Here is a 115,343-nt window from a genome sequence, read left to right on the forward strand (position 1 = left end):
ATACCATATTTCTTACGACATTCTGTAATTCCTAATTTACCGAATTCAATTTCTTTTACAATCTGAAGTTTCAAACTTAAACTGTAATCTTTCTGTGTACGCTTGACATAAAGCGTTTCTAAGTATTCTTTCATAACGATCATTTTTTTGTGTATCGCTATTTCAGGACTAGACAAGCTTTACAATATAAAACCTTCCTATTTGGAAGGTTTTTTTATGTTCAGTATTTTTGTATTTTTGAAATAAACCAGCACAAATGAGTTCAAAAACCTTTCACGAAACATCCCGATTCCCACTATTTATCGTAGGAATACTTATTTTTCAATTCATTGTAACGACTTTTATTCTTACAAAGAATGGAGAATTTGATATGACCATAGTATACATTACAGTTCCTCTTATTTTACTTTTCACTTTTTCGCTCTTTACACTAAATCTTACTACAAGCTATTTCGAATACAGCTTCTTTCCTTTTACTTTTAAATCAAAAAAAATAGAATGGAGCGAAATCAAGAAAATTCAAATTGTAAAAACGAATCCTCTCTTCGATTTTGGAGGTTGGGGAATCAGACTTTCGGGAAAATATGGAAAATCTTTTATTATGGGAAATAAGGACATTATATTTTTACAACTAAAAAACGGAAAGAAAAGATCCTTCTCTATAAAAGACAAAGAAAAGTTGATGGATTTTTTTAACGAAAACAATATTTCTTACGAAAAACATTAGCCTAAAAATAAAAATACCTCTCAAAAAAATTGAGAGGTTTTTAGTTTATCCTTTTCAACAGCTAACGAAAATTTTAAACTTTATCATTAACATACTGTTTTGCACAAAACAGCATATTTCTTATTTTTTTATTGTTTGATTAAATTTTTCTGGACTAAGAATAACGTCCAAAAATACCAACTGAATAGCAAAACAGTTTAAAGAAAGTTTTCACGGTTATTAACTACACAAAGTTTAGAATTTTTTCTATACAAAAAAATCCCCCTTTTGTGGTATTTTTAAGAAATCTTTAACTATTTTTAAACAAAACTCAATCATGCAGCACCCTGAGAAGGAACACCCTTTAATTGAAGTATGGAAAAGCTACCCTGGAGTCAGAAAATCCGATGATAAGATACTCTACAGGCCACCTATTGAAAAAATAATTGGTGAAATGTTCAGCATTGGTCAATACTATTATTATGTCTTGAACCTTACCAACAGTACCCTTTCTAATCATCATGAAAACATTCTCTCTCTTCATGGTTTAAAAGAGTATCCGGAAAATCTAAAAGAAGTTATCGACCTTACTCACCCCGATGACATTCCGTTTGTAATAAAAGCAGAACAAACCGTTATTGAAAAAATGCTAGAAATTGGTTTGGATGATCAACTGTTCACAAAATCCAGCTACTGTTTCAGAATGAAAACGGCTAATGGAAATTATGAATTGTTCCATCATCAGGCAATTCCTACATTAGAAGATGAAAATGGTCATATTGTACAATCTATTAACATTCACACAAATATTCATCATATCACAAAACATAATCCGTACACTGTTTTGGTTTCAGGGATAGGCCCAAGAAATGATTTTCATCAAATAAAAATTGATGACGACTCTATACCTCATCATCCTTGTATGAATTTAACCAAAAGAGAAACTGAGGTATTAGCTTTTATAGCCAAGGGATATTCCGGATCAGAAATATCTAAAATACTGATTTTATCTGAACATACTGTGCGTACACACCGAAGAAATATTTTGGCAAAAACCAGCTCCAGAAACAGCAAAGAACTAGTGAAAAAAGCCTTTGAATGGGGACTCATTTAGTATCAATTATGAATAATCATTAGTGAATTAATCTTATCAAAAATTCAATTCACCATTATCTATTCACCCCTAAATCCTGACAAATCTCACCAAGGAATTTCGGCTTAAAACTTGTATTTTTATATTCAATGGAAAAACCAACTTTACAACCTCGTTTTAAGAACGCCCAACATTTCAAAGACTTTTGGATAAAAGGCAACGGCAAACAACTTACTGTATTTTCCGGAGCAGAAGTGAGTTTTAAAGATTTTGAAAAGTTTTCTCCCTACTTTTATCACGTAGATGAAATTGGTGATGAGGTGGTAAAAGAGGTATATCTTACCCAAAAATATAGTGAAGCATCTAGAGAAATTGAAGGCTACATCAGACATGGAGTTTCAGAAAAAGATAATGTTCCTGAAAGTGTAAAAAAACTTTTCGTACAAACCCAACAAATTCCGGAATGGCTTGATTATGATTTGCTGAAAAGCGGTGCAGAACTTTGCATGAGAAGCAATATAGACTCTTTAATTTCCCTGAGAGATTACTGCTTAATTGGAGGTTACGATTATGCTTATCTGAACAAACCTTTAATAGTTACCGAAGCATTAAAGAAAGGAGCGGTAAAACGTCTTTCCGAAACATTGGACTTTTGGGTAAATGCCACCCGATACAACGCATTGGAAATTCATGCAAAAGGATATGAATTTGCCATTAAAACAAGGCTGATACACTCTTATGCAAGGCTTTCCATTAAAAAACATTACAAGACCTGGGACACTGAAAACTGGGGCGAACCCATCAACTCATGGGATATGATGGCAACGTATATTGGTTTCAGTTTAGTGTTCCTTCACAGTCTAAAAAAATTAGGAAATACATTTTCCGTTGAAGAAGAAAAAGGACTTTTTCACCTTTGGAAATATGTAGGATATTTATTAGGTATCCCCGAAAACTTATTACCAGACGATAAAAAACAAGCAACAGAATATTTTTATTTATGGACTTCAGTTCAGCCACCCGCTGATAAAGATTCTGCGTTACTTGCTCATTCTTTATTGAATGAATCGTTGGAAAATCCAATTCTAAAATTTAAGTTTCAAAGAAAAAATTTACGGTATTTACACATTTGCTGTACATGGTTTTTATTGGATGATGATGTTTGTAAAAGATTACAAATTCCGGATGTTCCTAACAGAAATATTTTCCCCAATACTAAAATAGTGATCAACAAAATTTATGATAACCTGATCAGTCGAAATATCCGAATTAAAAGAGGAGACAAAGCTCAACTGAAAGTATTGGAAGATTATTTAAGCGTTACAAAAAACTCTAATTTTCATTAATTTTTTTAGAAGCTATTTCCCGCTTTCCACTATATCTTTTTCGCCAACGCTTTTTTTCAAAGCCATTTCAGAAAAAGGATGTCGTTGCAATCGGGGCTAGATTGAGATTGTATTTTCAAAAGTTCAAGATAGAACAAAGTTTGTGGATGATTGTTAAAAGAAGAAAAGTTTAAACAAACTCAATATTAAAAGGATGTTTGAATAGTAAAAATATTTTTAAACTTTACGACTAAATAAGCATTACTACTTTGATCCTACATTCAATTCGTTCTGAACAACATAACCTATCAAATTTTATTGATTTTTAACTAAAATAACAATTTTCAAGAATAAATAATATTAGTTTTTGACCGTAAAATTCCCTATTTTTGAGCCATATTTTAACAACAGATGAGCAACATAGAAGATAAGAAAAAAGCATTAGCATTAGTGCTTGACAAGCTAGATAAAACATACGGAAAAGGAACCGTAATGACGTTGGGTGACAGTACTATTGATACTACTATTGAAGTTATTCCTTCCGGATCTTTAGGATTAGACATCGCTTTAGGTGTTGGTGGATATCCTAGAGGAAGAATCATTGAAATCTACGGACCTGAATCTTCAGGTAAAACAACATTAACCCTTCATGCGATTGCAGAAGCTCAAAAAGCAGGTGGTATTGCTGCATTTATTGATGCTGAGCATGCTTTCGATAGAGGTTACGCTGCAAAATTAGGAATTGACATCGAGAACCTAATCATATCTCAACCGGACAACGGTGAGCAGGCATTGGAAATTGCTGACAACCTGATCCGTTCAGGAGCAATTGATATTGTAGTTATTGACTCAGTAGCAGCATTAACTCCAAAAGCAGAGATTGAAGGTGAAATGGGAGATTCTAAAATGGGTCTTCATGCAAGATTAATGTCTCAGGCATTGAGAAAATTAACAGCAACTATTTCAAGAACAAAATGTACTGTAATTTTCATCAACCAGTTGAGAGAAAAAATCGGGGTAATGTTCGGAAATCCTGAAACAACAACAGGGGGTAATGCATTGAAATTCTATGCTTCTGTAAGAGTAGATATCAGAAAAGCAAGTGCTCCAATTAAAAATGGAGATGAAGCTGTAGGAAGCCGTGTAAAAGTGAAAATTGTGAAAAACAAAGTAGCTCCACCTTTCAAGATGGCAGAATTCGACATTATGTATGGTGAAGGGGTATCTAAAACAGGAGAAATCCTTGATGCTGCAGTAGATATGGGCATTGTAAAGAAAAGCGGTTCTTGGTTCAGCTATGGCGAAACTAAACTAGGACAAGGTCGTGATGCTGTAAGAGATTTATTGAAAGATAATCCTGAACTTTCTGAGGAATTAGAAAACAAAATCAAAGAAGAAATTACTAATAAAAAGCAGTAATTTATTTCTAAAGTCATATTAAAAAAATCGGCGGAGCATTTAAGCTCCGCCGATTTTTTATCCATTAAGGTTTTTCATCTGTTAACTCAAATCCCCAATCTTTTCCTTTTTGTGTGGCAGGAATACCTTTTGTCATCCAAGCCGGAGCTTTGGCACCTTTAAGATAATAATCAAAAAACTGCTGTTCACGGACTTGGATATCCTTTCTGTTCTGGCGTTTCATAAGATTATGATCATCTCCATTATAATTCAGAAGCCAAACTTGTTTTCCAAGACGTCGCAATGCTGTGAACATTTCAATCCCCTGATACCAAGGCACTGCTCCATCTTTATCATTACTCATAATGACTACCGGAGTTTTCACTTTATCAATCGTAAAAAGTGGTGAATTTTTAATATAAAGTTCCGGCGCTTCCCATAGATTTTTTCCTAATCTGCTCTGGGATTTTTCATACTGGAACTGTCGGTTCATCCCTGAGCTCCATCGGATACCTCCATATGCAGAAGTCATATTAACAACAGGAGCGCCACTCCATGCCGCCGCATACATATTGGTATGAGCAATAAGATAGGCTACCTGATAACCTCCCCAACTTTGTCCCTGAATTCCTATTTTAGTAGCATCTACCCAAGAATTTCCTTTTAATTTTTCAACTCCGGAATTAATGTATTCCATTGCAGATTCTCCAGGAAAACCATCGATATAAGAAATATCAGGAGTAAAAACCAAATACCCGTTACTCACAAAATAAGAAATATTCAATCTTGAAGGCGTTGGAGCCGGAGCTACATAACGATTCAGATTATCCGAAAGTTTTTCATAGAAATAGACAATCATAGGATATTTTTTATTCGGATCAAAATTTTCCGGTTTGTATAAAACTCCTGTAGATGTATTTCCTTTTGGGGTTGTCCAATTTACCAATTCGTCTGTTCCCCAATTGTAAAGCTTTTGTTGAGGATTGGTATCACTCAGCTTGTCCTGCTTAGAGAAATTTGATGTCGCGAAAATATTTGGAGAATCAGTATAGGACTCTTTAATCAAAATATATTCCTCTGCATTTTTTGCTTTTTGAAGCGTTCTGTATCCCCAGACATTTTCCATTTGAATCTTTATAGGATCAGCATTTGAATGAATCGATGTTTTAAAAATTCCGTTCGCTTTAGATGTATTATCAAAAGCTGATAAATAAATAGAAGATTTTCGGTTTAAACTTTTAATGTCTTTATCTAGATCGTAAGTTTCAAATGTTATTTTATTTTTTCGTCCAAATCCATTCGTTATATTTCTTGGCTTTTTTGAACCGCTCAGGAAAAACTCCCAAAGATCATAACGGTCTTTGATTATCACAGATTCATCATTATCCGTCCATGAGGCAATCCCATAAGGATCCGGAAAATCCGGCATATCAAACTCTTCATCCACGAAAGAAACTGGCAATTCATTATTCAAAGAAAGTGTTAGTTTTGTCTTTACATTATAGCTGAACCACTTCCCTTTTTCTCTATCAAAAATCACAACGAATTTACCTAACGGAGATACAGCAACCGAGCCATTAAGATTGTGAATAATTTCTGTTCTTTCCCCAGTTTTATTATCGATAAGGAAATACGTTTTCTTTGTTGAACCTTCCCATTGCGAAGAAATGCGGTTATTCAAACTGGTAACACCAAGTACAAATTCGGCATTTCCTTCGTTTACCACTCGTAAAGTATCCAAATCTACTCCATCAATATTTCTGAAGGAATTGGGTTTTTCCGTTTGCATTACTGCTGCATAAGATTTTTTCAGATCATCCTTCAACTCCTTTAGTTGTACCGTTTGCAGATAATCATCTTTATAATTCCAAATATCCACAACAGCATGGTCATTTGCAATCATAGCGGTATCTTTTGCTATTGGTTTGGGGGCAACACCAAAATAGAGCTGCTTCCCGTTTTTGCTGAATTTGGGTAAACGGTTTTCAGAAATCACCCAATTCTTTTTCATTTCCGAATTGTCATTGGTTACAATTTCTTTTTTATTGTTTTTTAAATTAAAATAATACAACTGATACAGCTTCACTAAATCATTTTGTGCAGAAGAAGTTCCTACAAATGCTAACTGGCTTCCTACTTCATCAAGAGACAACTGGGAAAAATCACCTTCCATCTCAGAAATCTTATTTACCGCTCCTGTCTGCAAATTAACTACCTGTACGGTTTGAAGCGCATATTTCTTTGGCTTTGATTTATTGGTCTCTTTTTTAGCAACAGATTGAGCATCTAATGAATCTTTCTTCTCTTTTTTATCCTTGCTAGTTTTCTCTTCAGGCTTTTTGGTTACAAAAACGAGTTGCTTCCCATTTTTACTGAATTCATAACGGAATACATTATCATAGGTTGTACTTTTTCCATTCAACAGATTTCGTACCACCAACTGCAATGGCTTTGCATTTTCATCGTCATCTTTTTTTTCATCTCCATCTTCCTTATCAGAAGCATCATCCGAAGATTTATCTTTTATATTTTCCAGAAGATAAGCAACATAAGAATCTCCTTTTTCAGGAATTTTAAATCCTTTTACATTAGGTATTTTCTCTGTTTTACCATTCAAAAAATCAACTATCGCAAGGCTGTCTTTTGTTAATTTATTCTTTTTAAGCTTTTTATCCTTTACCGCTTTTATATCTTTATACAACGGACGAATTTGGAAAACAGCAAACCTGGAATCATTCGTAAATTCCAATTTTGTACCTCTTGCAAACTTTTTTGATTTTTTATTTTTAACTGAATATAACGAAAGGTTGGAATTTCCTTCCTGAGCATCAACAGAATAAGCGATCCATTTTCCATCATTTGAGATTTTTCTCGCACCAATATTTTGCCAGCTATCGTAGACAGAATGGTCCAAAGGTGTTTTCTGTCCATACATAAAGCAGGTCATGATGAGCAGAATAAAAACTGTACATTTCAACTTCATTTTAAAAAAATTTTGAGGATTAAAAGTAAGACATTTCATTGAAAATATATATGAACTCCTTATTTCATTATAAATGATGTCAATCTGTCAGTTTCTAGCGTGTGGTATTTTTTTTGTGAATAACAACACAAATCAAAACTAAATTATTATGACTAAAGGAAATATTAATGTGTCTGTGGAAAACATTTTCCCGCTTATCAAAAAATTTCTTTACAGTGATCACGAAATATTCTTGAGAGAGCTCATCTCTAATGCAACGGATGCTACTTTAAAATTAAAACATTTAACAAGTATCGGCGAAGCGAAAGTAGAGTACGGAAATCCGAAGCTTGAAGTGAAAATTGATAAAGAACAAAAAACACTTCGTATCATCGACCAAGGAATTGGGATGACCGCAGAAGAAGTTGAAAAATACATCAACCAAGTTGCTTTTTCAGGAGCAGAAGAGTTCTTGGAAAAATATAAAGACACCGCAAAAGATTCAGGAATTATTGGTCATTTCGGACTAGGATTTTACTCTGCGTTCATGGTGGCTGAAAAAGTGGAAATCTTAACTAAATCTTACAAAGATGAACCAGCAGTTCGTTGGATCTGCGACGGAAGCCCGGAATTTACTCTTGAAGAATCAACAGATAAAACAGATAGAGGAACTGAAATCATTCTTCATATTGCAGAAGATTCATTAGAATTTTTAGAAGAAGCAAAAATCCGTGAACTGTTATTAAAGTATAACAAATTCATGCCTGTTCCTATTAAGTTCGGAACAAAAACGCACACGTTGCCTTTGCCTGAGGATGCTCCGGAAGATGCTGTTGCAGAAACTGAGGAAGTAGATAATATTATCAACAACCCAACACCGGCATGGACGGTTGCTCCAAGTGATTTGACGAGTGAAGATTACATGACATTCTATCACGAGTTGTACCCAATGCAGTTTGAGGAGCCTTTATTCAACATTCACTTGAATGTAGATTATCCTTTCAACTTAACAGGGATTTTATTCTTCCCTAAATTGAGCAACAATTTAAACATCGAGAAAGATAAAATTCAATTATACCAAAACCAAGTATATGTAACGGATGAAGTAAAAGGTATCGTTCCAGATTTCTTAATGCTTCTTCGTGGTGTTATTGATTCTCCGGATATTCCATTGAACGTTTCGCGTTCTTACCTTCAGGCTGATGGTGCTGTAAAGAAAATTTCTTCTTACATCACTAAAAAAGTAGCCGACAAAATGGCTTCTTTAATTAACGAAAACCGTGCAGATTACGAACAAAAATGGAATGACATTAAAATCGTTATCGAATACGGAATTGTTACTGAAGAAAAATTTGCAGAAAAGGCAGACAAATTCACGCTATATCCTACTACTGACGGAAAATATTTCCTTTGGAATGAATTAGAAGAAAAACTGAAGCCTACACAAACCGATAAAGATGGTAATCTAATCATTCTTTATGCTTCTAATGCTGATGAACAACACAGCTACATTCAGTCTGCGAAAGATAAAGGATATGAAGTTCTTCTTTTAGATTCTCATATTATTCCTCACGTGATCCAGAAACTGGAAACTTCTAAAGAGAAAATCTCATTTGCAAGAGTAGATGCAGATCATGTAAATAACCTGATCAAAAAAGACGAGCCTACTATTTCTAAATTAAATGAAACTGAAAAAGAATCATTAAAAAAGAATGTTGAAGACGCGGTTCAAGATAAAAAATTCACAGTTCAGTTAGAGGATCTTGATAGTAATGACGCTCCATTCACAATTACTCAGCCCGAGTTTATGAGAAGAATGAAAGATATGCAGGCAACTGGCGGCGGCGGAATGTTTGGAATGGGTAACCTTCCTGAAATGTACAACCTTGTCGTAAACTCTAACAGTGAATTTGCTAACCAGATCTTAAAAACTGAAAATGCAGAAGAAAAAGAAGGATTGGTAAAGCATGCTTTAGATTTAGCTAAACTTTCTCAAAATTTATTGAAAGGAAAAGATCTTACCGATTTTATCCAGAGAAGCTATAAGCAACTAGAAAAATAGTTTAATTAATTATATTGTGGTTTCGGGGTCGACTTTGTCGACCCCGAAACTTTTTATATCACCATATTACTGAGCTTCTTTTTTAGCATTATTAAGTAATTTTAAAAATCTTACATTTGCAAAACACACCATTTACAAATGTTTGAGATTACGATCCAAATGCTTCCTTTTCTGATGTTTTTTAGTTTGGGGATTGCACTTTTTCATACTGTTATTCTAACAGCATTATTAGAGCTCAAGATCAAACCAACATGGATCATGTTTATCATCGATCCTTTGATCATTGCTTTAGGATATTATTTCTTTCCTCATCAATCTGGATTTATATTTATCGGACTTTTTGTTTCCGTTTTTGTATTAGCAATCATCGCTATGATCACAAAAGGAATACAAAGTATTGTTGATTCTTTCAAAAAAGCAAGACAAGAGAAAAAGCCTATCTGGAAAATTATTTTAGGTGGTTTTGGAATTCTTTTCGTTTACCTGGGATTTTTTTATTTTGGAATCTACTCTATCTTTATTATTTTCTTTATCATCATTATCAGTTCTATTTTACCCAATAATAAAAACCGATTTTTCTTTTACCAAAGAAACCTTCCGACGTCTAAAATTAAAAGTGTTGCCATAGGTTTAGCAGAAATTTGTGGCAAGGCAAAAGCCATAGAACCTGTATTTTCATCTTATAGTACTACAAAATGTGTCGGATATATTTATACCGTAGACGAAATTACCGAATCTAGAGATGACGACGGAAAAACAAGCAAATCTTACCGTGAAATTAAACGAAAAATAGGCTTCAATAATTTTTTACTGCAAGATGATTCCGGAAGTATTGAAGTGGTTCCCGACAAAATAGAATGGATAAGCTTCTGGCCTGCTACAGAAATAGAAGCTGGAAATTTACGGTATCGCGAATATATTTTAGATGAAAAAACGGAGATCCTGATGATCGGGCAAGCTTTCTATGAAGATGCAAAAACGATTTTCAGATATGATGACAATAAAAAGCTTTTCGGGATGGCTCCTTTAGAGTGGGTTAATTTTGCGAATAAATGGAGGCCTTTAAAATTAAAAGCCGTCGCTACTCTATTATGCATTGCTCTTTTTTCAGCTTTTATTATATTGATTCCTGTAAAAGCCAGTGGAACTAAACTTATTTTCGAATCGGTAAACTGGAAAGAAAATTTTTCTAAAAAACCTTTTGATTTCTTTAAATAAAACTAATAAACAATGCTTATTCCATTACTTATTTTCATCATTGTGATTGTTGCTGTTGTTTCGTTTCTGGTAAAATCATACAACCAGATTGTCATTCTGAGAAACAACGTAGACAAAGCATTCTCCAATATTGATGTTATGCTGAAGCAGCGGGCAGATGAAGTTCCCAATTTAGTTCGTGTTGTAAAAGCAACTGCACTGCATGAAAACACAACCCTTAAAGAGCTTGTTGCACTTCGAAGTCAATATCTACAATCAGAAAATACGATCGATAAAATAAAAATTGCACAAGGCATTAACGGAGGAATAAAATCTCTTCTAATTTCTATCGAAAGTTATCCTGAAATAAAAGCGTCACAATCTTACTTGGAGCTGCAGAAAAGATTAAGTGATCTGGAAAATATGATTGCTGACCGTCGTGAATATTTTAACGATTCAATCAATTTATACAATACAGGTATTCAAGTTTTTCCGGATGTACTATTCGCTAAAATGATGAGTTATCAAAAAATGAAAATGCTGGAGTTTTCAGAGAAAGAAATAGAATATAACGGGGTTAGACTTTAAAATTAAATAAACATGGTCATAGATTTAGGCATTATAGGAGACTTCGTAAACTCCCGAAAATTTTGGGGTTCATTAGCCATTGGTTTTCCAGTTGTTACCATCGGGCTTTTTGTTTTATATAGTATTGTGAGAAAAATTACGTTCTTAAAAAATATCGTACAATATATTTTATTGACTTACGGACTGTCGATTTTACTATTTATGCCCATCCTATTTTTCTCTGCATTTCTGGAGACCGAAAAACTGAAACTCGCACTTATTTACCTTATTATCTTATTTTTCGTTTCAATATTTACGTTATTTAATCAGCGGGAGTGCATCAATTTTATGAAAGAAGTTTCGAAAATGAAAAATTTTAATGCTAATAAATCTTAAACGATGTGGTATACTTTAATTTTTACTGCCATTATTATCATTCTGATTGTCATCAAAAAGAAAAAAAAGGGAGCGAGTATTTCGATAACCGGACTTATTTTACCCATCCTTGCTATACTTTTTATTTCAGGAATGTTCTTTTTTTTAGCCGGAATTGTTGGCCAGTCAGCCTACGCTTATTTCTTTGAGAAAAAATATGACGCTAAGGTCGTAAGATATCAATATACCGATGGAGATTCAGAATCAGATGCGGTACCTATTGCTATTGTAGAATTTAAAAATGATCAAAATCAAACCATTCAAAAATCAATTGGTTACGGAGCAAGCCATCCTATTGAACTTGGAAAAACCATAAAAGTCTCTTATAAAGAAGGGGATAAATACATCAAAAACATGAGTTTCTGGGAGCAAAAATTGATTGTATCTCTTGTCCTTGTATTCTTTTTCATCTTTACGATTGCCATTATTGGAATTACAATGTATGCTCTCAATCGTGATATTTCATTTATCTGGGCAATCATTATGGGTTTTGTAATCTATGTTGTTTTTCCCGGAGCCATGCTATTTTTCATCATCATCCTTTCTTGGGTAATGTGGGAATATTTCCAGGGAAGAAAAGACGACATGCCCATTTGGGCGCTAGGAATCTGCAGTTTATTTGTAACCATTCTTATTCCGGCTTTGATAGGATATTGCAAAACGCTTTTCGAAAAAGAAAATTTCATGCAACGTAACAGGAGATCAAAAGTGATCAAAACAAAGATTATAAATCTCAGCAAGAAGAATCCAAAATAAAATATGGTGAACTCAGCTCTTTTGGTTTCTCATTTTAGGTGATATTATCCAATAGATAAAGGTGACCAAAAGCCACCCTCAAATTTTTATACTAATCGATTTTTATAAATTGTCAATCGCTTTTAGAATTTCCTTGGGCTCATCTTTTAAACCTTGAATATGCTCTGCCTTATTTTCAAGAAAAAGTTTAGGTTCTGAAGCATTTTCAAAAAATTCCTGCCCTTGAGAAAAAGGAATTGTGGTATCATTCTTACTATAAATAAATAGCTTAGGAAGGCCTTGTGTAAATTTCACATCTTCTTTTGCAGCGTACACGTTTTGTAACATCTGGTTGATAAAATCTTTGTACTGCGGAGCATGGACTGCCGCAATGTCTGCAAAAGATGACATTCCACCATCTATGATTAATCCTGATATTTTATCTTTATTTTCTCTTGCCAAATGAGTAGCAATCTGAGAACCCAGTGAAGCTCCGTAAATATATACTTTAGTGTTCTTGATCTCTGGTTTGCTTAGTAAGAAGTCAAATATCTTTTGTCCATCTGCAGCCACATTCACATGAGTAGGTTTTCCTGTTGATTTCCCATATCCTCTAAAATCTATCATTACCACTTGAAAACCATTATCCACTAAAGGCTTTGTAATATATTGATAGGTCGAAATATTTCCATTGGCCCCGTGAAAAAACAGAATCGTCTTCTTTATATTATTAGTTTGAGGCTTTACGACTACTGCGGTAATCGTATCATTATCTACAGGAAACGCAATAAATGTTGGATTTGAAAATTCTAACGGCTTCATTTCTTTACTCGGCTGGTAAAATTTATCGTCCATTTGAGCTTTAGATAAGCAAATAGTAAGTAAGAAAAGTACAGTAAATAACAGTTTTGTTTTCATGGTTTCATTAATTTTATGAGACAAAACTAAACCCTTCGAATAAGCCTTACCAAAAAAAGCGACTCAGCTGTATTTTTTATTTGCTGAACTGTAAAAATCCTATAATTCTTCCAAAGGATTCCAAAATAGTTTCTTGAAATTCTTAATTCTGAAATTCTCCACCTCGATTCCTTCTGCTTCTAGTTTGACTTGAAATTCAGGAACGGATAAAGCTCCTGAACTTGAAATTACCCGATGCGCAGGAACATCTTTAGGACAACCTCCCATTGCCTTTCCTACATGGCGGGAATGATTAGGGTAACCGACTGCTTTTGCAATCGCTCCGTAGCTTGTTACTCTTCCTTTGGGAACGAGTTTGGTTATTTCCCAGACTTGTTGTTTGAATATTTCGTCCATATCATTTAAATTACTTTCTATTATTATTGAGAAACTTAAATATTTTGAATGCAAAGATCGTAAAGTTTTTCTTGAAATGTTTGAAAATATTTTTCGTTTGCAAAGGCGATTCACTTAGCAAAATTCACTAAGTTATCTTGTTTTGCATCATTTTTGAACTTTACTTGTTTCAATGGTGTTTCTCATTAAAATATAAAGTTATGAAAAAATCATTTTTTAAACTCGTAAACAAAATCAATAAAGCTATTTTACCGAAATTGAGTGATAAAGATCCGAATACATTGACCAAAGTTCAGAAAGGAATTTTGGTATATCGCTATTTCGTGCTGACTAATTCTTTGGACTGACAGTTTTGCGTGAGGGATATGGAGGGTGCGACTGAAAGGAGCAGTGCAAAGTACCGAAACGAAGTGGAGCCCGGAGAAGCCCGACCCGAGTTGAGGGTTTAGCTTTGGAGAGGGGCACGCCCTTATTTTTAGGTTCCCCACAGATTTACACAGATGATTATGTTTTAATTTTCTCTCGCTGATTTTGCAGATTACGCTGATCTTTTCTTTGATGTATTCTTAAACACAAATAGCACTAATGTTTTCACGAATAAACACAAACATCTGTGTAAATCTGTGCGATCTGTGGGCAATAAAAAACGTCTAACAAAAATTGGACATTTACATCGCTTCAGACTTCTTATCTTACTGCTTTATGAATTTTCTCTTGTTGATTTTTTCTTTGATGTAAATTTAAACACAAATAGCACTAATATTTTCACGAATAAACACGATCATCTGTGAAAATCTGTGCGATTTGTGGGCAAATAAAAAACGCTCCAAAAAACTGAAGCGTTTATATAACTTCAAGCTGTTAGGATTTTGACTTCCTGCTTTATGAATTTTCTACTATGTAAGAGAATATTAATGGGTAGAGATTCTGTTGTATTTTCTCTCGCAGATTTTGCAGATTACGCTGATCTTTTCTTTGATGTATTCTTAAACACAAATAGCACTAATGTTTTCACGAATAAACACAAACATCTGTGTAAATCTGTGGGATCTGTGGGCAATAAAAAAACGTCCAACAAAATTGGACGTTTATATATGAGATTCTTCCTTCGTCAGACTGACAAATGAATGAATTATTTCTTAAGAATTCTCTAAGATGTAAGAGAACATCAATGGTGCACAAATAGTTGCATCACTTTCAACGATATATTTCGGTGTTGTGATATCTAATTTACCCCAAGTGATTTTCTCGTTCGGAACAGCTCCTGAATACGAACCATAAGACGTCGTAGAATCAGAGATCTGACAGAAATAAGACCAGAACGGAATGTCATGCATTTCCATATCCTGATACAACATTGGAACCACACAGATAGGGAAATCTCCTGCGATACCTCCACCAATTTGAAAGAATCCTACTCCTTTTCCACCTGAGTTTTTAGTGTACCAATCAGCTAAATAAGCCATGTATTCGATACCTGATTTCATTGTAGAAAACTGTAATTCTCCTTTGATACAGTAAGAAGTAAAGATGTTACCCATTGTTGAATCTTCCCATCCCGGAACCACAATTGGTAAATTTGCTTCTGCAGCAGCAATCATCCAAGAGTTTTCTCTAGGAATTTCGTAATACTGCTCCAACACTCCTGAAAGGATCATTTTATACATATATTCATGCGGGAAATATCTTTCTCCTTTCGCTTCAGCATCTTTCCAGATCTCAACGATGTGTTTCTGCAATCTTCTGAAAGCTTCTTCTTCAGGAATACAAGTATCTGTAACTCTGTTTAGACCTCTTTCTAAAAGAGCCCATTCGTCCTGAGCCGTAAGATCTCTGTAATGCGGAACTCTTTCGTAGTGAGAGTGTGCCACCAAATTCATTAGATCTTCTTCAAGATTCGCTCCGGTACAAGAGATAAAATCTACTTTTCCCTGACGGATCATTTCAGCAAGAATCTTCCCTAATTCAGCAGTTGACATTGCCCCCGCCAAAGTAATCATCATTTTCCCACCATCTTTAAGATGTGCAACATACCCTTTAGATGCGTCTACCAATGCAGCTGCATTGAAGTGCAGGTAATATTTCTCTATAAATTCAGTAATCGGTTTGCTCATTATTTTGATTTTTGCAAAGATAAAACTTAAAAACGGAATGTAGCAGCAGCACTTAAAGAAACTCTGTGCAAGCCTTCTTTTTGATCATCACCAAACTCAATTGTTTGTCCGTTGAACTTCATTTTGCTTAGTGTTCCAGCTGTCATTCCCAATTTTGGACCAATTAAAAAGTTTTTGGAAACCTGGTATTGATAGGCGAAATTAATTTCTGCTCCCAGGTTAGAACCTGTTCCTTTTACATTTCCTGTTTTTGTTGAGTATGAAATTACTCCCAATCCCATATCCAAATACATTTTGTGTCTTGTTGCCTCACTAAAGTTAGAGATCATTACAGCAGGACCAAAGAAAGAGATATTATCTTTAGTACTCACAGAACTCGTAAAAGTATTTCCATTATAATCTCTCACAGTTAGCATTCCATCACTTGAAGCACTGTAATTAGAATATTTTAATCCAATGGCTACAATATTTTTCAAATGATAATAAGCTGAAATATCGAAATTCACTCCACTTTTCAATCCTTTTACATAATCCTGTTCTGCTTTTGAGAATCCTGATGGTGTTTTAGCCGTTCTCCATGCATATCCTACAGAAGGAATAATTGATATTTTTAGCGCTTTATTTTCCGTTTGTTGAGCAAAAGAAAGTAAAGAAATTGAAAACACTCCTAGCGTTATTAGTTTTTTAATCATTATTTTAAATTTTTGCAAAAGTACCACTTTTATTTAAAAACCGCCACTACAGCTCATTCATATAGCTTTAAAACATTCAAAAAGTACAGCCCTATAAGCTGTACTTTTCTTTAATCTAACAATGTATCACTAAAATTATTCTTTGAAAGTTTCTACTTTTAGAATTTCAATTTTTCTTTCACCTTCTTTGAAAGGCCACTCAATTACATCTCCCACTTTATATCCTACTGTTGCTAATGCAATATCGGAAAGGATAGAATATTTATTCTTTTTAGGTTTAGCTTTGGTTGTTGACACAAAAACATATTCATGTTCGAAATCTTGTGTATGATCTTTGATTGTTACTTTTCGATCAACAGTTACAACATCGGAAGGTAAATCTCTTCTTAAAACCTGTTTAGCTTTTCTGAGCTCTCCAGCCAATCTGTTTTCCTCATTCTGACTTACTTTTTTTCTTCTTAAATGATCTTTTATAGCATCATATATTCCGGTAGTTACAATAATATTATCTGACATATTTATTTTTATTAACAAGATTAAATAACATGCATTTTTTAGTGATCCAACATAGAAAACTGTGTGAATTATTTTGCCATTTCTCCTATGAAAAATTGCATGTAAACGATAAATAAACTTGGAAATCTCCCCCGCCTTGAATCCGACAGGGCTTAATTGATAAAGTCCTTAGAACTTTTTAAAAATGAATCTGTATGCAAATAAAGTAACGACAACAAAAGCCCAGAAAAATGGCTTTTTGTAGAAAGAGAAATTGCTGTTGTCATATTGTTACTGCTTGAATTTTTACTAAGATAGCAAATATGTTTCTATAAAACAAAGAAATCCCATTTCTATTCTTTCAACTTGTTTAAACTTTTATTTTAACCGCAAAAGTGACAAAAGATTAACAAATTAGTCACTTTAAGTTGAGCATTAGGCTACAAATAAGAGCACATAAGTTTTTAAAAATCTTTGATTTTTATTCTTTGGTATACTTTTGCTTTCTCAATAACCAATCCTTAATAAATCAACGATAGCTTTTGATTCTTTTGCGGTTAAATTTTTAATTAGTTTAAACAGGTTCTTTGATTAGAGGCTGTTAAAATTTTAGTTAATAATTGATGTTTGAAAATTTTAAACCATTAAGGATAATTTTAGTTTTTAAGGAGATTAAGAAAAAATCTACAGATTTCCTTAAGCGTGTCATCTTAAAGCGAAGCTCAAACTTAATATTCTAAAAACCTTAAGTAATCTTACTATTGAAAATCAAGGATGAATATAATAAATTGTTCATAAAAGATGAAATTATGAAAATCTAAACAGGTTATTAATACTTGAATTTTCTGTTTTCTTTCTTTTCAGACATTTTCTTTTTGGTATCGAGTCTTTTTTCTTTTTTCGCTCGGGAAAGCTTTGTCGCTATTCTTGCTTTCGGAACAATTAAAGCTTTATTCACAATATCTATAATTTTTTCAATCGCTTTATTTTTGTTCATTAATTGGGTTCGGCTTTCAGAAACAGTTAAGAATAGAAATCCTTCTAAATTAATTCTGTTTTTTAGTTTTTCCTGAATTAAAGCCTTTTGTCTTTCATTAAAAAATTCAGATTCCGAAACTTTCCAAAGTACCGTTACAGCAGTTTCAACTTTATTAACGTTCTGTCCTCCTGCCCCACTGCTGCGGGAAGTTTTGAAATTGAGTTCTTTGGTAAAATCTTTCATTTTTAAGATTATTGGATTAAAGAGTAAAGATAAAAGACTTTACAATATGTTTTTTAATTCTGTTCTATTCACTTTTCCGTTTGGTGTTCTTGGAATTGTATTTATAAAAATAATTTCTTTCGGTTTGTGGAATTTTTTATCAAATGAAATACCCGCTATTTTTTCAATGATACCCATCAACTCTTCTCCTTCAATAACCAAAACCAATTTTTGACCCAAACGTTCATCATTCAGCCCTAAAAATACGACTTCATTCGGAATTTCTTTTTTAACCAAGGCTTCCAATTCTTCAGGGAAAATTTTTGCACCTCCGGAATTAATTACATTATCTATTCGCCCTAAAAATCTAAACTTATTCTCATCTTTAATCTCAACTAAGTCATTAGTTTTCAACACCTCAGCATTTACATTAGGCGCCCATATCCTCAAACATCCTCTTTCATCTTTCGTAACAGAAACATTTTCAAAAGCTCTAAAGTACTCTTCCGCTTGTGGCACCAATTGTTTTAGGGCAATATGAGACAGTGTTTCCGACATTCCATACGTTTCAAATATTTGATTTTCAGAGTTTGAAAGTTTCAGAATTTCAGAAATTTTGTCTTTCAGATTTTCAGAGACTGAAGCCCCACCAATGATTAGATTTTTAATTAAATGAAGCTTGCCCAATGAATTTTCAACCTGTAAAGGAGTCATGGCGCAGAAAGCTATTTCTTCTTCTAAATTTTCAAGTGGTTTTAAAGATGGGTCAGCGATGATCAACTTCATTTTACGTTCAAAAGATCTCACCATCATCATTTTTCCTGAAATATATTCTACAGGAAGGCATAGCAATGCCGTATCCCCTTTTTTTAAATCTAAAAAGTTACAAGTCATCACTGCAGAATTAATCATCTTTTTCTTTTCAATATCAAAAAGCTTCGGAACCCCTGTAGAACCTGAAGTCTGAACTTTTACTGTTTCAGAATCCGACAACCACTCTTCTAAAAAAAAAAACACTTTTTTTTCAAATTCAGTCTCCGAATGTAAATTATTAATTATGAGATTATTGAAGTCTACCACCATGTTTACCGCCTTAAAAAGTTATGTAAATTTAAAAAAAAGTTTAAAAAGTTCTTGCAAATAATGAAAAAAGCTGTAAATTTGCATCACCAAAATATGACAGACCCATAGTGTAACGGTAGCACTCCGGTTTTTGGTACCGTCAGTTGGGGTTCGAATCCCTGTGGGTCTACATATAAGGAGAAATGATTATTATCGTTTCTCCTTTTTTATTTTTAGGACAACTCATTGTTATTCTGAAAAATCTTCAAAAAATTCGGATCAATTTCAATAAAAATGTTGCTTGGATTGTATGTTTTATTTCAATGGGTTCAATATCTCATTTGCATTTGGGGCAACTCTCAAAATCAAGCTCCCATCATTGGTTCAGTTATTCCAAGTTTTGTCATTCACATACCTTATGATATTAGATTACACAGCGTCTGACGCTTGGTGATGTGGCGGATTAAGGAAGCTTAAACCCGCCATATTACCAAACGGAGATTGTGGGCCATTTTTATTTATTCATCTCTTTTTCAATTGCTTTAATCAATTCAATTGCTTCGGGTTTTGTATTTTCGTCATAAACCCTTATGTTATTCTTACCTAGTCTAACAAGAAATTCGACTGTCTTCTTAAATTTTGGGTCTGAATATAATTTTTCTTCTGGTTTATCTGCATTTTCTATCATTTTATCAAAACTCTTAAACAGAAAATCATTGTACATTTTATCAACTTCACTAACTGCCGGTACAAATATTTGGTAATAATTTAAGATTCTCTGTTTTAATTTTTCGTCTTCAATGTAGCCAATTTTACCACTTGACTTAAAACCTTCATAATTACCAATATTCATTTTTGGTCCATGTGAATAAATTGGGAAATCAACTTTCTTTTTAGACTTATAAATACTGTCAAGTTGGGAAGCGGTTAATGCTAAAATTTTCTCATACCCTATGTTTGAATCTTGGTATGCTTTCTTTTCAATATCGATATTTTTAATATCATTCTTTAAATCATTCTTTAAATTTCCCAGAAACACAGATGCTTCTTCTTGTTGATGTTTGTGTTCACTCCAACTGTGTAACCAAATTGAAAGTGTTACAGCAAATACAATAATGAAAATTTCAGTAAGTACTTCTTTTACTTTTTCTTTAAATGAATGTTCTTTATTGTTCATAGAAGATTGTATTTTTTTTGAGTGTTTTATGATTTCGTCTTGCATAGTTTTGTAATTTTAGCTCTAGCTGTTAGTGGCAGTTTATTTTAGTACGCTATTTACTTCAACGACTTCAAAGTCGTCATTATTTTGTAGCAGGTGTTTTAATATAGGAATATGTCCTTGTCCAAATATCAGGATAACGTATTTGTCTTTTGTATCTATTTGCGTTATTACATTAGAGTAAATCGCTAAATTTCTCAAATACCAATCAGCAACTGATTCCGCACCAATATAATTCTCTCCGGCACCAATTTTTGCATAATATTTTAAGTACAATGATAAATTTTTCTGCAAAAGTTCTTTTGTGTTGATATACTTTAGTATTCCTGTAATTGAATTTCGTTTTGTTACATTATCTATTTCAAGCATAAATTTATTCGCGGTAGTACTTAATTCATTTAATATATATAGCTGATTTTTTTCTTTAGCAGTTACAGAAACTAAACTATCATGCTTCATTCCATAAAATTCATCTACACAATTGATATGTTTTAAATTTAATTTTTTAGCTAATCTAAAACCAATTTGCTCTCTTTCAGAAACTGTTAATGTATACTTGTTTTGGGAATATGCGTTATATAAACTATCAATTTGCTTTTGTTGATTAAATGGTTTTTCTATCATCACTTTATCAGCATTTGTTTGTTTTAAAATCCCAATCAAATCTTCCAGTTCCCTCTGTCTTTTCGGAGCTAAAAAATCGTCAGTCTTTAATTCATACGCATCTAAATGAGGAGTTTCGAAGTGAATAGTCCCGATTAATAAGATTTTAGTTTTATGTTTAGATTCTTGTCCAAAAGCTGTTGTTATTGATAAAAGTGTAATTAAAAAAATAGAAATTGTTTTAATAAAAGTCATTGTTTTAGATTGTTTATTAGTTTTTATCGTTGTCGTTCTCCCAAATTACCGCTAGATATTGATTAATTATTTCTGTCGTTTGGTAGTGATACACAACGTTTCGGAGCTTCACACAGTTACAAACTTCGAACGTTTATATTTTCGGCTAAAGATAAAACTTATTGCGAAACGTAAAGATGAATTTTTCACAAAATTCGCAAATGCATGGAACTGCTGTTAACAGAAGGTTTTTATTAATTTGAAATTATGCTTTATGATCAGAATTTTTAATCAGTTTTACATTAGATCCAGCTTGCTTTATCATTAAATCGGTTAATTAAAAATAAACAGAATATTAATCCATTTTAACCATTCAAATTAAGTTCAGTGAAACTTAGCATTAAAAGAATCATTTTTTGAAATTATTTGAAGCTGCGCAAGTTTATAAAATACACCAAATATTCATCAATTTAATTTAAAAACACTCTAATAAAAATTCATATTTAGTTCAATTCCAAACACTTACTGTCCTCACTTTCACTTCTGTTTTAATAGAAGGATCATTGAAGTGACAGTTCCAATTACTATCTCAGAGTATAACATTACTTTCAAAACCTAAGTATTTTTCTAAAATAAATTAGAGGGAATATTTAATGTAACGTTACAACAATACAGCATACTAATACTTCGTGTATAATATAGTATATCATTTTCATGATTAAAAGGAATAATGTTAATTTATCTGATTAATCAAAAATTGTAACAACATTAATTAAACTTTAAGAAATCATCCAATTTTTTTAATAAACGGATGTACCTAGTCATCTAATTTTTTTTTCAAAATGTTTAAGAGTAGTATCAAAGCATGGAATTATGCAAAAGTAGCCTTTAGTACTGAAAAGCCTAAGTATATGCGCAAACAACAGTACAAAAGCTTTGCGTTATCATTATTAAATCGTAAAGTTTGTACGGATTGGTTTAAAACTTTAGAAGACAATAGGTATAGAGAAATTCTTTCACAGAGACCTAGACTTTTTTTAAAACCCTTTAAAGCTTATCTTTCGACTCAATATACCATCAATAAAAAAATAAAAATCATTTGTGATACTTATGATTTCATATATACTAATAATATAAAAAAAGTAATAAGTTCTGAAAGTAGTACTATTTGTGAATTTACATTGAAAAACAATTTACCTGGAAAGTTAAAAATAGGTTATGATGATCGCTACAGAAAAGAGGGCGAATTGGTTTTATCTTTAGTAATTGACCACCTTCACGGTAATATTGCCTCTATTGCATTTTCTTTCGAAAGAAATGAAAATAATGAATGGATATGTAAAATTGGCTGTTTGCAAGGCAGACCAATTTCTCATGGAGTATATGTTACAAAAGAAGCTCAAAAACTAATGAACGGAATAAGACCCAAGGCATTCTTGATTGAAATTTTACAAGAGTTTTGTGAAATCTTTGATATAAAACAAATTCATGCTATTAGTGGAAAATATCAGGCTCAAAATAACAAACATTTTATTCATATCCCTTTTTTACATAGTATCCAATTTTCATATGATGATTTCTGGACAGAAATTGGGGGTAAAGATTTAGGAAAAAACTGGTATTTATTACCATCAAAAACCAACAGGAAAAATATTAGCGAGATAAAATCTGAAAAAAGAGGATCCTATAGAAAAAGATATGAGCTCATTGATTCAATAAAAACAAATCTATCTAATTACTTAAAAAACAACTAAAGTATATACAAGTCATACACAAGAGGCTCAATTCATACTATCATTTTATGGAAAAGTTTAAATCTAATTTTCTTCGTTTCATTAGCAATTACAAAATTATATTTGCGATTTACATTATTGTGTCCGCAATAACTGCCTTAAATAATTATAGAACAGGAGAGAAATCTTATAATAATTATTTGCTATTCAAATATGTTTTTGTGCATACTCTAGAACAAAAAAATATTTTTTTGCAATATTCTGATTTGTTTTTCGACAGTAATCATTATGGTGTTTTTTTTAGCGCATTAATTGCTCCATTTGCAATAATGCCAGATTGGTTAGGAATGACTGCTTGGAATATAGCCAATACTGTTGTTTTCCTTTTTGCAATCTATAAAACTCCTTTTTCTGATCAAAAGAAAGCTTTTTTTGCTTGGCTTTGTTTACAAGAATTTATTACAGCTTCCCTGTATTACCAATTTAATATAGCTTTGACAGGACTTTTGTTATTATCTGCAATTTATATTTATGAGAAGAAAGAGGTCAAATCTGTGTCTGCTATCTTAATAGGAACTTTCGTGAAAATCTATGGAATTGTAGGGCTAACACAATTCTTTTTTGTTAAAAACAAAGTTAAATTTATTCTTTCAGGACTTATCATTGCTGTCGCTTTTTTTGTTCTCCCAATGACGTACTCTAATCCCCAATATGTAATTCAAAGTTATACAGACTGGTTTCATTCAATTGTTGAAAAAAACAATGAGAATCAGGTCTTAGGAAATATGCAGGACATCTCATTAATGGGTTTTTTTAGAAGAATATTAGGAGACGCCTCAATTTCCAACCTCGTATTTTTATCAATTGGTCTGCCTTTATTTTTGGCGCCTTACTGCAGAGTTAAACAGTATAAAAACTATGCTTTTCAGCTAATGACCCTGGCTTCAACATTATTATTTTTAGTGTTGTTTAGTTCAAGCTCAGAATCACCAACTTACATTATTGCTGTTACGGGTGTGGTTATTTGGTTCTTGATCCAAAAAGAAAAGACTCCTTTTGTAATTGGACTATTAATTTTCGTAATAATTTTCACCTGTTTTTCAACTTCAGATCTATTTCCGAGATACATCAAGCATAATTATATTAAAAAATATTCTATAAAAGCAGTACCATGTATTATCGTTTGGCTAAGAATTATTTACGAACTTTTAACTAGAGACTTTAAAAAAGATTACATTCTAATTAATAAATAGATCCTTTTTAACGGTATTTTTTTAGCTATACACCCCATTATTTTAATACTCTTAAAAACAAATACTTATCATTTTATTTAAAATAATATTGCATTTTTTCATCAAATCTCTTGTAGATAAAGAAAAAAGCTGTAAATTTGCATCACCAAAATAAAACAGACCCATAGTGTAACGGTAGCACTCCGGTTTTTGGTACCGTCAGTTGGGGTTCGAATCCCTGTGGGTCTACATTAAAATAAAAGCAATCAACTGATTATCAGAAGATTGCTTTTTAATTTCAAACCTTTTCATTAGATTGGTCAAGGTTAAGGTCAAGGTCAATGTAGAAAACGTTCGTTATAACATTTTATGAACCTATCCTCTAAAATAATATCCTCCACTTGAATAATAATCAAACATTAAGTTCCTTGCTGTAGTTTCCCAATCAATATAAACGTAATTTGGTAAACTCTCAGGAATACTTTCTTCTAACATATATTGAGCAAATATCTCATCATCTGAATACTCCCCAATATAATTATTTATTACGCCATCATAGAGACTGTTAAAGTCCATTTTTCCGATACAATCAATATAAGCTTCAAAAACCTTGAGATCATGTCCTGAATCATTGATTTGTTCAATTATTTCATATATGTCTTTAGATAGATGGCACTCACTAATTAATCCAAGTTTTTCAAATAGTTCACAGTGTTCGTAATCTTGAAACATAAATTCAGGGTCGGATTCATTATTGTGTAGTTCATACATTGCAGTAAGTAGTTCATCATAATCAGAATAATCTGATAAGTTCAGCCATTCACCATAAAGGCTTCCGTTGTTGTACTTTCTGTACGTGCCACAATAGATACTAGCAGTATAAAGACAATTTTGTAACTTTGTCATGTTGATAAGTTTTAGTAAGATTAAAATTTATTGATTAGCCTAGTTGTACGTCAATACTTCTAGGCATTTTTTTATATATTATTATGAGAATCTATAGAAAAAAAGAACATGAAACTATTCTTTGACATATTAATAAAGTCAATATCCATGCCAATTGATAGAGATTTTAACTTTAAAATTAAATTTTTTAAAATATTTTTTAAACACAAACCGCCGCAAATAAAAACTGTCAAAAAAATATCAATAAAACATATCGTTTGAAGAGTATAGCCAGTAGAAAATGTAAGTGGAAAATAAAAACAGATCCACAAAAACCAAATAAAATAAAATCTACTTTTGAGAAAAGGTTGACAATTCATGGGGGCTAAGGAACAAACCACTCTTACTGGGCACACCTTTACAATCAGTGGGGAGTATCAGACCACTCAAGATATTTTTTTGGTGTAGAATTGTCGTAAAGTCTTCTATAAAGGATTTTGAATTTTTGAGACAGAGTTGGTGGGGGTACTTTTGTGGGTGTGGGTTAACCGTTGTCTTTTTTCACCCAAATAATAATGTAATATAGTTTTTTGACAGTAGTAACTCCACTATCCAGGACTAGACATTTACAAAAAATCTAGAAAAGCAAACATAATAATCATATCCTATAATATTTTTCTTATATAATATTGTAGCTGATAAGAAATACTAGAGTTATTTTTGTTGAAGGGGTGATGAGTTCAATTATTAATAGTGTATAAAATATATTTACATTCTAACAATCTCAATGTTAAAAAATTTAAAAGTATAATATTTATATTTGTTAATTATAAAAAAAACAATAATGAGAAAGCCAAAATTATTTGTTGGATCTTCAGTGGAGGGACTAAGCGTTGCATATGCAATTCAAGATAATTTACAATATACTTCAGAATGTACTGTTTGGGATCAAGGAGTGTTTAATTTATCAGAAAGCTCGCTAGAATCTTTAATTAAGACTTTGAATGAAAGTGATTTTGGAGTATTTGTGTTTACCCCTGATGACTATATCAAAATAAGAGGAAAGTCGCATCTTGCCATTAGAGATAATGTATTATTTGAGTTAGGATTATTCATTGGAAGATTGGGAAGAGAAAGAAGTTTCATAGTAGTTCCAGATAATAAAACATTTCATTTACCAACAGATTTAATTGGACTTACACCTGCCAAATATGAAGCTACAAGGAGTGATAATAATCTAAGAGCAGGTACTGGAAGTGCTTCTCATAATATTAGAGATGCAATAAATAAATTAGGGGTATTAGATAAATCAACATCAAATAGTGAACTGGAACAAAAATCAGAAACACAATCAGATGCATCTAAACAAGTTAGTTGGGTAGAAGATTACATTATAAATAAAGACTATGATACTGCTATAAAAAAAATATCCGCTGAAATAAAAAAAGAAAAGGATATTTTAAATAAACTCAATTTAAAAGGGTGCTTATGTGATATAGAATACACAAAGAATCCATTAAAAGGAGTGGAATTATATGAAAAATTTATATCAACAAATATTAATAGTAGTATTCCCTATCAACATTTTGCGAGCACTCTTATTCAAAATAATTTAATTGCAAAAGCATTAGAAATTATAGAAAGAGGTATTAAAAATTCTGAAAATAAAATTAGACTTTCCATAATGAAAGCTAACTGTCTTTCATCCCTTGATAAAGATAACGACGCAATCAAATTTTTACAGGAACAAAAGAATATATTAAACTCTCCAGAATTTCAATTAAAACTGGCGAGTCTTTTAGATAAAACAGGACAAAAAAATGAAGCCCTTTTAGAATATTTGGATGGGTATAAACTTGATCCAAAAAACGAAAAATTGTTATCTGAATTTGCAAAAGTCTGTTATGACACTGATCACAAAAAAGTTAGCCTATTGTTATATCAAGACTTAGTTAATATAAGTAAAGATAACTCTACTTATTGGACTTTAATGGGTAACAGTTATATGGATCTTGATTTTTATAATTCAGCACTGCAATCCTATGAAAAGGCAAATGAATTGTCAGAAGGAAAACAGGCTTGGATTTTAGCTAACATAGGTAACTTATACAACAATAAAAAATTCTATAAAAAAGCTGAAAACCATTTAAATGAATCATTAAAAATTGAAAATAAATCGGATTATACTTTGAATAGGTTATCACAAGTTTATAAGAGCATCAATGATGAAGAAGAAAAAATTAATGAAATATTAAAAGAGGCAAAAGTTACTTTAAATAATGAATTTAAAAAAGATGAAATTAAATATGAAGATAATCACAAATCACTTTAAATTAAATTATAGAATAACAATTAAAATATCTTTTTTTGTAAACAAAAAAAATAGGATTTACTTTGATTAAAAATGAATCTTTAACTATTATAATAGTGGCTATTTCAGTTTAATTGTCAACAGTTTTTTCCACGCACTCAATAATAAAGCCCCACTAAATGTGAGGCTTTAAATTTTTACTCCAGATCTGTTTTAGTAATAAAATCTAATCGTTACAAATCCAGATCTTCGAGCAACTAATCATACATCATTGAGTCTTCTTGTTGTAGATTCTCTAAAGTTAGATAGAATTTACTTCAATCTGTCTTACAGCTTCTCCATCTTGAAAATGTAAATAAAACCATACATCTTCTTCATCCCAATATTTTTTCACAAATGATTCTTGTATGATCTAAAGAAGTATGAAATATTTGTGAAAGGAAGCAACTATTAATACTCTTTTTTTAGTACATTTTCAGTATATATTTCTGTAAATAATAAGCTGATCCAAAAAAATTAGCCATAATAAAAATAGCTATTACCCAAACAATAATAGTTCCTTTCCTATTTTGTTCTTCAGGAAGTTGGTCAAACTCTTTATTATATTCTTTCCATGCATCTGTATTAATAAAAGCGAAATAGTTTAATATAAAAACTAATATTAATGGAATAAATATAACGGGGTCTGTAATACTGATTGTAAGTTTTATATCATTTAATATAGAATAGTAAATTAATATTGAACTAAGAAACCAAATTTCTAAAGCTCCTAAAGCGACAACTGCTTTAAAGTCTGTTAAAAACTCACCTCCTACCTTTTCAGAAGTATAAATTATTGATTTATAAATCTTATAATAAAAATAATAATATGCTCTTTTTATTTTCTTCATAATTTTTTATTTAGGTTCATGGGCACCCATTATATGGAACCCGTAAGGACCAGCTTGATTAAATCCTTCATCTATCATTCTTTGATCAGTATTAGCATCATTAAAAAAGCCTGGCCATCCTGTGCCACCTGCACCATTATAGAAATTATCAACTCCAAAATAAAGTGTTCCAACAGATGCTCCAACTGATCCTCCCCAATTACCAGCAATTCCAAATCCTGTATTTAATAATGCCTTTCCTAATGAAACATCACCATTTATTACTCCCATTGCATCAAAGGCTACTCCTAAATAAAATGAGCCAGTTCCCAATCCTTTACCAACTCTTCCAATTTTAGAAATTGGTACTGTGGCATCGGTCATTGCTGCTTTTCCAAATTGGCTAAGATTTCTGCCTGTTAAAGTATAATTTGAAGATATACCTCTTCTTACTCCTTGTTTATACAATTGGCGGGATTGTACAATCCCTGCAAACCCAGTTAAAATACTACTTGTTCCAAAATACCAGTTTCCTTTTCCTGCGGAACCATACCAATCTTCTGTAGAAAATTCCAACTTTGTTGTATGTCCTAGTAACCCCTGTATATCTCCAGCAATTCCTGTAGTTTCCATATTTGTCCAATATGACATATATCCGTTATTGATAGAGAATGGTTTATTATTTTGTAATGCATCCATCAACATTGAATACGCTTTAGTCTCACCAAACGGAGTATATCCTCTTGTATCTCCCAATCCTTGTCCTAGATAGTTTGTAGCATAAGAGGGCTTCATAGATGAACCAAGAAAACCGTAAGTCTGCCCAGAAGTATTAATAATACTCCCATCTTCAGCAAACCATCTTCCGTCTATATCTGCATATTTCACCGAGTTATTGGCTACATAAGCATACGGACTTGTTGAAAGATAATTCTCGGAAAGTTGATCCATACCGTTCCATCTTCCTAGATCTGGCATGTATTGTCTCCACCCGTCGTAATCATAGAAACCTGTTTCCTGAAGCTCTTTACCGTTGTACTTGTAATTATATAATACCACCCAACTTTTCAGAACTTACCTACTTTATTTTTTCTCGTGCAAACACTTACTTTTTGAGCGCTTCCCTGTTCGACGGTCCCAAAAATATGGATTTTTAGTTAAAAAAAATGGGGATTTCCTTATTTTAAACTTCAAATGAAAAAATTTAAAAATTTTGTTGTATAAGATATTTTTCCTTTTACAAAATAAGATAAACCACTGCGGTTTCAGTGGTTTATCCTTATAACTTTTCAACAAGGGGCGAGCGAGACCCGCGTACTAACATGGGGGAGAATGACCTTCAATCATTTAAAATAATTTTTATTGACAAAAACAAGCAAGAGCAGGATAACCAACTCTTGCATTTTAAACTCTATTGTTAAATCCTAACTGATTTCTAACAACTTAATTATTAAAGTAATCTAACCATTAACTTTGGAACATTTTACTTATTTTAAAGTATCTAATACATATATATCGTTTTTCGCAATACTACCATTTTTTAATTGCATCATTTTCCAAAAAGCTCCTCGAATGATTAAATTACTGGAGTGAGAAGTTTTAGGAATGAAAATTACATTGGTAAAAATATTATTATTTTTGTAAGCTTTTGACTCTAAGTGTCTTTTTTCTTTGCCCTGATAAGAATATCTATAGTTTAAATTACCATCAGAACGTATCTCATCTGGCTCGACTGGCATATAAAATTTATACTTAATAGAATCATTTTTTTTACTAAAACTATAAAACTTACTTTTTGCAGTATCAATTTTTCCATTTTTAAATAGAATATATTGGTTAACAAACTCTTTATTATCAATAAAAATATACTCCAATTTAGCCTTTATATCCCGTGTCACAGCATTTCTTGCTACCCACCATCCTAATCTAATTTGATTATTATTTATATTTCCCGTAATCTCATACGCTTCAAACTGTCCTTTTATTTTAAATATTGAATCATTTACTTTAAACCTCTCAATATTTTTAAGATTTTTAAGATTCGTTGAAATTGAGAAATACTCGGTTGCATTTAAATCCTTATAAGGATCTATAATTTCTTTTTTTTTACATGCGAGGATTGTTAAAAAGAAAAAACTTATTATAATATTACTATTTATCTTCATTACCATTTTGATCTTAATGTTTCTTTCGATATTTTATATACTCTATCATAGGCACTCTCCCATGTTTCTCCTGATTTTACTGGTGTTTGGTATAAAGTATCTTTTATCCCATTTTTATCAAACGTATAACCTCTGAAATAAGCAGTGTCAATTACTTTACCTCCAGACAAAATATTTTTCACATCAGCTAGCCTATCTACTGACCAAGCAACTGCATAAAGTCTACCGGCCCAAGTTGCTATACGTTTAGAACCATCGGCTGGAAAAGTACTAGGAAACACGAAACTTCCAGCATCCAAAGTAAACAGTTTATCACCAGGTCTAAATTTTTTCCATGTACTTGCATCAAAATCTGTTCTTGCCAACCCACCAGTATTTGTAATTTGAGGAAACTCTTCGTTAGTACTTCCTATTAAACTTGCTATATAAGACGTAAATTTTCCAATAGCATCATAAGTTCCATCTTGCCACCAGTTATCTGAAGAAGTTGCAAATTTCATCATATTATATTGTCCATATTGAGCTCCGTCTGCATTTGTCCACCAGCTTAGGACACCATTCATATTGCTGGTAGCTCCCTTATAATATGCATCCATTAAAGTTGCATACGCTTTAGTCTCACCAAACGGAGTATATCCACGTGTATCTCCCAATCCTTGTCCTAGATAGTTTGTAGCATACGAAGGTTTGTGAGACGAGCCAAGGAAACCATACGTCTGCCCTGAAGTATTAATAATACTACCATCTTCAGCAAACCATCTTCCGTCTATATCTGCATATTTCACAGAGTTATTAGCTACATAAGCATACGGACTTGTTGAAAGGTATTTTTCAGAAAGCTGATCCATACCGTTCCATTTTCCTAAGTCGGGCATGTATTGTCTCCATCCGTAATCATAGAAACCTGTTTCCTGAAGTTCTTTACCGTTATACTTGTAAGAATAATAGCTTCCAAAATTAGAAGGCAATGAACCTCCAATATGATTTAATCCAAAAGGATAAAGATTATTGGTATCTGTAGCTTGAAGAACGCCTGCGCTGTTTTTAGCAAAACTTACCCTTGCATTACCTAAATGGTCTTTATACTGGTAAATATAACGGTTTTCGGTGAAACTGTAAAACCCTTCTGCTGTTGGTACAAAACTAAGTTTCCATTCTGGTGTGGCAGGAAGTACTGGACCCCCTATTATTTTCTGGTACGCTTGTTCCTCGTAGGCTACTTCTGTTTTGCACGTCATACAAACACCTCCGAAACCATCGTCATAATAGGAATATTGAAAACCATCCAAATAATCGGTTATACGAGTTGTCATTGAGCCCATATCTCCCGAATTATTATAGGTTTTACGAAGTTTTGTTCCGTCTGCACGATACAAATAGCTGATGTTTGTATTGGAAACTTTACCCAGCGGATTTATCTGTTTGATATATAGTCGATTGGACAGATTCAAAAAATTGTAATTAATAGCCTGAATCCCTTTATCCTTCATATCAGTCATATTTCCGTTCAGGTCATAAGCTATAACATTGTTTCCGCCTTCATAGCCTGTGTTATTCAAAGCGGTTTCACGCACTTTTGTTAAGCGGTTTCCTGTGTATTCGTAGATCAGATCATCCACCAATGTTGAAGTGTTTCCTGAAACAGGAAAAGCATTTCTTTTTAAAGTGGAAATATTTCCGTTAAGGTCATACGTCAGACTTTCATTGAAATTATTATTAAACGGAGTCGTTGAATTAGGCTCAGAATACACAGCATCCTGCAATCTGTTGAGCTTATCATAAGTGTAATCGTATCTTTTTAATACATCTTCTGAAGCGTTTTTCCAGTCAACCTCTGCAATATTTCCATTGAATTTTCCCGATGCAATATTAGGGTTCATAGGATTATTATACCTCATTTCATATCCAAACAATTTTCCGTTAAGGTCTACAGGATCATTGATCTTAGTGAGCCAGCCTCGGATATTATATTTGTAATCTATGCTTTGAAGTGGATTTGCAATATCGGTTCCACCGACTTTCTTGTTTTTGATCTGCGAAAGTTCGTTGTACTCGTTCTGAGTTAAGATCTCTTCCGTATTGTTGTCAACCTTATGTTTGTGAACCAATAACCTGTTTTGACTGTCATAGGTATAGGTCTGGGTAATTACTTTTTCAGTATCAGTATTGAGTCTTTTGTGATATACTTTGGTTTGTTTGGTAGCTCCTGCAAAATCAAGCTCAGACTCTGTTTTGGTATACCCTCCCAAATGATTGATAGCATAAGTACCAATAGCTCTTCCTTTTTTATCATAGTAATTAAAGCTCTTCGTCCAGTTATCATCTTCTACATTTTTTACCAGACTTATTACAGGAAGTCCTTTTGTGCTTTTTCCGTCTGTTGCAGGATTATCCGTCAAGACAGCCTGATTGATAATGGAACTTGGAAAAGCAGGATTAAAACTGTAGTTAGGATAGGTGTCGTAATAATTTAATGATAACAAGGTTACCCATTTACTTGAGTTTGGGTAAGTACTATCTTGGTTTCCGTAGTAAACATCTACACCTTGTCTGTTGAAAGGTGCTGTTACTACTCGGTTTACGTTATTTGATCCTAAACCATCAACCATGTTTTGCTCAGTGAGTCTTTCTAAACCAGTACCGATTCCTGTAATGGCAACTCTTCCAAACTGATCATATTTCGTGTACAACCAGTGTCCTTTGTTTTTGAGCTCAGTATCTTGGGTTGCTACCAATCGATCCTGTTTATCATAGATCATGTATTCCCAACCTTTGCCAGGCAGTTTTTTTTCAACCAGATTGCTTCTTGAATCATATTTGTATTGATAACAAAGATTATCCAATACAATTGAAGTGATGGCAGAAGCAGATGCTAATGGCGGAATGACGTAAGCAAGTCCTCCATATTCATTATAAATGTAGTAAGTATCTGCTTTTTGAGTTGCATTCAACATTTTTCTTGACAAAATTGTCTGTCCCCTTCCGTCTTTAAATACTATAGTTTCGTTTCCATCTTCATCTTTTACAGAGTTTTTCGTCAGTTGTCCATTAGTATATACCTCAGAATCGGTAAATGTGGTTTTCGTAGCCTCATTTTCCCAAACTGTGGTAGGAGTGAATTTTTTTACGGCATCTGCTGTCGTGTTGACATCATAAGCAAAGTTGACAGGTTTGTTTGCCCAATCGTTTCCTACCCGAACCTGCTGTTGAACTCTCTGTAAAGGAGAGTTTTCCAAAAATGATTCGGAATAGATCTTTTCACCTCCATAAATAGCGGAAGCGTTGCCAAGAGGTGAACTGTAAATTTCTCCGTTCTGAGTTCCTGATTGAGGGACAGGAAGATAGCTTTTGGTCTGTCTTCCAAGTGCATCATATTCTACATGAGCCACAACATCTTTTCCTGTGGGTGATGATTTTACACTGATGACCTGTTTTGGTCTTCCTAAATAGTCAAAATATTGTACGGTTTCTGATTTCTTGACACAGTCTGCATCTAAGCAGGTAGTTGTCTGTACATAGTTTTCAGTACTTGTCTGTGCATGTGATAATCCTGCTACAAACAACATACTGAGAACTGACAGTGTTCTTTTAATGATATGTCTTTTCATTGGTTTGTGTTTTTAATGTTTGTAGTTGTATTTGTTTTTTCTCAATAATTTCCCGTTTTCATCTACAACCTGCTCCAGTCTTCCTGCGGTATCATATTTATAATATTCTCTGATTCCTGCGGGTGGAGTCATGATCTTCATTCCTATTAACGGATCATAAACATAGGTTGTAATCTGAGTGTTTTGCAGGGCTGGTAGGTTTCTAAATGTATCCAAAGCACTTACTAAAGCCTGCTCGGAAGTGGCATCTATGTCAGTATCAGATTTAGAGACTATATCGGAGATATATCCTGAAATCTGGTCATAGGTAGCACCTTCTACTTTGGCAATAGGCTGTGTTTTGCTATATCCCCAAACCATAGAAACAGGAATGCCTTCTTTCGTGGTGTACTGTTCTAAATTTCCTTTGCTGTCATATCGGTTGAAGATAACTTCTTCAGCCAAATTGTTTTGGGTATCATAAGATACCGCAGAGCTTGGGAATTTATTGGCAGGATCATCATACTTTGTTTCAGCTCTGGAAATTAATTTTCCTGCATCAGAAGTGTTTTTCTTGATGATTGAGGTTGTTTCAAGCGGAATACCGATGATATTAGCATCAATCAACTTTTGATTGTTTTTGTCTAAGGCATATTGGTAAGCAGTTTCCTGAATACTTCCGTCGAAAGAGGTGACTTTTTCTAAATTAGGAGCGTAATTATTAGAGTTTTTAATAACCTCTTTTTTTGTTTCTGCAAATCCTGAATCGAAGAAATTTCTTGAAGTTATTTTTTCTTCTTTTGCCCAGACTGTTTTTACTTGAAAGAAACCTCCTGGCAAACTGTATTCAGGACCATCAAAATCCTGTATTGTATAGTCGAAAATACTTTCTAATAATTTTTGGTTGGCAGTATTATATACTTCTGTTTTTTCTAGTAAACCTCCTCTTACAAGATTGTAATTAGGTATAAAGTGTTCGTTTTGAATAGGATAATCAACGGGTGTTTTGAAATAGTATTTGGTATATCCTGTATTGTTTCCATTGGAAACTTTTACATTTTTATAAATCATACTTGGGGCAGCTGCGGTCATCCCATCATTTAAAGAACCTCCCTCCACATAATATCCGCTTGATTCTGTAGGATTATCAAAAAAAGGGTATTCATATTCTTCAATTCTTGAAGGAATAGATGAAGAAGTTATAGTAGAAGAGTGTAGATCAAAATACTTAATATTCTTAATACGGGGAAGTCCTGTTGTTGAAGCTGTCTTAATATGCTCTTCTGTAGGTTCCCCAACTTTATGATAAGCATTAATAACTAGGGGAGCCATTAAGTTGACATTCCAGTCACAAGATAATTCTGCATAGTATTCTCCTGTTGGAAATATTCTGGTCTGTACCAAATTGTCATCAGGATTGGGAGTGATTCCTGCTACTACACCAATAGAGAATTCTGGTAATAGCTGAAAAGTATTTCCTACTTTTTTGTAAAAATTAATCCCCCAAGTATAACCAGATAATGCAGCAACATCCGTGGCATCTATTGTGATTTCTTTATCTAGTGTTGTTACTGTAAAAAAGTACTTTTTACCAGCGTAATTTACTTTCTCGAAAGATGTTGCTCCATATAGTCCCAGAGGAGCAGGAATCGTTTTAATAGCGTCATAGTAGTAATACGGTACCATATCAAAATTATATTCTACAGTGCCTCCTGTTGGTAGTTGAACTTTATTTAAAACATTGGAACTAATACTTCCACTTTCCAAAGGTGGACTGTAAATATCTTTATAACTAAATTGATACTTTTCAATGATATTTTCGTTGGCATCAACTTGGTTGAATGAATTTAATATTCTGAGTCCAATGGGAGCCGAATACTCAAATTTATATTTCTTTATAAAAAGATTATTGGACGTTTTTAAGGTAATATAATCTAGATTAAAGGGGTCACTCATCTTATCTAATGATGCGTTTTTAGAATAATTAATTTCTATAATACCATGGTCTTTTATTTCAATGCTCGAGAGCCTGTTGTTCTCAGACTCTATGATATGATCAGCTTCTTGTCCCAAAACATATTTAGTTTCTTTCAGATAATTGTATTTTACCAGCTCCTTATCATTTTCATCTAATATTCTGGAAAGATAAAATGCACTCCTATAAATTTTATTGGCAATTTTATATCCATGGGCAGGTGAAAAGCCCATTGTTACATTCATTCTGGAAAGATCATACTTGTCAAATTTATATTTAATTCCTGTATTGCTGATTACTGTAAAAGAATTTATAATTAATGTGGCAGGATTAGCTACGGAATCATATTTTATTTTAGAAGTATAGGGAGTTAATTTTACGACTTTAAAAGTATTATTAAGTGTATCTCTTATGATCCTGAATTTACCTGACTCTTCAGGAGTGCTAAAATTGTATAGATCTTTAAATTCATTTTTTTTATATCCTGAATAATTTATGTCATCATATTTTTCATCAAACTCAGCCATAATTTCTTTGGATATCACACCTGAACCTAACATCGACCAACCCTTACCTACATTACTTACCCACTGTTCTAATGAGGTATTCCCTGCATGGTAGTTTAACCCTAAATTGATGTTGACTGACTTATTATTGGTAGGAACACTAATTAGAGGATAAGAGATATTTGGAATTCCTGTCTGAACAGAAACAGGATTATTATTATACGTTGCCAATGAAGCTGCCGTAGGAACAGGCTGTATAACTCCCGTATTCGGTGTTTGTGATTGGCTGTAATATAGATTAGATATGAGAATGCATAATAGCAGTAAATATATTTTTCGCATTTATGTTTATTTTTTTATTAGTTTAGCATTAGCCGTTTTATTCGTATCCGTTTTTATGGTAATCAGATACGCTCCCTGAATGAGTGCCTGAGTATTAATCTTCGTTACTTTATTCTTCGTTTTCAGACTTTGTAATTGCCTTCCAGACATGTCATACAAAATAATATCAGCTTCTTTGAAATCGAAACCAATTTCTACATACGCGTAATCTGAGACAGGATTCGGATAAATTTTGATATCTTGTTTTACAATCAACTGATCAATCTGTTTATCTCCAAGCTTAATGATCTTCCAGTTTTCTTTACCAAGTTCTTCGGCACTGGTTCCTGCAAGGATAATTGAGCCATCTCTGTTGAGTTTGATATCAGATAATCTTTCTTCTTTCTTACTGGATTCTCCTTTGACGTGTTTTCTCCACTCTTCATTTCCATTTTGATCTAAATACAGCATCCAAAACGTTTCATCATCTGTTTGTATTCTGCCCTCGGCCTGAGTGTAACCTCCTAATAAAATCCCTTTTGAAGTTTTATCATCTGCTGCATGTAAAACACTCATTCCCATCAAAACATCTCGGTTTTTGAAGTTGTAAGACTTCTGCCAAATTTCATCTCCTCTTTCATTCAAAGAAATCAACCATAAATCCGTACCCTCTTCAATGCCAACCGTTTTATTTCCTGATCTTTCAGATCTTGATTCTCCTCCAATTAAAAATCCTGTTGAAGTTAATGCCAATGTTCTCAAATGGTCGTCACCTTTTCCTCCATAGTTCTTTTCCCATTCAACTTTGCCCTCTTTATTGAGTTTGATAATCCAATAATCTCCCTCACCAAAGTTTTCTGTCTTTTTTGAACCTCCAATACCACTTCTGGAGTATATCCCAAGCAAAGCACCTCCATCTTTCGTAGGAATCATCTTTTCAACTTCGTCTGAGCCACGTCCACCAAATATAGATTGTGACACTTCTTTTCCGTTTTTGTCTAGTTTTATTATTAAAACATCTTTGGATCCGTAACCTTTAGCTGAGTTTTGTACATTTCCTGCTACAAAGAATCCCAGATCAGTCGTCTGAATAACAGATCGTGCTTCTTCATCAGAATTTGATCCGATGGTTTTTTGAAATAATTCGTCTCCAAATTCATTAATCCTGATCAACCAGATGTCTGATCCACCCTTAGAATCATCTTTTTTGTCCAGACTTTTTCCGCTGTAAGAAGTTCCTGCTAAAAGAAATCCGCCTTCTTGGGTTGATACAGTTGCAGATAAAAAGTCATGATTATTTCCGACAAAGAACTTTTCCCAAACTTCTTCGCCTTGTTGGTTAAGTTTAACCAAATGGAAATCGTAACCGTTGTTTTGTTTGTTATCCGTAGATAGTTTCTTAGATTGGATCGAACTACCTGTGATTAAGTATTGTCCGTCAATAGTAGTGGTGACTTGGCTCAGGAAATCCTGTGTATTGGATTTAATATCCTTTTGCCAAACTACCTCTTGAGCATAGCTCAAAATTGCGCATATCGAAAATGCACTCATGTAGAGTTTTCTCATATATTTTTTATGTGTTTAAAAGTTAATATTAGTTTTTATTATTATAATTCCGCAAATTTAACATTTATTAATAGTTTATGAAATCCCATTAATGAGATTTAACATGAACTTTATCACGTGTTAGTGTTTTGTACTGTTTCTAAGTTAGCTTGTGACAAAGGTATTTCTACAAAGCGACAGAACATGTCGTGTTATATTATAGATGCAATTATTTTGTAAAAAGTTGGAAAGCTTTATTTAAAAGGTTGACAGTCCTTTTGTTTAAAGTTGCTTGTATCAAACAAACTGTCAATACGATGATTTGATATAGGAGGATTTAATAACTGATTTTTTAATAGTTCTTCCAAAGAATTTTGAGTTTTACTTGTTATAACTGTTTTTAAATCTCTTTCTGATAATTCAGCAAACTCAATGGTCTTCAATATTGAGAAAACGACATCTCTTAGTCCTAACTTTCGAAGGGACATCCTAATTTCTTTATCAGTTGGAAACTGGTTATCTGTTTGTTTTATGTGTATTTTATGATTTTTCATATTCTATATATTTTGAATTTATTAATTAATAAGTCGGGCGGTGTCCTAATCCTACATTATCCCTACTATAAGTCATAGCCAATAACTCCGCCTTTATATAGTTCGCATCTCTATTAGGAATATAAGTTTGCAATTGTTTGATAACTTCGGATTCTATTTTAAAGAAATAATGCTGAGGGTTTTGTGAAAATTCTCGATTGTGTTTATCCGATTCAGCCATTAAAAGAACAAAAATAAATAATGCAATATCATCCTCAATAACATTAAAAAAATTGTCGTCTGACAAAAGTATAATATCATAAATATTTGGATTAACTAATTTCTTAGCTGCTAATACCCTGTGAAATATTACATCCTTGAGATTATTTCGTTTATCACTGCTCCCTGCCATTCTGTACATTCCTACAACAGTCTTGACAGTTTCTTCAATGGGGTTTACCAATGAATTAAAAAAAGTTGAAAATAAGCCCATAATTTAGTTACTTAGATGAAGGTGCTACATCAAAAAGAGTTCTCTCATCATTTCTCATAAAAGCATTCCCAAGCCTTTTATATTTCATCTCTTTTCCCTTAACACAAACAGAATATAATCCGTTTACTTTTTGTTCGACTATTCTAAGAAAAATAACATCTTTTTCTTCACAATCATTATCTAATGCAATATGCTTCCTTAAATCATCAATGGTAACAGCCCCAAAACGTTTTATCCAAGATTGAATTTTTTTGTCGGGTTTAGGTTCTTGATAGTTTGTTGGAAGATCACATTTTCCATCTTTTTGTGCAAAAACAACTTCAGGAGCTATAACCAGAACCAGAGCTAGTGTTATTAAAAACTTTTTCATAAAAACAGATTATTGTTTAGTTAAATAAAATGCACCTACAGTTGAAGCATAAGGATAATTTACCCATTCAATCTTTGTAGAGCTTATCTTTTTGAATTTGTATTCAGCATTCGTAGAACCTGATTTCATAGTAAATTCATAGACAGTCTCAGAAATATTTTCAGGAACACTCGAGGAAACACCTAAACTTGCACCTTGTTCTAAAATGGATTTGTAACTTGTTTCGATACTTCCTGCAATAGTATAAAAATCATCATTAGTGAATTTATACAGTGCTGTTCCGTCCTTTTGCCATTTTCCTTGAATCCATGTTGGAGGATGGAAATACTGGGTTGCTACTGGATTATTTGTTGTTTGTGTGTTGTTATCATCGTGATTTGAACAACCAATGAATGATAATGCTGTAAAAACTGTGAATAATAGTTTTTTCATAAGATGAATTTTAAATTCACCCAAACTCAAAGTGATGGTTACAAATAAAAAGGCGTGAGTTTGTAGATTATCAATTTCAGTTCCGAGGTTCTGACAAAACCCACACCAATGAAAGACAACAACAAAATACTCACGCCAGAGGCATGAGCATTAGAGTTATTAATCTTTTTGGTGTTTGATAGAAACTGTCAGATTTCGGATACCAAGATTAAATAAGCTAACGCTTTATATTTTTTTCGATAAAATTTGAATTGCAAAGATATAAAAATTCACAATCCATTTTTAGCTATCAAAAATTATTCCTAACCTTATGAAAAAACACTTATTTTATAAATTTATTCCACTACTTTTTTAGTCAAATTCAGAGAATTCTCGAACTTACGAATGAATATATTTTTAATCATTTTATAGATCATTTCCATTCGCCTTTTTTAATAATAATATAATCGAGAATGAAAAACTTCATTAATCATTGAAAAATTTTAACTTCATAGTATAATAAAAAATATGACAGGGATTATTTTAGGATTTTTTTTAGCATTTATACTGCTTCCAAGATCAATCGAAAGTGTTATTACTAACGAGATAACTTTGAAGAAGATAGAAAATTTTCATAATCAAATTAAAATGTATATTGATAAATTCACAGCAACAACTTTCAACACAGCATCCAAGGGAATACTAACCAATTCACTGAAATATATTATTTGGTTTTTTGGAGGAATATATTTTATTACGTTATTTGTATTTGGTATTGCTATAAATACTGGGAATACAAATATGCCTTTTATATTACAAGAATTTAGATATATTGCTGTTATTATATTTATTCCAATATTATTATCCATAGGGTTAAAAAGAAATTTTTCTTCATTTTATGAAAACACCAAAAACAATATGTTAAAAATTATTAAATCTCCTATAGCATTGTTTTTAATAATATCATATTACTCTTTAATATTATTGATTTATTGTCTGTCATTTGTTTTTTTAGAAAAATTCAACTAACAGTATGATTTCCAAAGCATTTTACATAGACAAAGCGTTTTGGCTTATTCTTATCATTCCAATATTAATGGGAGTGACATATATTTTCATTGAATTTCTTTTATGGGCAGTATGTAGATTAGCAGCCTATCTTTCTTATCACATCTTAAAATATTTTTTTGTTAAATCTCAAAAGCTAAACCCAGAAAAACCATTAAAACCTTTATTGTTGATAATTCAAACAATCAGCTTGATAATTCCACCTATAATTGTATTTATTAAAGAACTTTTAGCTTAAATATACTTATTCACAAATTGGAATATCTTCTTTATTATCTCTAAAATAGTCATACACCAATGTCTTTTTCAATATTCCATCTCCAAGTTCAATTACTTTTTTAGGAGTGATTTTGCCATCTTTGTGACAGTTCCAATTGCAGAGTATTTCTGAAATCATATTTTTCTTTTCCTGGGTTTTTTGTCTTTTTTCTTCATTTAAGACTTCCAAGCATTTTATACTTTTTTCAACAGGAGTAAGAGTCACATCTTTAAAAAAAAATCTTTTATCTTTATTAGAATATGACTTAAACCCACTCTGATTATCATAAGCTTTAGCTACTATACTTTGGACTTCTTTATAGTCTAACGGATTTAAAAGATTTCTCATATTAGCATTTGATATTATTTTGTATAACAATTCTTTTGTCAAATCAGGATTCAGAAATAATAAATTCTTAGCATACAGTCCTAATGTTCTTTCCCGATTACCTGTTTTCACATTTTTAGGCATATAGGTATTTGTGTACTCAACTTTATTTTTTCCGCAATCATGAATGCCATCATTATTATAATGAAACTTCATATTTTCAGTCACTTCGTTAAGATTATCATATCTTATTGTTATTTTTCCGTCACAGTGTATACCTAATAAAGATTTATCTTTATTGATAGTGTTACGGAAAAGTGGCTGTTTATATTTTTCCTTATTTTTAGAACTTTCATTGGGAATTACATTTTTAAGATTTAGAGAATCAATGTCAATTATAGTAGATGTAGGTTTATACACCGCATCTGGATCATAAGAAAGAACTGTCAATCTATCTATTGAATGTGCTTTTTTATCTATTGGTAGTTTTAATATTCTCCGAATATACTTACAAGCATCAAGATAATTAGAAGGAGTAATTCCAGAAACTCTAACTGCTAACCCAAATCCAGTATTAGAGACACTTTTCCAATAGGCTGCTATATATTGATTCTTGTCTAATTGCTGCTTTAATATTTCTGAAATATTATTATCAATATCAAAAAATAAATAACCTGTGGGATTTTTAGTGTTTTCACTTATCATTTTATTGTTAGCATAGTTAAAATGAATTATTGCACAGGAGATTTGATTTAATTTTATTTTTTTAAACTCAGGACTTTTCTTCTTAAATGCTCTAAGCTTGTTAATAGTTATATTCTCAGGTTTACTATCTGATTTTACGAAGTCTATAAATTCTTCTAAATCATTTACAGAGTAAATAATATTTCTGAATGTTATGGCTTGACAAAGATTGATAATTGTACTGGGCGTGTTATTAAAATATTGAAATTCCATAATTATTTATTATCATTCAAAATAAGGGCATAGCGATAGCTCATACAGCTTGTGTGCTATACTTTTTGAGGGTTTGTATTACTTTAAAATTTTAGTTGATTTTTGGACTACTATTTAAGATCCGAGCCCAATTACAATTAGATACCTATTTTAAATTGACAGATTATTGATAAGAGAACAATTTTTAGAATTATGCCCCACTCCACTGATAACAACAACTGTCAAAAATATATCAAACATTTAGATGAATGATGAAAACTTAGAAATTAATTCATCTTTTCAAAATTTTCATAAAGCACCCATTCATCATTTCGAAATACTTCAGCTTTGATCCAATATTGTTTCTTTATTGGAAACAATAAACCAAACCACTCTCCTGAGCTTGCTCCACATTTAGCACCAACTAACTCCATACGAGAAGCAATATCCATATTCATTTTAGCCGTATGCTTCAATTTTCTCCATCCTTCGAAGCCCACATTTTCAACTTGAATCCTTGCACAACCAAGCTGTTCTAATTGCTCTTGAAAAGTCATATTTTGAATTATACCATCCTTAACAGTCATTTTGGTTGCAGTATTTTCCCAAATAGGATTTATTGAAACCCAAGCAACAGGTTTTTCTTTTTTATGAAATGTACTTTTTGTTGCCAATTTGATAACACCACTATCTATAATTTCTTGTAATTTTAGTTCAGTAGTATAATGAAAGAATTTTTTCATGATCTGAATATTTAATTTTAGAATCTATTTATTAGTTTTTCTATTGATAAACTGTTCAACATCACTTTTTTTATATCTTATACTTCTGCCAAGTCGTACAGGAGCCAACATTCCTTTGTTTTCCCAATTCCACAGACTTACAGAGGAACAATTCAGAAAATTGCAAACCTGTTTTTTAGTCATAAGTTCGTCATTTTGGGATTTTTCAGTAAAATGAAGTTGGATTCTTTTTAATTCTTCTCTGATTCCTGATACAATAAGTTCAGATAAATATTCAGGACTTGCCTGAATTAAAATTGAATGTTCTTTAGTTGCCATAATATTTCTTTGTTTATTTATTATGGTGCTAAATTATAACCTGCACATACTATACTAAATCTTATACCGTATAACATCAGTATAATTTGATTTTACTCATTAATTGAGGTTAATTTTTCTATTTTGCCAGAGAAAAAAGCTGACAATTGTTTTTGTTGTGAGTGGAAATCTTCTGCAATGAGTTTCAGATATTTTAATTTTGAAATATCAAACAGATTTTTATCCGAGTTTACCTCTTTTATCGTTTGATTTAGATAGGGTTGAAGAGAAGATTTAGAAATTTTATAATCCTGAGAAATAATTTCTGCCAGTTCATTTATGGTATCATACCGCTTATTACCGTATATAGCTGTCATTTTCTCAAATGTAAGAGTTCCATCTGCAAAAAGGAGTGCAATTCTATATACATTACTGTTTCGTAGCTTTTCTTTTTGTTTATCTGCTTTGTTGGCAACGATTTGGGTCACATTCTCCTCAATCGGTTTAATATCATTGGGGAAAATAGTTTTAAAATACAGCTGAACATCAAATAAAAGGTATTCATTATACTTTAAAAGCCAATAACAAACAGCTTTTTGAACTTCCTGAGATAAGACATTGCCAAAATATATATGGCTTCTTAAAAAACTGTTAGATTCTTCTATATGTAAAAGCAAATCCTGATATATAATTTTACAGGCTGTTTCAGTTTTAGCATCAACTAACTGCAATTTAAGAGATTCAATAAATTCAGGATGGTATTTTTCAGTCATTTCATCCATAAATGAGGGTAAAGAATCCAAATCAAAACTTTTAGAAAATAAATTATAGTCTGTAACACCTATTTTATAATCATAATCCGTTTTAGGATTTTTCAACTTTCCTATACTGTTTGGATCCCTTTGAATGATATAAACATTTTCTCCAAACTCTCTTATCAGGTATAAACCACTGTCAATATTGGAAATATCAAAAACTACTTCTGGAGTGTAATATATAATTTTTCCGTAATCCTGTATTATTTTATCTAACTGAAAAATATCGGTAACAATAAAATCAATGTGAATGATATTTTTTAAAACTGGAGGTATCATAATCTCAAAAATACTATGAAATTTTGTGATTCAGTTCAATTATTTTACCCATTTCTACCAAATCTCCCTTTTTATGATACTTTAAAATTTCCTGCATCTGATTTTTTAATTGCTCCAATTCTTTTTCTTTAAAGTCAATATTTTTTATCTTTTCATTTCTTTTCTTAATATTATCACGCCTTACCTTTTCATGCTCTGTAGTTGGTCTGAAATAGGTTTTAAATGTTGATTCGTTGGAATGTCCTGTATAATCCCATATTTCCAGTAATTCCCATCCCTCACAATAACGATTGGTACAGAAACTTCTACGGCTTGTATGAAAGTCTATTGTTTTGATAAAATCAATATCAGTAAATTTTATCCCTTTTCCAGATAAGATTTCAATTCTCAAAACTTTTTCCTGAAAATAAGGAATTTCTTTTAACAGTTCTTTTAAATATTCATTAGTTTTTTGATTGGATATTGCCAACTGTCGAATATCATAGCTGTATTTTTCTAAAATTTCTTTGGTATAGCCATGAAATGAAAAGCTCAAATTTTTGTAGTGGGTGCTTGTACTTGTTTTTTGAGAAACCATATTGATTCTTTCTTCATCAATACTGATATGATCTGTTTGCAATCTTGTAATATCACTAAATCTCAAGGAAGTATGACACGCCAATACGAATAAGTCCCTTATCCTTTCCAACCTCTTATTTTGGGTAAAATTGAACTCATACAATAAAGTAATTTCTTTTTCTGTTAAACTTGTGGAAACAGTAGGGGGAACTTTTATTTTAAATTCATCTAATAAATAAGCCCTTTTGTCTGTATATCCTTTTTCAAAAGCCCTTTTCAAAATCAAACTGATTCTTTTAATTCTGGTCTTAATAGTAGTCTGTTTCAGTTTCTTTACTTTTATAAGCCAGTTTTGAAAATTTAAACATATTTGTTCGTCAAATGTATCAATATCTAAAATCAATCCTTTTTCCTTTGCAAATTCCTTTAGTTCTCTATACGCAACCTTATAAGAGGAAGCATAACTTTTATGCAGGGTTTTAACAGATTCTCCCCTTTTGATAGCTTCCAAAGCATTATTTTGTCGAGTTTCAATAATTTCTAAAACCTCCTGATAGATTTCTTCAAAATTTTTCTTTTGTTTTCTGATAGCTTTTGTGCCACTTCCCTCGATTGCTGAATTAACAATACCTCTTAATTCCTCTTTGGTGGGGATTCTATTATATGTTTCGTTAAAATTTTTATGGGACTGGATAACAGATAATTTGAATTTACTTAACTTATCGTTGTAATCTCTTTTGTTTTTTCCTGCAATTACAATCTTTTCGTTTTCGTTCCATTCTTTAACTGGAATCACTTTAATTCCTGTACTAAAACCAATATTATAATTTTTAAATAAATAAGCTCCCTTCAATAAAGTAGCTTCAATAGAATTTTTATCTTTTAAATAGTATCTGATTGTACCTAATTCACTGTTAAATTCTTCTTTCATTTTGAATGTAATTGTCCGTCATAAATAAGCAAAAATCAAACCAAAGGTCAAGGTACAGGTCAAGGTAAATATTTAATTTTGGTTAATTTTAATGAATACCAATTAACAACATTAAAATGAATATCAATTACTTACAATTAATAAAAATCACTCATTATTAATTAAAATTCATAGGTGATATAACCTGTGGGTCTACAAACCATCCTTTTTAAGGATGGTTTTTTGTTTTTAATAAAGGCACAAAAAAAGGATAGATAAAAATCCATCCTTTTATATAATCTTATGTGACTCTATTATAGAGCTTCTAATTTTTAGGTTTATATAATTTATACATCACAAACAGAAAGGCTACCCATATTGGAATTAAAATCACCTGAATTTCCATTCCTGTAATACTCATCAATACCAAAATAGCCACTAAAAACAGAATACAGATATAATTGGATACTGGATAGAATATGGAAGGAAACTTCGTCTTCTCTCCCGCTGCTATTTTACTTCTTCTGAACTTTAAGTGGGTATAACATATCATCAGCCAATTGATAATTAATGTAGAAACCACTAAAGCCATTAAATATTCAAATGCTTTTTCTGGAGCTAGTTTATTAATGATAATACAGATTCCCGCAAAGCAAGAAGAAATAAGAATCGCATTAATAGGTACGTGATTTTTATTTAATTTCTGTAAAAACTTCGGTGCATTTCCTTGTTGTGCCAATCCAAAAAGCATTCTACTGTTACTGTAAACACTACTGTTATATACAGATAAAGCTGCTGTTAATACAATTATATTAAGAATATTAGCAATCAATATATTAAATTGAATGACTTTTCCAAACATCGTAAACTCCAACCCATTCAGGTTTTGAAAAACCATTACAAACGGACTTGACCCTTCTGTAATCTCTCTCCACGGACTCAATGAGAATAAAATAATCAACGCTCCTACATAGAAAATCAAGATTCTATAAATCACCTGATTCGTTGCTTTAGGAATTGTTTTTTCAGGACTTTTAGCTTCTGCAGCGGTAATTCCGATCAATTCTAATCCACCAAAAGAAAACATGATCATTGCCATTGCTGCAAAGAGTCCCGAATATCCTTTTTCACTGTGATTGAATAATCCTTTGGGGAAAAAACCACCATCATTCCATAAGTTCGTCACACTTGCACTGCTCCCTCCCGTTCCACTTATCAATAAGTAAATACCGAAAATAATCATCGCGATAATAGCAACTACCTTTATAATTGAAAACCAAAATTCGGTTTCTCCATATACTTTTACTGAAGCCAGATTCAAGGCATTAATTAAGATAAAAAAGAATAAACTAGAAACCCAAAGTGGAATATCGGGCCACCAAAAATGAATGTAATGCCCAATGGCGGTAAGCTCGGCCATACTTACCAGAATGTAAAGAATCCAGTAATTCCATCCTGAAGCAAATCCCGGAAATTTACCCCAATACTTATAAGCGAAATAACTAAAACTTCCCGAAACAGGTTCCTGAACAACCATTTCTCCCAATTGTCGCATAATAAAGAAGGCAATAATTCCTGCCAACGCATATCCTAAAATAACTGATGGTCCTGCTAAAACCGCTGCCGGACCAATTCCAAGAAACAATCCCGTCCCTATAGCGCCTCCAAGGGCAATTAATTGAATGTGTCGATTGGTTAGTCCTCTGACCAAGGTTCCGTTTTGCTCGGTTTTCTGCTCGTCGCTCATAGAATAATTTAATTGCCTAAATATATAAAAACTTCAAGAATCCACCTTCTCTAAAACAAAGTTGAATGATTCTTGTATGTATTATTGAAACTGAATTGAATATTTTACCCCTAAAAAATAAATTCTAGTTTTATTTTATGCCCTCTAAATTCAAGTAAAATCTTATTTTTATAAGGCGTAATCATAAAAAATAGGTTGCTAAGAAATACAAAGTATTTATTTTTTTTTATTAATTAGTCAAGAAAACATATTAAGCCTGTTTAAATTAATTAAAAAATTTAACCACAAAAGATACAAAAGCTATTATTGAATCATTTAAAGTTGAACTATTTGAAAACAAAGCTTACAAAAGAATAAAAATCAAAGATTTTTTTAAACTTATGTGTTCTTGTTTGCACTTCATTATGAACTTAAATAAATAATATGCTAATCTTTTATCTCTTTTGTGGTTAAAATAAAAAGTTTAAACAAGTTTTTTATTTAATAATCACTTAGATCATAATAATGTAGAATCTTATGAAAACAATTATTAAAAATCATCTATCAATATCCCTTTTATTATTTTTAATAGGGATGACAAGTGCAGTAAATGCCCAGGAAAAATATATTGCACCAGGAACTAAATTCGATTTAACGCCCTTTACGTTACAACTTCCCCTTGAGCAAAATAGCAGCATCATGCAAAAGAAAGGAAAAGAATTAGCCAAGTACAGTTCCAATTATTTCTACCTGGATCCCAAAGACCAGAGCATGCATCTATTTTGTAAATCGGATGGTACGACTACTAAAGGGTCCCATTTTCCAAGAACTGAATTGCGTGAAATTAATGAATGGCATTTCGCCGGACAGCATGAAATGTCTGTAAAACTAGCGGTATTGCAACAACCAAGCTCCGGAAAAATCATTATCGGACAAATACATGGGCATACCAAAGGAACTGAAGCCGCTAAATTATGGTGGAATAATGGAGATCTACAAATAGGTTTCAAAAAAGAAGTGAACGACAAAGAGCAACGCTTTACATTATTGAAAAATGTACCCTTGAATCAGGTTTTCAGCTATACGATTTCACAATCTGATCATACGGTAACCGTTACAGTAAATGATCAATCTCAGACGTTTACTTTTGGAGATAGCTGGACCTCCGAATCTGTATATTTTAAAGTGGGTAACTATTTACAAGATAATTCAAAACCTGTAACCTCCGGACTTATAGCGGTGTATAGCGTTACTATTAAATAAAAAGAATAAGCAGATAGTAGATTTACAATCAAATTACTGGTTCAATATATTTTCTATTTCACCTTTAAAAAACAAAAGAAGCCTCTAGTTTAGAGGCTTCTTTTTATATATCGTTTTGATCAAAGAATACTTATTTACTTTTTCTCAAATCATCAATTTCGTCTTGCAATAATTTTATTTTAGCTTTTAGCTCATCACTTACCTTCGCCGGGAAATTTTTCAACTTTCTCAAATCGAATGCCAATAATATGGAAGAAACACCAATAAAGATAAAAGAAATACCCGTTAATGTAACCAAAGAAAAGCCTGTGAATATGGGGTTAAATAAAAGCAATAAAGAAAATATAATACCTCCGGCACTCGTTAATGCCACATTTCCCCAACTTGCTATTTTGTGACTTCTTAAATCAAAAGCAAATCCTAATAACTGCAATGAGCGGAAAAGCAAGGTAATTCCTATCACAAAAGGTAAAACAACCATTGAAATCTGAGGATTCCTTACTAAATACAATCCGATTGCCGCAGTAAGCAATCCGCTCACCAAGAACCAACCCCAGCCTTGCAGGGATTTCCTGTTCTGCAGTGAAAAGAAAATTTCTGTAATTCCTGAAACTAAAAATGAAATACTGAAAATAACAGATAGTGTTACATAAACAGCAAGAGGAACAGTAAACACGTAAATACCACACAAAAGAAAAATAATTCCAAAGATTAATGGAATATACCAGTGTTTAATCGTGTTGGTAAGGGATTGAAATAAATTTGACATACTAATTTGATTTTTTTGATGATGCCTACTTTGTTATGCGGTTTTCGGCTTGTCCGCTAAAATATCAAACACACCATATCTGTAATTCTCACGAATACTTGAAATATGTATCGTTACCAATTTACAGAAAATACCAGAAAAAATAATCAAAATATCAAATGAATACTATAAAGATGTACAAAACTCACCTATTATTACTTCATTATAAATGCTCTTCAGGAATAGAAATATTATTTTGCTTCATATATTGTAGAAGCTCGTGGTATTTATCTTCAAAACTATCTGTTCCGCATTTGTGAGAAATACTACAGATATCCGAAGGCTTTATGTCTAAAATACCTGAGATCTTGTTTAGAATATCGAGGTTAATCTTCACTTTAGAATTTTCAATATCGGAGTAGGCTTTCTGTGAAATTCCCATTTCAAAAGCCATATATTCTTGGGTAAAGTCTTTACCTCTTCTAATTTTTCTAATGTTTTGTCCACATATTTTCATCATTTCTGTTTTAGTAGTTTTCGGTATATTTTAGAAGTTTATCTAATAGCCTCTAACAAAGTTAATAAATACCTTTGGCAAAACATTATTCACGCTACATGATATTTATTTCATCATAAAATTTGGTTTAAAAATTCACCCAATAAAACCATAAGAAAGAAAAAATATCACTTCAGTACACACAATTGGAATTATGGAGACGCAAAGATTTAATTATGACAATAATATTGTCAGAGCATTCTTGTATGCTACTATTGTATTTGGCTTGGTCGGATTTTTACTCGGTCTTACTGCCGCTTTAATGCTTTTCTACCCAGAATTACCTGAGTTTTTATTCGGAACAGATGATACCACTATTAAAAGTTTGGCTTCGGGAAATATTCAAGGCTTGATCAATACACAAGGTGCCATGGGATTTGGAAGGATCAGAATGCTGCATACCAGTGCCGTGATCTTTGCTTTTGTCTGCAACTCCTTCTTTTGTGGAGCGTATTACAGCCTGCAGAGATTATTAAAAACAAGAATGTACAGCGATACACTATCCTGGTTACATTTCTGGTCTTGGCAAATAATGATTGTAGCGGTGGTGATTACTTTTTTAATGGGAATCAATACCTCAAAAGAATATGCAGAACACGAATGGCCTATTGATATTTTAATTGCATTCTCATGGATCATCTTCGGGATCAACATGTTTGGAACGATTGCCAAAAGAAGGGTAAGACATCTTTATGTAGCTATTTGGTTCTATATCGCAACCTGGATTGCCGTGGCAATGCTTCATATATTTAATAATCTTGAAGTTCCGTTATCATTCACAAGCTGGAAATCATATTCTGTATATGCAGGAGTAAAAGATGCTTTGGTTCAATGGTGGTATGGCCACAATGCCGTTGCCTTTGTATTAACTACACCAGTTTTAGGTCTAATGTATTATTTTATGCCGAAAGCTGCTGAAAGACCTGTTTTCTCATATAAGTTGTCTATTATTCACTTTTGGTCATTGATCTTTGTGTATCTATGGGCAGGTCCGCACCACCTTCAATATACCGCTTTACCGGCTTGGGCTCAGGCGGTGGGAACAGGTTTCTCTATCATGCTGATTGCTCCATCTTGGGGAGGAATGCTGAACGGACTTTTAACTTTAAGAGGCGCCTGGGATAAAGTAAGAGAAAACCCTATCCTTAAATTCTTCGTTGTAGCCGTTACCTGTTACGGGATGGCAACCTTTGAAGGTCCACTTTTAGCAACCAAATCATTAAATAAAATAGGACATTATACAGATTGGGTTATTGGTCACGTTCACTTAGGTGCCCTTGGATGGAATGGTTTTATGGCCTTCGGAGTTATTTATTATTTGATTCCTGTGATGTGGAGAACCCAACTTTGGTCTAAAAAATTAGCCAACTGGCACTTTTGGTTGGGAACGTTAGGAATTATTTTCTATGCTGTCCCAATGTACATCTCTGGTTTCACGCAAGGACTAATGTGGAAACAATTCAACCCGGACGGGACTTTATTATATAAAAACTGGCTAGATACCGTAACAGCAATCATTCCTTACTTTAAAATGAGATTTGCAGGAGGACTGCTTTATCTTTCAGGTGCCATCTTAATGGTTGTGAATGTTATTAAAACCATCAAAGCCGGATCATTCCAAAAAAATGTACCTGCAGAAGCTCCTGCTTTAGCCAATATTGGAAGCAGCAGAAAAGAAGGCGAAGGCGCACACCTTTGGCTGGAAAGAACACCAAAATTATTATCCATATTAGCTTTTGTAGTGATCTCAATTGGAGGATTAATAGAGATTGTCCCTACCCTATCTCTTAAGCAAAGCGTTCCTGAAATTACCGCCGTGAAACCTTATTCACCTTTAGAATTAGAAGGAAGAGATTTGTACATCCGTGAAGGCTGTAACTCATGTCACTCACAAATGATCAGGCCTTTCCGTGATGAAGTGATGAGGTTCGACGGTAAAAACGGGCAGTATTCAAAAGCCGGAGAATTCGTTTATGACCGACCATTCTTATGGGGATCAAAAAGAACCGGACCAGATTTACACAGAGAAGGAGAAAGAAACCCGGATTCATGGCACTTTAAACATATGTATAACCCAAGAATTACTTCTGCAGGTTCTATTATGCCGCGTTTCCCTTGGTTGATCACCAATAAGCTGGATCGTTCTCAAATGGTAGATAAAATGAAATTAATGAAAAATAGTTTTGATGTTCCTTACACAAAAGCTCAAATAGATTCTGCAGGCAAATGGGCAGATAACCAATCGGAAGCTATCGTTAAAAGAATTTATTCTGAAGCTACTGATGTAAGAGATCAGGTAGAAAAAGATCAAGCGGCCAAGGGAACTTCATTTGTTCCGCTTAAACAGAGAGAAATTATAGCCATGATCGCCTATCTGCAAAGATTAGGAACCGATATAAAAACCACAGAGATCAAAACGGCAAGCATAGAGTAATCATTAAATTTTATTACAATGAAAACGAGAACCCCCATTTCAATATACATTGCTGCAACAATTGGTTTAACGATCCTAGCATTCGAAATGTTTGCTCAAGATTCAGAATACTTTACTTCTCCTTTTTTCTGGACATTGATATTGATCACGACGATTTTACTTCTCATCATGAATTCTATTGGAGATCTGGTTGAGAATGAAAGATTCAGCAGATTATCTGAAGAGGAAAAAAAAGAATATTTGCGTGAAAAGAATATTCCATATTATCAGAAGCTTTGGAATTCTGCTTTTAAAAAGCAATCTGCAACCGAAGAAAAAGATATTTTGATTGACCATGGTTTTGATGGCATCACAGAGCTTGATAATTCTTTACCCAAATGGTGGATTGGTTTATTCTGGTTTGGATGTGTTTTCTGCGTCGTCTATTTATTTGCTTTTGCTTTCACAGATTATGCGCATCCAGAAGCTGAACTAAACAAAGAAACTAAAACCATGTTGGCATCTATCACCGAATATGAAAAAACAGCCCCACAGATTAATCTGGAAACCGCAAAATATAGTGCAGACAATATCGCAGAAGGAGAACAACTGTTTAAAACCAACTGTGTAACCTGTCATTCCGAAGGTGGAAAAGGCGGAATTGGTCCTAATCTTACGGATACTCATTGGATCAACATTAAAGAAAAAAGCTTATTTAAAAACGTATTCTGGATGCTTGAAAACGGATCTCCCAACAATCCTACCATGAGGCCTTTCATTAAAGAAGGAACCATCACAGGAAGAGATGCCGAAAAAATTGCAGCCTATGTTTATCATATCAATCAGGAAACAACCCCCATTACAGAAGCTCAGGGAGGTGCTGCACCACAGGGAGAAGAAGTAAAATGGGAAAATACAAACGAATAAAATTTATTATCTCACACCTATACCAAGGTATGCCCCCTTTTGAAACCTAATTTGATATTTATTTTTTATACAAACTTTTCAATAGTAAATAATGAAAAAGGGGGCTTCTAAAAAATTAACTCAAATCCATGCTTTGACTGTTCTTATCAACTAATTCACTTCACTAACTAGACTAAATTCCATAATAGGCAGTCAAGGCAGGATTTTTACACTTTTGAAAGTGGTACCACAACAAAGAAATTTAATATTCAATGAAAAATGATTTATTATCTTTGTTACAAAATCACTCCACATTTGAAACAAAAATTTAATACAAAAAAGATCCTAAAGCGTATTGCAATAACCTTTATTTCAATATTGGTTTTGCTCACTCTGCTTATATTCAGTTTAAGACTTCCGGCAGTCCAGAACTTTATTAAAGACAAACTAGTTGTCTATCTTGAGAAAAAAATCAAAACAAAAGTAAGCCTTGAAAGGGTTTATATAGGATTTCCAAACAGCCTTGTTATGGAAAATTTGTATTTAAAAGGTCAAAATATAGATACACTTCTCGCTGTAAAAAAACTGGATGTAGGTTTAAATATGCTTAAACTTATCAATTCTACCGCAGATATTACTTCTGTAGATTTAGAAGGCGTTCGCGCCAATGTGGTAAGAAAACCGGATGGCAAATTCAACTTCGATTATATTATTGATGCTTTTGCGACAACAGATAAACAAGAAAGCTCATCTAAGCCATTTATTATTTCTCTTGATAAAATTAATTTAAAAGATATTGGAGTTACTTTTAATGATCAGCAATCAAGAAATGATATTAAACTTTATTTTAAATCTTTTGATACAAGGGTTAAAACGTTTGATTTAACTAAAAATACATACGCCGTTAATGACATTAATCTTGACGGATTAAAATTAAAACTTAAGCAGGATCTTGTAAAAGAAGTTACTAAGAAAGTAGTAAAAAAAGTAGATTCTCTTAACAATCAAAAACCAATGCAAATTGGATTAAGAGGAATTAAGCTAACCAATTTCGATATTGATTACGGAGACGATAATACCAAAACATTTGCGAAAGTTTTATTTAAAGAATTAAGCACAAAAGTAAATAAGTTAGATTTAGAGAACAATGCTTATAATGTTGGAAATGTAGTTCTTTCTGGAGCAGACGTTAATGCTAATTTATATCTTCCGGCACAAAATGCCAATCCAAAAAACACCAAAGAACCTGAACCTTCAACCAATTCCGACAAAGAAAAAGCAATGAAACTGCTTTTAGGAAAACTGGTCCTGAATGACGTAAAAGTAGTGTATAACAATACCGCCATTGCTCCTACAAAACAGGGAATGGATTTCAACCACATGAATTTTTCCAAAATGAATGTTGAAGTCCGAAGCTTTAAGATGGAGAACAATACTTTTGCAGGAACAGTAAATTCAGCAGAAATTCAGGAAGCAAGAGGGTTGGATATTCAAAAATTCAACACCGATTTTGTGTATGGCGAAAAAGAAGCTTACCTGAAAGATCTTTATCTACAGACTCCAAAAACATTGATTAGAGATGAGGTTATTTTAAATTATAACTCCATCGAACAATTAAGTTCAAACCCCGGAGCGATACAAATTTCAGCGAATATTAAAGATTCTAAAATTGGTTTTTCTGATATCCTTAATTTGGTTCCTACTTTAAAAAATACAGTTCCGTTCAACAAATATCCAAATGCGATATTGAGCGTAAATGCCAATGTAAAAGGAATTGTAAATGATTTATTGATCAAAGATCTAAAAGTTTCAGGATTAGATCAGTTACGTGTTGCTGCATCAGGAAGAATTAAAAATGCAATGAATCCTGATAACCTGTATTATGATTTGAAAATTGCAGAACTTTCTTCATCCGCAAAAACAATCTATAATTTAGTTCCGAAGAATACCATTCCATCAAATATTTCTTTACCTTCTAATTTCAGTATAAAAGGAACGGCAAAAGGCACCACTAAAGTTGTGGATACCAATCTTAATCTATACTCCACTCTTGGAAACGCTGCAATTATTGCTCAAGTAGACATGCGAAGAAAAAACCATGAATTGTATGATGTAAAAGCTAATCTTCAAGGTTTACAAATTGGTAAGTTTATTCAGAATAAAGATATCGGATCCATCACTGCTCAAATTTCCGCAAAAGGAGAAAGCTTTGATTTCAAAAATGCAAATGCAGACTTAAAGGGTCATGTCGCATCAGCAGTTTATAAAGGTTATCATTATCAAAACATGGATCTTACTGGAAAGATCAATCGTGGGGTTTATAATGTTGTTTTAAACTCGAAAGATCCAAATGCCAATCTACAACTAACAGCATCCGGAATCTACAATGAGAAAAACCCTACCGTAAAAGTAAATGGAGAGATTATTAAATTAGACTTAAACAAGCTTGGTTTCTATGATAAACCAATGATTATCGGAGGAAAAATTGATGGCGATTTCACCAGTCTTGATCCCGACAATTTAAATGGATATTTAAATCTTCAAAACTTTGCTTTTTCTGATACGAAAGAGGTATACCCTCTTCAGGAACTCAATTTAAAAGCTTCTTCAACGAATGATTCCACAAAAATTATGTTCAACTCCCAGATTGCAGATGTTGAATTAAATGGAAAATATAAACTGACACAAATCTTCGGATCTTTAGCCAATACAATTAATCAGTATTATCAGTTCCAAAAACCTGGTAAGGCTCAAAAAATTGATGCTGGGCAACACTTCACTTTTAATGCAAAAATTAAAAATGATGATGTGATTAGAAAATTTGTTCCGGATTTGAAAAGCTTTGAAACGATTAATTTAGTTGGAAACTATGATGCCGATTCTCAAAAAATTGAACTCAACGGACAAATTCCACAATTGTTATATGGTGAAAATTCCATTGAAAATGCGGCGTTAAAAGTCACGAATGAAAATCATGCGTTGCAATACGACTTTAGTGTAGCCGCTCTTAAAAGTTCAAGTTTAGCTTTAAATAAAATAAACGTCAACGGAGATGTTTCCAATAATATCATTAACTATAACATCACCACAAAAGACGAAAAAGATGTCACTCAATTCCTGATTGCCGGGAATGCAAAATCATTGAATGACATTACCGAAATTTCGCTAAACCCGAATGGTTTAAAATTAAATTACAATGATTGGACCGTTGGAGAAGGAAATAAAATCCAGATAAGTGATAAAGGAATTTTAGCAGATAACTTCAAACTATCTTACGCAGGAAGTGAAATTTTGCTACAATCGGAAACCAATTCCCCAAACAGCCCTTTAAATATTTCATTGAAGGATTTTAAAATAGAAACCATCACCGAGATCATTAAAAAAGATAGCGTTTTAGCAAAAGGAACCATCAACGGAACCGCCCAACTTCGGGATCTTACAAAAAATATGACCTTCACTTCTGATCTTACTGTTTCAGATTTATTCGTCTATGGAAATGCCATCGGAAATCTTGCCGTAAAAGTGAACAATACTTCACCGAATCTTTTAAATGCTGATATTGCCCTTTCAGGAAATAACAACGATGTAAAGATCTTGGGAGACTACAATACTTCTTCCAGCACATTTGATATGAATATGGCGATTAATAAACTTCAAATGAAATCTGTACAAGGATTCTCTATGAATGCCATTACCAATACGGAAGGTTACCTTTCAGGAAATCTGAAAATTACTGGAAATACAGATAAGCCCAATATTTTAGGAAAAGTAAAATTCAATGACGTTGGACTGGAGATTGCAAAAACAGGAAGTGATTTCAGAAAACTGAATGATGAGATAGACTTTACGAGTAAAGGAATTGAATTCAATACATTTAAAATAAACGACAAAGACGGAAATGCTCTTGTGATTAACGGAGAAGTTCTTACTCAGAATTATAGGGATTATGCTTTCAATCTTGATTTGAATGCCAAAAAATTCAAAGTAGTGAACTCAGAAAAGTCCAATGATGCCATGATGTATGGAATTCTGGCGATTGATGCTGCATTGCATATTCGAGGTAACTTAGACTTACCAAAAGTAGATGGAACATTAGCTGTTTCTGATAATACAGATTTCTCTTTCGTTCTTCCGCAAACCAGCCCTTCATTACAGGAAAGAGACGGCATTGTAGAATTTATTGATCAGGATCAGGTGGTGCTAAACAAAACCATTAAAGCAGATTCTCTGAAAGCACAAAGCCGCATTAAAGGAATGGATGTAAGTGTGAACATCGAAGTAAGCAAAGAAGCTAAAATGTCTATTATCATTGATAAAGCCAATGGAGATTTTGTAAAACTTCAGGGGGAAGCAGAATTAACAGGAGGAGTTGACCCTTCCGGGAAAATGACTCTTGTCGGGGTTTACCAAGTAGAAAAGGGATCTTATGACCTCTCTGTAAGTCTTTTGAAACGTAAATTCGACATCCAAAAAGGAAGTACAATTACTTGGACAGGAGAGCCTACCATGGGAATTATGGATATTACTGCCGTCTATAAAACGCAGGCTCCTCCTCTTGATCTGGTTGAGCAACAACTAGCCGGTGATGATGCATCTAAATTGAATCAATATAAACAAAGAATCCCTTTCAATACATTGCTAAAAATGAAAGGTGAGTTATTGAAGCCTGCAATAAGTTTTGATATAACAACAGATGATAAGAATAATGCAGTTTCATCAGAAGTAACAGAAACTGTAAATACAAAACTTACTCAGCTCAGAACGCAAGAATCTGAAATGAATAAACAAGTTTTCGCTTTACTTTTATTAGGTCGTTTCATTGGTGAAAACCCATTTGAATCCAGCGCAGGAATGTCTGCTGAAGGAATGGCAAGACAAAGTGTAAGTAAGCTTCTTTCTCAACAATTGAACAATCTTGCATCAGGTTTGATTAAAGGAGTGGATATTGATTTAGGTCTTGATTCTTCTGAAGATTACTCAAGCGGGAAAAAAAACACAAGAACAGATCTTAATGTAGGGGTTAGTAAAAAGCTACTAAATGACCGTCTAAAAGTTTCGGTAGGAAGTAACTTCGCATTGGAAGGCCAGGCTCGTGAAAATGAAAACACCGCCAATATTGCAGGAAACGTAACGGTAGATTATAGCCTTTCAAAAGACGGAAGATATATGCTTCGTGCGTATCGTAAAGATGAATATCAGGTAACGCTTCAAGGGCAGATCATAGAAACAGGAGTAGGTTTTGTGATTACTTTAGACTATGATAAATTCCGTGAGATTTTCCAAAAAAATCAAAAGGAAAGACAAAAAAAACAAAATAAGAATAACCAAGTGGTAGAATTTAAATAATGAAAAGTAAATTGAATATATATTATAAATATTTGCTCGCTTCGGGATTTGCTGCGGTTACTCTTTCGTGTAGTAATACCAAATTTCTGAAGGAAGGCCAAATGCTTTACACCGGTGGGGAAGTAAAAATAGAAAATGATACGATCTCCAAAAAAGATAAAAATGAACTTCAAGCTGCTTTGGAAGCCAACTTAGTTCCAAAACCCAATTCAAAGATATTAGGCTTACGTCCGAAATTATATTTTTACAACATTGCCAAAGAACCGAAAAAAGACAAAGGTTTTAATTATTGGTTGAAATATAAAATAGGCGAAAAGCCTGTTTTATTAGGAGATGTAGACCGTGAATTCAACAAAAAAATTATTGAGAATTATTCTGAAAATAAAGGATATTTTAATGCAAAGGTTACTTATGATACGGTTTCCAAAAACAAAAAAGCACAGGTAATTTATAAGCTAAGACCGGGCGCAAGATATTTAATAAGCAATGTTAAGTTTCAAAAAGATTCATCTCTTATTAATAAAGAAATTCAGACTTTCACCAATAAAACATTCTTAAAATCAGGAAATCCATTTGATCTTGATGTTATTAAAAATGAAAGAGACCGTATTGATAACGGCTTAAAAGAAAGAGGATTTTATTATTTCAGTCCGGAAAACATTATTGTTCAGGCAGACAGTACCGTGAACAAAGGGCATAAAGTTGAATTGAATGTTAAACTAAAAGATGATACCCCACGATTAGCAACTGAACAATTTACGATTAATAATGTGATTGTTTTCCCTACTTACAACATTCAGGATGTAAAGCAGGGCAAGTATAAAGTTCCGATGGATGTAGATTCGCTTTCAAAACATGCCTATGACGACATCTACATCATTGATCCTCAACATAAATTTAAACAAAAGATTTTCGACAGAGCATTATACTTTAAGAAAGGAGATCTTTACAACCGTTCCAATCATAATTTATCTCTAAACCGCTTGATCAGTTTAGGTGTTTTTAAATTTGTGAAAAATGAGTTTGTACTTTCAGATTCGCTAAATCATAAATTTGATGCGTATTATTTATTGACACCAAGGCAAATTCAATCCCTAAAGCTCGAAGCATTAGGAAGAACAAATTCTGCAAATTATGCAGGAAGTGAATTGAACCTCAACTGGACTCATAGAAACTTCTTTAAAGGAGCTGAGCAATTTAAAGCTGCTGTGTATGGCGCTTTTGACGTACAAATGGGAGGTCAGGAAAATGCAAAAAATATTTTCCGTGCGGGAGCCAATGTACAGCTTTCTATTCCAAGAATTGTTGCGCCGTTTCGTTTCAATTCTTCGAGTGCTTTTGTTCCGAGAACCAATATAACATTGGGGTATGAATTACTGAACCGTACAGAATATTATAAGCTCAATAATTTTAATGCCTCATTCGGATATGTTTGGAAAGAGAATGTCAAAAAAGAGCATGAGCTAAAAGTAATAGATATTACTTTAGTTTCTCCTGCCAATGTAACACACTTATATGATTCATTATCTTTAAATAATGATGCCATGCGAAGAGTGGTCGCCAAACAACTTATTTTCGGGCCTACCTACAGCTATACCTACACCAATACAATGCTTCCAAGAACCAATACATTCTACTACAAAGGTACATTGGATCTGGCAGGAACTATTACAGGGTTAGTAACAGGTGCCGATGCTAAAAAAGATAAACAAAAAGAAATTTTCGGAATCCCATTCAGTCAATATGCAAAAATTGAAAATGATGTAAGGTTCTACCATAAATTTACAGAAAAGAGTTCATTTGCCAGCAGATTTATTGGGGGTATAGCTTATCCATATGGAAACTCAGAGTTTATTCCTTTTTCTAAACAGTTTTTCACAGGGGGAAGTAACAGTATTCGTGCATTCCGCGCAAGAACCTTAGGTCCCGGAAGCTTTGATCCCCGAACCATTCAACAAGGCTACCTTATAGATCAATCTGGGGATATTAAATTAGAATTCAATGCAGAATACCGTGCTAATCTTTATAAGTTTTTAAATGTAGCAGCGTTTGTTGATGCTGGAAATATTTGGTTATTACGTGACGATCCCTCAAGACCAGGAGCAAAATTCACCAAAGATTTTTTAAATGAAATTGCCGTTGGAGCCGGAGTTGGTCTAAGACTTGATTTCTCTATCCTGATTTTAAGATTAGATTTGGCTATGCCGTTGAGAGTTCCATATTATCAAAAAGGAGACCGATGGACATTTAACGAAATCGATTTCGGAAATGCAGCTTGGAGAAAAGATAATCTTATTTTAAATATAGCAATCGGATATCCTTTTTAAATTTCTGATTTTTAATATTGATTTATTTAAACACAATTGTATGATAAAAAACGCAAAATTTTTCTGGGAGGTTTTAAAAGAAACCTTCAATGAATGGACTAGTTCCAACGCATCACGAGATTCTGCAAGTCTTGCCTATTATGCAATATTTTCCATCCCTGGTTTGTTGATCATAATTATTTGGATTGCTGGTAATTTTTTTGGTGAGGAAGCTATTCGCGGTGAGATCAGTAATCAGATCAGCGGAATTATGGGAACCGAAGTTTCCAAAAGTGTAGAAAGCATGATTGCTGGAGCTCTAATCGACAAACAAAATATCATCATGAAAATAGTGGGGATTGGTTCCTTAGTTTTTGGTTCCACTACTCTATTTTTCCAACTTCAGCATTCTCTGAACAGTCTTTGGGATGTGCAGTCTGCTCCTAAAAAAGCGTTCATTAAGTTTTTATTAGACAGGGCCAATTCATTAGGAATGATTCTTATGATTGGTTTTTTATTAATGATTACCATGATCCTATCTTCATTGATTAGTGTTTTCAATGGTATCATTACTAAATATTTCGGATTTGAAACTTATTTACTCGTAGAATTTGTAAATTTTGGAATCGGTTTTGGGCTTGTCATGCTGTTGTTTGCATTAATGTTTAAATTTCTTCCTGATGTACAAATCAGTTGGAGGCCAGTTTGGAAAGGTGCTTTTTTAACAACCCTATTATTTACATTAGGTAAATTTTTATTAAGCCTCTATTTCGGAAATTTCAAACCTACTTCCGCTTTTGGAACTGCGGGAACAGTGATCTTAATTATGATGTGGATCAATTACTCTTGTATGCTCGTGTTCTTTGGAGCCGAATTTACCAAGGTATACACTTATAAGAAAGGATATAAAATCATTCCTTCAAAACATGCTAAATGGAGCGCAGCAAAACTCTATGAAGAAAATAATAAAAATCAGAATACTGAAGTCTGATTTTTGAATCTATAAAAAAGCCTCTTGAAAATATCAAGAGGCTTTTATTTTTACATTCTGTTTACGGTTCCTATTCCCAGTAATCCTAATGATTTTTGTATTGTTTTTGCCGATAAATCTGATAGATTCAAACGGAACTGTCTTAAGTTATCATCCTCCAGTTTTAAAATCGGAGTGTTTTGATTTTGATAGAATGAATTATAAGATTTCACCAAATCATATACATAATTAGCAACCAATGCAGGGCTTAGTGCCTCCGCTGCTTTTTCTACTATGTTTTTATAATTAGCCAATAATACAATTAATTCTTTTTCAAATTGGTTAGCATCTACAGTAACGACTTCTTTATATTCATAGTTCGCTTTTGCCAATAAAGACTGAATACGAGCATAGGTATATTGAATGAATGGTCCTGTATTTCCGTTAAACTCGATACTCTCTTCAGGGTTGAACAACATTTTCTTTTTAGGATCAACCTTAAGCATGAAATATTTTAAAGCACCCATTCCTATGGTTTCATAAGAAGCTTTTCTCTCTTCTTCTGCAAGCTCTTCAAGTCTTCCAATTTCTTTTGCTTTTGCTTCTGCAGTGTCATACATTTCCTGCATCAACTCATCTGCATCTACAACAGTTCCTTCACGAGATTTCATTTTTCCGTTTGGAAGTTCCACCATTCCATAAGACAAGTGAAATAATTGATCTGCCCAAGGGAATCCTAGCTTACCTAACACTTTAAATAAAACCTGGAAGTGATAATCCTGCTCGTTTCCTACTGTATAAATTAATTTCTGGATATTATTTTGTTTGAAACGTTCAACTGCTGTTCCTAAATCCTGTGTCATATACACTGATGTTCCGTCTGAACGCAACAATAATTTGTGATCCAACCCTTCATCTGTAAGATCACACCAAACAGAACCATCTTCTTTTTGGTACAATACTCCTTTTTCCAAACCATCCTGAATAAGGTCTTTTCCTAAAATATAGGTGTTGCTTTCATACTGAACCTGATCAAAATCAACGCCTAATCTTTTGTAAGTTTCGCTAAAGCCTTCATAAACCCAAGAGTTCATTTCACTCCAAAGATTTCTTACCTTTTCGTCTCCTTTTTCCCAATCTAGAAGCATTTGTTGAGCTTCAAGAATTAATGGAGCTTCTTTTTTAGCTTGATCTTCCGTTGAACCTTGTGCAACCAATTCAGCAATTTGTGCTTTATATTCCTGATCAAATTTTACATAATAATTTCCAACAAACTTATCTCCTTTTGTAGCGGTAGCTTCAGGAGTTTCTCCTTTTCCAAACTTTTCCCAAGCCAACATCGACTTACAAATATGAATTCCTCTGTCGTTGATAATTTGAGATTTAATCACATCATATCCGGCTTCCTTAAGAATCTGAGCAACAGAAAAACCTAACAAGTTATTTCTTACATGCCCTAAGTGCAAAGGTTTGTTGGTATTTGGAGAAGAATATTCTACCATTACAGTAGCATCTTTCTTTTCTATATTTGAAAAACCATCATTCACAGATCTAAATTGATCTACAAAGAATTGATTTTTAACTTTAACATTAAGGAAACCTTTAACCACATTAAAACTTTCCAATAATTCTGTTTGAGTCGTTAAAGCATCTCCCAGCTCAACACCAATACTTTCAGGATTTTTTTTCAACTGCTTAACCAATGGAAAAGTAACAATTGTAAAATCACCTTCAAATTCAGTTTTATTTTCCTGAACTTCCAGTTTGATGTCTTTTAATTGATATACATTTAAAATAATCTCCGAAAGTTTCTCTTCTATTATATCTTTAATATTCATGTATCCTATTTATTTTTTCATGGCTGTATGGAATAGCCGTATTTCGTCTTAAATTTCAAAATACAAATATACGGAAATAAAAAAACCGCCCGGAGGCGGTTTTTAATATGAATGTTAAATAAATTAAAATTTTCTATAAACTAAGATTCCTTCATCATTTCCGGGTACATTATCTAAATTTTTACTATTATCATTAATTCGAAGTTCTGTATCAGAATATGAATTAACTTTTTTAGTTAGTGTTTTAGTAGCTCCGGATTCAATATAAGTTAGTATTAAAGTACTTAAATTATCATACTTCCAGTTCCCTTCAAATGAATCCAATGTATTACAATTACCCGAGTCTGAAAGACCATATCTTTCATATACTCCAGAGAAATCTGTATTGATTAATAACTGCCCCTTACTCTCACATTCGTTTAACATAATATCCTTACCTCTAAAAATATACTTATAAGGTTTCCAGTTCCCATTGATACTGGTGTTTTCTACAATAACATTAGGTTCATCAGTTGAGCATGAAACCATTCCCAATAAAAGGAAAATGACAATAATATACTTCATATAACATACTTTTCATTATCCAAACAAAATAGTTGTCGGATTATTATTAGCTAATTTAAAATTTATCCCAAAAGACTTTTGTTGACACTTTATCTCCACCAATCTTTGTAGCAGCAGCGTTTACGTTTGTAGCATTTAAAAGATACTCTTGGTCAGAATATCTCATTCTTACCGGTACTGCTTCAACAACAGAGTTAGTTGGATTCACAAACACAGGGAAATCTAATCTTCTAGTAAAATTCCAAGCTTGGAAACCTTTATTAAACATCGCAACCCATGATTGTTCTCCTAGAGATTTTTTCCAATTGGCAGCGTTATAAGGATTAGCAGCGATATAAGCTGTTGCACTTGTGCTGCTTACCCCATATTCTGTCATAGAGGCCATAATAGCATCCGCATACAAAGCAGGAGCGGTACCTCCAACATTAAATCCTCTCTGTGCTGCTTCAGCTCTTAAAAATAAAATCTCAGTGTAATCTAATAAATACCCCTGTGCATTTTCTCCTGTAATAGCACTGGTAAAATGAGAATAATTACTGAATGGGTTTTGTCTAGCATATACCCCTCCAATATAAGCACCTCCAACAGTTGTAAACCAGGCTGCTCTTCTTGGGTCAACAGTAGTATTCATAAAGTTTACCAAAACATCTGAAGGAACAAAATCATTTCTACCAGATTGTATTACATCCTGATAAACCGGATTTGAAAATTGTCCTGAAGGAAATGTATGTAATCCAAAATTATCTTCTGGTCCTGTAAATAACCCATTTGTAAATGCTGCTTCCGCATATGTTTTAGCTAATGCAGGCTCTACATCTGATAGAGTAACGGCCATTCTAAATTTTAAAGAATTCCCCATTTTTCTCCATTTAGTCATATCTCCTTTATAGATAAAATCATTTGAGTATCCTGTTGCAGTAGTATTGATCATTGCAAGAGCAGCATCAATTCTTTTGATCAGATCCAAATAAATTACTTTGGCATCATCATAAGGAATCTCTGCAGACCCTGGATTTTCCGGGGTAGCCTTTAATGCTCCAAAATAAGGAATATCTCCATAGGTATCAACTAAATTAGCCCAAGCATACACATTCACCAATTCTATCATGGCAAGGTTATTACTTTTTTGATCAGGAGTTCCTCCTTCTGTACCTAAAAATTTCTTTGCATCTCTTAGTGCCGATAAAACCCCAGGAGAATTAATTATAGCAGAAGAAGATGCCATCATATAATTATAATGATTTCTTGGAATGGGTCTTGAGGACATATTATATCTACTTTCACCAATATAAGTTGTCTGAGACCACTGTTGGGTAAAGAACCTAGAAATATTACGATTAACATTAGTTGTCATTAACTGATCAAGCAAAACCTGTTCTGCACTAGCGAAAAGCACACCAGAAGGAACTTCTGACGGATGTTTCGGATCTTCATTCAAAGATGTTATATCTCTTTCACAAGAGGTGAGCGTCAATACTAATGAAGCAAAACCTAGTATTAAAAATATTTTTTTCATTATTAATTTAGAATTTAAAAGTTATATCAATACCTATGTCACGCGTCGTTGGTAACGAACCTATAGACTGCCCCTTAGAAGCTAGGCCATTACCTTCTCCTGTTTCAGGATCTGCATATGGTAAATTTTTGTGAATAATCCAAAGGTTTCTTCCAACAAGAGAAATTTTAGCATCTCGAATAGAAGTATTTGCCAATAGAGATTTTGGTAAGTTATATCCTATACTTGCCTCTCTTAATTTTACATAAGAAGCATCATACACAAATCTCTTCTGAGGCATAACATTATATCCATCAACATTTCCACTTATCCCAGGATCACTTGTAGGGGTAGTATTGACGTTTCCATTAGGGTTAACTCCTGGATTAATTACACCACTTTCTCTATAATCAGCTGTTTCTCTATAAAGTCCCCCCTCTATTCCATATGCCATATCTGCAGAATATACACTTCCACCTTGCTTCACGTCAATAAGGAATGTGAAAGAGAAATCTTTGTAGCGAAAACTATTTCTAATCCCTCCAATCCAATCTGGTGTAATATTACCTATTACCTGATTATTATTTATTAAATAATTCCCCGTAGTTTCATCAACTACTTTTTGGCCATTCGCATCATATACAAAGTCCGATCCTACTAAAGCACCAAAAGCTTGACCAACACGAGCATTAAGAGATACTCCATTTTGATAAGTCGCCAATAGATAATTCTGAGAATTTCCGTTTAATGAAATTACCTTATTTTGATTCTTAGACCAGTTTACGTCAACATCCCATGTAAAATTACTCGTTTTAATAGGTGTACCATTTAACTGCACTTCAACTCCTGTATTATCAATCTGTCCTGCATTTACCAAGAAAGTTCTATACCCTGTAGAAGAAGAAACAGGAAGGTTAATAATTTGATCAAACGTTCTTGTCTTATATACTGCAACATCAAAACCTAATCTATTTTTTAAGAATTTAGCCTCCATACCAAATTCAGTTTCCTTAGATCTCTGAGGTTTTAAATTGGGATTAGCTAGGAAATAAGGCTGATTAAATAATCCTCCACCTCTAGCTTTAAATGTATTTTGTAGTCTGTAATTAGTTGTAGAAGAACCTACCTCTGCATAATTTCCTCTTATTTTCCAAAAGCTTAACCAAGACGGTTTCCATAATTCTGAAAGAATTACAGATCCAGTAGCTGAATAATAATCATAGGTGTTGTTCGCACTTGGAAGGTTCGAGCTTCTATCCACTCTATAAGTTCCATCAACATACAAGAAATTCTTATATCCAAAAGAAGCTGTTCCATATACACTTGAAGTAACAAATTTCGCATAAGTCTCATCAGGAGCAAGCATTGCACCTAAAGAATTAGACAATGCAAACAAGCCTGGTTTAGACAAACCTCCTTCTGTACTAGCATATACATTATCTATTAAATTTCTTCTAACATTTCCTCCAACAATACCACTCACATTCAGATCAGAAGTAATATCGAATTTATAATTAGCAATTAAATCAAAATTGGTTTCTGTATTCTTCACATTAGTTCTTGCATATCCTGAACCAACAGTTTGTCCAGATGCTCCAAAAACCTGAGGGATGGATCCGTTCATTAACCTTTCTTCAATAACCATTTGTAGATCATCGTAGGATACTTTACCGGTAATACCAAAGTTTTTAGAAATGTCATATTTTAACTGAGCATAAGAAAATGTTCTTGTTCTATTATCCGATTGATAGTTCTGATACCTTTGGAAATAAGGATTATTCCAGTATTGAGGTGTTCCATTTTCAGGTGAAGTTCTATTCCATGAGACATTACTATTTCCATTATTGGCATAAGCATCTCTTAATGCTAAAACATCTACATTGGTTTGCCACCACTGTCTAAATCCAGAAACAATATTATCGGAATATCCTGTTTCGTTTCTCCCTTTTGTATCTTGTAATGTCAGGGTAGAAAAAACCGATGCATGCAATTTATCTGTGAAATCATAATTAAACTTTGCAGATACCGTATTTTTTCTTAGTTCAGAATTTGGTAATAAACCATTAGAAAGCATATTGGTATAAGACAATGAAATATTAGATTTCTTATCACCTTTTTCAAGGCTAACGGTATTAACGTAGGTAGTTGGTGTCTCAAAAAACTTGACAGGTCCATTTTTAGCGGCTACCCAAGGAGTTGCTTTTCCATAATTTGGAGAAGACGGATCAAAAGAATCCCATTGATATACTAGCAAATTAGGGTCAAATTTAGGTCCATAAGAAGCATCATCTCCGAAGTTAGCATAGTTATATCCTCCAGGACCTGGATCTTCATTCCAAGACTGTCCTCCATATCCAGCCCCATATTTATTCTGATATTTTGGAAAAGTTGATTTATCTACGAAACCTGCAGTAATTCCAGAGGTAAGGGTAACTCCCCAGCTTCCATCATCTTTTCCTCTTCCGTTTTTAGTAACAATTAAGATAACCCCATCACTTCCTCTCTCACCATATAAAGCAGACGCTGCAGCTCCTTTAAGTACATTGATAGACTCTATATCCTCTTGGTTAATATCTGAAAGGAAGTTTCCATAATCAAATGGACCTCCAGTTGCTGTATTGTTATTAACGGGTGAACCATCAATTACAATTAGTGGGGACCCTCCGGATAAAGATTTATAACCTCTGATAAGTAAGTTGGAAGATCCACCGAAATTATTATTCGTATTCACCTGTAAACCAGCTACCTTACCAGAAAGAAGTGCCGCTACGTTACCTGTATTTGTGGTGCCGCCAGTTAATTCTGCAGCTTTAACTTCTTCCGAAGCATATCCAAGAGACTTTTTTTCTCTTTTAATACCCAGTGCAGTTACTACCACACCTTCGATGTCCTGTGTTCTTACGGTATCTTTCTTCTTTTGCTGAGCATTCGCTACAGCTAGGGATGACGATATTACTAAGACAAGCACACCTGCTGTTAGTTTCTTCATATCAAATTATTTTTGTACCCTACAAATTTGTAAAACTTTATTAAGAACACAAAGAAAAATGTTAATAAATTATAAACTATTCAAATATTACCAATAAAAACACAATTAAAAATATTAAATAATGTTAAAAAATAAAATATTAACAAAAATACAGCATTTAAATATCACTTTTATTTGAAATATGGCAACAATAATTATTATAGGTTTTATCTATATAAACACAATGAAAAAACACAATTTATAACTGGCTAACAACATGTTATGAATTAAATATAAAATTTAAAATATATTTAATTAAAATTATCAATGCGATGCATATAATTTTTTTTTCTAAAAAAACACTTAAACCTTACTAGCTTACTACATAAAAAATATAACTCGCGGTAATAATATAGATCTCATAAAGCTTATTTTTTTAATTTTACATCTTAAATTTTTACAAAGAAATTATTTTCATGGATTTAATAAAAAGCTGGTCAAACTCTTATATCGAAGCAGGATGTGATGAAGTAGGAAGAGGGTGTTTATGTGGGCCGGTAGTAGCAGCCGCTGTCATTTTAGATGATAATTTTAAGCAAAATTTAGTTAATGATTCTAAAAAGTTAAATTTCAAAACTAGGATGGAGCTTGACAGCTATATTAAAGACAATGTTAAAAATTATGCTATTGCAGAATTATCACCAGAATTTATAGATCAACACAATATACTGAATGCAAGCATTCACGCAATGCACAGAGCATTAGACCAGTTAACAATAAGACCAGAGCTTATTTTGGTAGACGGAAACAAGTTTCATCCCTACAATTACATTCCTCATCAATGTATTATAAAAGGAGATTCAAAAGTGTTATCCATTGCGGCGGCATCTATTTTAGCAAAAAATTATAGAGACAGATTGATGATTGAGCTGCATGAAGAATACCCTGAATATGGATGGAATACCAACTTTGGATACGCTACTAAGAAACATCAGGAAGCCCTCATAAAGCATGGTCCCACAAAGCACCATAGACAATCTTTCAGACTTAAGTACGATTAAAGGGTTATTGCATAAGAGACGGAAAGATTCAAGTTAGCCCTTGGTTTTAAATTTGTCTATCCTACAAAACCCCATCATTAATCTATTAAAAACACAGTATTATATTACAAATTTTAAATATTTTTCAATAAATCAAAACAAAACATTTGAAATAGATATTTTTATTTATATTTGAATCATAAAGATTCTATAGTTTTTCTGAATTTTCAAGAAATCTAAAGAATAATCTTAACCACCAAAAAATAAAAATATGAAAAACATTGCAAAATTTACAAATGTTAAGTTAATTAACAGAAATCAGTTAAAGCAAATTATGGGTGGGCGAATCTGTGCTTGTGGCACACCTTGTCCAGACATGAATCAACCACCTCCAAAACCTTGTAATTAAAAATATTTTAATTACAAGAAAAAAGAGAAGCAATAATTGCTTCTCTTTTTGTTATAATAAATTGTTGTTATTATTTCTTTTTATTTTTCTGTTGCTCTACTGCGCTTTGTTGTTGCTGAGCTTTATCCATCATTTCTCGCATTTTCTTTTGGAACTTACCTTCTGTTTTTGGTTTTTCCTTATTAGCCTGAATCTGTGCATGAATTTTCTTTTCATCCAAGATTACATATTTAATGACTAAAATAATTAAGATGTTAATCGCATTCGAAATAAAATAATACCAAGAAAGACCAGACGCCGAAGTATTCAAGAAGAATAAAAATGTAACAGGGAAAATATACATTAACACTTTCATGTTAGGCATACCTTCTTGTTGTGGCTGTTGCATATTTCCTGAAGTCATTACGGTATAAATTAAAATTACAACCGTACACGCTAAAGCAAATACACTTAAATGATCTCCTAAGAAAGGAATTTTAAATGGCAATTTAATTAAATCATCATAAGCCGTTAAATCTTTTGCAAACCAGAATCCTTGTCCTCTTAAATCAATAAAGTTCGGGAAGAAACGGAATAGGGCATAGAAAATCGGAATCTGTACCAATGCCGGTAAACATCCCGCCATCTGATTCACTCCAGCTTTTCGATAAATTTCCATCGTAGCCTGCTGCTTTTTCATAGGATCTGCATCCTTGAACTTCGCATTTGCTTCATCAATCTCAGGACGAATCACTTTCATCATCGCACTCAGCTTATGCTGCTTATACATGATTGGTGATAGAATTAACTTCACAATGATTGTCAATATAAAAATTACCCAACCAGATGCAATTCCCCAAGATGCAATCAAGTTATACATTGGCATAAAGAATCCACGATTCATCCAACCTATAAACGACCATCCTAATGGTAAAATCTCGTCAAAGTTTTTATCATATGATTTTAACAACGGTAAATCTAAAGGCAAGAAGTACCACGTAAAGTCTTGGTTCAATTCACTTCCAGTCATTTGAACAAAACCTTCATAGTTTAGTTTCTTCAAATACTCTCCTTCTTCAATTGATTCCTGATTTCCTTTACTGTGTGTAAATCCGTTTTTAGCTTCAATTACTGAAGAGAAGAACTGTTGTTTTACACCAATCCAGTTAAGGGTTTCTTTTTCTTCCTCCATCGTCGTTCTTCCGTCATAATCATAGTCTTTATAATTATTGAACGCATAAGAAAATTCTGAGTGAGACTGTTCCTGAGCTCTACCTTTTTCTAAGTTTCTTACACTGTAATCCCAGATAAAATCTGCTTTAGTATCAGAAGTAACCTTAGCAAGACCTTGAGATCTTACTTTGAAGTCTACCGTGTATTTATCTAATAAGGTATAAATGAACTGGATAACAGCTCCGTTATAGTTAGCCGTCAACGTAACAGCATTCCCATTAACTGTTGGAGAGAAAACTAAATCTTTAGTATTGATTACCTTACCTGTTTTATCTTTAAACTGGAAACCGTAGTTTGAGTTGTTTTTAGTAATCAGATAAAGAGGAAGATCAGCTCTGTCACTTTTGCGATCGTAAGCTTTGTATTTTAAAAGTTCTACTTTAGAAACTTGCCCTCCTAAACTTGAAAATTCCAATTTCAATTCATTGTTTGCCAAATTTGCAGTCTGAATTGCATTAGGAGTTACATTTGGATTGATATTGCTTGCCTGAGTTTGTTTTACAGCATTTTTAACTTGTTCAGTTTTTTGTTGCTGAGCCTTTACCTCTTCCTCTTTCGATTGTTTGTTTTGGAAATAAAACATAAAACCGAAGAGTACCAAACATAAAACCGCAAAACTAATCATTTGACTTTTATCGAGTCCGTTGTTCTGTTGCATTCTATTTTAATTAAATTTTTTACCTATTTAAACTTTTCATAAAATCTTAACCACAAAAGGCACAAAAGTTTCGCTTAACACTTAAGTTAGTTTAAAGATCACGTTAATCCTTATTAAAAGAAAACTTAAGTTTTTTGAAAATCTTTGATTTTCCTCTTATGTGAACTTTTTATTTTCAAAACATTAAACTTAAAATACTTATGTATTTCTTAGCTCAACGCTTTTGTTTCTTTTGTGGTTATAAATTTTAAACCCATACGTAAAGTGTATATACACTATACATAATTCGAGTCGACAAAAATACTGTTTTTTTATCAAAACTCTATCTTTTACTCTGTTACTATATAATAAACTCAAGCTGATAATAATCAACCTGAGTTTATATATGACGTTTGTAATTAAACAATTACCTTATTTCTGTTCGCAAGCCTTAATAAAAGCTTTGAATAAAGGATGCGGTGTTGTAACCGTACTCTTGTATTCCGGGTGATACTGTACCCCAACATAGAACGGGTGATCTGGCATCTCAAGAGCTTCAACCAATCCTGTTTCTGGGTTTGTACCTGTGGCTAAGAAACCATTCTTTTCGAATTCCTGAAGATAATCACTGTTGAATTCATAACGGTGACGGTGTCTTTCAGAAATATTTTTAGCTCCGTAAATATCATATAACTTAGAAGCATTTTTCAATGAACATTTCCAAGCTCCAAGACGCATTGTTCCTCCTTTATCTACTACATTTTTCTGCTCTTCCATGATTGAAATTACAGGATCAGGTGTAGAAGTATCAAATTCCATTGAGTTCGCTTTTGAATGTCCAAGAACGTTTCTCGCAAATTCAATCGTCATGATCTGCATTCCCAAACAAATTCCCAACATCGGAACTTTATTTTCTCTTGCATATTGAGCTGTAAGAACTTTACCTTCAATTCCTCTGTCACCAAAACCTGGGGCAACAAGAATTCCATCAACACCATTTAAAGTTTCTTTAATATTTTCAGCTGTAATATCTCCACTGTATACCCATCTCACTTTCACTTCAGTTTCAAGACTTGCTCCTGCATGTTTGAAAGCTTCTGCAATAGAAATATAAGAATCCTGCAGAGAAATATATTTTCCTACTAAAGCAATTTCTACCGTTCTTTTAGGATTTTTGAATTTCTTCAGGAAAGTTTTCCAGTCTTTAAGATCAGCTTCTTTATCATTTTTAAGATCTAATTCTTTTAAAACGACATCATCAAAATTTTGTTTTTGAAGGTACATTGGAACTTCATAGATCGTTTCCAAATCTTTACATTCAATCACATTATCTAAAGAAACATTACAGAATTGAGCCAACTTCGCTCTCTGATCTTTTGGAATATTGTGTTCTGTTCTACACACTAAAACATCCGCCATAATTCCACTTTCCATTAATTGACGAACAGAATGCTGAGATGGCTTAGTTTTTAATTCTCCACTTGAAGCCAAATAAGGCAATAAAGTTAAGTGAATCACCATAGAGTTTTTCTCTCCCAACTCCCACTTCAACTGACGAACAGTTTCAATGTATGGTAAAGATTCAATATCTCCCACAGTTCCACCGATCTCCGTAATAATGATATCGTAGTTCTGCTTAGATAAAATTTTAATTCTACGCTTAATTTCGTTTGTGATATGAGGAATTACCTGCACTGTTTTTCCAAGGAAATCTCCTTTTCTTTCTTTATCAATTACAGTTTGGTAAATTTTTCCTGTCGTAACGTTGTTATTTTGAGAAGTTGGAGCGTCCAAATAACGCTCATAGTGACCTAAATCCAGATCCGTCTCCGCACCATCTTCGGTTACATAGCATTCTCCATGCTCATAAGGATTCAGTGTTCCTGGGTCGATGTTGATATAAGGATCTAGTTTTTGGATCGTTACATTAAAGCCGCGTGATTTTAGTAGAAGTCCCAGAGAAGCAGAAACGATTCCCTTTCCCAAAGATGAAGTTACACCTCCTGTCACAAAGATGTACTTTGTATTCTTTTTACTCATTAGATTAGGTTTGTGCAAAGTTAGGGGAAAAAGAAACGCAAACCAATTTTTTACCTTTATGAAATTGTAAAACCTGCCTCTATCATTTATAAATACTGATAAAAAAAATATCTATATTTGATCTCACCAAACACAAAAAGCCATAACCATAATGATTTCGGTATATAAATTAAAACCAAAATTCCAGCAGCTGCTCACTCCTATTCTATTATTCTTACATAAAAAGAAAATTACAGCCAATCAAATTACGATCAGTTCCATTTTATTATCTGTGATTATTGGAATCTTATTTTGGAATGCCGATGTTTCCAAATGGTTTTTCCTGAGCTTACCCATCGGATTATTGATAAGAATGGCATTGAATGCGCTGGACGGAATGATGGCAAGAAAATTTAATCAAACGAGTAAGTTAGGCGAAGTCTTAAATGAAGTCGGCGATATTGTTTCAGATGTGATTATTTTTTTTCCGTTATTAAAATTTCAGCCGGAGAGTTTATATTTAATTATCATCTTCATTATTTTAAGCATCATTAATGAGTTTGCAGGATTAATTGGGAAAGCAATAGGAAAAGAACGCCGCTACGATGGACCCATGGGGAAAAGTGACCGTGCTTTGATCTTGGGACTGTATGGATTGATCATAATTTTTGGAGTTAATATTTCAAATTATTCTCAATATATATTTGGACTCATTATTTTATTACTTTTGATCAGTACGTATACCCGACTTAAAAAATCCCTCCATGAAGCCTGAAGAAAATAAATTTGCAGATGTTCCTTTACGCGTAAAAACATGGATTTACATTATCTTAGTTTTTGCTATCGGAATTTCACATCCTTTGGCGATGAAGGTCTTTATTTCATGGATCAGTTTTCAATGCTTTTTTGAATTTTTGAGAATGTTCAACGTGAATACAAACAAAATTATTCTTTCAATTTTTATTGGAATTTCACAATTCTTTTTATTGTATTTTTTGAATATTGAGAATTATTTTCTTTATAGTTTAGGCGTATCAATTATTGTATTATTATATTTTTCAATCTTAAAATCATCCCGAAAGCAGGTATTGGAAATCCTAACAGCTTTACTAATTTGCCTTTTTGCTTTTCCCCATTTAGTTTTTATCAGAGAAAATACTTCAGGAATATATGCTATTATTTTTGTTGTCGTTGTGACAGAACTCAATGATGTTTTTCAATATCTAATGGGTAAATTTTTCGGAAAACATAAAATAGTTCCGAAGATCAGTCCTAATAAAACCTTGGAAGGCTTTCTAGGAGGTGTATTTTTGACGATTATATTAAGTAATATTTTAGGTTTCTTTTTATTGAATTCTAATATTCTCACCAATACAATTTTAGGTTTCATATTGGGAATTTCAGGATTCTTTGGAGATGTTTTTATGTCTTATTTAAAAAGAAAAAATGATATAAAAGACACCGGCAATCTACTTCCCGGACATGGCGGTTTATTAGACCGAATGGACAGTTTAATTTTCAATGCCCCAATTTTTTTCTGGATGCTTTCGTTTCTTTTAAATCTATAAAAAATGAGCGAAAAATTTAAAAGAGCATTATTATTTTCAGGAGGCGGAACACGATTAATGATTTACCTCGGGATGTTTGCGGCATTGGAAGAATCAGGTATGAAGCCCGACGTTCTTATCGCTTCATGTGGCGGTGCTTTTGCAGCAACCGTCATCAATGCTTTTCCTGATAATCTTTCCCGAAAGAAATATTTACAATCAGAAGAATATTTTCAGTTTGTATCTCAAACAGCATTAACAAAACATAAAAAACTCTCTGAAATTGGACTTTTCTCTTTAAAAAAACTATTTAATAAAAGGAACGCACCTTATATTGAAGATGTCTTTAATCGATACTTGGTTGAAATGAATCAGGATTTATCAGAAGACTTCCCCTCGTTGAAAAATGCTTCTTTTTCTCAGGAAATTCCGACTTTAATTATTGGTTCAGAGCTCAATTTTAATCCAACAGAAATTGGACAAAAACGAATTCATCGAAAATTATATCAAAAAACAATTTTTACAGATCCTGAAACAGCGAAGAAAATAATTCCGCAGCACATCATCATTACTTCTGAAAATTTAAAACAGAGTGCCGTTGAAGAAATCCCCAACATAAGAACAGATGTTTCTTTATTAACAAGCACTAGAATTTCTGTTTCCGATATGTTCTATGTTGCTCCCGCTTCATTTCAGGGGAAATATTTTGCAGGGGGTGCTATTGATCTCATTCCAATTGAATTGGCAAAGCATCTTGCAGAAGAAGTTATTATTGAAAAAAAACAATCTTATACTCCCGTTGAAGAAGCTTTTGTTCGCGCCGTTTTAGGATACAGCGGAAATAAAAGGCTGGAAGAAATTGGAAATCAGTCACCCGATTTTCAAATTGACACAAATAATATTAAGCAAAAACTGGAAGGACATTATATCAAAAAAAGTATCAATTGGAGAAAAGTTGAGATTACACTTTCTTTGCCTACAAGTCATCAACAGTTTGTAAAAGATATGGAAATGCAGTGGCAATATGGCTTTGATCAGACGATGAAAAGTATAAAAATATAATTTCAAAACAGATAAGTTTTGGATAAATCCTGCATTCAACAACCATGTCAAGGTTTTGAACCTTGACATGGTTCTAAAATACTAATATGTTAATCTTTTGCCTCTTTTGTGGTTGAAATAAGAATTTAATAAAATTATTAATTATTTTAAGTTTTGGCTAAAGCCTATTCTTTTTCTTTTTTTTTTATTTGAACGGGTTAAAACCCGTTTCTATTGATAAGGACTCTATACTTATTTGAAAATTTACTGCAAAAGCAACAAAAGCTATTTGGATAACTAATCATTATTTAATTTTAGAAAACAAAAGTTCTTGAAAGATTAAAAATCAAAGATTTTTCAAAACTTATGTGCTCTTATTTACACTTTAATGATAAACTTAAAATACTAATGTGCTAATCTTTTGCCTCTTTTGCGGTTAAAATAAAAAAGGTATAAAAGGAATTTCACCCTTTTCATTATTAAATAAAAATCTATTTTTACCTAAAATTGAAAATCACAACACGCTTATGAATGTTTTTATTGCAGGCGGGACTTCAGGAATAGGCTATTCGTTGGCTCAGCATTATCTTTCAAAAGGATATTGCGTGGGGATTTGCGGAAGAGATCTGACTAAAATACCAGAAAACAGTTCAGGCAATTTAAAAGTATTTCAAGCGGATGTTTGTGATATGAATTCAATTTTTTCGGCCGTAAATAATTTTTCACAAAATGGGAATCTTGATATTTTCATCAATTGTGCCGGAAGTTACGCAGAAGATGTTGCCGGAAATATTTCTTATGAAGAAGCCGAAGAAATGTTACAAACCAATATTTTAGGAACTGTGAATGGTTTTGAAGTTGCCCGAAAAATAATGAAAGGTCAAGACAAAGGAAGCATTGCTGTTATTGCTTCAGTTTCCGGAATTATGGACTATGAAAATTCGAGTTTGTATACCAAAACTAAACGTTCTGTGATTCAGATTGCGGATGCTTATCGCCGAGCTTTGAAACCGTTTGGAATTTCTGTAACGACAATCGCTCCGGGATACGTGGATACATTGAAATTGAGACAGCTTAATGCTAATGATTTAAGCAAGAAACCATTTCTTACTGATCTTGAAAAGGCAACAGCTACCATTTCAGATGCCATTGAAATGCAAAAGAAAATAATTATTTTTCCTGTAAAAATGAAATGGATGATGAAATCTTTATCCCTTCTCCCCTCTTCATTATTAAATATCATCATGTTTAAAAAAGCAAAATGGATGAAAAACGATTAGATGTAAAGCAGAAAATCTATGCAATGCTATTGTGTTCTGTTGTATTCATAATCGTTTACAATTATTCGGCGTGGCATGCTTCAACGCTGGAAAAAGTTTCTTCTTTTGTTTTTGATTTTGAAAAATACATCCCGTTTCTTCCTTGGACTATTATTCCTTACATGACCAGCGGATTATTTTTCTGTTCAGTTTTTTTCTATTGTAACACAAAAGAGCAACTCAAGGTTCTGACTCGAAGAATTCTGTTAGTAACTCTTATTGCAGGAATTTGTTTTTTATTATTTCCCTTGAAATTTTCTTTACAAAGACCTGAAATTACCCATTCTGTTTTTGGATATTCTTTTCAGTTTTTATCAACATTTGATTCTCCTTTCAACCAAGCGCCTTCCCTACATATTGCATATGCTTTTATTTTCTGGACTGTTTTTAAAGATTTAAAAAAATGGAGAATGTTTTTGCTATTTTGGTTAATCGCTTTGGGAATTTCCACCTTAACAACTTATCAACATCATTTCATTGATATTATCACAGGAACCATTCTGGCTCATATTAGTTTCCTTATCTTTCCTTATCAAAAGAATAACTTTTTATATAGGAATTTTCAAGTGGCTAATTCTTACTTCTTGATAGGATGGATTTTCGTTTTAGTCTCTTTATTATTGTATAAATTTTCACATACATATTGGTTGCTTTTGTTGTGGGTGGCTCTCATTATGATCATAATTTGCTATCATTACCAGAAAAATAATATTCACTTTTTAAAAGATAACAACGGAAATATTCCTTTTTATAAAAAGCTGTTTTACTTTCCTTATACGTTCATCTATTGGATATTCTGGAAGTTTTTAAGAAAGAATAAAAGACCATTAGAGATTGTACCTAGTCTTTATATTTCGTCAAGGCTCAATAAAGAAGATCTAATATATTTTGAAATTAATAAAAATACTTTCGTTTACGATTTGGCAGCAGAAATGGAAGAAAATGAGATGATAAAAGAAAAAGCAACATACTTTTCCGTTCCTTTTTTAGACATTGGAACCTTAGATATTCATCAAACGAAAAAACTCGTTACAGAAATCGTAAAGAATTATCATCAGTTACCGAAAGACGGGAAAATATTGATTCATTGCACGATGGGTTATACCAGAAGTTCTGTCATCGGAATTTTAGTAATGAAAAATATTCTATCTTTACCTCTAAACCAAGCCATAACCAATATGAAAATCCTGAATAAGAACGCAGTCATTCATTCTTATCTCTTCGATTTTCTGAAAAAAATTAATATATGAATAGCGGAAATTTTAAAAGTTTTGATGAAAGCGAGATCTTTTATCGTGAATGGAATTATCAACCTCAACAAAAGAGTATCATCATCATTCATCGTGGTCATGAACACTCCGAAAGACTGAACGATATCGCACAATCGCAACAATTCTCAAACTACAATATTTTTGCATTCGACCTTCGCGGACATGGGCATACGAAGACCCCAACTTCTTCTATTTTTATGGACTATGTACGTGATTTGGATTCTTTTTCAAAATTCATACAATCAAAGTATACTATAAAAATTCAGGATACATTTGTACTTGCCAACAGTATTGGAGGCGTAGTTGCCTCTGCCTGGGCACATGATTTCGCTCCTAACATTGCAGGAATGGCTCTTTTAGCGCCTGCTTTTAGAATTAATCTTATCGTTCCTTTGGCGAATGAAATGATCACTTTGGGGACTAAACTAAAGAAAGGATTGATCATTAAAAGTTATGTGAAATCAACCATGTTGACGCATGATCCTGAACAACAAAAAGCTTACGATACAGATCCTTTGATCACACGATCTATTGATGCAGAATTACTCATCGATCTGGCTAAAGCAGGAAAACGTTTGGTAGAAGATGCAGCCGCAATTGATACACCGACTCTTATTTTATCGGCCGAAAAAGATCATGTTGTTTTCAATAAAGATCAGAAAATTTTTCATGACCAATTAGATACAGATCTAAAACACTACGAAGTCCTTCCTAACTTTTTTCACGGAATTTTATTTGATACCGGAAAAGAATTGGTCTATGATAAAATTAAAGATTTCGCTGAAAAATGTTTTAGTCAAACTCAGAAAAAAGCATCCCTTTCACCCGATAAATTTTCTGTAAAAGAATATCAGGATCTTCAAAATAATGTAGGCAATAATCTCAACTTTAAATTTCAAAAATGGTCTTTGAATACCATCGGAAAGATCAGTAAAGGAATGGAGATCGGATTGAAACATGGCTTTGATTCTGGCGCTTCTTTAGATTATGTGTATCACAATCAGCCTCAAGGGAAATTAGGTTTTGGAAAAATGATGGATAAAAATTATCTCGAGGCTATTGGCTGGACAGGAATTCGAATCAGAAAGCAACATTTAATTAAACTTTTAGAACAAAAAATTAAAAGCCTTCAGCAGGAAGGAAGAAAAGTAAAAATTCTTGATATTGCTGGCGGAACAGGAAATTATCTATTCGATATTAAAGAAAAATATCCTGAAGTTGAAATTGTGGTTAATGAATTTGTAAAGGCTAATATTGAGATCGGAGAAAAAGTAATTCAGGAAAAGAAATATCAAAATATCAGATTTACTAACTTTGATTGTTTTGATCCTGAAACCTATAAGAAATTAAATTTCGAACCTAATATTACCATCGTTTCGGGAATTCTGGAACTTTTTGGAGATAATGAAATGGCAAGTAAAGCCATTCAGGGAGTCAATTCTATTTCAGAAAAAAATTCATTCATTGTATATACTGGACAACCTTGGCATCCGCAATTGAAAATGATTGCTTATGTATTGAACAATCATCAAAATAAAGACTGGATTATGAGGAGGCGTTCTCAAAAAGAATTGGATAGAATGATGACTTTCAACAATATTCAGAAAGAAAATATGTTGATTGATGATTTTGGAATTTTTACGGTGTCTTCCGGAAAGGTTAATTTTTAAGTTATCAACGCAAAGGCGCAAATTTATAATTATTGATCTATTTTTAAGGCGCAAGGATTTTAATCTTCTATAAAAATTGAATGAGAATAAGTAAATCTTTGTTTTAAATATTTACATAAAATAAAAAAGGCTTCTCAATATTCTTGGGAAGCCTTTTCTTAAATCAAATTTATATAAAAATTATTGTTTCACTAACTCAAAATATAAGTTTACGTCAACATCTTTAGCTACACCAGCACCTGTTGGATCATATTTAATATTATAATCTAAACGGTTAACTGTAAATTTTGTCTGGAAACCCATTACTTCTTTTCCTTGTTGATTTTTTGTGATTCCACCGTATGTTACAGGAACAGAAATTTCTTTAGTAACATCTTTTATCGTTAATTTCCCTTTCAATGTGTAAGTATTATTTTTATCCTTCACAAGAGGGCCACTTTCAAAAGTCATCTTTGGAAAATTTTCTGCATCAAAGAAATCTGCACTTTGTAAATGCTTATCTCTCATTTCAACCCCTGTATTCACAGAACCTGTGCTCACAAAGAAACTAAATACCGCATTATCTAATCCTGCTTCTTTACCGGGAGTCATTACTTTTCCTTCAAACTTATCAAATCTACCTTGTACAAAGCTGATCCCCATATGTTTGATATTAAAATTTACTGATGAATGCATAGGATCTACAGCCCAACTCGTCTGTGCAAAACCTACAACGCTTACCAAAGCCAACACAAAAGTTAAAAATACTTTTTTCATAGTGAAATATTTATATTATCCGACAAAGATAGAGGAACAAACAGATCGTGACGTTGATCTATGTTAGTTTCTACTTTTGGATAAAATTATCTTTGAATAGAGCAAATCAAAAAGAAATAGAATAAAAAGAACGATCAGTGAATTGATATAAAGAAATAAAGCTAGGAATTCTGCATCTCCTTTATTAAAAAAATATTGTAGCGGATTCGTTCCTGAAATCATTAATGTAATTATATAAATAATTTCAAATAAAACAGCCATTTTTAAAACTGAATCATAATTCTTTCTGAAGATTAATATGGTAATAAAACTAATGACTGTTACAATAAGACATTCCACCAAAACTCCGATTGGAACCATTGCTACTCCATCTGATCTCTCTTTTAAAAAATACAATATCCATTCACTGAATTGAGCATTAAGAAGGCTCATGACAACAAAAATCAACAAACTTTTGAGTACACTATTTTTCATGTTTGAAAATTAACCAAAATTTCGGAAGAAAAATTCAAAAAAAAATCAAGAACTTCGCGGTATGGCAAAATTAAAAACAGCATATTTCTGTCAAAGCTGCGGATCACAGTATTCTCAATGGATGGGGCAATGTAAAAACTGTGGAGAATGGAATACTTTGGTGGAAGAGGTCGTAGAAAAAACCTCATCTAAAACACCTCCTTTTTCAAAATCAAAGCAACACGTTATCAATATTGTTGAAGTAGAAGCAATAGAAGAACCGCGTATAAAAACTCCTTCCGAAGAATTGAATCGTGTGTTGGGAGGCGGAATTGTTTTAGGTTCAGTTACCTTAATCGGTGGTGAGCCCGGTATTGGAAAATCTACCTTGCTTTTACAGCTTGCTCTGAAAATGAAGAAAAAAGTTTTCTATGTTTCGGGGGAAGAAAGTGCATCTCAGATTAAAATGAGAGCCGACAGATTAACGGATGTTCAAAATCCGAAATGTTTTCTTTATACAGAAACTTCACTGGAGAAAATCCTTCATGAAGCTAAAAAGCTGGAACCCGATTTTGTTATTATTGACTCTATTCAGACGCTGCAATCTCAATTAATTGAAAGTTCACCCGGAACGGTTTCTCAGATCAGAGAATGTTCTAACGAGATCATTAAATATGCTAAAGAAAATAATGTTCCTGTTTTCTTGGTTGGGCACATCACAAAAGATGGGCAAATTGCAGGTCCAAAAGTTCTGGAACACATGGTAGATGTTGTATTGAATTTTGATGGCGATAGAAATCATCTTTTCAGATTATTAAGAGCCAACAAAAACCGTTTTGGATCTACGGCTGAAATCGGGATCTATGAAATGGTTTCTCAAGGGTTAAAGGAAATTAAAAATCCATCCGAAATTTTAATTACTAAAAAATTCGAAGAACTTTCCGGAAATTCTGTTGCCGTAACTTTAGAAGGAAACCGCCCGATGTTGTTGGAAATTCAGGCGTTGGTAAGTACTGCCGTGTATGGAACTCCACAAAGAAGCTGTACAGGTTTTGACGCTAAAAGACTGAATATGTTGTTAGCAGTTCTCGAAAAACGTGCAGGTTTTCAGTTGGGTTCAAAAGACGTTTTCTTAAACATTACCGGAGGAATAAAAACCGACGATCCTGCTTTGGATTTAGCGGTGATTGCATCTATCCTTTCTTCCAATGAAGATATTGCCATCTCAGAACATTTTTGTTTTGCGGGAGAAATTGGTTTAAGTGGCGAGATACGTCCGGTTGCGCAAGTTGAACAGAGAATTACTGAAGCTGAAAAGTTAGGTTATGAAACTATTTTTGTTTCTAATCTAAATAAAATTGCCAAAAGGAAACACGGAATAAAAATTGAAGAAGTAAGTAAAATTGAAGATTTTCATGAAAGACTTTTCTAATAATTAAAAAAGTCACCTTGTGTTGAAATATTATGTTTATATTTATATATCCATAATCTTAAAACATACCTACACATGAAAACAAATTTTATTATTCTACTTGTTTGCTGTGCGAATTTGTTGTCTGCACAGATCAGTGTTTTTCAAAATCCTATTCAGGAAGGAAGCTTAGCTGAAAATCAAAAGATTACTAAAGAGCTCGCTTCAAGTTATATTTCAACAAAATATTATAAACAGAATGACTTTAATTTAAAGTCTGATCTCAAAATTAACTTACCCAATAATAAACAGATCACCGCAAAATTTGATCGGGTTTTAAATTACAGTAACAAAAGCCAATCTTATGTTTATAGCATTGAGAATGAACCTCAATCTGATTTGGTATTTTCAACATATGATCATATTGTAACCGGAATGTATGCTCCCGCTAGTGGAGAAAAGGTGATGTTTCATCAAACAAACGGAGATATTTTCGCATTGTCAACGGTAAGCGATCAGAAAATTCTTGATCAGGATTCTAAAGATGACTCTATTTTAGATTCTACCCTTCCCGGATTTGGAAAAGTTAATTCGAATGTTTGTCTGGATACAACCCCGGTTTGCGCCTCTTCCCGTGTTGATGTGATGGTGGTGTATACTTCTGCTGCAAGAACAGCCTGGGGTGGTGTTGCACAAAGTAATTCTTTTATAGCAACCGCCATTACTAATTTTAATACCTCTTTAACCAATTCGGGGATTTCAAATGTGACGATTAACTTGGTCTATTCAGGAGAAATCGCTTATACAGAACCTGGAAATATCAGCACAGATCTTTCGAGATTAAGAACTAATAATGATGGTTATATGGATAATGTTCATACCCTAAGAACTACGTACGGAGCAGATTTGGTAGCTTTGGTTACCGGAACACCAACCAATACTTGTGGTTTGGGATATGTGAATACCAGCCCAACCAATTACAGCGGTGCCAACGGATTTTGTGTGAGTCTTTATAATTGTGCAGTATCCAACTATTCTTTGGCGCATGAATTAGGACACAATATGGGATTACAACATGATTGGTATGTGAATACAAGTACTTCCCCATGCAGCCATCATCATGGATATGTAAACAGAACAGCCATTAATAACGGAGCTTCAAGTACTTCTTCTCAACGATGGAGAACTATTATGGCTTATAATGACGAATGTTCGGCTGCCGGATTTAACTGCACGAGAATCAACCGTTGGGCAAACCCTGGTGTAAATTATAATTCAGAACCTACAGGAATTGCTATAGGAAACACTAATCCATCTAACGAAGCGTTTGGATTCTCCCGTTTTGCGTGTGTGGTTTCTAATTTTATGCCGGCAGTTTCAGCAGATGTATTATCTACCTCAGAAATTCTTCCTAATACAAAAGAATTTACTTTATATCCTAATCCCGCCAAAGATATGATTACTATTTCGTTAAGTGACAGTGAAAGATATTCATTTAAAATATTTAACACGACAGGACAGCTTATTGAAACAACCACCGAAAGAACTATTCATTTAAAAGGATACACTTCAGGAGTCTATTTTCTCAATATTTACGATGGTAAAGGTTCATTCATTGGAAGTAAAAAATTTATCGTTCAATAATTGTTCACTTTTATAATGAATAAAAATCCTCTGAATATTTTAATTTTATTCAGAGGATTTTTCATTATTAACCCTTACCTTGTCGTATGAATTATCTGGCACATTCTTTTCTTACTTTTTCGGACGGGCAAATTGTTGGGCAATTTCTCGAAGATTTTATCCGAAACAGAGACCGTTTTTCTTTTCCTAAAGAAATTCAGGATGGAATTACTTTACACAGAGCGATTGATACTTTTACTGATGCTCATCCTGCGTTGCATGAGGCCAAGAAGGTTTTTAGTCCCTTGGTAAGATTATATTCCGGAGCATTTGTGGATGTTGCTATGGATTACTTTGTAGCGAATGATTTAAGTTTACATTCTCTTCATGAATGGAAAGAGCATTCTCTAAGAGTATACCGGGTTCTTAATGAAAATCAAAAATGGCTTCCCGAAAATTTCAAAAGAATGCTCATCAAGATGGAACATGATGATTGGCTTTATAATTACCGTGAAGATTGGGGTATAAAATTCAGTATTCAGAATGTTCTCAACAAAGCGAAGTACTTGGATAAAGACCTTCCTGTGTTTGACGTATTTCTTCAAAATAAAGATATTCTTCAGGAATGCTACAATAACTTCTTTCCTGATTTGTTGGCTCATGCAAAAGGGGTTAATGCTTTACTGGAAATAGAAAATCCATTTTAATGATAAAAAAAACACTTACTCGTTAGTAAGTGTTTTTTAATGTTTGGGAACATTTATATGTTGTTTTGTGTTTGTAGAATAATTTATGCCTGAAAAAAATTAATCACCAATTCTGTATACCAATACCTGAGTAGAAACTGCAGCTAAACTCATTCCGAGACCACTACAGTTACCTGACTGGCCCCTTCCTAAAGCAATCTGCCAGGTTGCATTGGCTGGAACTGTAGTAGCATACGTTATTGTCCCTCCATGATTTGATAGATTACCTTCACCATGAGCTGCTGTGCTATGTACTCTTTGTGTACTCCCATTCAAAGGGAAATCTACAAAATAAGAGCTTATATTACATCCTGTTGCACCATGAGTAGCTTCATAAACAAATGTCATCTGATATGTTCCTGCAGGAAAAGTAATAGTATTAGTAGTTGTATTATATGTCATCCCAGGAATTGTATTTTTTACTACCGCCATTGGTACTACTGAGGATCCACCTGCTGCAACTCCATTTAAAAAATCAGCTTGTGCTGTTGCTAACCTAAAAATAGCAGGATTGGGAATAGATAAAGCACTTAATGTACCAATTGTTTTTACAACTCCGGTAGCATCCAGTACCATTAACTTATCTGTAGTCGTAACTCCTGCTCCAGTACCCTCCAAACGTAAAGGGTTAGCCGCCGCAGTTACATGAAGTGCATTGGTTGGTGCACTATTACCAACTCCCACATTTCCTTGTACAATTGCACCATTAGTAGGGGCAGCAATACCTATATAACTATTTCCAACTGCAGCATTACCGTTGACTGTCAGATTACTTGCAGGACTCACCGTAGCATTAATCCCTAACTTACCTGAACGTGTAAGTGTTAACATTTGTAAAACTGAGGTACTTGCATTATCACTCACCGCCTGAAAATTCAAAATAGGTTCTGTAGCATTTAAACTATAGTTCATTTTAAATAATTTTGACCCAGCAGCAGCACTTGTATTTTCCAGATAAAAACCTGGACCGCTAAAACCTGCTGCGCTACCTGTTCCGGTAACTGCCAATCCTGAAATAAAACTGTTAGCTATTCCGGTTGTTGAGCCAGTTTCTGTAATATGAATCTGTTGTTTTGGAGCTATAGTACCTACCCCAATTCTTTTATTGGTAGCATCCACAGAAAATGTTGTAGCATCTACAGAAAATGCATTGACTGCACTTGCTGTAAAAGCTAATGTATTAGCTCCCTGCGTTACAATTCTATTTCCTTGTAAAGTACCATCACCATTATAAATATTAAGGTTAGTAAATACAGTCCCACTAGGGTTTTCTAGTTTTACCCATGCAAGACCATTATAATAATAATATCCTACAGCGTCTATATTCACAGCATTACCTGTTTGTGTTCCTGTCACTGCATTATTTACATAAATCATGGTAGAAGTAGGTATCGCCGTCATACTTTGTGCTCTTTGTCGGTCTACCCTTGGAAGCAATAGACCATCTATATTTGCGCTAGTTCCGGTAGCATTTTTAGCGGCTATGTCTAAGGAAGAATTCGGCGTATTTGTGTTTATCCCTACTTGCGCGTAAGAAGCGCTACTAAAAGCAAACAGTGCTATTATGGGGTAAAAATTTTTCATTCTCATGGTTAGTTTATTTAAGGTTATTTTTTCCTGATTAATAAAGTATATAATCTATATTACATACAATCAGTGATTTCATGGTTTAGGAAAAACGAGTTTAATTTTTATATTAAATGTTAATTTTTTTATAAAATAAGCCGCTTTATGTTAAAACAAATATAATATTTTTTATTCACAATGCAAAGATTATTAATAAATATTAACCATTATTCAATAAGTCATTACAAATCACTTATTTGAGATTTAATCATATTTACCAATGCCTATCTGATAAGAAAAGAATGATAATATTGAACGCTTTACATTCATTCAATTTTTAATAGAAACCATTAAAATAACTATTACATCATTTTTGTATGCTTTCTATAGAAATATTACTCGTAAATATATTTCACGGTTCAATAGAATTTGAACCTCTGCCTATAAAAAATGGCTGCCCGATAAGGACAGCCATTTTAAAAGTTTAATGCTAAGTTTAAATAACTTTATGTAGAAAGAGTATTAATCTCCCACTCTAAACACCAATAATTGTGTTGAGCTATCTCTTAGCCCCATACCTTTCCCAGTACAATTCCCCGACACACCTCTCCCTAAGGCTATTTGCCAGGTTTGGCCTGCCGGAATTGTGGTAGCATATGCAAGAGAGCCTCCATGATTTGATAAGGTTCCTTCAATATGTGAAGCAGTGCTATGAATTCTTTGAATAGAATTATTCAAAGGAAAATCTACAAAATAAGAGCTAATGGTACATCCTGCTGCATTATGGGTTCCCTCATATACAAACATCATCTCATAGGTACCAGCCGGGAAAGTAATCGTACTTGTAGATGCATTATACGACAATCCGGGAATCGTATTTTTCACCAAAGTCATCGGAACAACCTGGGAAGCCCCAGCAGGTATCCCGTTTAAAAAATCATTTTGAGAAGTTCCTAATCTAAATACTGCAGGATTTGGAATAGATAATCCTCCTAATGTATTGATACTTTTAATAACTCCATTGGCATCTATAACCACCAAACGATCCGTAGTTGTATTACCGGCGGCCACTCCTTCCAGTTTCAATGGATCTGCTGCAGATTTTATATGGAGCGCATTAGCAGGAGCAACCGTTCCTATTCCTAATCTACCTTGTGAGGTCACCACAACATCATTTGCTTGTTGAGCTGCTGTAGGGACACCTGTAGCAGAGTTATCTTTTGCCCCATCAATATTAAAAACACCTTGTGGATTAGGTGTATTTATCCCTACTTGGGCGTACGAAATAGTACTTATTGACAATAATGCCAATAATGAATAGAATTTAATTTTTTTCATAACATTTAGGTTTTTTATATTGTTTTTATGTTTTTTTAAAGGTTAGATAAGATGTCATTAAAAAGGATATTTTTGAGTTAAGGGATATAGAAAATTTTTGAAAACAGAGCACGATATAGCCGGCAGAGTTTCCTCTGCAAAGTACATAGATAATATTTACTGAAGTTCTAGACTACAATAAAATTATTTGATTTCGTAAATATTCTGGATAGATATGCCAACTTGGGCGAAAGTATAATCGCTACATCTGAATGTAGCAAATACCATAAGTATTTGTGTTTCATTTTTCATTATTTGTGTCTTAAAAATTTGTGTTTTTCAGAAAATAAAATGCATTATTAAACGCTTATTACTTCTCTTACAAATATATTATTTTTTTCAAATAAAAAAAACAAAAAACCTGATTTTTGTAATAATTTAACCTTAAAAACATTATAGAAAGTAGAGTTAAAATTAAAGAAAAGCCATCAAAACGTCTGATACAGGTATCTATTGGGATAGGTGAGTTTTTCACTTTTACGGTTTCCATTCACTACAATATGAACAATATTGATCTGATCATCGTAGAGATTATAGAGAAAACTGACAGCTACTTCCACTTTTTTAGGACCATTTAAGGGCTCAGACTCTAAAAAAACATTTACAGATTCATTATCTTCTTCATACCCTACATAATTAACTTTTAAAAACCGATTATCTCCTTTTAGCTTTAAATATTCGGCACAATAATTTTTTAATGCTTCATTTAATTGAGTCTTATATTTTTCATCATTAAAATGAAAAGGTTTTCCGTATTTCTTTGTCAGCCCATTTTCCAGATCATCCAGAAAAAAGCGTCCGGTAATTTCAAAGCTTTTTGATTTTGAGTTATAATTAATTTCCACTGAGCCTACATGATAGGGATGAAATGCTTCTTTAGTCTTCACATTTTGAAATGTAACAGGAATTAAAAGAGATAGTGCTACCAACAATATATTTAGCTTCAAAAACATGGAGTGTAATTATTTGGACAAATATAAAAAAAGTGGCAGTTATTAGCTGCCACTGTATGTACTTATAAAATGAGGATGATCTTATTCTTTAATCACCTTTTTCACAATTTTAGTATTGTTATCTAAAGTAATTGTAAACACATAAGTTCCTTTTACCAAATCAGAAACATTGATTTTATTAGAAGTAGATGTAATATCTACATTTCTAATCAATTTCCCTGAAATATCATGTATAGTAACTACGGCCTTAGAAACTTTACCAAGATTAACATTTACAACACTCTTCGCAGGGTTAGGATAAATGTTGATGCCATCGTTTCCTTTGGTATCATTCACTCCTAATGTATTAGAATTGGTCTTCACAAAATATCCTCCAAATCCTGTGGTCTGGAAGCTAACTTCCCAATATTGGTAGGTATCATTCCAAACAATATCAGCTACATTCGGTGTAATGGTAGAAGCAGCACTTCCGTAAGAAGCTACTGTTCCTGTATTTGCTACACTTGTTCCTGAATATTTTTCAATAATAAGATTAGCTTTATTTGCATTATCTGTACTTGATGTAGGTAACTTAACCGTATTGGTAAGGTTATAGGCATCAAATTCTGCCTGCTTGAAATACAACGTTACTTTTCCTGTTGTGGTAGTTGCATTGTTTTCAGGGTTTACTTCGAATCTTCTTGAAACATAGTTCGGCTGTGCATTATCTACCCAAACTTTAGAGGTTACATTTCCTGTTACCGTACTTGCAGCTTCTTTTTCTACTCTTGAAATCAACTGGCAATTGTTTACAAAATAATTGTATCCTGTAGCTACCGGAGACAATTTCGTTTGATTAGCTGTTGCCAATACTTTCACCTCAGCTACATTTTCATATACCGTAGCTCTCATTTTAAGATCGAATGTTCTTGGAGTCCAACTCGTACCATCTGTAGAAGTTTTTGATCTGTTGTTCACAACTATCGCTTCCGTCTTCATGGCAATTCTTCCGCTCAATCCGTTGATCACAATATAGAAATCTTTTCCTGTAACGGTCTGAACATTTAAATCTGAAACATTCACATAGTTCCATGTAAATCTCTGAATATCATTTACCCAAGACGAAACTGTTTTAGTTGCAATGATATCTCCCGGATTTCCGTTGGCATCTACTTTTCTTATCTGAATATCAACAGCCATATCACTAGGAATAGTAGAAGTACCTGTCAGGAATGAGAATCCTCCCAGTTTACCTGTTAATGTTGGAGTATAACGAACAGCTAATGCTGTGTTCTCAAAGAAAGTATTAGATTCTGTATTTGCAATGATATAAGGCTCGTCATATGTAACTATCTCAAAATTAGACTTCACACAGTTTAATTCATCCGTTACGGCTTTATAAATATCCAATTTACCAAATCCCCATCTTGCATTAGGAATATTCCCTGTAGCTCCGTCTTTTCTTGCATTCAGCGTTAATCTGCTTTTTACAGCCGCCGCCGTTAAATTAGGATTAGCCTGAAGCAATAATGCAACCGCTCCTGCAATTCCTGGCGAAGACATACTTGTACCTTGGTTTTTCACATAATATGTTGTCCCGCTAATAATATCTGTAGCATCTGGTGCTGAGTTACTAGATCTTGCAGAGATCACATTTTGTCCAGATCCTGCTATTTCGGGTTTTTGGAAACCATCAACTCTAGGTCCTTGAGAACTAAATGCCGAAATAGACTCCTGCGGAGTAAGTGTATAATATCCTCCTGCAGCAGTATACCAACTCGCTCTTCCCATATAAGAGGCTACTGTAATCGCACTAGATGCATTACCTGGTGAACCTACAATATATTCGTTATTTCCTCCCGTCAAAGCAGTAGCAACCCCTTGACTGTATAACCAACCATGCGTATTGATTTGTTGCGCTCCGTTATTGGTAATTTCTAATGTATAGTTTCCTTGTGCATTGGTCGTAGATCCTGTAGGACGGCTCACAATTAGCTGTACATATCTTTTATTATTATCAGTTCCCCAATAATTATACATTGTAGCAGTTAATCCACCACCTAAAATACTGTGCGTTGTATTCGTAGAAATATTCTGAATATACTGTTGTCCGTCCGGTGTTGTTAGTTTAGCTGTAACCGGACTATCATCATTAGCATACATTACAAAAGAAAATATAGCTGCTGCAGACGTATTACTACCTACAGTAAATGCATAAGTTTGTGCTGCATTAGGTGCAATATCAACAGTTCTATGGATATTCCCACCATAATCATTACCAGCAGAAATAACCACTACTCTACCCGGACCTGAAGCTATAAAATCATTTACTGCCACTTCATTGCTTGCTGTACCATCATGAGCAGACCCTTGACCTCCAATACTCATATTCACAACAATAGGCTTATTTAAAGCCGTCGCCACATTTTTAAAATAGGTTAAAGCATTGATGGTATTGGTTGTTGGAAAAGACCCATTTCCTCCTTTTACGAAAACAATATCTGCTCCCGGAGCAAACCCTTTATGTCTTTTGTCTGCAAAGGCAGATCCGTTTCCTGCTGCTGTTCCCGAAACGTGTGTTCCGTGACCGTTGGTATCAGTCTCACGAACAAAATTGGTTGGTGTTCCATCCAATTCATCTTCAATCTGTGCTCTTGTATATTCTACCCCTGTAGAAAATCCTGCCGGTGAAGTTTCAGCTCCCTGAGGCGTTAAGGTCTGATCCCAAATTGAATAAATTCTACTTTTTGTCTGATCTGTAGCTCCTCTGAAATCAGGATGCTTCCAATCGATTCCCGTATCATAAACACCAACCAAAACTCCGGTTCCTACATATGAAGTATTATTAAAAGCTCCATCCTGTAAAAGACTTGCCCCAGACTGTGCTCTGCTTACATCATTATGAAGAACATCAAAAGTAGGTGCCATCACTGAGGTTACATAAGGAAGCTGAGTCAGTTTTTGAATATCGTCTATTCCTACCAGTGCGGTAGCAAAAGTAGGAAGTACACTTTGAACCAAAATTCCCTCTGATTTTAATCTATCAGGGCTTTTTGTATAAATAATACATGAGTACATGGTTTGTGCACCTTTAGAAGTGACAACCAAATGTTGATCCAGCTGCATTTCCGGACGGGCCATTTCTTTAATTTCAACTCCTTTTGATAATTTGTCTTTATTCTTTAACAACGTTTCAAATCGAGAGTCTAATTTCTGAACCTGGCCAAACATTCCGTAGGATGAAAGTCCTAAAAAAACTGCGGCTACATTTCTTAAAGTATTCCTTCCTGTAACAGGAATGTTTACTTTTGCAAATAATAGTTTTCTAAAATTCATATTGCGTAATTTTTAACAATACAATGATACAATTTTTATTTATTTTAAAGAAGATTAACATAAATTATCAACCATGAAATACGCTATTTAAAAAATTATTATTTAATCTATTAGTAAATCTAAATATCTATGCAGGACTTTTTATTCTATTTAAAACTAGGCTGGGAACACATCATTTCATTAGACGCTTTAGACCATCAGCTTTTTGTTTTAGCATTAATTGCAGTATATTCTTATAACGATTGGAAAAAGATTCTAATACTTGTGACTGCGTTTACCATTGGGCATTCTATCACTTTAGCACTAAGTATTCTTGATGTTTTCAGAGTTCCATCTGCTTGGGTAGAATTTTTAATTCCTCTAACTATTGTTCTTACCTCATTGGACAATATTATCATGAAAAACCAAAAACAAACCTTAATGCGGGCAAATTATTATCTAGCCTTAATTTTCGGACTTATTCATGGGATGGGATTTGCCAATACGGCAAGAGTAATGATTGCTAAAAGTCAAAATATTTTCTTTCCGCTTTTAGGATTTAATATTGGCTTAGAATTAGGGCAAATTATTATTGTGTTCGCTATATTAATTGTATTATTTATTGCACTCAAAATCTTTAAGATTAATAAGAAAGACTGGATATTATTTGTCTCTTCAGTTGTCTTTGCATTAGCCTTAAAAATGACATTAGAAAGAATTCCTTTTTAACGCTGAAACATATCGAAGTTTTCAACTACTTATTATTATATTTGATCATTCTTAAATTATTCTGTCATGAAACTAAAAGTAACTGTACTTTCAGTATTTTTATATACGGGTTTATCTGCTCAAAATATTCAAAATAATCCGGGAAGTAATCACGGAAACAGATTTGAGCAATTAGGAACCATCCTTCCAACGCCCAATATTTACAGAGCTGCTTCTGGAGCACCTGGACATGGATATTGGCAGAACAAAGCCGATTATGACATCACCGCTTATCTGGATGAAGATAAAAGAAATCTAAAAGGTTCTGAAACCATTACCTATTATAACAATTCTCCTGATGATCTGGAATACATCTGGCTTCAGTTAGACGAAAATCAGCAGTCTACAGTAAAAAAAGCAGATTTCCCTTACTCTTCTACTCTTCCTAAATCTACCAACGATCAGCAGTTAAAAGCAACTGACCTGCCCATAAAAGATAATGGATATGGAGTGATTCTTGAAAAAGTAACCGATCTTTCAGGAGCTCCATTAAAATATACAATAAACCAAACCATGATGCGTATTGATTTACCCAAGGCGCTGAAAAAAGGAGAAAAACTGGTTTTTAAAGTAGCTTGGAATTACAACATACCGGACAGAATAAAAATGGGAGGCCGTGGCGGTTATGAGAATTTTGCAGAAGATGGAAATGACCTTTATACCATGACACAATGGTATCCTAGAATGTGTGTATACAGTGATTTCCACGGATGGCAAAATCATCAGTTTACTGGAAGAGGTGAATTTGCATTAGTTTTCGGAAACTTTAAAGTTTCAATGAATGTTCCTGCAGATCATATCGTAGGAGGAACAGGAGAATGTAAAAACTACGAACAGGTTTTAACATCAGACCAATTAGCAAGATATAGAAAGGCAGAAAATGCCAACGAACCAATAGAAATTGTTACGTTGGATGATGCTAAAAAAGCAGAAAAAAATCATGCTAAACAAAGAAAAACATGGAATTTCGAAGCAAATGATGTAAGAGATTTTGCATGGACCTCATCAAGAAAATTTGTTTGGGACGGAATGCGCGTAATTATTCCTGAAAACAATAATAAAGTAATGGCCATGAGTTTTTATCCAAAAGAAGCATATGCTTTATATAGAAAATACTCAACCAAAGCTGTTGCCCATACCATCAAAACCTATTCAGAATTTACGATTCCTTATCCGTATCCTGTTGCCCAATCTGTGGAAGCAGCCAACGGAATGGAATACCCAATGATCTGTTTCAATTTTGGAAGAACAGAAAAAGACGGAACCTATTCTGAAGGAACAAAGAACGGAATGATTGGAGTTGTGATTCATGAAGTAGGACATAATTTTTTCCCAATGATCATTAATTCCGATGAAAGACAATGGAGCTGGATGGATGAAGGATTAAATACTTTTACAGAATATCTTACAGAGGAAAAATGGGATAATAAATTCCCTTCAAAACGTGGTCCGGCTTGGACGATTGTTGATTACATGAAACTTCCTAAAGATCAGTTAGAGCCTATCATGTCGAATTCTGAGAACATTGTTCAGTTTGGTCCGAATGCCTACTCAAAACCGGCAACAGGATTGAATATCCTTCGTGAAACCATTATGGGAAGAGAACTTTTCGATAAAGCTTTTAAAACATATGCTAAAAGATGGGCTTTCAAACACCCTGAGCCTGCAGATTTTTTCAGAACAATGGAAGATGCGAGCGGTGAAGATTTAGATTGGTTCTGGAGAGGTTGGTTCTTCGGAACAGATCCTGTAGATATTGCCATTGATAAAGTAACCATTGCTACTCCTGATCTTAATGCCATACCACAAGCTAATGAAACGACATATAAAGTAGAAAAGCCTTTAGTAAATAGTTTTGAAGACCTTTCTAAAATCAGAAACAAAGAAGATAAAAGCATTACTTTCTTTGTAGATAAAGACAAAGAACTTCAGGATTTCTATTACCGATATGACAGAGGTGAAGAAAAAGTAGATAACAATAAAGAATATACTGTAAAGGCGGATAACACTGCTGCTCTTGATAATAAAGACAAAGAAAAATTCAAAAACATTACAGCCTATCAAATTGATTTTGTGAACAAAGGCGGATTGGTAATGCCAATAATTCTTGAGTTTACTTTTGAAGACGGTACCAAATTATACGATAAATCTTCGGCGCAGATCTGGAGATTAAATGAGCAAAAAGTATCTAAGACATATTACTTTGAAAAGAAATTAAAATCTGTCCAACTGGATCCTATGAGGGAAACCGCAGATATTGATACTTCAAATAATTTCTGGAGCAATGACGGAACAACTTCTGAAATTTCAAAATTCCAGGTATTTAAACAAAAGCAACAACAAGCTGTGAGAGGAGGCTCCAATGGAAAAATAAACCCGATGCAGGCCGCCGGAAAGAAATAAAAGAAATATAATACTATTACAAGAACTGCTTATCTGGCAGTTCTTTTTTGTTGGATATATCCAAAACACAAATTTTGGGAATGACATAAGAATTTACATTAGTAGTAAAACTAATATAGAGAATCAACTATAATTTAATAGATTAGGTGATATATCCGTACGAATTACCTAAAAAAGAACCATATAAGGAATGGTTATTCTGAAGACTTATCTTCATTTTTTAAAGTATCAAATTTATTCGGAAAGAGATTTCTAATTACATTCAAGTAAAATATTAAAATAGATGCGGTAAGAGTTCCACACACAAACATAAATTCTGTATCAGAAATATTAAAATGCAAATGAGATTTACAAAAATCCATCCCATTAAAACCATGTAATAAGATAAAAACACCAATAAAAATAGCCCACCATCTGGCGAATTCAAAAGCTAGTTTAGCATTTTTTTCTCTTAATTGTCTCTCAGAATTACTATTAATTTTTTTCAGCCTAAATTCTTCATGCTTTATCCAGACATCAATATTATCTAATCCGCCAGAAAAAAGAAAGTCTTCTTCAACCAAAGATTTACTATCTTCTGTTACTCCAACAGAGTTAACAAAATCCTGATAGTTTTCATTGAAAAACTTTTTAGCATCTTCGTTTGGATTACTTTGCTGCTCTTCGTTCATTAATGTACGATTTATAATATGATTCGATTAAATCATTAGGAATTGGTTTATTGTGCACCCCATCATACACCTTTTTCCAAGGGGTATTATCCAGGTGTGTTCTAGTTGACAATTCCAATCCAGAAAATTGCTTATAATTATTCCATATCAGTTTAACAAATTCGGCGTCATCCTTTTCTAAATCTTTCTCTTTATATAATTCTACCGTCATTGGGTCTACACTTCCAGATCCAAATCTTTTTATTACATTATAAAGCACAGGAATAACAGGACCATATTTCCATGCCTGAATTGTATCATTAATTAATGGCTTCCCATTAAATCCCAGATACCAACCATGAGCAATATATGTTAGTTTCAGAAGCTTCATCGGCTGAATTGTAAAGCCCTCTTCTTTAGCAAGCTTCATAAATTCGTTGGCGATGTCTAAACTGTTATACATAATAATTCTAAATTTACATTTTAAAGATACGTCTTTTCTATTGATTTTCAAAAAGTTTGCAAAGCTATCCAAATCTAATTATAAATCATAATTTTATTTTTTAGAATTATGATAAAAATATAATTGAGTTTGTATGATAATATTTTCTGCTTTTTTAAAAGTCAAATATATCCTATGAATGCGTCATAACTTGACGCAATAAAACAGCATTCGAAAAAACCTGTCATTGGAGGTAAAATTGTTATCCAGTCTCTTCCTAATTCAAATGCGCTTTCAAGAAATTTTTATAGGTTCTTCCTAGAGGAAGTTTATCTCCATCTTTAAGATACACATTACCGGTATCATAAGAACTGATGTGAGAAGACAAAACAATATATGATTTATGAATTCTGATAAACCCTAAGTTTTGAAATTTTTCCTCAAAATTAGACATACGCTCCAAGATCATATATTTTTTCAGAGAGGTAATAAGGATAATGTATTCTCCAAAACCCTGAATCCATTTGATATCTTCCAACAAAACTTTATTCATGATATAATTAGATTTAAACATGATAAAATCTTCCTGCTTTTTATTCTCCACCGATTTTTTAAACTGTAAAAAATTCTTTGCCTTATCCACCGCCTTTTTAAACGTTTCAAAATCTACAGGTTTTACAAGATAATGCACAACATCTAACTCAAAAGCTTTTACAGCATATTGGGTTTCTAATGTAAGAAATATACAAAGGGGCTTGTAGGGCATTTTTTCCAAAAGCTCAATCCCATTCATATACGGCATATTGATATCCAGAATAACAAGATCTACTTTATTTTCCTGAAGGTATTCCAGCGCCTCTTCCGGGTTTTGAAATCCTTTTAAAAGATCAACATCCTCTATTTGGTTACAATACTGCTTGATAAGTTGCAACGCAGGATATTCATCATCCACACTTACTATGGTTAAATTGGTCATGATAATTTAATTTTTAAAACAGTCTGATATTGGTTATTTTCAATACTTGTAGAAAGAAAAGTAAATATTCCTGAATATTTCTTTTCTAAGATGCTCATTACTGCTTCATTACCCAACCCACTATTATCATCATTTACAAGGATTTTCTTTTTGGCAACGGTATTTATAATTTCAAAATAAATTTCTTGGTTCTGTATTTTGTAACTGACTTTTATAAAACTGTCAGATTCAATTCCTATAGCGGAATGTTTCAGGGCATTTTCAAACAGGGTAAGAAAAATAGAGGGTGGAATTTCAATTAATTCTAATGTTTCTTCATCTTGGATATCAAAAGAAATCGCGAGCAGATTATTGTATTTTAATTGATATAAACCTGTAAGAGATTTTATAGAAGAAAACTCCTGTGCAATACTTATTGTTTCCTTATTGCTATCATAAATAACATATTGAAGGAGCTTACTGAGTTGCAATATAGATTCTGATGTATTCTCTGAAGCATGAAAACTCTTTGAATAAATATTATTAAGGGTATTCAGCAGAAAATGAGGATTCAGTTTAGATTTAAGTAAATCCAGATGTAGCTGCTCTTTTTCTTCCCCCAACTCCTGAAAATCCTGCTCTATTAAAAATTTATCTTTCGTTATTCCTAAAAACGAAGCTACAAGAATTACAATCCCCTGTTCTGTATATACATTATATAAAAATTTGGTATTGGAAAGGGTTTCATTAAAATTCATTCTAAAAACTGCAGGTTCCAGTAAAATTCTAAAAAGGCTGGATACCAAAAAGCAGATTAAAGCGTATAAAATAAACTGCGGATATTTATTCGATAAGTAAAATTGTGGAACAAGATAATAGTATACCAAATAGTACATTCCAATGTTGAAAATAATTATAAATAAAACACACCAAATCAATTCCGGAGCATCAAGAAAGTAGTTTTCGGTGAAAAAAGTAATCAAAATGAAAATAAAAAAGAAGAAAACATGCTGAAACTTCAGTAAAAAGCCCCAACGGTATTTCATTAGCATTTTCAGAATCTTGTCATTAAACAAAATCCTAAAAACCAACAGTATAACTACAATATTTACAAGTAAAAACATCTAAAAACTAGAATTTTCGGTCTTTCAAATATAACATCTTTTTTATTTCGTTATGCAGTTTACTGATAAAATCTGTCATTGGTTGAAAAATTAATCAGCGATTTCTTCTTCTGGATATATTTGAGAGAATAGATATTAATTAAATATTACATGAAGATTAAATTAGAATTAATTATTATTTTACTCCTCGGTTTTTGTACCTCTGCAAGTGCACAAAGTCGTGACAATTATAATATGTGGTTCCAGTATCTTATGACCGCAGAATTAACAGATAAAAGTGCTTTAACGGCGCTGTCTCAATATCGTTCCTTTGATCTGGGGTATGATACAAGACTATTTCTGGTCACAGCATATGTAGATTATGAAGTTGCCAAAGATGTAAGACCAGCAGCAGGATTTATGTTTCTGGTTTTAAATTCTTATAATTCAGACAACTCCAAAAAGCAAAGATATGAGAAACGCCCTTTTCAACAGGTTAGTTTAGGAGGCCGTATTGGAAGAACATTAGTATCTCATCGTTTCCGTGTTGAAGAGCGTTTCATAGACAACCCGGATACGTTTCTTGTAAGGCTTCGTTATCTTATTTCCCTGAGAATCCCATTTAACAAAGCAGGAGAAAAAGAAAAGTATTATGGAATTCTGAAAAATGAAATCAGAATGAACGTAGTTAAAGAAGATCCTTTTGACAGCAACCGTATAACTGCAGGAATCGGAATAAAAACAGGAAAAAACTCTGCAATAGAAGTCGCTTTCATCAACCAGATCCAGACAGGAGCCACAAGTAATTATGGATTTATAGGATTCAGAAATAACTTTGATTGGCGCAAAAAAGAAAAAAATTAGAAAACACAAAACACAATTAGTTATGCTTACATTCCTTGGATTTTTAATGATCATCATCTTTATGGTGCTCATTATGAATAAAAAAATGACCCCGCTTACCGCCTTGGTTATCGTTCCCGTAGTTGTTGCAGTTGTTGCAGGTTTCGGCCCTGAGCTTGGAGGTATGATGAAAAATGGGGTTAAAGAAATAGCTCTTACCGGAGTTATGTTGATTTTTGCCATCCTTTACTTCAGCTTAATGATAGACACAGGATTATTTGAACCTCTTGTTAATATCATTCTGAAAGCTGTTGGAGATAACCCAATTAAAACAACTATAGGTACCGCCATCCTTACAACACTTGTTTCTCTGGATGGAGATGGCTCTTCCACCTATATCATTGTTGTTGCTGCTATGCTACCGCTTTATAAAAAGCAAGGTTTAAATCCTTTAATACTAACCTGTATCATTATGTTGGCAGGCGGTATTATGAATATTCTTCCTTGGGGAGGTCCTACAGCAAGAGTAATGAGTTCCCTGAAATTAGGACATACAGAAATCTTTGTCCCTATGATTCCCATTATGGTTTTAGGAATTTTGTGGGTCATATTTGTTGCCTATATTTTAGGGTTAAGAGAAAAAAGACGCATTGCAAAACATGGTAAATACACAAAATACAGCAATACCGATATCATTGGAGAATCAGACCCAGCCCTTCTTCGTCCGAAATTGATATGGGTAAATTTAATTCTTACCCTTATTCTTTTAACCGTAATGATCCTTGATATTGTTCCTCTTGGTATTGCCTTTATGATTGCCTTCTGTATTGCTTCTGTTATTAATTACCCGAAATTAAAAGACCAGCAAAAAATAATGTCCAAACATGCAGGGAATGCTTTATCAGTTGCAGGAATGATCTTTGGAGCAGGAATTTTCACAGGAATCCTTAACGGATCTGGTATTATGCAGGCTATGGGAAATAGTGTGATAGAAATAATACCCAAAAGCTGGGGTGGTTCTTTGAATATCATTACAGCAGTATTCAGTGTTCCATTAACTTTCTTCCTCACCAATGATGCCTATTATTTTGGAATCCTACCCATCATTACAGCCACCGGACATCAGTTGGGTATTCCACCCGATGTACTTGGCAGAGCAAGTCTTGTGGGCCAGGCTTCTCACCTTTTAAGTCCGCTTGTTCCTTCCACTTATTTATTGGTTTCCCTTGCAGGTGTAGAATTTTCAGATCATTTAAAATATACTTTAAAATGGGCTATCGGCTCTTCTATCATCATGCTATTGGGTGCGTTGCTATTGGGCGTTATTTAATTTAAAATAATTCATAACTTTATTGCGGTCCGAATATAATTTTATTTTTGCACCGACAAATAGTTTTGAAATGAACCTGTTCCACACAAAAAAGACATTTACGGGCAAATACTTAAAAAATCTTACACTTTATGTATTTGCCGCCATTATCGGCGGAGTACTTATGGGACATTATTTCCCTGAGCTAAGCATTAAACTTGGCGTGGTAAGTCAGTATTTTTTTATGGTGCTGGAAATGCTCATTCTGCCAATTATTTTCATGGCTGTTATTTATGGAATCTGTCATTTAGCTGAAATTAAAAATGCAGACAGAATCATCTGGCAAACCGGACTGTATTTTATTCTCACCACTTCAGTGGCTATTTTATTAGGTTTTATTTTTGGTTTTGCGGTAAAGCCAGGAGCTAATACAGGAATTGATATCAGTAAAATAAATACTGCCCTTCCTAAAATTGTTGATATCAACGACGATTCTCTCACCTCCGTTTTCTATCTCAACCGACACGGGATTTTCCTTATTTCATCAATTATTATTGGAGTTTCCTTGAACTTATCTAAAGGAAGAGAACATTTTCTAAAGATATTAGATGCTGGACTTAACGCTTTCTATACCGTTATCAAATACCTGTACATGATACTTCCCTTTATTATTTTCTGTAATATCGCTTTTGGAATTTCAGTGTACGGAATCAATACCCTTTTACCGCTTAGCAAAGTAGTAGCAACGGTATATCTTGCAGATATTGTTTTCATTTTCGGAGTATTGGGATTTGTTTCTTATTTATTTAAATTTAATCTTTGGAAATTCCTTCTCAACATCAAGGAAGAAATTATTTTGGTCATTACCACCTCTTCTTCAAAAACAGCCTTTCCCATTATTTTTGAGAAAATGGAAAGTGAAGGATACAGTAGAAAAATTTTAAGATTTATTATTCCGCTGGGCTATAATTTTAATCTTGCAGGGGCCTGTATTTATCTTTCGGTAGCCTGTTGCTTTCTGATTCAATTTTATAATATTTCTTTAAGCATTAATGATTACATCTGGCTTTTCATGATTATTTCTCTTACCTCAAAAACAGCTTCTGGCGTTCCGGGTTCAGGATTTCTGGCCCTTATATTTACACTCAACCGATTCGGAAAAATTCCTTTAACCGATATAGCTTTGCTTTACAGCGTAGACCGTTTTATGAATGAAGCAAGATCTGTAACCAATTTTATTGGCATTGCTGTTGCCGGTGCAGTGATTTCGAAGCTCAACCAATATCAAAAAAATTAAGAGTCTGTGATGATGATATTTAATAATTGACTCGTTCATACTTTTTATTTTAACCACAAAATGTTTTACACTTAAGTTCATTAAAGTTAATTTAGATAAATGCTGATAAGAACACTTAAGCTGTATTGAAAATCTTTGATTTTCACCTTATATGAAATTTATTATTTTCAACGTTTTCGACTCTTAAAACTTAAGTGATCTTACGTGTTTATAAACTTTTACACATTTTGACTTTGTTTAATTCAACTAAATTACTCCTTCCTCTGTATTGATATTTTACCATCAGACGATTCGTGCAATTTTCAAAAAAAGAGCTGAAATTTTTCTGCCAAAATTTCACATCTCCCAACAAAAGTCTGCCAAAACTCTCCTTTCCGTCGCTTGGCACGTATTTAGAGAATTACAACACAGAAATAATTAAAAATTAAACATATTATGTCAGTAAACTTTAAACCATTAGCAGACAGAGTTTTGATCGAGCCAATCGCTGCAGAAACTAAAACAGCTTCAGGTATTATTATTCCAGACACAGCAAAAGAAAAACCACAAGAAGGTACAGTAGTAGCAGTAGGTCCAGGGAAAAAAGATGAGCCTACAACGGTAAAAGTAGGTGACAAAGTTCTTTATGGAAAATATTCAGGTTCTGAATTAAAACTAGACGGAAAAGATTTCTTAATCGTAAAAGAAGGAGATCTTTTAGGAGTTATTGGGTAAACCGCTTCTTGCTATTGGCTTCTAGCTGATGGCTTAATGCACGAAAATTAGTATGAGAGATTTTAAAAAATTTGAAGTTTGGTAATTAAGTCATCAATTGACTTTAAAAATCTATACTTCAACTAAAACTTTTCCAAAGGAAGAAATTTTTGGATTAACCTCTCAAATCAGAAGATCATTTGCTTCAATAGGATATAATATTTCAGAAGGAAGTGGTAGAAATTCAGATAAAGAATTTGCTAATTTTATCAATATTGCTTTAGGATCATCTAATGAAGCTGAAAACCAATTAATTCTGGCTAAAGATTTAGAATATATCAACGAAAGTGATTATCAAGATCTTTTAGAAGAATTAACCCTATTAAAAAAGAAGCTTGTTGCATTATGGAATAAGCTAAGACAAAATTAAAAAAAAATTAACAATAAACTTGCGAATTGCTAAAGCCAAAAGCCAAAAGCAAATCGCCAAAAGCTAAAATAAAATGGCAAAAGAAATAAAATTCGATATTGAATCAAGAGACGCTTTAAAAAGAGGGGTTGATGCATTGGCTAATGCAGTAAAAGTAACGTTAGGACCAAAAGGAAGAAACGTTGTTATTGAGAAATCTTTCGGTGCACCTCACGTAACTAAAGACGGGGTGTCTGTTGCAAAAGAGATCGAACTTGAAGACAGAGTAGAAAATATGGGAGCGCAAATGGTAAAAGAAGTTGCTTCCAAAACTAATGATATCGCAGGAGATGGTACTACTACCGCTACTGTTTTAGCACAGGCTATCGTAAGAGAAGGTCTTAAGAATGTAGCTGCTGGTGCAAACCCAATGGACTTAAAAAGAGGTATCGACAAAGCAGTAACTGCTGTTGTGGCTAACCTTAAAGAACAGTCTAAGCAAGTTGGTGATTCTACTGAAATGGTGAAGCAAGTAGCTTCTGTTTCTGCTAACAATGACGAGACAATCGGATCTTTGATCGCTGAAGCTTTCGGAAAAGTGGGTAAAGAAGGAGTTATCACTGTAGAAGAAGCTAAAGGTATCGATACAACTGTAGACGTTGTAGAAGGTATGCAGTTTGACAGAGGATACCAGTCGCCATATTTCGTGACGAATCCTGAAAAAATGCTAGTTGAACTAGAAAACCCATACATTCTTTTAGTTGAGAAAAAAATCTCTTCAATGAAAGAATTACTTCCAGTTCTTGAACCAATCGCACAAAGCGGAAAATCTCTATTAATTATTTCTGAAGAAGTTGAAGGTGAAGCTTTGGCTACTTTAGTAGTAAATAAATTAAGAGGTTCTCTTAAAATTGCAGCTGTAAAAGCTCCAGGATTCGGTGACAGAAGAAAAGCAATGTTGGAAGATATCGCTATCTTAACTGGTGGACAGGTTATTTCTGAAGAGCAAGGTTTCACAATGGAAAACGTATCTCTAGATATGTTGGGAACTGCTGAGAAAGTATCTATCGATAAAGACAACACAACAGTTGTAAACGGTGGTGGTGACGAAAGCAAGATCAAAGGTAGAGTAAGCCAGATCAAAGCTCAAATGGAAACTACAACTTCTGACTACGACAGAGAAAAACTACAGGAGAGATTGGCTAAATTAGCTGGTGGTGTTGCCGTATTGTATGTAGGTGCAGCTTCTGAAGTTGAAATGAAAGAGAAAAAAGACAGAGTTGACGATGCATTAAACGCTACGAGAGCAGCGGTTGAAGAAGGTATCGTTGCAGGTGGTGGTGTTGCTTTTGTAAGAGCAATCTCAGCTTTAGAAAACCTTCAAGGGATTAATGCTGACGAAACTACAGGGATCAAAATCGTAAAAAGAGCGATTGAAGAGCCATTAAGACAAATCGTTGCTAACGCAGGAGGTGAAGGTTCTGTAATCGTTGCTAAAGTTGCTGAAGGCAGCGGAGACTTCGGATACAATGCTAAAACTGACGAGTATGTAAACATGCTTGAAGCAGGTATCATCGACCCAACTAAAGTAACGAGAGTTGCCCTTGAAAATGCAGCTTCAGTTTCTGGAATGCTATTAACTACTGAGTGTGTAATCACTGAAGTGAAAAGCGCAGAACCTGCTATGCCAATGGGAGGTGGAATGCCAGGAATGATGTAACGGTCAGCGACCGAGGCAATTTAATATACTAACCGTTCTGCTTTTGTGGAGCGGTTTTTTTTGTTTGAATATGGTTTTCCGTAAGGAAATAGTATATTTATATTTTATATTTAATGATTAATAAATAGATAGTTAAATCAAAACAACATTAGCGCAATTGTATATATTTTTTATATTGACGTAATGCGTAAATTTGTATGTTAGGCAACATTATAAATAAACTCCCGTGATAATAAAATCTATAACTTTAAAAAATAAGTCTGAAATAAATATTGGAAAAATTTCAGTATTAGTAGGTCCAAATAATGTTGGAAAATCTCAAACATTGAGAGATATTCAGCAAACAATGGATAATGGAAAAATGAGTCAAAAGATTTTGATTGACAAAATTACTTTTGAAACACCAACAAAATTTGAAGATATATTTTTTAATCTCAAAGTCACTGATAGTACAAATAATATTGGCTATAAAGTAGTAAGAGGAATAAAAAATAATCTAAGTCAAAAAGATCAATATGAGTTTAATTGGGAATCTATGAAGCAACAACTCGAGAGAGAGAAAAATATTGATTTTACTTTAGGAAACATTAGTAAATTTAAAGTTTCATTTTTAGATTCATCAACAAGGCTTAATCTTGTAAAAACCTCGACATCATTTAATCCAGAAAAAGAAGAACCTTCAAACCTATTACAAAATTTATATATCGACAATAATAATGATAAACTATTGAGGGACGCATTTTATAATTCTTTTGAAATGGACATAAAATTAGATTACAGCGGACTAAGAGACTTTTGTCTTCGAGTAGCTAAAGAATTCGAAGAAATTCCAGAAGATCCAAGAAAAGCATTTCCAATTTTCAATAAATATAATAAAATAGATAATCAAGGTGATGGATTTCGTAGTTTTGCAGGGATAATATTAAGTTTGTTGTTTTCAAAAGATAGGATTATTTTACTAGATGAACCTGAGGCTTTTTTGCATCCAGCACAAGCAAGATTTTTAGGAAAATGGATTGCTGACAATTCTGATAATTTTACTGGTCAATTATTAATTTCAACCCATAATTCAAATTTTTTAAGTGGTTTATTGCAAAGTGATAAAAAAGTAGATATATACCGATTGAATAGAGTTGATGATAATACTTCTTTTAATCTCATTCCCTCTGAAGCAACAGAGAATCTTTCAAAATCACCAATGTTATCAAGCCAAAGAATACTTGAAGCAATTTTCCATAAAGGTGTAATAGTTTGTGAGGCTGATGCTGATAGAATTGTTTACCAGTCAGTTTCAACTCTTTTATTCAATAATCAAGAGGTTTTGTTTGTTCATTCACATAATAAACAAACCTTAAAAGATGTAGCAAAACTACTTAAAGACACAAAAATACCCGTTGGAGTTATTTGTGATATTGATTTATTAAATGATGAAACAGATTTTAAAAACCTTATTCTAAGCGTTACAAATAATACAGTTTCTGAAGCATTAACAATTAAAAGAAGAGAAATTGCAGATAGTATTAACAATTCTAATGAAGAAGAATTACTTAAAAATATTCAAGAAAAAATAATAGAATTTCAAGAACAGCTAAAAAATGGTGAACATAGACTTGGCGGAGCCATTGGAGCTATAAACAGAATTCGAAAAGAGACATCAAAATGGAGTATCCCAAAAAGCAATGGCATCAACGGTTTTGAGGAATCTATTCAGACAACAGTAATATCATTAATACATGAACTTAATGAGTTAAATATTTTTCTTGTTCCAGTAGGTGAACTAGAAGGTTGGATTGATGTCGGAACAAAAAGAAAAAACAAATGGATAATAAAAGCTTTAGATTCTATTTTCGCAGGACAAACTCCCGATAATTTACGTGACTTCGTTGGTCTTGCTATAAATAAAGTAAAAAATAACATTACCTAACATTGTATCGGCAAAATGCGAGGTTAAATCTCAACTTTCGTCAGGATTTCTAATCAATTTTAAAATTCAATAAATCTTTAGGTGCTACATTTAGACCTCTAGCCAAATCTATTAATGTAGTAAATGCAAAATTTCTTTTCCCCGCTTCCGCACGAATCCCTTCGTGTGGCTTTTGTATAAAAAACAACCTTTATTCAACAAAATTTAAATTCTGAATTAGTAAATTTAAGATCCGATGTCTTAGATTTCGATTTCCATCACTTTTCCCTATATTTAAAACATATTTGTCAACCCAAACCTCCACACCCTTGAAAACAAAATCATTACTCCTTTCACTTTTCGGTTTATGTTTAGCCAATGCACAAACCTTAAATTTTAAACATCTTTCGGATATGTCTGTGAGAAGAGGAGCGATAAGCAGTGCTATTGCAGGTGACAATATCTATGTGAGCAATGGTTATAAAGATTCGGATGGCAATGCTACTTTTATTGAGAAATACAGTATTAAAGATAACCGCTGGAGTGTAATCAATTCTACTTTGGTTCCTAAAAGATTCGCCAATTCGGAGACTTACGGTAATAAAGTTTATATTTTTAACGGGTGGGGAAACAGCCATCTTGAAATTATAGACCTTGAAACTCATAAAAAAACGAAGGGAGCTGTTAATCATTCCTATACAGGAAATGCAGGTTCGGCTATCCATAATGGAAAAATATATGTGTTCGGCGGCAGTGGGCTAAACGGTGCTGCAACCACCGTATTTTCTAACCGATTCCAATACTATGATATTGCTACAAATACATGGAATCCATTACCCAATATGCCTACTGCCAGAGAAGCAAAGGGTAAAATTGTGAATGATAAGTTGTATGTTATTGGTGGTTTTAACGGTACATCATCCCGTCTGGTCAATGTTTACGACCTCAACAAAAATCTTTGGACTGAGCAATATACGATGCCTTTTGGAATATCAGGTCATTCATTAGCGGTATCCGGTAATAAGATTTTTATTGCAGGTGGTTATAATAATCAAACTTTTCTGGCCTATTTCGATACAGAAACCAATAAATTGAATCAGTTATCATCCAATATGATCCCTCGAAGACATGCTGCTGCAGAAATTTATAACAATAAATTATACATCATGGGTGGAAGTACAACGTCTTTAACCAAATCAGCCATTAAAAGCATTCAAGTTGCGGATATTAGCGAAGGGGCACTTTCCAATGAAAATGCCAATGAAGATGTATTTAAATCAAAAGTTTATACGAATGCCCAAAGAGACGGTTTCGTCATCAGCAATAAAAATAATAGCAATCAGTTTGAATACACTGTTTATACAATGGATGGAAAAGAAGTCGGAAAAAGTTTTGCTTATTACAACAAAAATATAGATTTGTCAAAAGTACCGCGTGGAACATATATTTTTACATATAAAAACGAGAAAGGACTTTTACAACAGATTAAAATTATAAGATAGATTTCATTAGCAAAATACCCAAACTATGAAAAACTCTGCTTCAAATAAAATCACTAACAAACTTACCTTCTTTTTCATTTTGGGTTTATTATCTATTCTTGCCATAATTATTTTCTCTATTATTGCATTTAATAGTGTTTCTGCACAAGATGGTTTAGCCGGAATGTATGCATTATTTGGATTAATTCCTGTGGTGATAATTATGATCCTGGACAGAATTTGTGTCTGGAAATTTGGAGCCCGCAAGGTCAATAAAATTCAGTTCTATATTGCAGGAGTCCTATTTTCACTTTTTATCCTTAATTGGATAAGACTACAGCTTCAATAAAAACTAAAATGAACTATGATGAACACAAAAAAAATATTTAAATGGACAGGAATCATTTTCGGACTTACTGTATTATTTCTAATAGCAAGCAATTTTATCTGGCTCAACGAAAGGGAAAATCTTCTTTATAAAATGCAGCAATATGTAACGTACAGTAAAGAAGACTGGAAAAATTATGAAACAAACGAGAAATATCTTGAAAATGCTCCTACTGAAGCCGCTCAAACTGCTGTAGCTACCGCTGCTGTGACAGATTTGCATCCCTATAACATTGGTTTTTTCACGGGAAATGAAAAGACAGAGGAGTTAAAAAGAATAAAAAATGCGCATTTTGAAAAATTAGTTCCCGCAAAAAATAAACCTTCTGATGAAGATGCACAAGCTGCTCTGATAAGATTAACTCAAGGTCGCCTCACGGATGTGATCATTAATCAGGAATTGAATATCAAAGTAGGGCAATGTTATGAAAACCCAAATACAGAAGGAAATTACAATTGCGTAAGCTGCATGATTCTACTTTACAACAGAGATAAAAAAGACTGGCAGGAAGCACCCGATGGTGATAATTTCCTAGATAATTCTTACGATTTCTATCAACCCTCTGAAGGCGATATTTGGGAAGCTAAAAATTTATCGATCATGATTCCCTATGATTACGAGCTTATTAAAAAGTATGAAAAAAAGTAAACGTTTTAGTACTAAAAAGCAAGCAAAAAAATTAATATGATGAAAGAATATGCACGCTACCCTACTCCAAAAAAAATCATCGATGAAAAACCTATTTTTAATTATTTTAATTTTTGTCACGTCAGTTTTTTACGCACAAAATAAAGATGTTTCAGGAATTTATGGTGAAAAAATAACGGAAACATTTAATCCGAAAGGAGATTATCTTGAACTTAAATCTGACTCCACATTTATATATAATTACTTAGGAAAAAAGTATTACGGAAATTGGGAACTTTCGCAAAATAAAGTCTTATTAAACCCAAAAATCAAGAAACAATTTCCTAAAATAAAAATGAGAGAATCCAGAATTAATTCAGATTCTATAACAATCAAGATTAACTACATCTCTAGTAATGAAAATTCTGATCATTCAAAAAATCAGGATTTCAGAATGGCGACGATATATTTTGATAAAAAAGGACGTTATATTAATATCCTCAAAAGCCCTTCTATAAGACAATGTGGTTGGGCACCCATCATACGTAAACAGAAAATACTTAATAACGATAATTCAGTGCAAATCTCTCAAAAAGATTTTTCTCAAATAGGATTCATGACCTATCATTTGAATGATTATATTATTTTTACAAGAACCAGTAAAGATTCCAATTTTTTTGAATTCGATATAGAAGATATTCAAGAGGATCAGGATATCATAAAAGATGACTTCTTTTTAATCGACGGAAAATCTCTATTTTATCCCAATAAAAAAGGCAATAAAAACCTAATGCGATTGCCTTTGACGAAAAAGAAAATATAATCGTTTAAGATCATATAATCTTTCCCCACATTACTGCAAGCATTTTTTGTTTGTTTCGAAAATCATTATTAAATCGGCTATAACAATTGAAATACCAATTCACTACACTGAATTTTACATATCTTTGAAATAGATTCGTAAAAACGAGCACTCGTAAAGCCGCTAACAGGTATATATCAACTATAATCCCACTTCAAAATACCGACAATAGATGATGACAAGCAAAATAATTGAATACGCAAATAATCTTATAAAACTGACAGACGAAGAAGCTGAGCAACTAAGTAATGCGTTTAAAGAAGTCAATATTAAAAAACGTCAATTTATTGTCCAACCCAATTTTACAGCCAAAAACAGATACTACGTTTTAAAGGGTACCCTTATGGCATATGTTGTGACGGATGAAGGTCATAATCATACGATTACTTTTGCTATAGACGACTGGTGGATTACAGATTACAACAGTTATATTTTTCAGCAACCCGCTACCATGTTTATCGTTGCCCTGGAAGATACCATTGTTTTACAAATTGACCATGAAAAGGAGCATGATTTAAAAAAATCAAATCATAAGTTTGAAACATTTTTCAGGATTATGGCAGAACGTGGGCTTGCTTCACACCAACGAAGAATCATTTCAAACTTAACACAGTCCGCTGAAGAGCGATATGAAAACTATGCCAGTAAATATCCACAAATTGTCCAGCGAGTTCCGCAATATGCTTTAGCATCCTATTTAGGTATGACCACAGAATTTTTATCCCGCATAAGAAATAAAAGAGTTGCTAAAAAAAGTTGAACTACATCAACCAAATTTCCTAAACTACTTCATTTTTTCCCTTAGCCTATTGTCTGACCTTTGTATCGCAATCGGAAGTAGCCGTTTGCATAAATTAAAAATAAGATGCAAAAATTAAAAGACAAAGTTGCTGTTATCACGGGTGGTGGCAGTGGTATTGGGTTAGCTACAGCCAAAAGATTTGTGGCAGAAGGGGCAAAAGTAGCCATTACAGGACGCAGTCAAAAAACATTGGATGAAGCGCTCAAAGAACTGGGTACATCGGGCATAGCTATTCAAGGTGACAGCTCTAATCTCAATGACCTTGAACGAATTTATAATGAAGTAGAAAATCAATTGGGTAAAGTGGATACCTTGGTTGTCAATGCCGGAGTTTACATCATGGCTCCATTAGCAGATTTTACCGAAGAAATGTTTGATAACGTAAGCGATATTAATTTTAAAGGGGCATTTTTTTCAGTTCAAAAAGCTTTGCCTGTATTGAATGACGGGGCTTCCGTTATATTGATTTCTTCTACGGTAAATGAAAAAGGTATTCCTAACCATTCAGCTTATTCGGCAAGTAAGGCGGCAGTTCGTTCATTGGCGCGCAGTTTCTCGGCTGACTTATTAGATAGAAAAATTAGAGTCAATACCATATCGCCCGGACCAATTGACACTCCTGTTTTCAACACCGTTACTAACACGAGTGAAGAAGCAGAAGCAATGGCAGCAGCTATGGGGAACTTTACTCCTTTAAAAAGACTAGGCGCGCCGGATGAAATTGCAAGCGGTGCAGTTTATTTAGCTTCTGACGAGTCTGCTTTTATGCTAGGTACTGAAATCCTAATTGATGGCGGCTTAAGAGACTTATAAAATAGTCTTAACAATAAATCCTTTTCAAAATTTCATAATCGAACTTCACGGATAATTAGGTATCCTTGAAGTTCGATTATCGTATGTAGAGCCTGTGATAATTTTACTCAGGAATTGCTATACATTGGGTTATCAGGTGTATTTTTTTATTGAAAAAACTCAATAGGTCATGTTTAAAATTATTTTTTGATTAAAAAAATTAACGCAAAGTTGATGAATAATTTTGCTTTATTTTAAGTGAGCAAAGTGATTCGACTTCGTCGCTGATGAAGCTAAAGCTTTTCGTTAGAAAAACACGTCATCAGTACATTGTCTTTTTAATCAAAAATAAAATCCTTTCCAAAATATATTGAACCATTCTATATTTTACATAACAGTTTTCTTTATTTTTACCATCTCAAAAAAGTAAATAAGACATGAAGAAAATAGAAACAAAAATTGATGAAGCCTTTAGAAATACTTTTCTACTTCCCAGAGAAAAAGTAGTGACCAATTTCTTGGTTGATGTTTTAAACTCAAAATATCAATTTAGAGAAGATGATAAAAAAATTGAAGTCATCAGTTTGTATTATTATGCTTCAAGTCCTTTAAGCTTTTTATTTGCTTTGCCTAATTATGAATATTATTCTCCTGATAAAACAATTCAGATCGCAGAGCTGCATTTGAAAGAGCATTCATTTGAAGACTACTCCAATATTGATGTTCAAGAGCTTTGCAAAAAGGTTTTGGATGAAAATAATATTGATTATTCCGCGTATCTTGATGAAGACAACCAATTGGATTTTGCTAATTATTGGGAAAATCAGTTCGGTCTGGAAAGTGATTTTTTAATGAATTGCTGGAGAAATGCAAAAGAAAAAACACAGTCTAAAATGATCGGATTTTTAGAATCTTCAGATGCCGGAGGTGGATTGTTTGACCTAGATAATGGCTATGACGTTCCTTTTGATGTGGATGTGGATGAATACTTACAATCTCATGGATTTATTGTTACCAAGGAGATTTAAAAATACATTCTGATAAACGCTCGCTACATAAGTTTACTTTTTTATTAATTTTAATATGAACATGAATACAACACCATTTTCAAAGATCATTGCCGGCACCATGACATGGGGAGTTTGGGGTAAAAACTGTAACACTCAACAGATGATCGAATTGATGCACTGTTGCCTGGAAAATAAAATTACAACATTTGATCATGCAGATATTTATGGAGATTACACTACAGAAGCTGCTTTTGGAAAAGCTTTCAACGAAAGTAAAATTGACCGTAGCAAAATACAGTTTATTTCTAAGTGCGGCATTCAAATGGAATCTGGTAAAAGAAATAACTCCGTAAAGCATTATGATTATTCTACTTCCTATATTATTTGGTCAGTAGAACAGTCATTAAAAAACCTTCAAACAGATTATTTAGATTTACTGTTGCTGCATCGTCCAAGCCCGTTAATGAGAGCTGATGAAATTGCAGAAGCCATTACCAAACTAAAACAAGAAGGAAAAATTAAAGATTTTGGAGTTTCCAATTTTACGCCTTTGCAAACGGATTTAATCGAGACAAAAACCAAAATTAATTATAACCAAATCAGTTTTTCTATTACCGATTTTGAAGCGATGACTAACGGAAGTTTAGATCATATGCAGACTCGTGGTATCACACCGATGTGTTGGTCACCGCTAGGAACTGTTTTTAAAGAAGACAATGATCAGACTCAACGTTTAAAAAAGATGATTGCCAATTTTTCTACAAAATATGACGTTCCCGCTGATATTATTCTTCTGGCATGGATCTTAAAACACCCAGCCGGAATTTTACCCGTTTGTGGTACCGCTGATCCATCAAGATTGGCTAATCTAATGAAAGCAACAACAGTCAATATGGAATTG

The 115,343-nt window shown here is 33.0% G+C and carries 94 protein-coding genes and 2 tRNA genes (1 of these 96 running past the window's edge); 51 read left to right on the plus strand and 45 right to left on the minus strand.

Features of this window, described 5'->3' with window-relative positions:
* Positions 1-256 precede the first annotated feature (256 nt).
* The 4 genes from BUB80_RS04000 (at position 257) to recA (ending at position 4,543) form a co-directional block, all read left to right on the plus strand.
* Positions 257-727, plus strand: a complete 471-nt coding sequence (locus BUB80_RS04000) for a hypothetical protein (protein ID WP_073291165.1) — start codon at positions 257-259, stop codon at positions 725-727.
* Between the two features lie 316 nt (positions 728-1,043).
* Positions 1,044-1,820: a helix-turn-helix domain-containing protein gene (locus BUB80_RS04005; protein ID WP_073291167.1), complete on the plus strand. Its 777-nt coding sequence runs from the start codon at positions 1,044-1,046 to the stop codon at positions 1,818-1,820.
* Between the two features lie 128 nt (positions 1,821-1,948).
* Positions 1,949-3,145 (plus strand): oxygenase MpaB family protein, encoded by a 1,197-nt coding sequence (locus BUB80_RS04010; RefSeq protein WP_073291169.1) that lies wholly within the window; start codon positions 1,949-1,951, stop codon positions 3,143-3,145.
* A gap of 390 nt (positions 3,146-3,535) precedes the next feature.
* Positions 3,536-4,543, plus strand: a complete 1,008-nt coding sequence (recA, locus tag BUB80_RS04015) for a recombinase RecA (protein ID WP_073291171.1) — start codon at positions 3,536-3,538, stop codon at positions 4,541-4,543.
* A 64-nt stretch (positions 4,544-4,607) separates the two neighbouring features.
* Here recA and BUB80_RS04020 read toward each other — a convergent pair whose 3' ends face one another.
* A complete protein-coding gene (locus BUB80_RS04020; RefSeq protein ID WP_073291442.1) occupies positions 4,608-7,505 on the minus strand; it encodes an alpha/beta hydrolase family protein in 2,898 nt (965 codons plus the stop codon).
* 148 nt (positions 7,506-7,653) lie between these two features.
* Here BUB80_RS04020 and htpG point away from each other — a divergent pair, with 148 nt between their 5' ends.
* The 5 genes from htpG (at position 7,654) to BUB80_RS04045 (ending at position 12,501) form a co-directional block, all read left to right on the plus strand.
* Positions 7,654-9,546, plus strand: a complete 1,893-nt coding sequence (gene htpG, locus BUB80_RS04025) for a molecular chaperone HtpG (RefSeq protein ID WP_073291173.1) — start codon at positions 7,654-7,656, stop codon at positions 9,544-9,546.
* 138 nt (positions 9,547-9,684) lie between these two features.
* Positions 9,685-10,764: a hypothetical protein gene (locus BUB80_RS04030; RefSeq protein WP_073291175.1), complete on the plus strand. Its 1,080-nt coding sequence runs from the start codon at positions 9,685-9,687 to the stop codon at positions 10,762-10,764.
* A gap of 12 nt (positions 10,765-10,776) precedes the next feature.
* Complete coding sequence (locus BUB80_RS04035; RefSeq protein ID WP_073291177.1) at positions 10,777-11,331, plus strand: LemA family protein; 555 nt, start codon at positions 10,777-10,779, stop codon at positions 11,329-11,331.
* 12 nt (positions 11,332-11,343) lie between these two features.
* Positions 11,344-11,706 (plus strand): hypothetical protein, encoded by a 363-nt coding sequence (locus BUB80_RS04040; RefSeq protein WP_073291179.1) that lies wholly within the window; start codon positions 11,344-11,346, stop codon positions 11,704-11,706.
* Positions 11,707-11,709: 3 nt separating this feature from the next.
* The gene (locus BUB80_RS04045) at positions 11,710-12,501 is read left to right on the plus strand and encodes a hypothetical protein (protein ID WP_073291181.1); all 792 of its coding nucleotides are present in this window, start codon (positions 11,710-11,712) and stop codon (positions 12,499-12,501) included.
* 102 nt (positions 12,502-12,603) lie between these two features.
* Here BUB80_RS04045 and BUB80_RS04050 read toward each other — a convergent pair whose 3' ends face one another.
* Positions 12,604-13,398, minus strand: a complete 795-nt coding sequence (locus BUB80_RS04050) for an alpha/beta hydrolase (RefSeq protein WP_073291183.1) — start codon at positions 13,396-13,398, stop codon at positions 12,604-12,606.
* 99 nt (positions 13,399-13,497) lie between these two features.
* Entirely contained in the window at positions 13,498-13,794 is a 297-nt protein-coding gene (locus BUB80_RS04055) for an MGMT family protein (protein ID WP_073291185.1), read from the minus strand.
* 200 nt (positions 13,795-13,994) lie between these two features.
* Here BUB80_RS04055 and BUB80_RS23545 point away from each other — a divergent pair, with 200 nt between their 5' ends.
* Together BUB80_RS23545 and BUB80_RS04065 are read left to right on the plus strand one after the other, a co-directional pair.
* Positions 13,995-14,141, plus strand: coding sequence for a hypothetical protein (locus BUB80_RS23545; protein ID WP_175549564.1), 147 nt, complete (start codon positions 13,995-13,997; stop codon positions 14,139-14,141).
* 537 nt (positions 14,142-14,678) lie between these two features.
* A complete protein-coding gene (locus BUB80_RS04065; protein WP_139262519.1) occupies positions 14,679-14,921 on the plus strand; it encodes a hypothetical protein in 243 nt (80 codons plus the stop codon).
* A gap of 12 nt (positions 14,922-14,933) precedes the next feature.
* On the opposite strand, the gene BUB80_RS04070 is transcribed toward BUB80_RS04065, so the two are convergent.
* The 5 genes from BUB80_RS04070 to BUB80_RS04090 all read right to left on the minus strand — a co-directional run bounded on the left by BUB80_RS04070 (position 14,934) and on the right by BUB80_RS04090 (position 19,379).
* Complete coding sequence (locus tag BUB80_RS04070) at positions 14,934-15,908, minus strand: deoxyhypusine synthase family protein (RefSeq protein WP_054511710.1); 975 nt, start codon at positions 15,906-15,908, stop codon at positions 14,934-14,936.
* A 26-nt stretch (positions 15,909-15,934) separates the two neighbouring features.
* Positions 15,935-16,600: a hypothetical protein gene (locus BUB80_RS04075; RefSeq protein ID WP_073291196.1), complete on the minus strand. Its 666-nt coding sequence runs from the start codon at positions 16,598-16,600 to the stop codon at positions 15,935-15,937.
* 135 nt (positions 16,601-16,735) lie between these two features.
* Positions 16,736-17,116, minus strand: a complete 381-nt coding sequence (locus BUB80_RS04080; RefSeq protein ID WP_073291198.1) for a GreA/GreB family elongation factor — start codon at positions 17,114-17,116, stop codon at positions 16,736-16,738.
* Positions 17,117-17,924: 808 nt separating this feature from the next.
* The gene (gene arfB / locus BUB80_RS04085) at positions 17,925-18,317 is read right to left on the minus strand and encodes an alternative ribosome rescue aminoacyl-tRNA hydrolase ArfB (RefSeq protein ID WP_073291200.1); all 393 of its coding nucleotides are present in this window, start codon (positions 18,315-18,317) and stop codon (positions 17,925-17,927) included.
* Between the two features lie 39 nt (positions 18,318-18,356).
* Entirely contained in the window at positions 18,357-19,379 is a 1,023-nt protein-coding gene (locus BUB80_RS04090; protein WP_073291202.1) for an AMP-binding protein, read from the minus strand.
* A gap of 98 nt (positions 19,380-19,477) precedes the next feature.
* On the opposite strand from BUB80_RS04090, the gene BUB80_RS04095 reads away from it, so the two are divergent.
* A tRNA-Gln gene (locus tag BUB80_RS04095) sits at positions 19,478-19,548 on the plus strand.
* Between the two features lie 324 nt (positions 19,549-19,872).
* Here BUB80_RS04095 and BUB80_RS04100 read toward each other — a convergent pair.
* Positions 19,873-20,580, minus strand: a complete 708-nt coding sequence (locus BUB80_RS04100) for a DUF6090 family protein (protein ID WP_073291204.1) — start codon at positions 20,578-20,580, stop codon at positions 19,873-19,875.
* Positions 20,581-20,616: 36 nt separating this feature from the next.
* Positions 20,617-21,435, minus strand: coding sequence for a DUF5694 domain-containing protein (locus BUB80_RS04105; RefSeq protein ID WP_073291206.1), 819 nt, complete (start codon positions 21,433-21,435; stop codon positions 20,617-20,619).
* A gap of 821 nt (positions 21,436-22,256) precedes the next feature.
* Between BUB80_RS04105 and BUB80_RS04110 the strand changes: the two genes are divergently transcribed.
* The 3 genes from BUB80_RS04110 to BUB80_RS04120 all read left to right on the plus strand — a co-directional run bounded on the left by BUB80_RS04110 (position 22,257) and on the right by BUB80_RS04120 (position 24,628).
* Positions 22,257-23,168, plus strand: a complete 912-nt coding sequence (locus tag BUB80_RS04110) for a DUF535 family protein (protein WP_073291208.1) — start codon at positions 22,257-22,259, stop codon at positions 23,166-23,168.
* A 47-nt stretch (positions 23,169-23,215) separates the two neighbouring features.
* Positions 23,216-24,400 (plus strand): glycosyltransferase family 87 protein, encoded by a 1,185-nt coding sequence (locus BUB80_RS04115; protein WP_073291210.1) that lies wholly within the window; start codon positions 23,216-23,218, stop codon positions 24,398-24,400.
* 157 nt (positions 24,401-24,557) lie between these two features.
* Positions 24,558-24,628, plus strand: a tRNA-Gln gene (locus tag BUB80_RS04120).
* Positions 24,629-24,754: 126 nt separating this feature from the next.
* On the opposite strand, the gene BUB80_RS04125 is transcribed toward BUB80_RS04120, so the two are convergent.
* Positions 24,755-25,285 (minus strand): antirestriction protein ArdA, encoded by a 531-nt coding sequence (locus tag BUB80_RS04125; RefSeq protein ID WP_073291211.1) that lies wholly within the window; start codon positions 25,283-25,285, stop codon positions 24,755-24,757.
* 823 nt (positions 25,286-26,108) lie between these two features.
* Between BUB80_RS04125 and BUB80_RS04130 the strand changes: the two genes are divergently transcribed.
* Positions 26,109-27,596, plus strand: coding sequence for a TIR domain-containing protein (locus tag BUB80_RS04130; protein ID WP_073291213.1), 1,488 nt, complete (start codon positions 26,109-26,111; stop codon positions 27,594-27,596).
* Positions 27,597-28,039: 443 nt separating this feature from the next.
* On the opposite strand, the gene BUB80_RS04135 is transcribed toward BUB80_RS04130, so the two are convergent.
* From BUB80_RS04135 to BUB80_RS04180, 10 genes are all read right to left on the minus strand, one after another.
* Positions 28,040-28,465, minus strand: coding sequence for a hypothetical protein (locus BUB80_RS04135; RefSeq protein ID WP_073291215.1), 426 nt, complete (start codon positions 28,463-28,465; stop codon positions 28,040-28,042).
* A gap of 6 nt (positions 28,466-28,471) precedes the next feature.
* Entirely contained in the window at positions 28,472-29,503 is a 1,032-nt protein-coding gene (locus tag BUB80_RS04140) for an RHS repeat-associated core domain-containing protein (RefSeq protein ID WP_073291217.1), read from the minus strand.
* Positions 29,504-29,931: 428 nt separating this feature from the next.
* Positions 29,932-30,609, minus strand: a complete 678-nt coding sequence (locus BUB80_RS04145; RefSeq protein ID WP_139262521.1) for a hypothetical protein — start codon at positions 30,607-30,609, stop codon at positions 29,932-29,934.
* The gene (locus tag BUB80_RS04150; protein ID WP_083547038.1) at positions 30,609-34,217 is read right to left on the minus strand and encodes a DUF6443 domain-containing protein; all 3,609 of its coding nucleotides are present in this window, start codon (positions 34,215-34,217) and stop codon (positions 30,609-30,611) included. Before BUB80_RS04150 ends, BUB80_RS04145 begins: the two co-directional genes overlap by 1 nt.
* A 12-nt stretch (positions 34,218-34,229) precedes the next feature.
* A complete protein-coding gene (locus BUB80_RS04155; RefSeq protein ID WP_139262523.1) occupies positions 34,230-37,019 on the minus strand; it encodes a hypothetical protein in 2,790 nt (929 codons plus the stop codon).
* A gap of 6 nt (positions 37,020-37,025) precedes the next feature.
* Positions 37,026-38,564, minus strand: a complete 1,539-nt coding sequence (locus BUB80_RS04160) for a T9SS type A sorting domain-containing protein (protein ID WP_073291225.1) — start codon at positions 38,562-38,564, stop codon at positions 37,026-37,028.
* A 233-nt stretch (positions 38,565-38,797) separates the two neighbouring features.
* Entirely contained in the window at positions 38,798-39,097 is a 300-nt protein-coding gene (locus BUB80_RS04165; RefSeq protein WP_073291226.1) for a hypothetical protein, read from the minus strand.
* Between the two features lie 25 nt (positions 39,098-39,122).
* Entirely contained in the window at positions 39,123-39,569 is a 447-nt protein-coding gene (locus BUB80_RS04170; protein WP_073291228.1) for a hypothetical protein, read from the minus strand.
* Positions 39,570-39,576: 7 nt separating this feature from the next.
* Positions 39,577-39,939 carry a hypothetical protein gene (locus tag BUB80_RS04175; RefSeq protein WP_073291230.1) on the minus strand — a complete coding sequence of 121 codons (363 nt, stop codon included), beginning with the start codon at positions 39,937-39,939 and terminating at the stop codon, positions 39,577-39,579.
* A 9-nt stretch (positions 39,940-39,948) separates the two neighbouring features.
* Positions 39,949-40,371 (minus strand): hypothetical protein, encoded by a 423-nt coding sequence (locus BUB80_RS04180; RefSeq protein WP_139262525.1) that lies wholly within the window; start codon positions 40,369-40,371, stop codon positions 39,949-39,951.
* A gap of 507 nt (positions 40,372-40,878) precedes the next feature.
* On the opposite strand from BUB80_RS04180, the gene BUB80_RS04185 reads away from it, so the two are divergent.
* Both BUB80_RS04185 and BUB80_RS23800 read left to right on the plus strand, forming a co-directional pair.
* Positions 40,879-41,379 (plus strand): hypothetical protein, encoded by a 501-nt coding sequence (locus BUB80_RS04185; protein ID WP_073291234.1) that lies wholly within the window; start codon positions 40,879-40,881, stop codon positions 41,377-41,379.
* 4 nt (positions 41,380-41,383) lie between these two features.
* Positions 41,384-41,656, plus strand: coding sequence for a hypothetical protein (locus tag BUB80_RS23800; protein WP_073291236.1), 273 nt, complete (start codon positions 41,384-41,386; stop codon positions 41,654-41,656).
* A 6-nt stretch (positions 41,657-41,662) separates the two neighbouring features.
* Here the strand turns inward: BUB80_RS23800 and BUB80_RS04195 are convergent, their stop codons facing one another.
* The 6 genes from BUB80_RS04195 to BUB80_RS04220 form a co-directional block, all read right to left on the minus strand.
* A complete protein-coding gene (locus BUB80_RS04195) occupies positions 41,663-42,961 on the minus strand; it encodes a BT4734/BF3469 family protein (protein ID WP_073291238.1) in 1,299 nt (432 codons plus the stop codon).
* Between the two features lie 266 nt (positions 42,962-43,227).
* Positions 43,228-43,683, minus strand: coding sequence for a hypothetical protein (locus BUB80_RS04200; RefSeq protein WP_073291240.1), 456 nt, complete (start codon positions 43,681-43,683; stop codon positions 43,228-43,230).
* Between the two features lie 24 nt (positions 43,684-43,707).
* Entirely contained in the window at positions 43,708-44,001 is a 294-nt protein-coding gene (locus BUB80_RS04205) for a helix-turn-helix transcriptional regulator (protein ID WP_073291241.1), read from the minus strand.
* Positions 44,002-44,093: 92 nt separating this feature from the next.
* Positions 44,094-45,074 carry a hypothetical protein gene (locus BUB80_RS04210; RefSeq protein WP_073291243.1) on the minus strand — a complete coding sequence of 327 codons (981 nt, stop codon included), beginning with the start codon at positions 45,072-45,074 and terminating at the stop codon, positions 44,094-44,096.
* Positions 45,075-45,087: 13 nt separating this feature from the next.
* Positions 45,088-46,563, minus strand: a complete 1,476-nt coding sequence (locus BUB80_RS04215) for a tyrosine-type recombinase/integrase (RefSeq protein ID WP_073291245.1) — start codon at positions 46,561-46,563, stop codon at positions 45,088-45,090.
* 304 nt (positions 46,564-46,867) lie between these two features.
* Positions 46,868-48,289, minus strand: a complete 1,422-nt coding sequence (locus BUB80_RS04220) for an amino acid permease (protein WP_073291247.1) — start codon at positions 48,287-48,289, stop codon at positions 46,868-46,870.
* A gap of 516 nt (positions 48,290-48,805) precedes the next feature.
* On the opposite strand from BUB80_RS04220, the gene BUB80_RS04225 reads away from it, so the two are divergent.
* Complete coding sequence (locus BUB80_RS04225) at positions 48,806-49,531, plus strand: polysaccharide lyase family 7 protein (RefSeq protein WP_083547041.1); 726 nt, start codon at positions 48,806-48,808, stop codon at positions 49,529-49,531.
* 130 nt (positions 49,532-49,661) lie between these two features.
* Here BUB80_RS04225 and BUB80_RS04230 read toward each other — a convergent pair whose 3' ends face one another.
* Positions 49,662-50,300: an HdeD family acid-resistance protein gene (locus tag BUB80_RS04230; protein WP_073291251.1), complete on the minus strand. Its 639-nt coding sequence runs from the start codon at positions 50,298-50,300 to the stop codon at positions 49,662-49,664.
* A gap of 202 nt (positions 50,301-50,502) precedes the next feature.
* Positions 50,503-50,799: a helix-turn-helix domain-containing protein gene (locus BUB80_RS04235; RefSeq protein WP_228433681.1), complete on the minus strand. Its 297-nt coding sequence runs from the start codon at positions 50,797-50,799 to the stop codon at positions 50,503-50,505.
* Positions 50,800-50,989: 190 nt separating this feature from the next.
* Here BUB80_RS04235 and ccoN point away from each other — a divergent pair, with 190 nt between their 5' ends.
* The 5 genes from ccoN to BUB80_RS04260 all read left to right on the plus strand — a co-directional run bounded on the left by ccoN (position 50,990) and on the right by BUB80_RS04260 (position 62,797).
* Complete coding sequence (gene ccoN / locus BUB80_RS04240; RefSeq protein WP_073291253.1) at positions 50,990-53,269, plus strand: cytochrome-c oxidase, cbb3-type subunit I; 2,280 nt, start codon at positions 50,990-50,992, stop codon at positions 53,267-53,269.
* A gap of 18 nt (positions 53,270-53,287) precedes the next feature.
* Complete coding sequence (locus tag BUB80_RS04245; RefSeq protein ID WP_073291254.1) at positions 53,288-54,175, plus strand: cytochrome c; 888 nt, start codon at positions 53,288-53,290, stop codon at positions 54,173-54,175.
* 294 nt (positions 54,176-54,469) lie between these two features.
* Positions 54,470-59,500: a translocation/assembly module TamB domain-containing protein gene (locus tag BUB80_RS04250; RefSeq protein ID WP_083547052.1), complete on the plus strand. Its 5,031-nt coding sequence runs from the start codon at positions 54,470-54,472 to the stop codon at positions 59,498-59,500.
* Positions 59,500-61,827, plus strand: a complete 2,328-nt coding sequence (tamL, locus tag BUB80_RS04255; RefSeq protein ID WP_073291258.1) for a translocation and assembly module lipoprotein TamL — start codon at positions 59,500-59,502, stop codon at positions 61,825-61,827. Before BUB80_RS04250 ends, tamL begins: the two co-directional genes overlap by 1 nt.
* A gap of 40 nt (positions 61,828-61,867) precedes the next feature.
* A complete protein-coding gene (locus tag BUB80_RS04260; protein ID WP_073291259.1) occupies positions 61,868-62,797 on the plus strand; it encodes a YihY/virulence factor BrkB family protein in 930 nt (309 codons plus the stop codon).
* A gap of 50 nt (positions 62,798-62,847) precedes the next feature.
* On the opposite strand, the gene argS is transcribed toward BUB80_RS04260, so the two are convergent.
* From argS to BUB80_RS04280, 4 genes are all read right to left on the minus strand, one after another.
* On the minus strand, positions 62,848-64,614 hold the full coding sequence (gene argS, locus BUB80_RS04265) for an arginine--tRNA ligase (protein ID WP_073291260.1): 1,767 nt from the start codon (positions 64,612-64,614) through the stop codon (positions 62,848-62,850).
* Positions 64,615-64,737: 123 nt separating this feature from the next.
* Complete coding sequence (locus tag BUB80_RS04270; protein WP_073291261.1) at positions 64,738-65,178, minus strand: lipocalin-like domain-containing protein; 441 nt, start codon at positions 65,176-65,178, stop codon at positions 64,738-64,740.
* Positions 65,179-65,233: 55 nt separating this feature from the next.
* Positions 65,234-66,694 carry a SusD/RagB family nutrient-binding outer membrane lipoprotein gene (locus tag BUB80_RS04275; protein WP_073291262.1) on the minus strand — a complete coding sequence of 487 codons (1,461 nt, stop codon included), beginning with the start codon at positions 66,692-66,694 and terminating at the stop codon, positions 65,234-65,236.
* Positions 66,695-66,701: 7 nt separating this feature from the next.
* Positions 66,702-69,662 carry a SusC/RagA family TonB-linked outer membrane protein gene (locus tag BUB80_RS04280; RefSeq protein WP_073291263.1) on the minus strand — a complete coding sequence of 987 codons (2,961 nt, stop codon included), beginning with the start codon at positions 69,660-69,662 and terminating at the stop codon, positions 66,702-66,704.
* Between the two features lie 455 nt (positions 69,663-70,117).
* On the opposite strand from BUB80_RS04280, the gene BUB80_RS04285 reads away from it, so the two are divergent.
* On the plus strand, positions 70,118-70,702 hold the full coding sequence (locus tag BUB80_RS04285) for a ribonuclease HII (protein ID WP_073291265.1): 585 nt from the start codon (positions 70,118-70,120) through the stop codon (positions 70,700-70,702).
* Between the two features lie 458 nt (positions 70,703-71,160).
* On the opposite strand, the gene yidC is transcribed toward BUB80_RS04285, so the two are convergent.
* Entirely contained in the window at positions 71,161-72,960 is a 1,800-nt protein-coding gene (gene yidC / locus BUB80_RS04295; protein ID WP_073291268.1) for a membrane protein insertase YidC, read from the minus strand.
* A gap of 411 nt (positions 72,961-73,371) precedes the next feature.
* A complete protein-coding gene (locus tag BUB80_RS04300) occupies positions 73,372-74,979 on the minus strand; it encodes a CTP synthase (RefSeq protein ID WP_073291270.1) in 1,608 nt (535 codons plus the stop codon).
* Positions 74,980-75,130: 151 nt separating this feature from the next.
* Here BUB80_RS04300 and BUB80_RS04305 point away from each other — a divergent pair, with 151 nt between their 5' ends.
* The 6 genes from BUB80_RS04305 (at position 75,131) to BUB80_RS04330 (ending at position 81,806) form a co-directional block, all read left to right on the plus strand.
* Positions 75,131-75,733 (plus strand): CDP-alcohol phosphatidyltransferase family protein, encoded by a 603-nt coding sequence (locus tag BUB80_RS04305; RefSeq protein WP_073291272.1) that lies wholly within the window; start codon positions 75,131-75,133, stop codon positions 75,731-75,733.
* Positions 75,723-76,526 (plus strand): phosphatidate cytidylyltransferase, encoded by an 804-nt coding sequence (locus tag BUB80_RS04310; protein ID WP_073291273.1) that lies wholly within the window; start codon positions 75,723-75,725, stop codon positions 76,524-76,526. Before BUB80_RS04305 ends, BUB80_RS04310 begins: the two co-directional genes overlap by 11 nt.
* Before the next feature lie 3 nt (positions 76,527-76,529).
* A complete protein-coding gene (locus BUB80_RS04315) occupies positions 76,530-77,567 on the plus strand; it encodes a patatin-like phospholipase family protein (RefSeq protein ID WP_073291275.1) in 1,038 nt (345 codons plus the stop codon).
* 506 nt (positions 77,568-78,073) lie between these two features.
* Positions 78,074-78,826 (plus strand): SDR family NAD(P)-dependent oxidoreductase, encoded by a 753-nt coding sequence (locus BUB80_RS04320; RefSeq protein WP_073291277.1) that lies wholly within the window; start codon positions 78,074-78,076, stop codon positions 78,824-78,826.
* The gene (locus tag BUB80_RS04325; protein WP_073291279.1) at positions 78,808-80,115 is read left to right on the plus strand and encodes a phosphatase PAP2 family protein; all 1,308 of its coding nucleotides are present in this window, start codon (positions 78,808-78,810) and stop codon (positions 80,113-80,115) included. Before BUB80_RS04320 ends, BUB80_RS04325 begins: the two co-directional genes overlap by 19 nt.
* On the plus strand, positions 80,112-81,806 hold the full coding sequence (locus BUB80_RS04330) for a bifunctional alpha/beta hydrolase/class I SAM-dependent methyltransferase (RefSeq protein WP_073291281.1): 1,695 nt from the start codon (positions 80,112-80,114) through the stop codon (positions 81,804-81,806). The genes BUB80_RS04325 and BUB80_RS04330 overlap by 4 nt, the downstream gene beginning before the upstream one ends.
* A 180-nt stretch (positions 81,807-81,986) precedes the next feature.
* On the opposite strand, the gene BUB80_RS04335 is transcribed toward BUB80_RS04330, so the two are convergent.
* A complete protein-coding gene (locus BUB80_RS04335; protein WP_073291283.1) occupies positions 81,987-82,562 on the minus strand; it encodes a YceI family protein in 576 nt (191 codons plus the stop codon).
* Positions 82,563-82,625: 63 nt separating this feature from the next.
* Positions 82,626-83,036 (minus strand): hypothetical protein, encoded by a 411-nt coding sequence (locus tag BUB80_RS04340; protein ID WP_073291285.1) that lies wholly within the window; start codon positions 83,034-83,036, stop codon positions 82,626-82,628.
* A 61-nt stretch (positions 83,037-83,097) separates the two neighbouring features.
* Between BUB80_RS04340 and radA the strand changes: the two genes are divergently transcribed.
* The 3 genes from radA (at position 83,098) to BUB80_RS04355 (ending at position 86,756) form a co-directional block, all read left to right on the plus strand.
* On the plus strand, positions 83,098-84,447 hold the full coding sequence (radA, locus tag BUB80_RS04345; protein ID WP_073291287.1) for a DNA repair protein RadA: 1,350 nt from the start codon (positions 83,098-83,100) through the stop codon (positions 84,445-84,447).
* A 75-nt stretch (positions 84,448-84,522) separates the two neighbouring features.
* On the plus strand, positions 84,523-86,070 hold the full coding sequence (locus BUB80_RS04350; protein WP_073291289.1) for a zinc-dependent metalloprotease: 1,548 nt from the start codon (positions 84,523-84,525) through the stop codon (positions 86,068-86,070).
* 86 nt (positions 86,071-86,156) lie between these two features.
* On the plus strand, positions 86,157-86,756 hold the full coding sequence (locus tag BUB80_RS04355) for an acyl carrier protein phosphodiesterase (RefSeq protein ID WP_073291291.1): 600 nt from the start codon (positions 86,157-86,159) through the stop codon (positions 86,754-86,756).
* A 99-nt stretch (positions 86,757-86,855) separates the two neighbouring features.
* Here the strand turns inward: BUB80_RS04355 and BUB80_RS04360 are convergent, their stop codons facing one another.
* The 4 genes from BUB80_RS04360 to BUB80_RS04375 all read right to left on the minus strand — a co-directional run bounded on the left by BUB80_RS04360 (position 86,856) and on the right by BUB80_RS04375 (position 94,006).
* Entirely contained in the window at positions 86,856-88,379 is a 1,524-nt protein-coding gene (locus tag BUB80_RS04360) for a hypothetical protein (RefSeq protein WP_139262527.1), read from the minus strand.
* 504 nt (positions 88,380-88,883) lie between these two features.
* On the minus strand, positions 88,884-89,699 hold the full coding sequence (locus tag BUB80_RS04365; protein ID WP_073291295.1) for a hypothetical protein: 816 nt from the start codon (positions 89,697-89,699) through the stop codon (positions 88,884-88,886).
* Between the two features lie 467 nt (positions 89,700-90,166).
* Positions 90,167-90,691 carry a DUF6702 family protein gene (locus BUB80_RS04370; RefSeq protein WP_073291296.1) on the minus strand — a complete coding sequence of 175 codons (525 nt, stop codon included), beginning with the start codon at positions 90,689-90,691 and terminating at the stop codon, positions 90,167-90,169.
* A gap of 81 nt (positions 90,692-90,772) precedes the next feature.
* The gene (locus tag BUB80_RS04375; RefSeq protein ID WP_073291298.1) at positions 90,773-94,006 is read right to left on the minus strand and encodes a S8/S53 family peptidase; all 3,234 of its coding nucleotides are present in this window, start codon (positions 94,004-94,006) and stop codon (positions 90,773-90,775) included.
* 129 nt (positions 94,007-94,135) lie between these two features.
* Here BUB80_RS04375 and BUB80_RS04380 point away from each other — a divergent pair, with 129 nt between their 5' ends.
* Together BUB80_RS04380 and BUB80_RS04385 are read left to right on the plus strand one after the other, a co-directional pair.
* Complete coding sequence (locus tag BUB80_RS04380; protein WP_073291300.1) at positions 94,136-94,714, plus strand: HupE/UreJ family protein; 579 nt, start codon at positions 94,136-94,138, stop codon at positions 94,712-94,714.
* A 66-nt stretch (positions 94,715-94,780) separates the two neighbouring features.
* Positions 94,781-97,156, plus strand: coding sequence for a M1 family metallopeptidase (locus tag BUB80_RS04385; RefSeq protein ID WP_073291302.1), 2,376 nt, complete (start codon positions 94,781-94,783; stop codon positions 97,154-97,156).
* Positions 97,157-97,350: 194 nt separating this feature from the next.
* Here the strand turns inward: BUB80_RS04385 and BUB80_RS04390 are convergent, their stop codons facing one another.
* The 4 genes from BUB80_RS04390 to BUB80_RS04405 all read right to left on the minus strand — a co-directional run bounded on the left by BUB80_RS04390 (position 97,351) and on the right by BUB80_RS04405 (position 100,327).
* Complete coding sequence (locus BUB80_RS04390; protein WP_073291303.1) at positions 97,351-97,827, minus strand: hypothetical protein; 477 nt, start codon at positions 97,825-97,827, stop codon at positions 97,351-97,353.
* Positions 97,805-98,269: a Panacea domain-containing protein gene (locus BUB80_RS04395; RefSeq protein ID WP_073291305.1), complete on the minus strand. Its 465-nt coding sequence runs from the start codon at positions 98,267-98,269 to the stop codon at positions 97,805-97,807. Before BUB80_RS04395 ends, BUB80_RS04390 begins: the two co-directional genes overlap by 23 nt.
* Before the next feature lie 256 nt (positions 98,270-98,525).
* Positions 98,526-99,224: a LytR/AlgR family response regulator transcription factor gene (locus BUB80_RS04400; RefSeq protein WP_073291307.1), complete on the minus strand. Its 699-nt coding sequence runs from the start codon at positions 99,222-99,224 to the stop codon at positions 98,526-98,528.
* Positions 99,221-100,327: a sensor histidine kinase gene (locus BUB80_RS04405; RefSeq protein ID WP_228433683.1), complete on the minus strand. Its 1,107-nt coding sequence runs from the start codon at positions 100,325-100,327 to the stop codon at positions 99,221-99,223. The genes BUB80_RS04400 and BUB80_RS04405 overlap by 4 nt, the downstream gene beginning before the upstream one ends.
* Positions 100,328-100,477: 150 nt before the next feature.
* On the opposite strand from BUB80_RS04405, the gene BUB80_RS04410 reads away from it, so the two are divergent.
* The 15 genes from BUB80_RS04410 to BUB80_RS04485 all read left to right on the plus strand — a co-directional run.
* The gene (locus BUB80_RS04410; protein ID WP_073291310.1) at positions 100,478-101,170 is read left to right on the plus strand and encodes a DUF2490 domain-containing protein; all 693 of its coding nucleotides are present in this window, start codon (positions 100,478-100,480) and stop codon (positions 101,168-101,170) included.
* A gap of 22 nt (positions 101,171-101,192) precedes the next feature.
* Positions 101,193-102,479, plus strand: a complete 1,287-nt coding sequence (locus BUB80_RS04415) for a CitMHS family transporter (protein ID WP_073291447.1) — start codon at positions 101,193-101,195, stop codon at positions 102,477-102,479.
* A gap of 70 nt (positions 102,480-102,549) precedes the next feature.
* A complete protein-coding gene (locus tag BUB80_RS04420; protein ID WP_073291311.1) occupies positions 102,550-103,755 on the plus strand; it encodes a cation:dicarboxylate symporter family transporter in 1,206 nt (401 codons plus the stop codon).
* Positions 103,756-104,190: 435 nt separating this feature from the next.
* Positions 104,191-104,469, plus strand: coding sequence for a co-chaperone GroES (locus BUB80_RS04430; RefSeq protein ID WP_073291315.1), 279 nt, complete (start codon positions 104,191-104,193; stop codon positions 104,467-104,469).
* Positions 104,470-104,566: 97 nt separating this feature from the next.
* Positions 104,567-104,878 (plus strand): four helix bundle protein, encoded by a 312-nt coding sequence (locus tag BUB80_RS04435; protein WP_228433685.1) that lies wholly within the window; start codon positions 104,567-104,569, stop codon positions 104,876-104,878.
* A gap of 73 nt (positions 104,879-104,951) precedes the next feature.
* A complete protein-coding gene (gene groL / locus BUB80_RS04440) occupies positions 104,952-106,577 on the plus strand; it encodes a chaperonin GroEL (RefSeq protein ID WP_054511663.1) in 1,626 nt (541 codons plus the stop codon).
* A gap of 226 nt (positions 106,578-106,803) precedes the next feature.
* The gene (locus BUB80_RS04445; RefSeq protein WP_073291317.1) at positions 106,804-108,501 is read left to right on the plus strand and encodes an ATP-dependent nuclease; all 1,698 of its coding nucleotides are present in this window, start codon (positions 106,804-106,806) and stop codon (positions 108,499-108,501) included.
* Between the two features lie 308 nt (positions 108,502-108,809).
* Positions 108,810-109,982 (plus strand): T9SS C-terminal target domain-containing protein, encoded by a 1,173-nt coding sequence (locus tag BUB80_RS04450; RefSeq protein WP_139262529.1) that lies wholly within the window; start codon positions 108,810-108,812, stop codon positions 109,980-109,982.
* Positions 109,983-110,007: 25 nt separating this feature from the next.
* Positions 110,008-110,310, plus strand: a complete 303-nt coding sequence (locus BUB80_RS04455) for a hypothetical protein (RefSeq protein WP_073291320.1) — start codon at positions 110,008-110,010, stop codon at positions 110,308-110,310.
* 18 nt (positions 110,311-110,328) lie between these two features.
* The gene (locus tag BUB80_RS04460) at positions 110,329-110,997 is read left to right on the plus strand and encodes a hypothetical protein (RefSeq protein ID WP_139262531.1); all 669 of its coding nucleotides are present in this window, start codon (positions 110,329-110,331) and stop codon (positions 110,995-110,997) included.
* 82 nt (positions 110,998-111,079) lie between these two features.
* A complete protein-coding gene (locus tag BUB80_RS04465) occupies positions 111,080-111,799 on the plus strand; it encodes a hypothetical protein (protein ID WP_073291324.1) in 720 nt (239 codons plus the stop codon).
* A gap of 211 nt (positions 111,800-112,010) precedes the next feature.
* Positions 112,011-112,598, plus strand: a complete 588-nt coding sequence (locus BUB80_RS04470) for a Crp/Fnr family transcriptional regulator (protein ID WP_228433687.1) — start codon at positions 112,011-112,013, stop codon at positions 112,596-112,598.
* Between the two features lie 105 nt (positions 112,599-112,703).
* A complete protein-coding gene (locus BUB80_RS04475; protein ID WP_073291326.1) occupies positions 112,704-113,453 on the plus strand; it encodes an SDR family oxidoreductase in 750 nt (249 codons plus the stop codon).
* Positions 113,454-113,869: 416 nt separating this feature from the next.
* A complete protein-coding gene (locus BUB80_RS04480) occupies positions 113,870-114,460 on the plus strand; it encodes a hypothetical protein (RefSeq protein ID WP_073291328.1) in 591 nt (196 codons plus the stop codon).
* Between the two features lie 61 nt (positions 114,461-114,521).
* Positions 114,522-115,343: the 5' portion of an aldo/keto reductase gene (locus BUB80_RS04485; protein WP_073291329.1), read on the plus strand. Its footprint extends 51 nt past the window's final position; only the first 822 of its 873 coding nucleotides appear in the window; it begins with the start codon at positions 114,522-114,524; the stop codon falls past the right edge of the window.

The organism is Chryseobacterium polytrichastri (genome assembly GCF_900142445.1).
Classification (GTDB): Bacteria; Bacteroidota; Bacteroidia; order Flavobacteriales; family Weeksellaceae; genus Chryseobacterium; species Chryseobacterium polytrichastri.

What these genes read in the sequence shown, in the direction of transcription:
- BUB80_RS04270 (WP_073291261.1), bottom strand. Translation starts at nt 65,178, where the DNA reads ATGAAGTATATTATTGTCATTTTCCTTTTATTGGGAATGGTTTCATGC.
- BUB80_RS04385 (WP_073291302.1), top strand. Translation starts at nt 94,781, where the DNA reads ATGAAACTAAAAGTAACTGTACTTTCAGTATTTTTATATACGGGTTTA.
- arfB (WP_073291200.1), bottom strand. Translation starts at nt 18,317, where the DNA reads ATGAAAGATTTTACCAAAGAACTCAATTTCAAAACTTCCCGCAGCAGT.
- ccoN (WP_073291253.1), top strand. Translation starts at nt 50,990, where the DNA reads ATGGAGACGCAAAGATTTAATTATGACAATAATATTGTCAGAGCATTC.
- BUB80_RS04070 (WP_054511710.1), bottom strand. Translation starts at nt 15,908, where the DNA reads ATGAGCAAACCGATTACTGAATTTATAGAGAAATATTACCTGCACTTC.
- yidC (WP_073291268.1), bottom strand. Translation starts at nt 72,960, where the DNA reads ATGCAACAGAACAACGGACTCGATAAAAGTCAAATGATTAGTTTTGCG.
- BUB80_RS04480 (WP_073291328.1), top strand. Translation starts at nt 113,870, where the DNA reads ATGAAGAAAATAGAAACAAAAATTGATGAAGCCTTTAGAAATACTTTT.
- BUB80_RS04180 (WP_139262525.1), bottom strand. Translation starts at nt 40,371, where the DNA reads ATGAAAAAACTATTATTCACAGTTTTTACAGCATTATCATTCATTGGT.
- BUB80_RS04055 (WP_073291185.1), bottom strand. Translation starts at nt 13,794, where the DNA reads ATGGACGAAATATTCAAACAACAAGTCTGGGAAATAACCAAACTCGTT.
- BUB80_RS04080 (WP_073291198.1), bottom strand. Translation starts at nt 17,116, where the DNA reads ATGTCAGATAATATTATTGTAACTACCGGAATATATGATGCTATAAAA.
- BUB80_RS04330 (WP_073291281.1), top strand. Translation starts at nt 80,112, where the DNA reads ATGAATAGCGGAAATTTTAAAAGTTTTGATGAAAGCGAGATCTTTTAT.
- BUB80_RS04220 (WP_073291247.1), bottom strand. Translation starts at nt 48,289, where the DNA reads ATGAGCGACGAGCAGAAAACCGAGCAAAACGGAACCTTGGTCAGAGGA.
- BUB80_RS04370 (WP_073291296.1), bottom strand. Translation starts at nt 90,691, where the DNA reads ATGTTTTTGAAGCTAAATATATTGTTGGTAGCACTATCTCTTTTAATT.
- BUB80_RS04105 (WP_073291206.1), bottom strand. Translation starts at nt 21,435, where the DNA reads ATGACTTTTATTAAAACAATTTCTATTTTTTTAATTACACTTTTATCA.
- BUB80_RS04470 (WP_228433687.1), top strand. Translation starts at nt 112,011, where the DNA reads ATGATGACAAGCAAAATAATTGAATACGCAAATAATCTTATAAAACTG.
- BUB80_RS04030 (WP_073291175.1), top strand. Translation starts at nt 9,685, where the DNA reads ATGTTTGAGATTACGATCCAAATGCTTCCTTTTCTGATGTTTTTTAGT.
- BUB80_RS04075 (WP_073291196.1), bottom strand. Translation starts at nt 16,600, where the DNA reads ATGATTAAAAAACTAATAACGCTAGGAGTGTTTTCAATTTCTTTACTT.
- BUB80_RS04135 (WP_073291215.1), bottom strand. Translation starts at nt 28,465, where the DNA reads ATGAAGAAAATAAAAAGAGCATATTATTATTTTTATTATAAGATTTAT.
- BUB80_RS04285 (WP_073291265.1), top strand. Translation starts at nt 70,118, where the DNA reads ATGGATTTAATAAAAAGCTGGTCAAACTCTTATATCGAAGCAGGATGT.
- BUB80_RS04395 (WP_073291305.1), bottom strand. Translation starts at nt 98,269, where the DNA reads ATGTATAACAGTTTAGACATCGCCAACGAATTTATGAAGCTTGCTAAA.
- BUB80_RS04375 (WP_073291298.1), bottom strand. Translation starts at nt 94,006, where the DNA reads ATGAATTTTAGAAAACTATTATTTGCAAAAGTAAACATTCCTGTTACA.
- BUB80_RS04045 (WP_073291181.1), top strand. Translation starts at nt 11,710, where the DNA reads ATGTGGTATACTTTAATTTTTACTGCCATTATTATCATTCTGATTGTC.
- BUB80_RS04185 (WP_073291234.1), top strand. Translation starts at nt 40,879, where the DNA reads ATGACAGGGATTATTTTAGGATTTTTTTTAGCATTTATACTGCTTCCA.
- BUB80_RS04065 (WP_139262519.1), top strand. Translation starts at nt 14,679, where the DNA reads ATGAATTTTCTACTATGTAAGAGAATATTAATGGGTAGAGATTCTGTT.
- BUB80_RS04165 (WP_073291226.1), bottom strand. Translation starts at nt 39,097, where the DNA reads ATGAAAAATCATAAAATACACATAAAACAAACAGATAACCAGTTTCCA.
- BUB80_RS04040 (WP_073291179.1), top strand. Translation starts at nt 11,344, where the DNA reads ATGGTCATAGATTTAGGCATTATAGGAGACTTCGTAAACTCCCGAAAA.
- BUB80_RS04245 (WP_073291254.1), top strand. Translation starts at nt 53,288, where the DNA reads ATGAAAACGAGAACCCCCATTTCAATATACATTGCTGCAACAATTGGT.
- BUB80_RS04320 (WP_073291277.1), top strand. Translation starts at nt 78,074, where the DNA reads ATGAATGTTTTTATTGCAGGCGGGACTTCAGGAATAGGCTATTCGTTG.
- BUB80_RS04305 (WP_073291272.1), top strand. Translation starts at nt 75,131, where the DNA reads ATGATTTCGGTATATAAATTAAAACCAAAATTCCAGCAGCTGCTCACT.
- BUB80_RS04260 (WP_073291259.1), top strand. Translation starts at nt 61,868, where the DNA reads ATGATAAAAAACGCAAAATTTTTCTGGGAGGTTTTAAAAGAAACCTTC.
- BUB80_RS04335 (WP_073291283.1), bottom strand. Translation starts at nt 82,562, where the DNA reads ATGAAAAAAGTATTTTTAACTTTTGTGTTGGCTTTGGTAAGCGTTGTA.
- recA (WP_073291171.1), top strand. Translation starts at nt 3,536, where the DNA reads ATGAGCAACATAGAAGATAAGAAAAAAGCATTAGCATTAGTGCTTGAC.
- BUB80_RS04365 (WP_073291295.1), bottom strand. Translation starts at nt 89,699, where the DNA reads ATGAAAAAAATTAAATTCTATTCATTATTGGCATTATTGTCAATAAGT.
- BUB80_RS04100 (WP_073291204.1), bottom strand. Translation starts at nt 20,580, where the DNA reads ATGCAAGACGAAATCATAAAACACTCAAAAAAAATACAATCTTCTATG.
- BUB80_RS04230 (WP_073291251.1), bottom strand. Translation starts at nt 50,300, where the DNA reads ATGTCAAATTTATTTCAATCCCTTACCAACACGATTAAACACTGGTAT.
- BUB80_RS04175 (WP_073291230.1), bottom strand. Translation starts at nt 39,939, where the DNA reads ATGAAAAAGTTTTTAATAACACTAGCTCTGGTTCTGGTTATAGCTCCT.
- BUB80_RS04035 (WP_073291177.1), top strand. Translation starts at nt 10,777, where the DNA reads ATGCTTATTCCATTACTTATTTTCATCATTGTGATTGTTGCTGTTGTT.
- argS (WP_073291260.1), bottom strand. Translation starts at nt 64,614, where the DNA reads ATGAATATTAAAGATATAATAGAAGAGAAACTTTCGGAGATTATTTTA.
- BUB80_RS04010 (WP_073291169.1), top strand. Translation starts at nt 1,949, where the DNA reads ATGGAAAAACCAACTTTACAACCTCGTTTTAAGAACGCCCAACATTTC.
- BUB80_RS23800 (WP_073291236.1), top strand. Translation starts at nt 41,384, where the DNA reads ATGATTTCCAAAGCATTTTACATAGACAAAGCGTTTTGGCTTATTCTT.
- BUB80_RS04340 (WP_073291285.1), bottom strand. Translation starts at nt 83,036, where the DNA reads ATGAAAAATAGTGTACTCAAAAGTTTGTTGATTTTTGTTGTCATGAGC.
- BUB80_RS04355 (WP_073291291.1), top strand. Translation starts at nt 86,157, where the DNA reads ATGAATTATCTGGCACATTCTTTTCTTACTTTTTCGGACGGGCAAATT.
- BUB80_RS04455 (WP_073291320.1), top strand. Translation starts at nt 110,008, where the DNA reads ATGAAAAACTCTGCTTCAAATAAAATCACTAACAAACTTACCTTCTTT.
- BUB80_RS04315 (WP_073291275.1), top strand. Translation starts at nt 76,530, where the DNA reads ATGAGCGAAAAATTTAAAAGAGCATTATTATTTTCAGGAGGCGGAACA.
- BUB80_RS04210 (WP_073291243.1), bottom strand. Translation starts at nt 45,074, where the DNA reads ATGATACCTCCAGTTTTAAAAAATATCATTCACATTGATTTTATTGTT.
- BUB80_RS04160 (WP_073291225.1), bottom strand. Translation starts at nt 38,564, where the DNA reads ATGAGAAAACTCTACATGAGTGCATTTTCGATATGCGCAATTTTGAGC.
- BUB80_RS04430 (WP_073291315.1), top strand. Translation starts at nt 104,191, where the DNA reads ATGTCAGTAAACTTTAAACCATTAGCAGACAGAGTTTTGATCGAGCCA.
- BUB80_RS04350 (WP_073291289.1), top strand. Translation starts at nt 84,523, where the DNA reads ATGAAAACAAATTTTATTATTCTACTTGTTTGCTGTGCGAATTTGTTG.
- BUB80_RS04145 (WP_139262521.1), bottom strand. Translation starts at nt 30,609, where the DNA reads ATGAAGATAAATAGTAATATTATAATAAGTTTTTTCTTTTTAACAATC.
- BUB80_RS04020 (WP_073291442.1), bottom strand. Translation starts at nt 7,505, where the DNA reads ATGAAGTTGAAATGTACAGTTTTTATTCTGCTCATCATGACCTGCTTT.
- BUB80_RS04420 (WP_073291311.1), top strand. Translation starts at nt 102,550, where the DNA reads ATGAACCTGTTCCACACAAAAAAGACATTTACGGGCAAATACTTAAAA.
- BUB80_RS04090 (WP_073291202.1), bottom strand. Translation starts at nt 19,379, where the DNA reads ATGGTGGTAGACTTCAATAATCTCATAATTAATAATTTACATTCGGAG.
- BUB80_RS04325 (WP_073291279.1), top strand. Translation starts at nt 78,808, where the DNA reads ATGGATGAAAAACGATTAGATGTAAAGCAGAAAATCTATGCAATGCTA.
- BUB80_RS04310 (WP_073291273.1), top strand. Translation starts at nt 75,723, where the DNA reads ATGAAGCCTGAAGAAAATAAATTTGCAGATGTTCCTTTACGCGTAAAA.
- BUB80_RS04170 (WP_073291228.1), bottom strand. Translation starts at nt 39,569, where the DNA reads ATGGGCTTATTTTCAACTTTTTTTAATTCATTGGTAAACCCCATTGAA.
- BUB80_RS04125 (WP_073291211.1), bottom strand. Translation starts at nt 25,285, where the DNA reads ATGACAAAGTTACAAAATTGTCTTTATACTGCTAGTATCTATTGTGGC.
- BUB80_RS04005 (WP_073291167.1), top strand. Translation starts at nt 1,044, where the DNA reads ATGCAGCACCCTGAGAAGGAACACCCTTTAATTGAAGTATGGAAAAGC.
- BUB80_RS04280 (WP_073291263.1), bottom strand. Translation starts at nt 69,662, where the DNA reads ATGAAGAAACTAACAGCAGGTGTGCTTGTCTTAGTAATATCGTCATCC.
- BUB80_RS04000 (WP_073291165.1), top strand. Translation starts at nt 257, where the DNA reads ATGAGTTCAAAAACCTTTCACGAAACATCCCGATTCCCACTATTTATC.
- BUB80_RS04300 (WP_073291270.1), bottom strand. Translation starts at nt 74,979, where the DNA reads ATGAGTAAAAAGAATACAAAGTACATCTTTGTGACAGGAGGTGTAACT.
- BUB80_RS04130 (WP_073291213.1), top strand. Translation starts at nt 26,109, where the DNA reads ATGAGAAAGCCAAAATTATTTGTTGGATCTTCAGTGGAGGGACTAAGC.
- BUB80_RS04235 (WP_228433681.1), bottom strand. Translation starts at nt 50,799, where the DNA reads ATGATGAAAATATGTGGACAAAACATTAGAAAAATTAGAAGAGGTAAA.
- BUB80_RS04115 (WP_073291210.1), top strand. Translation starts at nt 23,216, where the DNA reads ATGGAAAAGTTTAAATCTAATTTTCTTCGTTTCATTAGCAATTACAAA.
- BUB80_RS04465 (WP_073291324.1), top strand. Translation starts at nt 111,080, where the DNA reads ATGAAAAACCTATTTTTAATTATTTTAATTTTTGTCACGTCAGTTTTT.
- BUB80_RS04225 (WP_083547041.1), top strand. Translation starts at nt 48,806, where the DNA reads ATGAAAACAATTATTAAAAATCATCTATCAATATCCCTTTTATTATTT.
- BUB80_RS04380 (WP_073291300.1), top strand. Translation starts at nt 94,136, where the DNA reads ATGCAGGACTTTTTATTCTATTTAAAACTAGGCTGGGAACACATCATT.
- BUB80_RS04110 (WP_073291208.1), top strand. Translation starts at nt 22,257, where the DNA reads ATGTTTAAGAGTAGTATCAAAGCATGGAATTATGCAAAAGTAGCCTTT.
- BUB80_RS23545 (WP_175549564.1), top strand. Translation starts at nt 13,995, where the DNA reads ATGAAAAAATCATTTTTTAAACTCGTAAACAAAATCAATAAAGCTATT.
- BUB80_RS04200 (WP_073291240.1), bottom strand. Translation starts at nt 43,683, where the DNA reads ATGAAAAAATTCTTTCATTATACTACTGAACTAAAATTACAAGAAATT.
- htpG (WP_073291173.1), top strand. Translation starts at nt 7,654, where the DNA reads ATGACTAAAGGAAATATTAATGTGTCTGTGGAAAACATTTTCCCGCTT.
- BUB80_RS04360 (WP_139262527.1), bottom strand. Translation starts at nt 88,379, where the DNA reads ATGAAAAATTTTTACCCCATAATAGCACTGTTTGCTTTTAGTAGCGCT.
- BUB80_RS04195 (WP_073291238.1), bottom strand. Translation starts at nt 42,961, where the DNA reads ATGGAATTTCAATATTTTAATAACACGCCCAGTACAATTATCAATCTT.
- BUB80_RS04400 (WP_073291307.1), bottom strand. Translation starts at nt 99,224, where the DNA reads ATGACCAATTTAACCATAGTAAGTGTGGATGATGAATATCCTGCGTTG.
- BUB80_RS04415 (WP_073291447.1), top strand. Translation starts at nt 101,193, where the DNA reads ATGCTTACATTCCTTGGATTTTTAATGATCATCATCTTTATGGTGCTC.
- BUB80_RS04460 (WP_139262531.1), top strand. Translation starts at nt 110,329, where the DNA reads ATGAACACAAAAAAAATATTTAAATGGACAGGAATCATTTTCGGACTT.
- BUB80_RS04155 (WP_139262523.1), bottom strand. Translation starts at nt 37,019, where the DNA reads ATGCGAAAAATATATTTACTGCTATTATGCATTCTCATATCTAATCTA.
- BUB80_RS04150 (WP_083547038.1), bottom strand. Translation starts at nt 34,217, where the DNA reads ATGAAAAGACATATCATTAAAAGAACACTGTCAGTTCTCAGTATGTTG.
- tamL (WP_073291258.1), top strand. Translation starts at nt 59,500, where the DNA reads ATGAAAAGTAAATTGAATATATATTATAAATATTTGCTCGCTTCGGGA.
- BUB80_RS04050 (WP_073291183.1), bottom strand. Translation starts at nt 13,398, where the DNA reads ATGAAAACAAAACTGTTATTTACTGTACTTTTCTTACTTACTATTTGC.
- BUB80_RS04410 (WP_073291310.1), top strand. Translation starts at nt 100,478, where the DNA reads ATGAAGATTAAATTAGAATTAATTATTATTTTACTCCTCGGTTTTTGT.
- radA (WP_073291287.1), top strand. Translation starts at nt 83,098, where the DNA reads ATGGCAAAATTAAAAACAGCATATTTCTGTCAAAGCTGCGGATCACAG.
- BUB80_RS04390 (WP_073291303.1), bottom strand. Translation starts at nt 97,827, where the DNA reads ATGAACGAAGAGCAGCAAAGTAATCCAAACGAAGATGCTAAAAAGTTT.
- BUB80_RS04205 (WP_073291241.1), bottom strand. Translation starts at nt 44,001, where the DNA reads ATGGCAACTAAAGAACATTCAATTTTAATTCAGGCAAGTCCTGAATAT.
- BUB80_RS04405 (WP_228433683.1), bottom strand. Translation starts at nt 100,327, where the DNA reads ATGTTTTTACTTGTAAATATTGTAGTTATACTGTTGGTTTTTAGGATT.
- BUB80_RS04215 (WP_073291245.1), bottom strand. Translation starts at nt 46,563, where the DNA reads ATGAAAGAAGAATTTAACAGTGAATTAGGTACAATCAGATACTATTTA.
- groL (WP_054511663.1), top strand. Translation starts at nt 104,952, where the DNA reads ATGGCAAAAGAAATAAAATTCGATATTGAATCAAGAGACGCTTTAAAA.
- BUB80_RS04275 (WP_073291262.1), bottom strand. Translation starts at nt 66,694, where the DNA reads ATGAAAAAAATATTTTTAATACTAGGTTTTGCTTCATTAGTATTGACG.
- BUB80_RS04475 (WP_073291326.1), top strand. Translation starts at nt 112,704, where the DNA reads ATGCAAAAATTAAAAGACAAAGTTGCTGTTATCACGGGTGGTGGCAGT.